This is a genomic window from Variovorax stachyos (assembly GCF_051400855.1).
In the GTDB taxonomy this organism is placed as follows: Bacteria; Pseudomonadota; Gammaproteobacteria; order Burkholderiales; family Burkholderiaceae_C; genus Variovorax.
Genome location: NZ_JBLFFN010000004.1, coordinates 323,946 through 431,221 on the forward strand (window position 1 = coordinate 323,946; position 107,276 = coordinate 431,221).

At 68.8% G+C, this 107,276-nt stretch carries 108 protein-coding genes and 1 pseudogene (1 of these 109 only partly in view); 51 read left to right on the forward strand and 58 right to left on the reverse strand.

The window, feature by feature from the left end; all coding sequences use genetic code 11:
- Window positions 1–2,354: galactose oxidase early set domain-containing protein (locus ACMGEZ_RS09690; RefSeq protein WP_436822052.1), on the reverse strand; the 2,354-nt coding region annotated here is incomplete at its 3' end.
- Between the two features lie 438 nt (window positions 2,355–2,792).
- On the opposite strand from ACMGEZ_RS09690, the gene ACMGEZ_RS09695 reads away from it, so the two are divergent.
- Both ACMGEZ_RS09695 and ACMGEZ_RS09700 read left to right on the forward strand, forming a co-directional pair.
- Entirely contained in the window at window positions 2,793–3,263 is a 471-nt protein-coding gene (locus tag ACMGEZ_RS09695) for a CesT family type III secretion system chaperone (protein ID WP_436822053.1), read from the forward strand.
- Between the two features lie 13 nt (window positions 3,264–3,276).
- A complete protein-coding gene (locus ACMGEZ_RS09700; RefSeq protein WP_436822054.1) occupies window positions 3,277–4,146 on the forward strand; it encodes a hypothetical protein in 870 nt (289 codons plus the stop codon).
- Here ACMGEZ_RS09700 and ACMGEZ_RS09705 read toward each other — a convergent pair.
- From ACMGEZ_RS09705 to ACMGEZ_RS09730, 6 genes are read right to left on the reverse strand one after another with little or no spacing between them, the layout of a single operon-like run.
- Window positions 4,136–5,659 carry a TolC family outer membrane protein gene (locus ACMGEZ_RS09705; RefSeq protein WP_436822055.1) on the reverse strand — a complete coding sequence of 508 codons (1,524 nt, stop codon included), beginning with the start codon at window positions 5,657–5,659 and terminating at the stop codon, window positions 4,136–4,138. The two genes, ACMGEZ_RS09700 and ACMGEZ_RS09705, sit on opposite strands and share 11 nt — an antisense overlap.
- Before the next feature lie 37 nt (window positions 5,660–5,696).
- Window positions 5,697–6,035: a rhodanese-like domain-containing protein gene (locus ACMGEZ_RS09710; protein ID WP_436822056.1), complete on the reverse strand. Its 339-nt coding sequence runs from the start codon at window positions 6,033–6,035 to the stop codon at window positions 5,697–5,699.
- Window positions 6,035–6,718, reverse strand: a complete 684-nt coding sequence (locus tag ACMGEZ_RS09715) for a protein-L-isoaspartate O-methyltransferase family protein (RefSeq protein ID WP_436822057.1) — start codon at window positions 6,716–6,718, stop codon at window positions 6,035–6,037. The genes ACMGEZ_RS09710 and ACMGEZ_RS09715 overlap by 1 nt, the downstream gene beginning before the upstream one ends.
- A gap of 31 nt (window positions 6,719–6,749) precedes the next feature.
- Window positions 6,750–10,088 carry an efflux RND transporter permease subunit gene (locus tag ACMGEZ_RS09720; protein WP_436822058.1) on the reverse strand — a complete coding sequence of 1,113 codons (3,339 nt, stop codon included), beginning with the start codon at window positions 10,086–10,088 and terminating at the stop codon, window positions 6,750–6,752.
- A gap of 4 nt (window positions 10,089–10,092) precedes the next feature.
- Complete coding sequence (locus tag ACMGEZ_RS09725; RefSeq protein WP_436822059.1) at window positions 10,093–11,244, reverse strand: efflux RND transporter periplasmic adaptor subunit; 1,152 nt, start codon at window positions 11,242–11,244, stop codon at window positions 10,093–10,095.
- A complete protein-coding gene (locus tag ACMGEZ_RS09730) occupies window positions 11,241–11,918 on the reverse strand; it encodes a TetR/AcrR family transcriptional regulator (protein WP_436822060.1) in 678 nt (225 codons plus the stop codon). Before ACMGEZ_RS09730 ends, ACMGEZ_RS09725 begins: the two co-directional genes overlap by 4 nt.
- A 103-nt stretch (window positions 11,919–12,021) precedes the next feature.
- On the opposite strand from ACMGEZ_RS09730, the gene msrA reads away from it, so the two are divergent.
- From msrA to ACMGEZ_RS09745, 3 genes are all read left to right on the forward strand, one after another.
- Window positions 12,022–12,576, forward strand: coding sequence for a peptide-methionine (S)-S-oxide reductase MsrA (gene msrA, locus ACMGEZ_RS09735; RefSeq protein ID WP_436822061.1), 555 nt, complete (start codon window positions 12,022–12,024; stop codon window positions 12,574–12,576).
- Window positions 12,577–12,596: 20 nt separating this feature from the next.
- Entirely contained in the window at window positions 12,597–13,004 is a 408-nt protein-coding gene (locus tag ACMGEZ_RS09740) for a hypothetical protein (protein WP_436822062.1), read from the forward strand.
- A gap of 80 nt (window positions 13,005–13,084) precedes the next feature.
- Entirely contained in the window at window positions 13,085–15,187 is a 2,103-nt protein-coding gene (locus tag ACMGEZ_RS09745) for a TonB-dependent receptor (protein ID WP_436822063.1), read from the forward strand.
- A 70-nt stretch (window positions 15,188–15,257) separates the two neighbouring features.
- Here the strand turns inward: ACMGEZ_RS09745 and ACMGEZ_RS09750 are convergent, their stop codons facing one another.
- On the reverse strand, window positions 15,258–16,436 hold the full coding sequence (locus ACMGEZ_RS09750; RefSeq protein ID WP_436822190.1) for an amino acid kinase family protein: 1,179 nt from the start codon (window positions 16,434–16,436) through the stop codon (window positions 15,258–15,260).
- A gap of 339 nt (window positions 16,437–16,775) precedes the next feature.
- Window positions 16,776–17,786 (reverse strand): aldo/keto reductase, encoded by a 1,011-nt coding sequence (locus ACMGEZ_RS09755; RefSeq protein ID WP_436822064.1) that lies wholly within the window; start codon window positions 17,784–17,786, stop codon window positions 16,776–16,778.
- A 110-nt stretch (window positions 17,787–17,896) separates the two neighbouring features.
- Here ACMGEZ_RS09755 and ACMGEZ_RS09760 point away from each other — a divergent pair, with 110 nt between their 5' ends.
- Complete coding sequence (locus ACMGEZ_RS09760; RefSeq protein ID WP_436822065.1) at window positions 17,897–18,844, forward strand: AEC family transporter; 948 nt, start codon at window positions 17,897–17,899, stop codon at window positions 18,842–18,844.
- A gap of 63 nt (window positions 18,845–18,907) precedes the next feature.
- Here the strand turns inward: ACMGEZ_RS09760 and pdxH are convergent, their stop codons facing one another.
- The gene (gene pdxH / locus ACMGEZ_RS09765; protein WP_436822066.1) at window positions 18,908–19,555 is read right to left on the reverse strand and encodes a pyridoxamine 5'-phosphate oxidase; all 648 of its coding nucleotides are present in this window, start codon (window positions 19,553–19,555) and stop codon (window positions 18,908–18,910) included.
- 42 nt (window positions 19,556–19,597) lie between these two features.
- On the opposite strand from pdxH, the gene ACMGEZ_RS09770 reads away from it, so the two are divergent.
- Complete coding sequence (locus ACMGEZ_RS09770) at window positions 19,598–20,164, forward strand: nucleotidyltransferase family protein (RefSeq protein WP_436822067.1); 567 nt, start codon at window positions 19,598–19,600, stop codon at window positions 20,162–20,164.
- 34 nt (window positions 20,165–20,198) lie between these two features.
- Here ACMGEZ_RS09770 and ACMGEZ_RS09775 read toward each other — a convergent pair whose 3' ends face one another.
- Together ACMGEZ_RS09775 and ACMGEZ_RS09780 are read right to left on the reverse strand one after the other, a co-directional pair.
- Window positions 20,199–20,738 (reverse strand): superoxide dismutase family protein, encoded by a 540-nt coding sequence (locus ACMGEZ_RS09775; RefSeq protein ID WP_436822068.1) that lies wholly within the window; start codon window positions 20,736–20,738, stop codon window positions 20,199–20,201.
- 2 nt (window positions 20,739–20,740) lie between these two features.
- A complete protein-coding gene (locus tag ACMGEZ_RS09780; RefSeq protein WP_436822069.1) occupies window positions 20,741–21,418 on the reverse strand; it encodes a gamma-glutamylcyclotransferase in 678 nt (225 codons plus the stop codon).
- Between the two features lie 120 nt (window positions 21,419–21,538).
- Between ACMGEZ_RS09780 and ACMGEZ_RS09785 the strand changes: the two genes are divergently transcribed.
- The 4 genes from ACMGEZ_RS09785 (at window position 21,539) to ACMGEZ_RS09800 (ending at window position 25,388) form a co-directional block, all read left to right on the forward strand.
- A complete protein-coding gene (locus ACMGEZ_RS09785; protein WP_436822070.1) occupies window positions 21,539–22,072 on the forward strand; it encodes an OmpA family protein in 534 nt (177 codons plus the stop codon).
- A gap of 120 nt (window positions 22,073–22,192) precedes the next feature.
- Window positions 22,193–24,031: a phosphogluconate dehydratase gene (gene edd / locus ACMGEZ_RS09790; protein ID WP_436822071.1), complete on the forward strand. Its 1,839-nt coding sequence runs from the start codon at window positions 22,193–22,195 to the stop codon at window positions 24,029–24,031.
- Window positions 24,022–24,666 (forward strand): bifunctional 4-hydroxy-2-oxoglutarate aldolase/2-dehydro-3-deoxy-phosphogluconate aldolase, encoded by a 645-nt coding sequence (gene eda / locus ACMGEZ_RS09795; protein WP_436822072.1) that lies wholly within the window; start codon window positions 24,022–24,024, stop codon window positions 24,664–24,666. The genes edd and eda overlap by 10 nt, the downstream gene beginning before the upstream one ends.
- The gene (locus tag ACMGEZ_RS09800; RefSeq protein ID WP_436822073.1) at window positions 24,663–25,388 is read left to right on the forward strand and encodes a haloacid dehalogenase type II; all 726 of its coding nucleotides are present in this window, start codon (window positions 24,663–24,665) and stop codon (window positions 25,386–25,388) included. Before eda ends, ACMGEZ_RS09800 begins: the two co-directional genes overlap by 4 nt.
- 19 nt (window positions 25,389–25,407) lie before the next feature.
- On the opposite strand, the gene gloA is transcribed toward ACMGEZ_RS09800, so the two are convergent.
- The 5 genes from gloA to ACMGEZ_RS09825 all read right to left on the reverse strand — a co-directional run bounded on the left by gloA (window position 25,408) and on the right by ACMGEZ_RS09825 (window position 30,224).
- A complete protein-coding gene (gene gloA / locus ACMGEZ_RS09805; RefSeq protein WP_436822074.1) occupies window positions 25,408–25,821 on the reverse strand; it encodes a lactoylglutathione lyase in 414 nt (137 codons plus the stop codon).
- Window positions 25,822–25,863: 42 nt separating this feature from the next.
- Window positions 25,864–26,553 (reverse strand): glutathione S-transferase family protein, encoded by a 690-nt coding sequence (locus ACMGEZ_RS09810; protein WP_436822075.1) that lies wholly within the window; start codon window positions 26,551–26,553, stop codon window positions 25,864–25,866.
- Window positions 26,554–26,650: 97 nt separating this feature from the next.
- Complete coding sequence (locus ACMGEZ_RS09815) at window positions 26,651–27,325, reverse strand: ABC transporter ATP-binding protein (RefSeq protein WP_436822076.1); 675 nt, start codon at window positions 27,323–27,325, stop codon at window positions 26,651–26,653.
- A 58-nt stretch (window positions 27,326–27,383) separates the two neighbouring features.
- Complete coding sequence (locus ACMGEZ_RS09820) at window positions 27,384–29,030, reverse strand: ABC transporter permease (RefSeq protein WP_436822077.1); 1,647 nt, start codon at window positions 29,028–29,030, stop codon at window positions 27,384–27,386.
- A gap of 141 nt (window positions 29,031–29,171) precedes the next feature.
- Window positions 29,172–30,224 (reverse strand): Fe(3+) ABC transporter substrate-binding protein, encoded by a 1,053-nt coding sequence (locus ACMGEZ_RS09825; RefSeq protein WP_436822078.1) that lies wholly within the window; start codon window positions 30,222–30,224, stop codon window positions 29,172–29,174.
- Window positions 30,225–30,513: 289 nt separating this feature from the next.
- Between ACMGEZ_RS09825 and ACMGEZ_RS09830 the strand changes: the two genes are divergently transcribed.
- The 5 genes from ACMGEZ_RS09830 (at window position 30,514) to ACMGEZ_RS09850 (ending at window position 35,587) form a co-directional block, all read left to right on the forward strand.
- Window positions 30,514–32,064 (forward strand): class I adenylate-forming enzyme family protein, encoded by a 1,551-nt coding sequence (locus ACMGEZ_RS09830; RefSeq protein ID WP_436822079.1) that lies wholly within the window; start codon window positions 30,514–30,516, stop codon window positions 32,062–32,064.
- 129 nt (window positions 32,065–32,193) lie between these two features.
- Window positions 32,194–33,147, forward strand: a complete 954-nt coding sequence (locus ACMGEZ_RS09835) for an NAD(P)H-dependent flavin oxidoreductase (RefSeq protein ID WP_436822080.1) — start codon at window positions 32,194–32,196, stop codon at window positions 33,145–33,147.
- 34 nt (window positions 33,148–33,181) lie between these two features.
- Entirely contained in the window at window positions 33,182–33,910 is a 729-nt protein-coding gene (locus ACMGEZ_RS09840) for an SDR family oxidoreductase (protein ID WP_436822081.1), read from the forward strand.
- 25 nt (window positions 33,911–33,935) lie between these two features.
- On the forward strand, window positions 33,936–34,553 hold the full coding sequence (locus ACMGEZ_RS09845) for a 2-hydroxychromene-2-carboxylate isomerase (protein WP_436822082.1): 618 nt from the start codon (window positions 33,936–33,938) through the stop codon (window positions 34,551–34,553).
- Between the two features lie 44 nt (window positions 34,554–34,597).
- Complete coding sequence (locus tag ACMGEZ_RS09850) at window positions 34,598–35,587, forward strand: Bug family tripartite tricarboxylate transporter substrate binding protein (protein ID WP_436822083.1); 990 nt, start codon at window positions 34,598–34,600, stop codon at window positions 35,585–35,587.
- Here ACMGEZ_RS09850 and ACMGEZ_RS09855 read toward each other — a convergent pair whose 3' ends face one another.
- Entirely contained in the window at window positions 35,588–36,403 is an 816-nt protein-coding gene (locus ACMGEZ_RS09855; RefSeq protein ID WP_436822084.1) for an IclR family transcriptional regulator, read from the reverse strand. It abuts the gene before it with no gap.
- A gap of 148 nt (window positions 36,404–36,551) precedes the next feature.
- Between ACMGEZ_RS09855 and ACMGEZ_RS09860 the strand changes: the two genes are divergently transcribed.
- Entirely contained in the window at window positions 36,552–37,754 is a 1,203-nt protein-coding gene (locus ACMGEZ_RS09860) for an iron-containing alcohol dehydrogenase (protein WP_436822085.1), read from the forward strand.
- Between the two features lie 6 nt (window positions 37,755–37,760).
- Here ACMGEZ_RS09860 and ACMGEZ_RS09865 read toward each other — a convergent pair whose 3' ends face one another.
- Entirely contained in the window at window positions 37,761–38,300 is a 540-nt protein-coding gene (locus tag ACMGEZ_RS09865; protein WP_436822086.1) for a PaaI family thioesterase, read from the reverse strand.
- 58 nt (window positions 38,301–38,358) lie between these two features.
- On the opposite strand from ACMGEZ_RS09865, the gene ACMGEZ_RS09870 reads away from it, so the two are divergent.
- From ACMGEZ_RS09870 to ACMGEZ_RS09885, 4 genes are read left to right on the forward strand one after another with little or no spacing between them, the layout of a single operon-like run.
- Window positions 38,359–38,823 carry a MarR family winged helix-turn-helix transcriptional regulator gene (locus ACMGEZ_RS09870; RefSeq protein WP_436822087.1) on the forward strand — a complete coding sequence of 155 codons (465 nt, stop codon included), beginning with the start codon at window positions 38,359–38,361 and terminating at the stop codon, window positions 38,821–38,823.
- Window positions 38,816–40,075, forward strand: a complete 1,260-nt coding sequence (locus ACMGEZ_RS09875; RefSeq protein WP_436822088.1) for an MFS transporter — start codon at window positions 38,816–38,818, stop codon at window positions 40,073–40,075. Before ACMGEZ_RS09870 ends, ACMGEZ_RS09875 begins: the two co-directional genes overlap by 8 nt.
- Window positions 40,076–40,093: 18 nt before the next feature.
- Window positions 40,094–41,497 carry an MATE family efflux transporter gene (locus tag ACMGEZ_RS09880; RefSeq protein ID WP_436822089.1) on the forward strand — a complete coding sequence of 468 codons (1,404 nt, stop codon included), beginning with the start codon at window positions 40,094–40,096 and terminating at the stop codon, window positions 41,495–41,497.
- Window positions 41,498–41,535: 38 nt separating this feature from the next.
- A complete protein-coding gene (locus tag ACMGEZ_RS09885) occupies window positions 41,536–42,237 on the forward strand; it encodes an SDR family oxidoreductase (protein WP_436822090.1) in 702 nt (233 codons plus the stop codon).
- 24 nt (window positions 42,238–42,261) lie between these two features.
- On the opposite strand, the gene ACMGEZ_RS09890 is transcribed toward ACMGEZ_RS09885, so the two are convergent.
- The 5 genes from ACMGEZ_RS09890 to ACMGEZ_RS09910 form a co-directional block, all read right to left on the reverse strand.
- Window positions 42,262–43,833 carry an NEL-type E3 ubiquitin ligase domain-containing protein gene (locus tag ACMGEZ_RS09890; RefSeq protein WP_436822091.1) on the reverse strand — a complete coding sequence of 524 codons (1,572 nt, stop codon included), beginning with the start codon at window positions 43,831–43,833 and terminating at the stop codon, window positions 42,262–42,264.
- Between the two features lie 216 nt (window positions 43,834–44,049).
- Complete coding sequence (locus tag ACMGEZ_RS09895) at window positions 44,050–44,817, reverse strand: aldolase (RefSeq protein ID WP_436822092.1); 768 nt, start codon at window positions 44,815–44,817, stop codon at window positions 44,050–44,052.
- A gap of 86 nt (window positions 44,818–44,903) precedes the next feature.
- Window positions 44,904–45,545, reverse strand: coding sequence for a 2-dehydro-3-deoxy-6-phosphogalactonate aldolase (locus ACMGEZ_RS09900; protein ID WP_436822093.1), 642 nt, complete (start codon window positions 45,543–45,545; stop codon window positions 44,904–44,906).
- Window positions 45,546–45,603: 58 nt separating this feature from the next.
- On the reverse strand, window positions 45,604–46,497 hold the full coding sequence (locus tag ACMGEZ_RS09905) for a 2-dehydro-3-deoxygalactonokinase (protein ID WP_436822094.1): 894 nt from the start codon (window positions 46,495–46,497) through the stop codon (window positions 45,604–45,606).
- A gap of 25 nt (window positions 46,498–46,522) precedes the next feature.
- Complete coding sequence (locus ACMGEZ_RS09910) at window positions 46,523–48,259, reverse strand: IlvD/Edd family dehydratase (RefSeq protein WP_436822095.1); 1,737 nt, start codon at window positions 48,257–48,259, stop codon at window positions 46,523–46,525.
- 228 nt (window positions 48,260–48,487) lie between these two features.
- Here ACMGEZ_RS09910 and ACMGEZ_RS09915 point away from each other — a divergent pair, with 228 nt between their 5' ends.
- The 5 genes from ACMGEZ_RS09915 to ACMGEZ_RS09935 all read left to right on the forward strand — a co-directional run bounded on the left by ACMGEZ_RS09915 (window position 48,488) and on the right by ACMGEZ_RS09935 (window position 53,621).
- Window positions 48,488–49,234 (forward strand): FadR/GntR family transcriptional regulator, encoded by a 747-nt coding sequence (locus tag ACMGEZ_RS09915; protein WP_436822096.1) that lies wholly within the window; start codon window positions 48,488–48,490, stop codon window positions 49,232–49,234.
- A gap of 70 nt (window positions 49,235–49,304) precedes the next feature.
- On the forward strand, window positions 49,305–50,687 hold the full coding sequence (locus ACMGEZ_RS09920) for an ABC transporter substrate-binding protein (RefSeq protein WP_436822097.1): 1,383 nt from the start codon (window positions 49,305–49,307) through the stop codon (window positions 50,685–50,687).
- Window positions 50,688–50,712: 25 nt separating this feature from the next.
- Complete coding sequence (locus ACMGEZ_RS09925) at window positions 50,713–51,594, forward strand: carbohydrate ABC transporter permease (protein WP_436822098.1); 882 nt, start codon at window positions 50,713–50,715, stop codon at window positions 51,592–51,594.
- An 82-nt stretch (window positions 51,595–51,676) separates the two neighbouring features.
- Window positions 51,677–52,528, forward strand: coding sequence for a carbohydrate ABC transporter permease (locus tag ACMGEZ_RS09930; RefSeq protein ID WP_436822099.1), 852 nt, complete (start codon window positions 51,677–51,679; stop codon window positions 52,526–52,528).
- 22 nt (window positions 52,529–52,550) lie between these two features.
- Window positions 52,551–53,621: an ABC transporter ATP-binding protein gene (locus ACMGEZ_RS09935; protein ID WP_436822100.1), complete on the forward strand. Its 1,071-nt coding sequence runs from the start codon at window positions 52,551–52,553 to the stop codon at window positions 53,619–53,621.
- A 172-nt stretch (window positions 53,622–53,793) separates the two neighbouring features.
- Here the strand turns inward: ACMGEZ_RS09935 and ACMGEZ_RS09940 are convergent, their stop codons facing one another.
- Genes ACMGEZ_RS09940 through ACMGEZ_RS09960 form a run of 5 tightly spaced genes read right to left on the reverse strand, consistent with a single transcriptional unit; the run spans window position 53,794 to window position 57,614 of the window.
- Window positions 53,794–54,573, reverse strand: a complete 780-nt coding sequence (locus tag ACMGEZ_RS09940; protein WP_436822101.1) for a cyclase family protein — start codon at window positions 54,571–54,573, stop codon at window positions 53,794–53,796.
- A gap of 44 nt (window positions 54,574–54,617) precedes the next feature.
- On the reverse strand, window positions 54,618–55,001 hold the full coding sequence (locus ACMGEZ_RS09945; protein ID WP_436822102.1) for a RidA family protein: 384 nt from the start codon (window positions 54,999–55,001) through the stop codon (window positions 54,618–54,620).
- A gap of 9 nt (window positions 55,002–55,010) precedes the next feature.
- Entirely contained in the window at window positions 55,011–55,994 is a 984-nt protein-coding gene (locus tag ACMGEZ_RS09950) for a Bug family tripartite tricarboxylate transporter substrate binding protein (RefSeq protein ID WP_436822103.1), read from the reverse strand.
- Between the two features lie 19 nt (window positions 55,995–56,013).
- Window positions 56,014–56,472, reverse strand: a complete 459-nt coding sequence (locus tag ACMGEZ_RS09955; protein ID WP_436822104.1) for a hypothetical protein — start codon at window positions 56,470–56,472, stop codon at window positions 56,014–56,016.
- Window positions 56,473–56,477: 5 nt separating this feature from the next.
- Window positions 56,478–57,614 (reverse strand): aminotransferase class V-fold PLP-dependent enzyme, encoded by a 1,137-nt coding sequence (locus ACMGEZ_RS09960; protein ID WP_436822105.1) that lies wholly within the window; start codon window positions 57,612–57,614, stop codon window positions 56,478–56,480.
- Between the two features lie 32 nt (window positions 57,615–57,646).
- Between ACMGEZ_RS09960 and ACMGEZ_RS09965 the strand changes: the two genes are divergently transcribed.
- Window positions 57,647–58,342 (forward strand): Crp/Fnr family transcriptional regulator, encoded by a 696-nt coding sequence (locus ACMGEZ_RS09965; RefSeq protein WP_436822106.1) that lies wholly within the window; start codon window positions 57,647–57,649, stop codon window positions 58,340–58,342.
- Window positions 58,343–58,474: 132 nt separating this feature from the next.
- Here the strand turns inward: ACMGEZ_RS09965 and ACMGEZ_RS09970 are convergent, their stop codons facing one another.
- Entirely contained in the window at window positions 58,475–60,262 is a 1,788-nt protein-coding gene (locus ACMGEZ_RS09970) for a DEAD/DEAH box helicase (protein WP_436822107.1), read from the reverse strand.
- 222 nt (window positions 60,263–60,484) lie between these two features.
- Window positions 60,485–61,705 (reverse strand): class I SAM-dependent DNA methyltransferase, encoded by a 1,221-nt coding sequence (locus ACMGEZ_RS09975; protein WP_436822108.1) that lies wholly within the window; start codon window positions 61,703–61,705, stop codon window positions 60,485–60,487.
- 242 nt (window positions 61,706–61,947) lie between these two features.
- Here ACMGEZ_RS09975 and ettA point away from each other — a divergent pair, with 242 nt between their 5' ends.
- The gene (gene ettA, locus ACMGEZ_RS09980) at window positions 61,948–63,609 is read left to right on the forward strand and encodes an energy-dependent translational throttle protein EttA (protein WP_436822109.1); all 1,662 of its coding nucleotides are present in this window, start codon (window positions 61,948–61,950) and stop codon (window positions 63,607–63,609) included.
- An 82-nt stretch (window positions 63,610–63,691) separates the two neighbouring features.
- Window positions 63,692–65,002: a PQQ-dependent sugar dehydrogenase gene (locus ACMGEZ_RS09985; RefSeq protein WP_436822110.1), complete on the forward strand. Its 1,311-nt coding sequence runs from the start codon at window positions 63,692–63,694 to the stop codon at window positions 65,000–65,002.
- Between the two features lie 66 nt (window positions 65,003–65,068).
- Here the strand turns inward: ACMGEZ_RS09985 and ACMGEZ_RS09990 are convergent, their stop codons facing one another.
- Window positions 65,069–66,412 carry a TAXI family TRAP transporter solute-binding subunit gene (locus ACMGEZ_RS09990; RefSeq protein ID WP_436822111.1) on the reverse strand — a complete coding sequence of 448 codons (1,344 nt, stop codon included), beginning with the start codon at window positions 66,410–66,412 and terminating at the stop codon, window positions 65,069–65,071.
- 170 nt (window positions 66,413–66,582) lie between these two features.
- Between ACMGEZ_RS09990 and ACMGEZ_RS09995 the strand changes: the two genes are divergently transcribed.
- Entirely contained in the window at window positions 66,583–66,807 is a 225-nt protein-coding gene (locus tag ACMGEZ_RS09995; RefSeq protein ID WP_436822191.1) for a response regulator transcription factor, read from the forward strand.
- A gap of 13 nt (window positions 66,808–66,820) precedes the next feature.
- Here the strand turns inward: ACMGEZ_RS09995 and ACMGEZ_RS10000 are convergent, their stop codons facing one another.
- Both ACMGEZ_RS10000 and ACMGEZ_RS10005 read right to left on the reverse strand, forming a co-directional pair.
- Entirely contained in the window at window positions 66,821–67,852 is a 1,032-nt protein-coding gene (locus ACMGEZ_RS10000) for a P1 family peptidase (protein WP_436822112.1), read from the reverse strand.
- Window positions 67,853–67,990: 138 nt separating this feature from the next.
- Entirely contained in the window at window positions 67,991–68,641 is a 651-nt protein-coding gene (locus ACMGEZ_RS10005) for a cation efflux transmembrane domain-containing protein (protein WP_436822113.1), read from the reverse strand.
- Window positions 68,642–68,696: 55 nt separating this feature from the next.
- Between ACMGEZ_RS10005 and ACMGEZ_RS10010 the strand changes: the two genes are divergently transcribed.
- Window positions 68,697–69,170, forward strand: a complete 474-nt coding sequence (locus ACMGEZ_RS10010; RefSeq protein ID WP_436822114.1) for a Cd(II)/Pb(II)-responsive transcriptional regulator — start codon at window positions 68,697–68,699, stop codon at window positions 69,168–69,170.
- Window positions 69,171–69,192: 22 nt separating this feature from the next.
- Here ACMGEZ_RS10010 and ACMGEZ_RS10015 read toward each other — a convergent pair whose 3' ends face one another.
- The 9 genes and pseudogenes from ACMGEZ_RS10015 to ACMGEZ_RS10055 form a co-directional block, all read right to left on the reverse strand.
- Entirely contained in the window at window positions 69,193–70,197 is a 1,005-nt protein-coding gene (locus ACMGEZ_RS10015) for a glycerophosphodiester phosphodiesterase (RefSeq protein ID WP_436822115.1), read from the reverse strand.
- An 86-nt stretch (window positions 70,198–70,283) separates the two neighbouring features.
- Window positions 70,284–70,823, reverse strand: a complete 540-nt coding sequence (locus ACMGEZ_RS10020) for a YceB family lipoprotein (protein ID WP_436822116.1) — start codon at window positions 70,821–70,823, stop codon at window positions 70,284–70,286.
- Between the two features lie 72 nt (window positions 70,824–70,895).
- Window positions 70,896–71,681: an amino acid ABC transporter ATP-binding protein gene (locus ACMGEZ_RS10025; protein ID WP_436822117.1), complete on the reverse strand. Its 786-nt coding sequence runs from the start codon at window positions 71,679–71,681 to the stop codon at window positions 70,896–70,898.
- A complete protein-coding gene (locus ACMGEZ_RS10030) occupies window positions 71,665–72,318 on the reverse strand; it encodes an amino acid ABC transporter permease (protein ID WP_436822118.1) in 654 nt (217 codons plus the stop codon). The genes ACMGEZ_RS10025 and ACMGEZ_RS10030 overlap by 17 nt, the downstream gene beginning before the upstream one ends.
- Window positions 72,319–72,329: 11 nt before the next feature.
- On the reverse strand, window positions 72,330–72,992 hold the full coding sequence (locus ACMGEZ_RS10035; RefSeq protein WP_436822119.1) for an amino acid ABC transporter permease: 663 nt from the start codon (window positions 72,990–72,992) through the stop codon (window positions 72,330–72,332).
- Window positions 72,993–73,004: 12 nt separating this feature from the next.
- The gene (locus ACMGEZ_RS10040) at window positions 73,005–73,796 is read right to left on the reverse strand and encodes a transporter substrate-binding domain-containing protein (protein ID WP_436822120.1); all 792 of its coding nucleotides are present in this window, start codon (window positions 73,794–73,796) and stop codon (window positions 73,005–73,007) included.
- Window positions 73,793–74,581, reverse strand: a complete 789-nt coding sequence (locus tag ACMGEZ_RS10045) for a GntR family transcriptional regulator (protein WP_436822121.1) — start codon at window positions 74,579–74,581, stop codon at window positions 73,793–73,795. The genes ACMGEZ_RS10040 and ACMGEZ_RS10045 overlap by 4 nt, the downstream gene beginning before the upstream one ends.
- A gap of 118 nt (window positions 74,582–74,699) precedes the next feature.
- A pseudogene (locus tag ACMGEZ_RS10050) lies at window positions 74,700–74,936 on the reverse strand (tripartite tricarboxylate transporter substrate-binding protein); the annotation flags it as partial.
- Window positions 74,937–75,037: 101 nt separating this feature from the next.
- Entirely contained in the window at window positions 75,038–75,478 is a 441-nt protein-coding gene (locus ACMGEZ_RS10055) for an OsmC family protein (RefSeq protein WP_436822122.1), read from the reverse strand.
- 191 nt (window positions 75,479–75,669) lie between these two features.
- Between ACMGEZ_RS10055 and ACMGEZ_RS10060 the strand changes: the two genes are divergently transcribed.
- Window positions 75,670–77,361 carry a long-chain fatty acid--CoA ligase gene (locus ACMGEZ_RS10060; RefSeq protein WP_436822123.1) on the forward strand — a complete coding sequence of 564 codons (1,692 nt, stop codon included), beginning with the start codon at window positions 75,670–75,672 and terminating at the stop codon, window positions 77,359–77,361.
- Between the two features lie 19 nt (window positions 77,362–77,380).
- Here ACMGEZ_RS10060 and ACMGEZ_RS10065 read toward each other — a convergent pair whose 3' ends face one another.
- The 6 genes from ACMGEZ_RS10065 to ACMGEZ_RS10090 all read right to left on the reverse strand — a co-directional run bounded on the left by ACMGEZ_RS10065 (window position 77,381) and on the right by ACMGEZ_RS10090 (window position 81,291).
- The gene (locus ACMGEZ_RS10065; protein WP_436822124.1) at window positions 77,381–77,770 is read right to left on the reverse strand and encodes a lysozyme inhibitor LprI family protein; all 390 of its coding nucleotides are present in this window, start codon (window positions 77,768–77,770) and stop codon (window positions 77,381–77,383) included.
- A 122-nt stretch (window positions 77,771–77,892) separates the two neighbouring features.
- On the reverse strand, window positions 77,893–78,315 hold the full coding sequence (locus ACMGEZ_RS10070) for a GNAT family acetyltransferase (RefSeq protein ID WP_436822125.1): 423 nt from the start codon (window positions 78,313–78,315) through the stop codon (window positions 77,893–77,895).
- Between the two features lie 17 nt (window positions 78,316–78,332).
- Complete coding sequence (locus tag ACMGEZ_RS10075; RefSeq protein ID WP_436822126.1) at window positions 78,333–78,914, reverse strand: GNAT family N-acetyltransferase; 582 nt, start codon at window positions 78,912–78,914, stop codon at window positions 78,333–78,335.
- The gene (locus ACMGEZ_RS10080) at window positions 78,904–79,314 is read right to left on the reverse strand and encodes a VOC family protein (RefSeq protein WP_436822127.1); all 411 of its coding nucleotides are present in this window, start codon (window positions 79,312–79,314) and stop codon (window positions 78,904–78,906) included. The genes ACMGEZ_RS10075 and ACMGEZ_RS10080 overlap by 11 nt, the downstream gene beginning before the upstream one ends.
- Before the next feature lie 59 nt (window positions 79,315–79,373).
- A complete protein-coding gene (locus ACMGEZ_RS10085) occupies window positions 79,374–79,751 on the reverse strand; it encodes a SnoaL-like domain-containing protein (RefSeq protein ID WP_436822128.1) in 378 nt (125 codons plus the stop codon).
- A 193-nt stretch (window positions 79,752–79,944) separates the two neighbouring features.
- A complete protein-coding gene (locus ACMGEZ_RS10090; protein ID WP_436822129.1) occupies window positions 79,945–81,291 on the reverse strand; it encodes an NAD(P)/FAD-dependent oxidoreductase in 1,347 nt (448 codons plus the stop codon).
- 163 nt (window positions 81,292–81,454) lie between these two features.
- Between ACMGEZ_RS10090 and egtB the strand changes: the two genes are divergently transcribed.
- The 8 genes from egtB (at window position 81,455) to ACMGEZ_RS10130 (ending at window position 89,354) form a co-directional block, all read left to right on the forward strand.
- Window positions 81,455–82,708, forward strand: coding sequence for an ergothioneine biosynthesis protein EgtB (gene egtB / locus ACMGEZ_RS10095; RefSeq protein WP_436822130.1), 1,254 nt, complete (start codon window positions 81,455–81,457; stop codon window positions 82,706–82,708).
- A complete protein-coding gene (gene egtD / locus ACMGEZ_RS10100; RefSeq protein ID WP_436822131.1) occupies window positions 82,705–83,691 on the forward strand; it encodes an L-histidine N(alpha)-methyltransferase in 987 nt (328 codons plus the stop codon). The genes egtB and egtD overlap by 4 nt, the downstream gene beginning before the upstream one ends.
- 33 nt (window positions 83,692–83,724) lie before the next feature.
- Window positions 83,725–84,006, forward strand: coding sequence for a DUF427 domain-containing protein (locus tag ACMGEZ_RS10105; RefSeq protein WP_436822132.1), 282 nt, complete (start codon window positions 83,725–83,727; stop codon window positions 84,004–84,006).
- The gene (locus ACMGEZ_RS10110) at window positions 84,003–84,746 is read left to right on the forward strand and encodes a 2OG-Fe dioxygenase family protein (RefSeq protein WP_436822133.1); all 744 of its coding nucleotides are present in this window, start codon (window positions 84,003–84,005) and stop codon (window positions 84,744–84,746) included. Before ACMGEZ_RS10105 ends, ACMGEZ_RS10110 begins: the two co-directional genes overlap by 4 nt.
- A 108-nt stretch (window positions 84,747–84,854) precedes the next feature.
- On the forward strand, window positions 84,855–85,292 hold the full coding sequence (locus tag ACMGEZ_RS10115; RefSeq protein ID WP_068683349.1) for a universal stress protein: 438 nt from the start codon (window positions 84,855–84,857) through the stop codon (window positions 85,290–85,292).
- 203 nt (window positions 85,293–85,495) lie between these two features.
- Window positions 85,496–86,101, forward strand: a complete 606-nt coding sequence (locus ACMGEZ_RS10120; protein ID WP_436822134.1) for a 2Fe-2S iron-sulfur cluster-binding protein — start codon at window positions 85,496–85,498, stop codon at window positions 86,099–86,101.
- On the forward strand, window positions 86,098–87,090 hold the full coding sequence (locus ACMGEZ_RS10125) for an FAD binding domain-containing protein (protein WP_436822135.1): 993 nt from the start codon (window positions 86,098–86,100) through the stop codon (window positions 87,088–87,090). The genes ACMGEZ_RS10120 and ACMGEZ_RS10125 overlap by 4 nt, the downstream gene beginning before the upstream one ends.
- Window positions 87,087–89,354, forward strand: a complete 2,268-nt coding sequence (locus ACMGEZ_RS10130) for a xanthine dehydrogenase family protein molybdopterin-binding subunit (protein WP_436822136.1) — start codon at window positions 87,087–87,089, stop codon at window positions 89,352–89,354. The genes ACMGEZ_RS10125 and ACMGEZ_RS10130 overlap by 4 nt, the downstream gene beginning before the upstream one ends.
- 24 nt (window positions 89,355–89,378) lie before the next feature.
- On the opposite strand, the gene ACMGEZ_RS10135 is transcribed toward ACMGEZ_RS10130, so the two are convergent.
- Window positions 89,379–90,020, reverse strand: coding sequence for an RluA family pseudouridine synthase (locus ACMGEZ_RS10135; protein WP_436822137.1), 642 nt, complete (start codon window positions 90,018–90,020; stop codon window positions 89,379–89,381).
- Between the two features lie 104 nt (window positions 90,021–90,124).
- On the opposite strand from ACMGEZ_RS10135, the gene ACMGEZ_RS10140 reads away from it, so the two are divergent.
- Entirely contained in the window at window positions 90,125–91,306 is a 1,182-nt protein-coding gene (locus tag ACMGEZ_RS10140) for an MFS transporter (RefSeq protein WP_436822192.1), read from the forward strand.
- 16 nt (window positions 91,307–91,322) lie between these two features.
- Here ACMGEZ_RS10140 and ACMGEZ_RS10145 read toward each other — a convergent pair whose 3' ends face one another.
- Together ACMGEZ_RS10145 and ACMGEZ_RS10150 are read right to left on the reverse strand one after the other, a co-directional pair.
- Window positions 91,323–91,625 (reverse strand): 2Fe-2S iron-sulfur cluster-binding protein, encoded by a 303-nt coding sequence (locus tag ACMGEZ_RS10145; RefSeq protein WP_436822138.1) that lies wholly within the window; start codon window positions 91,623–91,625, stop codon window positions 91,323–91,325.
- Complete coding sequence (locus tag ACMGEZ_RS10150; protein ID WP_436822139.1) at window positions 91,622–91,771, reverse strand: hypothetical protein; 150 nt, start codon at window positions 91,769–91,771, stop codon at window positions 91,622–91,624. Before ACMGEZ_RS10150 ends, ACMGEZ_RS10145 begins: the two co-directional genes overlap by 4 nt.
- A 78-nt stretch (window positions 91,772–91,849) precedes the next feature.
- On the opposite strand from ACMGEZ_RS10150, the gene ACMGEZ_RS10155 reads away from it, so the two are divergent.
- Complete coding sequence (locus ACMGEZ_RS10155; RefSeq protein ID WP_436822140.1) at window positions 91,850–92,368, forward strand: GNAT family N-acetyltransferase; 519 nt, start codon at window positions 91,850–91,852, stop codon at window positions 92,366–92,368.
- Between the two features lie 21 nt (window positions 92,369–92,389).
- Window positions 92,390–93,313 (forward strand): DUF808 domain-containing protein, encoded by a 924-nt coding sequence (locus tag ACMGEZ_RS10160; RefSeq protein ID WP_436822141.1) that lies wholly within the window; start codon window positions 92,390–92,392, stop codon window positions 93,311–93,313.
- Between the two features lie 25 nt (window positions 93,314–93,338).
- Here the strand turns inward: ACMGEZ_RS10160 and mnmH are convergent, their stop codons facing one another.
- Together mnmH and ACMGEZ_RS10170 are read right to left on the reverse strand one after the other, a co-directional pair.
- Complete coding sequence (mnmH, locus tag ACMGEZ_RS10165; RefSeq protein WP_436822142.1) at window positions 93,339–94,388, reverse strand: tRNA 2-selenouridine(34) synthase MnmH; 1,050 nt, start codon at window positions 94,386–94,388, stop codon at window positions 93,339–93,341.
- A complete protein-coding gene (locus ACMGEZ_RS10170; protein WP_436822143.1) occupies window positions 94,388–94,606 on the reverse strand; it encodes a hypothetical protein in 219 nt (72 codons plus the stop codon). Before ACMGEZ_RS10170 ends, mnmH begins: the two co-directional genes overlap by 1 nt.
- A 151-nt stretch (window positions 94,607–94,757) precedes the next feature.
- On the opposite strand from ACMGEZ_RS10170, the gene ACMGEZ_RS10175 reads away from it, so the two are divergent.
- Together ACMGEZ_RS10175 and ACMGEZ_RS10180 are read left to right on the forward strand one after the other, a co-directional pair.
- The gene (locus ACMGEZ_RS10175; protein WP_436822144.1) at window positions 94,758–97,598 is read left to right on the forward strand and encodes an autotransporter family protein; all 2,841 of its coding nucleotides are present in this window, start codon (window positions 94,758–94,760) and stop codon (window positions 97,596–97,598) included.
- A 93-nt stretch (window positions 97,599–97,691) separates the two neighbouring features.
- Complete coding sequence (locus tag ACMGEZ_RS10180) at window positions 97,692–98,090, forward strand: hypothetical protein (protein WP_436822145.1); 399 nt, start codon at window positions 97,692–97,694, stop codon at window positions 98,088–98,090.
- A gap of 21 nt (window positions 98,091–98,111) precedes the next feature.
- Here ACMGEZ_RS10180 and ACMGEZ_RS10185 read toward each other — a convergent pair whose 3' ends face one another.
- A complete protein-coding gene (locus tag ACMGEZ_RS10185; protein WP_436822193.1) occupies window positions 98,112–99,479 on the reverse strand; it encodes an MFS transporter in 1,368 nt (455 codons plus the stop codon).
- Between the two features lie 200 nt (window positions 99,480–99,679).
- Between ACMGEZ_RS10185 and ACMGEZ_RS10190 the strand changes: the two genes are divergently transcribed.
- Together ACMGEZ_RS10190 and gshA are read left to right on the forward strand one after the other, a co-directional pair.
- Complete coding sequence (locus ACMGEZ_RS10190) at window positions 99,680–100,348, forward strand: alpha/beta hydrolase (RefSeq protein WP_436822146.1); 669 nt, start codon at window positions 99,680–99,682, stop codon at window positions 100,346–100,348.
- Window positions 100,349–100,461: 113 nt separating this feature from the next.
- Window positions 100,462–102,039, forward strand: a complete 1,578-nt coding sequence (gene gshA / locus ACMGEZ_RS10195) for a glutamate--cysteine ligase (protein ID WP_436822147.1) — start codon at window positions 100,462–100,464, stop codon at window positions 102,037–102,039.
- A 3-nt stretch (window positions 102,040–102,042) separates the two neighbouring features.
- Here the strand turns inward: gshA and ocd are convergent, their stop codons facing one another.
- The gene (gene ocd, locus ACMGEZ_RS10200; protein WP_436822148.1) at window positions 102,043–103,065 is read right to left on the reverse strand and encodes an ornithine cyclodeaminase; all 1,023 of its coding nucleotides are present in this window, start codon (window positions 103,063–103,065) and stop codon (window positions 102,043–102,045) included.
- Between the two features lie 148 nt (window positions 103,066–103,213).
- Between ocd and ACMGEZ_RS10205 the strand changes: the two genes are divergently transcribed.
- From ACMGEZ_RS10205 to ACMGEZ_RS10220, 4 genes are all read left to right on the forward strand, one after another.
- On the forward strand, window positions 103,214–103,591 hold the full coding sequence (locus ACMGEZ_RS10205) for a response regulator (RefSeq protein ID WP_436822149.1): 378 nt from the start codon (window positions 103,214–103,216) through the stop codon (window positions 103,589–103,591).
- Window positions 103,592–103,702: 111 nt separating this feature from the next.
- Window positions 103,703–104,116 (forward strand): nuclear transport factor 2 family protein, encoded by a 414-nt coding sequence (locus ACMGEZ_RS10210; protein WP_436822150.1) that lies wholly within the window; start codon window positions 103,703–103,705, stop codon window positions 104,114–104,116.
- On the forward strand, window positions 104,106–104,579 hold the full coding sequence (locus ACMGEZ_RS10215; protein WP_436822151.1) for a MerR family transcriptional regulator: 474 nt from the start codon (window positions 104,106–104,108) through the stop codon (window positions 104,577–104,579). The genes ACMGEZ_RS10210 and ACMGEZ_RS10215 overlap by 11 nt, the downstream gene beginning before the upstream one ends.
- 19 nt (window positions 104,580–104,598) lie before the next feature.
- Window positions 104,599–105,513 (forward strand): aminotransferase class IV, encoded by a 915-nt coding sequence (locus tag ACMGEZ_RS10220; protein WP_436822152.1) that lies wholly within the window; start codon window positions 104,599–104,601, stop codon window positions 105,511–105,513.
- A gap of 4 nt (window positions 105,514–105,517) precedes the next feature.
- Here the strand turns inward: ACMGEZ_RS10220 and ACMGEZ_RS10225 are convergent, their stop codons facing one another.
- Complete coding sequence (locus tag ACMGEZ_RS10225; protein ID WP_436822153.1) at window positions 105,518–106,108, reverse strand: cell envelope protein SmpA; 591 nt, start codon at window positions 106,106–106,108, stop codon at window positions 105,518–105,520.
- A 79-nt stretch (window positions 106,109–106,187) separates the two neighbouring features.
- A protein-coding gene (locus tag ACMGEZ_RS10230) for an acyltransferase family protein (protein ID WP_436822154.1) crosses the window boundary here: on the reverse strand, window positions 106,188–107,276 show its 3' portion. The gene runs 93 nt beyond the window's last position; only the last 1,089 of its 1,182 coding nucleotides appear in the window; its start codon lies beyond the right edge, outside the window — the gene reads right to left on this strand; the stop codon is at window positions 106,188–106,190.

Consider the following 107,276-nt stretch of genomic DNA (forward strand, 5'->3'; position numbering starts at 1 on the left):
GGAGCTGGAGCTGGAGCTGGAGCTGGAGCTGGAGCTGGAGCTGGAGCTGGAGCTGGAGCTGGAGCTGGAGCTGGAGCCGGAGCCGGAGCCGGAGCCGGAGCCGGAGCGGGCGTTGGAGTCATGCACGACTTCGCCGTGAAAGGCGCGGGGTCCGACCCGAAGAAGGCGTTGGTGCAGCTTCCGCTGCCGCTCACTGTCCGTGTGACCCAGCGCGTGTCTGCGCCGTAGCGGACCAGCGTCCCTGTCGGAACCGTGAAGCTCTCGCCTTCCTTCGCGAGCGTGGTGTATGTCGGCGCCGGTGCAGGAGCGGGAGCCGGCGCAGGTGCCGGTGCAGGTGCCGGTGCAGGTGCCGGTGCAGGTGCCGGTGCCGGTGCAGGCGCAGGTGCAGGTGCAGGTGCAGGTGCAGGTGCAGGTGCGGGTGCGGGTGCGGGTGCAGGTGCAGGCGCAGGCGCAGCACTCGCGAAGCAGGACTTCGCGGTCATCGGTGCCGGATCGGCGCCGAAGAACGTGCTGGTGCAGCTCGCGCTTCCCGCGACGGTCTTGCTGGTCCAGCGGGTGTCCGCCCCGAAGCTCACGAGGGTCGCGCTGGCCATGCTGAAGCTGCCGCCCTCGTTGGCGACCAGCTTGTCGCCGGAAGCCGGCTGGCTGCCGGGCACGACGCCCCCAACCTGCGGCGTCAGCACCTCGCACGTCTTCGCCAGGCCGGGAGCCGGATTGGCACCGAAGAACTCGTTGCTGCATGCCACGGTGCCGGACGCCGTCTTCTGCACCCAGCGGCTGCCGGTGCCATAGCGCACCGTCGTCGCCGCTGGCAGCGTGAAGCTCTGGCCCTGGTGGACCGCCTTGGCCCAACTGGCATCGACCTTCATGATCTTGGCTACCGAGGGCACGCCGGCGCTATCGATCACGAAGAGCATGTAGTAGCCGATCGGCACCGTGTTCGGCCCTTCGTTCAAGGTGATGCTCACGTTGGAGCTACCTGCCGCCTGCGTGAAGGGCAGCTCCAGGAAGCGCTGCTCGAAGTTGGTTGAATGGGTCACCGAGCCGGTGCGGACCAGCGTCACGCGCTGGATAGCCCGGCCCGATGCCACCGTGATGCCGAAGGTCGACCCCAGGTCCACGGTGGCCGGCGCCGAGTTGATCAGCGGGCGCGCCTGCTTCTGGCCGTTGCTGTCGAAGAGATAGGGCGGCGAGTAGATCTCGGCGTTGAGGTTGACCACCGGCCCTGGCGAGCCGCCGCCGACGGAGAGCACCGTGGCATCCGGAAGCAGGATCGCGGAAGAGTGATAGAGGCGCGGCTTGGCGGCCGAGGCGCCAGTCGTCCAGCCGTTGGTCTTCGGGTCCCAGATCAGGGTGGAGAAGGCGGTATCGACCAGCACGTTGTCTTCCGACGAGCCGCCGGTGACGGCGACTTTCCCATCGGCCAGCACGGTCGCCGTGCCCCAGACGCGGTTGGTGCCGGGCCCCGCGATCGGTGTGATGACCGGGGTGGCGCCGTTCACGTCGACCACCATCGCGCCGCCTTCGTCATCGACCATCATCATGCGGCCGCGGTCGAAGAGAGCCCAGGGCAGCATCCAGTCGGTGTTCCTGGGCAGCGTGCCGATGGTGTCCATCGTCTCGGCTTCGACGTCGAGGCTGTAGAGGGTGCTGCCGCTCGCAATCACGACCTTGCCGTTCGGCGCCAGGAAGCCGCGCGGGTAATACCAGTCCGCAGGCCAGTTGGCGATCTTGGACAGCGTCCGCCAGCCCGATCCGGGCGTGTAGAGCTCCGGCGGCCCGGCGCCGGCGGCGGTTTCGTCGATGCCGGCGGCGGTCAGCACCCGGCCGTCCGCCAGCGGGAACAGCGAGCCGTACCAGCGCGCGTACTGCATGGGCGTGCCGGAGGCTTTCAGTTCCAGCAGCACCGGGTCGAACAGGTTGGTGTCGCGCACGCCCAGGTTCACCGGCGTACCGTCGTTCAGGCCGCGGGTGTCGCCGCCCGCGAGCAGCACCTGGCCCGTGGTCGGCAGCATCACCTGCGCGTTGCAGAAGAGGTCGGTGCGGGTGGAATGCTGCAGCAGGCTGTGCGCGTTGGTGGCGGGGTTCCAGACGTCGTAGTAGAGCTGCGCGCCCTGGTTGCCGTCGGGGTCGGTGCCGTAGCTCATGATCTTGCCGTCCGGGGTCAGGATGGCGTGGATGGCATTGATCGGCCAACTGCTGGCGGAAGACCACTGGCCCAGCACCCCGGGCCCTGCAGAAGTGCCCGCCTGCAGCTCCGACTTCTTGCTCCTGGGGCCGTCGCCTCGGTCGATGGGCGCCGGCACGTCGCGCTCGCGGGCGCGTTCACGCTCGATGTCGAGCAGGGTGCGCACGGCGCGCCGGGGCTTGCCTGGCTTGGCCGCCGCATCGCTGCCGCTCGAGCCGGTCTGGCCACCGCTGCTGCTGCTTTGCTCCGGCGCCGCGCCCGAGGTCGCTGACAGTCCGGAGGTTGTACCGCCACCGCTGCCTCCCCCGCATCCTGCTATCAAGGCCCCCACCGAAATTGCGATCAGGGTGAGGCGAAACGAAGAAGAGGAAGAGGAGGAGGGGGAGCGCTGCGGCGGCATCTGTGATCAGGTCAGGTTTGTGAGGATATGAATGCTTTGTAGTTATATCCGCTCAAACGTAACGTCTGCCGTAAACGCGGCGCTTTCCTACGCCCCGCCGCGGCTGCGCGGAAGCGAGGGACGTTCCCTCGGTTCGGAACCGGAAGAGCTGATCCGGTTACTGACCGATGTCATTCGACTTCATCACAACCCAAGGAACGCTACATGCAACCGACATCGCTCAGCGAGAACCCGAACGCCTCGCTCTATGTGCAGACCCTGCACGAGCTCGCAGAACTGATCGGCCTCGAGCCCTCCGAGATTCTCAAGACCGCCAGCGTCGAAGCCGACGGGATGCGCTTCTACTTTCAGGACCATACGGCGGACGAAGGCCAGACGCTGAGCCTGCTGGCAGAGATCGGCGAGATTCCCTCAAGTGCCGAGCCGGAGATCCTTCGCCAGCTTCTCGAGGCCAATTCGCACCTGTCCGCGCAGTCCGGCACCTACGTGCTCATTCCGGGCACGAGCCATGCGGCATTGCGCATGCATGTTCAGCTCGAGGAGGGGGCTTCCAATGGCGAGCGTGTCCTCGATGTCCTGAAGGGCCACCTTGCCACCTGCGCAGCCGTTCGGCACCTGGGGACCCATCCGGTGTTCGAGCCCAGGGCGGACATGGCCGCTTCGGCCGCGGCTTGAGAAGGAGACATCCATGAACATTCAACAGCAATCTCGGGTCGGCTCCACCCTGTCCATGTTGGCCGTCACTGCGTCCGTGTCAGTGACGCAGACGCGAACCGCCGTCTATGCCGGCTTCATGCTGGGCTCGCGCCTTCCGGCGCCGCACAATCCAGGCAACACGGCAGGCTTCATCTCCGGTTTCGTCGCGTACAGGGCGACGGTGACGACAGTCTCGATCCATGCGAGCTATCGCTTCTCGGTCTCGTCCCAGGCTCGGCCGCAGGCAAAGGACCCTGCTCGTGCGCTGTTCGAGCGCACCCGAGAGCATCCGGCCGGCGCCATGCTCTTCGGGCAGACGGCGACGTACCAAGTCACGACCGTGTCGATGCTGTACTTCACCTATGTCTGCATGCAGGCATCCGCGCGCTCCAAGGGCATGGCGCCCCCACCGAAGCCGATGCCCATGCAAACCCCAAAGCAACTGGCAGCGGGCAATGCGCCTGCCGCTCCCGCAGCACCTTCCTTCAACCCGGTGCCGCAAGCCGCCAACGTGCCTGCACCGGCTTCGGTCCCGGCGTCTTCGGCGCCGGCTACCGAACGGCCCGGCGCAACCGTTTCGCTGAAGCCGGTTGAACCGTCAGGGAAATCGGATCCTTCCAAATGGGAGGATCTCCCGGGCTTCAACCCGAAGAGGGCCCGCTTCGAGCTTTGGGACATGGAACAAAAGAACAAGTGGCGGCCAGTTGCGTTGTCCCTGGCGGATTCCCCGACGACGGAACGCAAGGTCACTCCTCAGCAGCTCGCTCGAGATGGCTTGTCCTTTACCGCCGTGAACGAAAACAACACGGTCGAATCGATTCCGCTCGACAAAGTGAACAGCTTCAACGTCCTCAACGCGTAGGCGGCAAGATCACCGGCGGCGGAGGCGGCGAGGGCATCGTCGGCGGCGTCGGTGCGAAAGGCGGCGTCTGGACGGGCGGCACCGGCGGAATGATGACGGGTGCGCCCGGCGGCCGCCCCGGGGTGGCCGGCTGCGAAGCCGGCGGTTGCGGCGGCGTCACGGTCATGTCGACGGCCGGGCGGCCATCGGTCGCCAGCGTGCCGTTGATCGCGCGCAGGTCGTCCGGCGTCAGCGTGCCGTTGGCCTGCCGCAGCCTCAGGTTGCCCAGCAGCACGTTGTAGCGCGCCACGGCGAGGTCGCGCTTGGTCTGGTAGAGCTGGCTTTGGGCATTGAGCACGTCGATGTTGATGCGCACGCCCACCTGGTAGCCCAGGCGGTTGGCGTCGAGAGCGCTTTGGCTGGAGGCTTCCGCTGCTTCGAGCGCCTTCACCTGGCCAGCGCCGGAGACCAGGCCCAGGTAGGCCGCGCGGGTGGCCTGGGTGACGCTGCGGCGCGTGGATTCGAGCACCGAGCGCGACTGATCTTCGAGCGCCAGCGTTTCCTTCACGCGGTTCTCGATCGCGTAGCCCGCGAACAGCGGCATGCTGAAGGTGACGCCGATGGTGCCCGCATTGATGCGCGAGCGGCCGGTGGTGGTGCTGGTGCCCTGCGGATTGTTGGTGACGTTGTAGCCCAGGTTGGCATCGATGGTCGGCTTGTGGCCGGCCTGCGCCTTCTGCACCTCGAGCGATGCCACGTCCAGGCCGAGCCGCGCCTGGCGGATCGAAGGATTCACGTCCTCGGCCTGCGCCACCCAGGCGTTCATGTCGGCGGGCACCACCTCGGGCAGCTGCACCGGCGCGGCCAGTGGCACCGGCACGCTGCCGGGGCGGCCGACCAGCTGGTCGAGTGCGATCTTCTTGACCTGCAGGTCGTTCTCCGCCGCGATCTCCTGCGACACCACCAGGTCATGGCGCGCCTGCGCCTCGCGCGTGTCGGTGATGGTCGAGGTGCCGACCTCGAAGTTGCGCTTGGCAGCCGCCAGTTGCTCGGCCACCGCGGCCTTCTGTGCACGCACCAGCGACAGCGTGTCCTGCGCGGACAGCACGTCGAAATAGGCTTGGCTCACGCGCACCACGAGATCCTGGTCGGCGATGGTGAGCACCGCCTGCGCGATGTCGACCTGGCGCTTGCCCTGCTCGTAGGTGGCCCAGTTCGCGGGCCTGTAGAGCGGCTGGATGGCGTTGATGCCCGCGCTCTGCGTATTGAAGCCGCGGTTGATGCCGCCGGCCGGTGTCGTCACATCGAGCTCGGTGTGGGAGGCGCCGGCCGACAGGCCCACGCTGGGCAGGATGCCGGCCCTGGCCTGCGCGGCGCGCGCCAGGTTGGCGTCGTACTGGGCGCGGGCAGCCTGGTAGGTGGCGTCGTAGCCGCGCGCCGATTCATAGAGTTCGATCAGGCTCTGGCCGTGGGCCGGCAATGCGATCGCGGCGGCGAGGGCCGCCGTGAGGGGAAGAAGCCGGAACACGGGCATGAAGGGTCCTTGATCAGCAGGGCGGAAGCGGTGCTTCTCAGTAGCGTGGAACGGAGGGGTCGTGCTGTGTCGACCAGGCGTCGATGCCGCCGGCGACATTCGCCACCTCGGCGAAGCCGTTCTGGGCGAGGAAGGCGGCCACGCGCTGGCTGCGCGCCCCGTGGTGGCACAGGCAGGCAATGCGCTGGCCCGGGTCGAGCTCCGAGAGGCGCGCCGGAATCTCGTTCATCGGAATGACGACCAGCGTGAAGCCCTGCGGCGTGACGCTTGCGGTCTGCCGTTCCCAGGGTTCGCGCACGTCCAGCAGCACTGGTGCTGCTGCCGGATCGAGGGCGAACCAGTCGGCCAGGCGGCCTGGCGGCACTTGGTCGATCATCAGAAGACGAAGCGCGAGGGCGCCGGGAAGTTGAGCAGGCGCGGCGCGACCGTGTCCCACGGCTGCGTGATGTCCCACTTGCCTTCGCCCACGCGGGTGACGAAGTGGGCGCGCATCATCGGCTCGTCGCCCACGATCGCGGCCAGGCGGCCGCCCATCTTGAGCGAGCCCATGAGGCCCTGCGGCAGGCGCGCGACCGAGCCGCTGAGAACGATCACGTCGAAGGTCGGGCCGCTCGGCAGCGGCACCGAGCCGTCGGCGTTGCGCACCTCGACGTTGTTCACGCCATTGCGGCGCAGGTTCTCGGCGGCCACGGCGGCGAGGCCGGGGTCGATCTCCAGCGTCAGCACCTGCGCTGCGCGGTGCGCCAGCAGCGCGGCCATGAAGCCGGAGCCGCTGCCGATCTCGAGCACCGTCTCGTGCTTCTTCACGTGCAGGTCCTGCAGCATGCGGGCCTCGACCTTGGGCGAGAGCATGCACTGGCCGGGCTCCTTGCGGGTGGCGCCTTCGAGCGGGATTTCCATGTCGAAGAAGGCCAGGCTGCGATGGGCCTTGGGCACATAGTCCTCGCGCCGGATCTGCGCGAGCAGGTCGAGGACCTCGAGGTCCAGCACATCCCAGGGACGGATCTGCTGTTCGATCATGTTGAAGCGCAGGCGCTCCAGGTCGGGGTTGGGGATCATGGACTTTTTCCTCGTGCGTGTCGGGGTCGATTCAGGACAAACTTTCGATTCTAGGGGCCGGTTTTGCGATGTCCGTGTCGGTGCCTTGCACCGTCTTCGCCGCCATCGCCGGCTTCTTCTCGCCGCGCCAGATGCGCCTGGCCCACGTGGCGAGGTCGTCCATGTAGCAATAGACGACCGGCACCACCACCAGCGTCAGCAGCGACGAGGTGATCACGCCGCCGATCACGGCCTGGCCCATGGGCGCGCGCTGCTCCGAGCCCTCGCTGAGCGCGAAGGCCAGCGGCACCATGCCGAAGATCATCGCCAGCGTGGTCATCAGGATCGGGCGCAGCCGCACGCGGGCGGCCAGCAGCAGGGCCTCGGCGCGCGGCAGGCCGGGGGTGGTGCTGCCGTCGGCGGCGACCACGGGTTGGCGCGCGCGGATCGCGAAGTCCACCAGCAGGATCGCGTTCTTGGTCACCAGGCCCATCAGCATCACGATGCCGATGATCGAGAACATCGAGAGCGTGGAGCCGAAGAGCATCAGCGCCAGCACCACGCCGATCAGCGTCAGCGGGAGGGCGGTCATCAGCGCCAGCGGCTGCAGGAAGCTCTTGAACTGGCTGGCGAGGATCATGTAGATGAAGATGACCGCCAGCGCCAGTGCCGACACTGCATAGCCGAAGGACTCCTGCATGTTCTTTGTCGAACCGCTGAACTGCCAGCCGTAACCCGGTGGAAAGGCGATTTGGGCCAGCGCGGTGCGGATGTCGGCCGAGACCTCCCCGGCCGAGCGGTTCGCGACGTTGGCGTTGATGCTGACCTCGCGCGCCAGCGCGCGCCGGTTGATCTGGTTGGGCCCGGTGGTCTCGCGCACCTCGGCCACCTGCTGCAGGCGCACGATGCGGCTGGAGCCGTCGGCGTTGGCGCCCATGGCCGTGCTGACGAAGGGCAGGCGCGCCAGGTCGGCCGGCGAGTTGCGCACCTCGGGCGCGAGGCGCACGTTGACGTCGTAGGTCTGGTCGTCGGGCGCGCGCCAGTTGCCCACCGTGGTGCCGGCCACCAGGGTGCGCAGCGCGGCGGCGATCGGCGCCACGCCCAGGCCCAGGTCGGAGGCTGCGTCGCGCCGCAGCACCACGCTCACGGTCGGCTTGTTGGGCTTCTGGCTCGAGTCGAGGTCGACCAGCCCGGGGATCGGGCGAATGGCTTCCATCACCCGCTGCGTGAGCCGCTCCAGCTCCTGCAGGTCGGGGCCTTGCAGCGAGAACTCGATCTGCTTGTTGCCGCCCACCGAGTCGCGCAGGCCCACGTGGGTAACGGTGATGCCCGGCACGGTGTGCAGGCGTTCGCGCAGCACCGTCGACATCTGGTCCACGCTGCGGCTGCGCTCCTTGCGGTCGACCAGGCGCACGTAGATGCTCGCGTAGATCTTGCCCTGCGCGTCGCCGGTGTTGATGGTGCTGAGCGTGTAGCGCACCTCGGGCATCTCGCGCAGGATGCCTTCGACCTGGCGGGCCTTGGACTCGGTCACTTCCAGCGACGAGCCGACCGGGGTGTAGAAGTTGATGGCCGTTTCCGAATAGTCGGCCTTGGGTACGAACTCGGTGCCCAGCAGCGGGACCATCGTCACGCTGAGCACGAAGATGCCGATGGCCGAGAAGACCGTTGCGAGCCGGTGCGCGAGCGACCAGCGCAGGATGGACTGGTAGCCCTCGCCCAGGCGGTCGGTCGCGCGGTCGAACCAGCCGGTGACGCGGCCGATGGTCCTGTCGTAGAGGCCGGCCTTGCGCTCTCCGTGCTGCCCCTGCGCGTGGATGGCGGGGTCGTGCCACACGCTCGACAGCATCGGGTCCAGCGTGAAGCTCACGAACATCGAGATCAGCACGGCCGCCACGATGGTGATGCCGAACTCGTGGAAGAACTTGCCGATGATGCCTTCCATGAAGCCGATCGGCAGGAACACCGCGACGATGGACAGCGTGGTCGCCAGCACCGCCAGCCCGATCTCCTGCGTGCCGTCCAGCGCGGCGGCGTAGGGCGCCTTGCCCATCTGCACGTGGCGCACGATGTTCTCGCGCACCACGATCGCGTCGTCGATGAGGAGGCCGACGCACAGCGACAGCGCCATCAGCGTCACCATGTTGATGGTGAAGCCGAACATCGCCATGAACCAGAAGGTGCCGATCAACGCGATGGGCAGCGTCAGGCCGGTGATCACGGTCGAGCGCCAGGAGTTGAGGAACAGGAAGACGATCAGCACCGTGAGCAGGGCTCCCTCGAGCAGCGTCTTGCGCACGTTGTCCACGGCCACGCGGATCGGCCGCGAGGCGTCGCCGATGGGCTCGAGCTTCACGCCCGGCGGCAGCTGCGGCCGGATGTCCGCCAGCGCCTTGCGCAGGCCGTCCACCACCTTGATGGTGTTCTCGTCCTGCGCCTTCTGCACCGACAGCAGCAGCGTGCGCTGGCCGTTGTAGAGCGCGAGGCTGTCGATCTCCTGCGCGCCGTCGCTCACCCGCGCCACCTGGTCGATGCGGATCGGCGCGCCGCCCTTGCGCGCGAGGATGATGCGGCCGAAGTCCTCGGGCCGCTCCATGCGCGCATCGATCTGCACGACGCGCTCCTGCTCCAGCGAGCGCACCGCGCCCACCGGCAGTGCCTGGTTCTCGCTGCGCACCGCCTCCACCACCTGCTGCGCGCTGACGCCGAAGGCCTCCATGGCCTGCGGGTCGAGGTAGATGTTGATCTCGCGCTTGGTGCCGCCCACCAGCGTGACCGAGCCGACGCCGCGCACGTTCTCGAGGCGCTTCTTCAGCACCTGGTCGGCCCAGTTGGTGAGCTCGACGGCGCTCGGTTGAATGAATGTGGCCCCCACGCTTGCCGCTGCGCGTGCTGCGCTGCCCCCCGAGGGGGCGCTCGCGCCTTGGGGCGGCCCGGCGTCGCTCGTGCTTCCATCGGGCAACACCGCCACCGACCACACCGGCCGCGACGCCGGATCGAAGCGCAGCACGCGCGGCTCCTTCACCTCGTCGCGGAACAGCGGCCGCACCGCGGACACCTTCTCGCGCACGTCGTCGGCCGCCTTTCGCCCGTCCACGTAGAGCTGGAACTCGATGATCACCACCGACTGGCCCTCGTAGCTGCGCGAGGTCAGGGCGTTGATGCCGGCGATGGAATTGACGCCTTCCTCGACCTTCTTGGTCACCTCGCTCTCCACGATCTCGGGCGAGGCACCGGGGTATTCGGTGATCACCACCACGACCGGGAAGTCGATGTTGGGGAACTGGTCGACCTGAAGCCGCTGGTACGAGAAGATGCCCAGCACCACCAGCGCCAGCATCAGCATGGTCGCGAAGACCGGGTTCTTCAGGCTGACGCGGGTGAACCACATGGTGTCAGGGCGCCGTGGCAGGCGCCAGGCGCACGGCCGTGCCTTCGCGCAGCGGGCCGACGGTGCCGGCCACCACGGTCGCGCCCTCGTCGATGCCCTGCACCGCGACCAAGGTCTGGCCGCCGACCTGGCCGCGCGCGCCGGTCCTGACCTGGCGATGCGCGATGCGGCCTTCGATCACCATCTGCACATAAGGCGCGGGCTTGTCGATGCGCACTGCCGACAGCGGCAGCGCGAGCCCCTCGGTGCGCCCGACGTCCAGCGTGCCCTGTGCGAACAGGCCCTGGCGGAAGCCCTCGCTGCGATCCAGCCGCAGGTAGACCAGCACGCTGCGGCTGCCGGCCTGCGCGCTCGGATTGACGCGCACCACGCTCGCGCCCACGCTGCGTTCGCCGGCGGCGGGACCGGGCCCGCTGCTGCCTTCGATCTGCAGCGCCGCGCGCTGGCCCACCCGCACTGCGACCGAATCGGCCGAGGACACCGTGGCCTCGACCTCGATGCGGCTCAGGTCCACCACCTCGATCACCCGCGCATCGACCGACACGCGTTCGCCGTTCTGCGCGAAGCGCTGCGCCACCTGGCCGCTGAGGGGACTCGTGAGCACCGTGTCGCTGAGCGACTTGTGGGCCATCTCCACCGCCGCGAGCGCCGCGCGGTGCGTGGAGCGTGCGGCATTGAGGTTCGACTGCGAGGTGTCGAGCGCGGTGCGCGAGATGAAGCCCTGCTCCACCAGTGCCTTGTTGTTGTCGTAGGTGCGCTGCGCGACCTCGACCTGGGCGCGGGCGCTTTCTGCCTGTTCCTGGGCCTGGCGAACGCGCGAGTGGTATTCGGTGGGCTCGATGCGGGCGATCACCTGGCCGGCCTTCACCGTGTCGCCCTCGCGCACGGTGAGGCCCACCAGCTCGCCGGGCACGCGCGCCTTGACCAGCGCCGAATCGACCGCCCTGAGCGTGCCCGAGACCGCCAGCGTCTGCGCCAGCTCGCGCTTGGTCGCGCGCACGATGTCGGCGGCGGCCAGCTGCACGACGGTCTCGACCGGCGCACCTGCGGAGGCCGCGGCCTGCTGCGCACGGCGCGCCTCGAGCGCGCGCAGCACGCCTGCGGCGAGCAGCACGAGGGCCAGCGCCACCGCGGCCCATTTCCAGAGGCGTTTCATGGGCCCGCCTTCGGCGGCATGTTGAGGCCGTGCAATACGGTCTCGGCCTGGATCGCGAGGTACTTCTCGGGATCGATCTCGGATTCGTCGTCGACGCAGATCATGGCCGAGTGCTTCCACAGCATCAGGAAGATCATCGGCGCGATCACGGCGTAGATCGCATGGTCCACGTCCACCGGCGCGAACTCGCCGCTGTCGATGCCGCGGCGGATGATGCGCCGCAGGAGCCTGTGCCCGGGCCGCACCACTTCCTGGCGGTAGAACTCGGCGAGCTCGGGAAAGTTGCGGCCTTCGCTCAGCATCAGCTTGGTCAGCCCGGAGGCCTTGGTGGACCCCACGCGTTCCCACCAGACGCGCATGCAATAGCGCAGCATGTCGGAGGTGCTGCCCTCGAAGGCCTCGAACTCGGCGTTCCACTCGGTGAAGCGGCCGGCCAGGTTCTCGATCACCACCGCCTTGAAGAGCTCTTCCTTGCTCGGGAAGTAGAGGAAGAGGGTGCCCTTGGAGACCCCGGCGCGCGCCGCCACTTCTTCCGCGCGGGTGGCGGCGAAGCCCTTGTCGACGAAGAGATCCAGCGCCGCCTCCAGCAGCTCTCCGGGGCGCGCCTCCTTGCGGCGCTCGCGCTTGGCGCGTTCGGGGAAGAACTTGTCGCTGATGAAGCGGGAGGCGGGCATCGAATTCTTAATGACTGACGGGTTAGTAATGTAGTGAGCGCATCCGGGCCCGTCAAGCCGCCACAATGCGGGGTTCCGCCATTTCGAGCCCCACGGAGAATCCATGTCCACGCCATCACCGTACACCGAGACCATCGTGCTGGGCGGCGGCTGCTTCTGGTGCACCGAGGCGGTGTTCGACCGCGTGCAGGGGGTGCTCGACGTCGAGTCGGGCTACAGCAACGGCGAGACCGTCAAACCCAGCTACGAGCAGGTCTGCACCGGGCGCACCGGCCATGCCGAGGTGGTGAAGCTGGTTTTCGACCCGGCGCAGATCACGCTGCGCGAGATCCTCGAGATCTTCTTCGTCGTGCACGACCCGACCACCCTGAACCGCCAGGGCAACGACGTGGGCACGCAGTACCGCAGCGGCATCTACTACGTCGACGAGGCGCAGAAGCAGGTGGCCGAAGAAGTGATCCGCGAGATCGAGGCAAGCAAGACCTATCGCGCGCCGGTCGTCACCGAGGTCAAGCCGCTGGCCAACTACTCGGCGGCCGAGGCCTACCACCAGGACTATTTCCTGAACAACCCGAACCAGGGCTACTGCGCCTTCGTGGTCGGGCCCAAGGTCGAGAAGTTCCAGAAGACCTTCGCGTCGAGGGTCAAGAAGGCCTGATCCGGCCTTCCGCCCTGTTCATGCCGTTCATGCCCTCGATGCCGTCCAGGCGTTTCCGAGCCTGTCCCGCCAAGGCTCGCGCACTGATGTGCGTACTGGCGTTGGCGCTGTGGTTCGCGACCACGCTGGGCCTAGTGCACCGGACGGTCCATGGCCATGCGGGCTCGCACACGCCGAGCGTCGCGGTGGCGGTCGAGCAAGGCGATGCAGACCATGGTCCCCATGGGTTTTCAGCGCTCTTCGGCACGCACACCGACGCCGAGTGCCGGCTCTACGACCAGCTGTCCCACGGCCCGGCCGCGCTCGGCGTGCCGGCCGTGGTGCTGCCGGCCATGCTGCCGGCCGCCGTCTTCCTCTACCTCGAAGGCGAAGTACTCGCCCGCTGGGTCGCGCTGTTCGACGCGCGCGGCCCGCCTTCCGCTCGCTGAATCCGCCTTGCCGGCCGGTTGCTCTGCGCTCGCTCGCGAGCCGCGGCCGGCTTCCCATCGATTCAACGAGCTTCAAACCCATGTCATCCCTTTTCACGCGCAGCGCTGTCGGCGTTGCCGTTCTTTCCTTCGTGTCCTGCGCTGCCTGGGCGCAATCCGATGCCGCTGCGGCCGGTGGCGCCGCGCTGCCCGAAGTCACCGTCACCGGCAACCCGCTGGGTGCCACCGATCTGATCGCGCCCACCACCTCGGTGTCCGGCGACCAGCTGTTGCTGCGCGCCCAGCCCACCCTGGGCGAGACGCTGAACAACCTGCCGGGCGTCGGCAGCACCTACTTCGGACCGAACGCGAGCCGGCCCACGATTCGCGGGCAGGACGGCGATCGCATCCGCATCCTGCAGAACGGCGCCTCGGCGCCCGACGCCTCGTCGCTGAGCTACGACCACGCGGTGCCGGTCGATGCGCTGGTGACCGAGCGCATCGAGGTGCTGCGCGGCCCCTCGGCCCTGCAGTACGGCGGCAGCGCGGTCGGCGGCGTGGTCAACGTGATCGACAACCGCATCCCCACCGAGCCGCTCGACGGCTTCGGCGGCCGTGTCGATGCCGGCTACGCGACGGGCAGCCGCGAGAAGAGCGGTGGCGTCGTGCTCGAAGGCGGCACCGACCGCTATGCGCTGCATGTGGATGCCTTCAGCCGCGATGCGGACGACACCAAGGTGCCGATCGAGCTGGGCTGCGAGAACCCGCGCCGGCCCGGCCTCGCGCGCAGGATCTGCAACTCCGCCAACCGGGCGGACGGCGGCGCGATCGGGGGCACGCTGTTCTTCGGCCAGGGCTGGATCGGCGCCTCGGCCAGCACCTACCGCAGCAACTACGGCACGGTCGCGGAGGACGACGTCACCATCGACATGAAGTCCGACCGCTATGCGCTCGAGGGCGAATGGCGGCCCGGCGGCTTCTTCACGAGCATCCACGGCAAGCTCAGCCACACCGACTACCGCCACACCGAGTTCGAGGGCTGGGAACCCGGCACCGTCTTCGCCAACAAGAGCAACGACGTGCGCATCGAGGCACGGCACCGCAAGATCGGCGGCGTGGAGGGCCTGATCGGCTTCACGAGCGAGACCAACCGCTTCTCGGCCGACGGCGAGGAGGCCTTCGCGCCGCACAGCCGCACGCGCTCGAACGCGCTGTTCCTGCACGAGGAGCTGGGCACTTCGTGGGGCCGCCTGAGCTTCGGCGCCCGCACCGAGCAGGTGAAGGTGCGCTCGACGGGCTCGCCCGATCCGGATGTCACCCGCTTCGCCGTCGGCGAGCGCGACTTCCACCCGAACAGCGCGGCATTGGGTGCGCTCGTCAACCTGACGCCGCAATGGCAGCTGACCTCGAACCTGGCCTACACCGAGCGCGCGCCCAAGGACTACGAGCTCTTCGCCAACGGCCCCCACGTGGCCACCGCGGCCTGGGAGGTGGGCAACCCCGACCTGCAGAAGGAGAAGTCGGTGGGCTTCGACCTCGGCGCCCAATGGAAGTCCGGCGCCAACAACGCGCGCGTCAACGCCTATGTCACGCGCTTCCGCAACTACATCGGGCTGCAGGCCTCGGGCAATGTGCGCGACGAGGAAGGCAACATCAACCCGGGCCCGGTGGAAACCGACGAAGGGCTGGTGTTCCCCGACGTGGTCGACGAGTTCGTCTACCGGGGCGTGCGGGCGCGCTTCAGCGGCCTCGAGGCGAGCGGCAACCTGCGGCTGCTGGGCACCGACGGCTTCGCCAAGCCGGCCGATGGTTCCACCCTGGACCTGCAGTGGCGTGGCGACCTGGTGCGCGCGAAGAACACCGACACCGGCGAGCCGCTGCCGCGCATCTCGCCGGCGCGTGCGGGCGCCACGCTGGCCTACGCCAACGGTCCGTGGACCGCGCGGCTGGGCTTCGACCACTACGCAGCCCAGCGCCGCGTGCCGAGCGTGGGTGCCCGGCCGACCGATGCCTTCACGCTGTGGAACGCGGCCATCACCTACCGCATGAAGGTACAGCGCGCCAGCCTCACCTGGTATGCGCGCATCGACAACCTGACGAACAAGCTGGCTTACAGCGCGACCTCGATCCTCACCACCACGGCCTTCCCCGACGCACCGCTGCCGGGGCGCAGCCTGAAGGTGGGGTTGCGGGCGAGCTTCTGACCGAGGCTCGCGAGGGGGCGCCGCGCTGCTTCAGCGCGGCTTCTGCGGGGCGACATGCCAATGGTGCTGCTCAGGCATGGCTGGGCACGTTCGCGCGGTCCAGGACTGACAGGCTCGCGCTCAGCGGCTGCGCCGCGGGCAAGGGCGCTCGTGTTTCCGCCCGCGCTCGGGCCGGTGGGGAGCCCGGCACGCAATGGATGTCGTGCAGCTCGCGTGCCCGGGCAACCAGGACCGAGGGCGCGACCAGTTCGCGCTTGACGCCGCCGTCGAGCCGCACGCGCGTCAGCAGGCGCGTGTCCTGCCTGACCACCGGCAGCCGGCGCTCGCCGGCAAGGAACTGCCAGGCATCGAACAAGCCGCAGGTGACGACCACGCGCCGCGTGCCTTCGTGCGCTCCGGGCATCAGCACATGCGGTACGTCGGCGGCCGCCAATTCGCGCGCCGCGTCTTCGGCGGTGCCGATGCTGGCTTCGAAAGTCTGCGAATGTGCATCGGCAACGATGACTGGCCGAAACGCGGCGTCGGCCACCAGCACGGTGCCGGTCTCGAAGTTGCCATGGTTGCGCCGGAACACGATGCGAAGCCGGTTCTGCAGCGCGTGGTCGACGGCGCGGTGGTGCAGCACCTTCGCGCCCGAGGTCGACATCTGGATTGCCTGCGCATACGGCAGGCGCGGAAGCAGCGTCGCGCGGTCGACGATGTTCGGGTCGCAGGTGTGCACACCCGGCAGGTCGGAATAGATCTCCAGTTCCTCTTCGCCGAGCGCGGCAGTCAGCGCGACGGCCGAGAGGTCGGCGCTGTCCCTGCCCATCCAGGTGGTCTCGCCGCCTCGTATGGCCGCGCCTTGCCCGCCCGGCACCACGACCACCTGGTGCTGCACCAGTTTCCGCCGCAGCGCCGCGAGGTTCACCGCCTGCAGGCGGGCGCGGGTGTAGTGGATGTCGGTGCGCAGGCCGATCTGGTTGCCCATTGCCACCGTGGCGCTGATGCCATGGGCCTGGAGCGCAGCCGCGAACAGCACCGCGCCCAGGCTGTCGGCCAGCGGCATGGCCGCGTCGACCAGCCGGTCGCTCGGCCTCTGGTTCAGTGCCAGCAGTGTGTCGCGGTACTGATCGGCCAGCCCCGAGGGCGCGCTGACCACGCAGACGATGCGGTGGCGGGGTCCGCCCTCGTCGAGGCGGCGGCGCAGCCACTGGCACACCGGGCCGAAGTGTTCCCGTGTCGCGAAGGACGAGCCGTCGAACTTCATCACGGCCGTCCTGTCGCCGGAACCTGGCCGGGCCGGCGGTTCAGCCGTGGGCCATGCTCCCGTTGCGCAAGTCGTGGTAAAGCTGTGCAGCGGGTTCGGCATGGATGGCTCCGTTGAAAGACCAGGTGTCAGGACGGCTTGCGGACGCTGATGACCAGCGGCGGCCCCTCGGCGGGTGGCCGGTGGCGCGGCACGGTCGCTCTCTGCCGGCTCCGGGGCCGATTAAGCCGGCAGGCTTCGCCGCCCACAACTACCAACATTGGTAGCTAGGGTGGACCCTGATATACGGCAGGGGCGCCGCTCAGGCGCCCCGATGACGGCGCGAACGCCTTTTTCTCTTCAGCGCGGCGCGTCGCCCTTGCGGTACTCGGCGGTCAGCTCGTCGAGCCGCAGCTTGAGTGCGGGGTCGAGCGGGTAGGTGGCTGCCGCGATCGTTGCATCCAGCTGCTCCGGGCGGCTCGCGCCCAGCAGCGGTGCGGTGACCAGCGGGTTGGCCATCACCCATGCCACCGCCAAGGTCGCGAGCGGCACGCCGGCCTCATCGGCCATGGCGTGCAACTGGGCGACGGTGGCGAAGCTGCGCTCGTTCCAGTAGCGGTCCTGGTACATCGAGCCGGCGGTGCCCAGCTTGAAACGGGTGTTGTCTTCCGGCTGGGCACCGGCCTTGTACTTGCCCGTGAGCAGCCCGCCGGCCAGCGGGTTGTAGGGAATCACGCCCAGGCCTTCTTCGCCGGCGAGCGGCAGCAGCTCGCGCTCGATCTCGCGGAACAGCAGGCTGTAGCGTGGCTGCACGCACACGATGCGCGCGAGCTTGTGCAGCTCCGACACGCCGATGGCGCGCGCGAGCCGGTAGGCCAGGAAGTTCGAGACGCCGACGTAGCGCGCGCGGCCCGAGCGGACGATGGTGTCGAGCGCTTCCAGGCTCTCGTCGAGCGGCGTCGTGCGGTCGTCGCTGTGCAGCTGGTAGAGATCGACGTGGTCGGTCTGCAGGCGTGCGAGCGACGCATCGATGGCATCGAGCAGGTGCTTGCGCGAAGCGCCCTGGTCCCAGGGGTTCGGGCCGACCTTGCCGACCGCCTTCGTCGCGATGACGAAGCGTCTGCGCGCGCCCGGGCCCTTCGATTGCAGCCAGCGCCCGATGATCTCCTCGGTGCGGCCGGTGGTCTCGACCGTGCCACCGAGCGGATAGACGTCGGCGGTGTCGAGGAAATTGATGCCGGCCTCGGTCGCCTTGTCGAGGATGCTGAACGAGACCGCCTCGTCGGTCTGCAGGCCGAAGGTCATGGTGCCGAGCGCGAGGCGCGAGACGGTCAGGCCGGTGCGGCCGAGGCGCGTGGTGGGGATGCTCATGATGGTGCTGGGGAGGCGGGGAGGGAAGAGCGGGCCATCATAGTCAGGCACACGGGAACGTGCAGCGGGCGCGGGGTGTTGCGCATTCCGGCGCCTGTATGCTCCGCGCGGTGAATTCATCGGTCCTTTCGTCGCTCGTGCCCGTGGTCCTGCTCATCGGCACTGGTTTCCTGGCAGGGCGGCGGGGCTGGGTCACCGGCGGCGCGGTGCGCGACCTCTCCAACCTGATCTTCCTGCTGCTGGCGCCTGCGCTGCTCTTCCGCACCATGAGCACGGTGCAGGTGCAGCAGCTGAGGCTGGGGCCGGTGGCGGCCTACTTCCTCGCGGCCGGCCTGCTCTTCGCGGCGACGCTCCTGCTGCGCGGCTTCAACCGCAGCTCGGCCGTGATCGCGCTTGCCAACACCTTCAGCAACACCGTGATGATCGGCATTCCGCTGGTTGGCCTGGCCTACGGTCCCGAGGGCATGGTGGTGCTGCTGACGCTGATCTCGCTGCATTCGCTGGTGCTGCTGACCAGCGCGACCCTGGTGCTGGAGCTCGCGGTGGCGCGCGAGCAGGCGCGCGAGCCCGGCGGCGAGCGCGCGCCGATCCTGCGCACGCTGGGCCGTGCCTTCTACAACGCCATCGTCCATCCGGTGCCGCTGCCGATCATCGTCGGGCTGCTGTTCGCCCAGACCGGCCTGACGCTGCCCGAGTCCGTGGACAAACCCATCGCGTGGCTGGGCCAGGCCTTCGGGCCGATCGCGCTGGTGATGGTGGGCATCACGCTGGCATCAACGCCCATCGGCCACCAGTGGCGTGCGGCGCTGTCGCAGGCCTTGATCAAGAACCTCGCGCATCCGGCGCTCGTCGCGCTGCTGGGTTGGCTGCTGGGATTGCGCGGGCTGCCGCTGCAGGTGATGGTGGTGGCCGCGGCGCTGCCGATCGGCGCCAACGTGTTCCTGTTCTCGCAGCGCTACAAGACGGCGGAAGACCTGGTGACCGCGAGTGTCGCGGTGTCGACGGCGCTGGCGCTGGTCACCCTGTCGATCGTGATGGCGCTGGCGGCGTGGCTCTAGCGTGCCGCGCGAATTCGCGGTCGGACATCCGAACGCGGAGGAGGGCCCCGGATCTTGCTTCCTTCAGGGCGCCAGCCGCTCGCGCACCCACGCGCCGTCCTCGTGCCGATAGCGCAGCCGGTCGTGCAGCCGGCTCCTGCGACCCTGCCAGAACTCCCAGCGGTCGGGCACCAGCCGAAAGCCGCCCCAATGCGGCGGCCGCGGCGGGGAAAGCATGTGCTTCGCGGCGTACAGTGCCGCGTTCTTCACCAGCACGTCCCGCCCGCTGATCACCTCGCTTTGCGGGCTGGCCCAGGCGCCGATGCGCGAGTCGAGCGGGCGGCTGGCGAAGTAGGCGTCGCTCTCGGCCTCGTCGACCTTGCCGACCCGGCCCTCGATGCGCACCACGCGCTCCAGCTCGACCCAGTGGAACTGCAGCGCGGCCCACGGATTGCCGGCGAGCTCGTGGCCCTTGCGGCTGTTGTAGTTGGCGTACCAGACGATGCCGCGCGCGTCGTAGCCCTTGATCAGCACGATGCGGGTGGAAGGCCGCAGATCGCTGCCGACGGTGGCCAGGGTCATGGCGTTGGGCTCGGGCAGCTGGGCATCGATGGCCTCGGTGAGCCAGCGCTCGAACTGCAGGAGCGGGTCGGGGGCGCTGCTCGCTTCGTCCAGCTCGGCGCGCTCGTAGCTCTTTCGCAGCGCGGCCAGGGTGTCATTGGGAGAACTCATGGGACGGATTGTTGCGCATGGCCGTGCGTGGATACTGCGGGCATGGAATTGCGTCCCCCAACGGTGATCGTCCTCGCCTCCGGCCGCGGAGAGCGCTTTCTCGCTTCGGGTGGCACGGCGCACAAGCTGTCGGCCTTGCTGGGCGGGCGGCCCGTGCTGGAGCACACGCTGACGGCGGTGCGCGACAGCGGGCTGCCATGGCACCTGGAAGACGCCGGCCATCCAGGCATGGGCGATTCGATCGCGGCGGCCGTTCGCCGGACGGCGGATGCGAGCGGTTGGCTGATCCTCCCGGCGGACCTTCCGCTGGTGCAGCCCGCGACCTTGCGGCGCATCGCGGAGGCCTTGTCGCAATCCTCGTCGCAATGGCAAGCGGTGCAGCCCGTGCATGCGGGTGCGCGCGGTCATCCTGTGGGATTCGCGGCATCGAACGGTGCGGCGCTCATGGCGCTGGCGGGGCCATCGGGCGCGGCGTCCGTGCTGCGCGGCTTGCGCGCGGCGAATGCCGTGGGGGAGGTGGAGGTCGACGATCCCGGCGTCGTGACGGACATCGATACGCTGGCCGACCTCGCGCGGGCCGAGGCGCTGCTGCTGTCGCGGCGCGCCTGATCCTTCTTGCTCTCTCCCGCGACTCGACCTCGATTCAGCGCCGAGTGATCAGTGCGCAGGCGATGCGCGGGCCCGAATTGCCGGCCGGCTGCGAGGTGAAGTCGTCCCGGTCGCGGTGCACGACGAGCGCGCGGCCGACCACGTTGTTGGCGGCGCCTTCGGTCAGCGAGATCGAGTGCACGTCGACGCTGAAGCGCGCCGTGCCGCTGGCGTCGGCCACGAGGCTGGGCAGCTCGCCTGCGTGGCTGCCCGGCGCGCCGAACTTGCCGTGCGTGCCGCCGGCTGGATTGAAGTGGCCGCCCGAAGCGTTGCCGTTGTCGCCGCAGTCGCCCTTTTCATGGATGTGGAAGCCGTGTTCGGTGCCCGGCACGAAGCCGCGCACCTCGCCCGCCACGCGCACGCCGTGTTCGAGCGCGGTGAAGGTCACGTTGCCGGTGGTCGGGTTGGGTGAGATCGCCCCGGTCGGCTGCAGCCTGGCGACGGCGCTCGCCTTCCCTCCCAGAGTGCCGCAGCCCGCCAGCAGGCTGGCTGCTGTCGCGATGGCAAGGGTGGGGATGATGAGGCGAGGGGACATGACTACTCCTTGGTTGAAGATTCGGATGAAGAAGCCGCAGGGTATACCGGAGCCGCCGGTCCACCGCAATCGGGCGGTGTCGACAGCTGGTGTGCTGCCGCGCTCGCTTCTGCCAGTTTGACCAGGCGCGCCAGCGCCGCGTCGTGGATCGAGTGGCGCCGCAGCTCCAGAAAGGTCTGCTGCGCGTAGTCCAGCGAGCTGCCGTAGCGGCCGACCGCGTTGGCGAAGATGTGGCGGTAGCGCTCGTCGTCAAGGGTGCCGGTGAAATTCGGGCTGCGCCGCGACAGCGTGAAGGCCAGCGCCCGGACCGAGCCGTGCGCGGTCTTGCAATCGAGCCACCTCGGGTCGTAGACGCCGGTCGGCATCTCGCGCAGCCACAACCGGCCCAGCGTCTCCAGGCCGTCCGCCGCCGGCACGCGAAACACCATGCCGCGGCAGCTGCCGCCCGAAAGCAGGCCGAACACCAGGCCCGGGGTCTCGACCGTGCCGCGGTTGACGCGGCTCCACATCTTGAGCGCCCGGTGCCAGCCATGCACCCGCGCGGGATGGCGCTCGATGAAGCCGAACTCCGGACGCCAGATCAGCGAGCCGTAGCCGAACACCCAGAGATCCTCGTGGCCGCCCCATTCGTCGATCACGCGATCGAGCATCGGTTTCGGGTCGCGCAGGGGCTTGGGCATGGGGTCCAGGCCCGGCGGACCGGGATTGCCTTCGGGCTGCAACGCAGCCGCGCCTAGAATTTCGCCGTCATGGTTCACCGCACCATTATTTACCGACCCCTCAGTTACGGAGATCGACCGATGTCAGCAGTCGCGGACGACGAGAGCCAGCAGAACTTCATTCTTGCGTTCGTGCTGGGGTTGATCGCCATGGTGATCATGTTCGTGATCGGCATCGCGCTCTACAGCCACAACCAGAGGGCGCGCCCGGCAACGGCCATGGCCGCCGCGCCGGCGACGACCGTGGCCCTGGTGACCGAGACCGTGTCGGTGGTGATCCCCGACGGCGCCAGCATCCGCGTCGTGGGCGACACGGTGAACTTCTATTTCGCGACCGGCAGCGCCGACCTCGCGCCGCGCGCGGCCGAGGCGCTCGCCGCGGTGATCAAGGGCGTGGAAGCGGGCCGGAAGGCGGTGGTCTCGGGTTTTCACGACACCACCGGCGACCCGGCCCTCAACGAGCAACTCGCCCGCAGGCGCGCCGAGATGGTGCGCGATGTCCTCACCGGCCTGGGCGTGCCGGCCGCGAAGATCGACCTGCAGCAGCCGGCCGTGACCGCCGGCTCGGGCAGCGATGCGCAGGCGCGCCGCGTCGAAGTCAAGCTGGTCGACTGAAGGCGACTTCGCGATGCAGATTTAAGCCCGGCGCATCCGGGCTTTTTCATTCGGGCTTGTTACCATCGTTTTTCGGGCCGCTCGTCCGCTGCGGCCTTTCCCTGGCAGAGCGACATACCCATGACCCCACACCCCACCGTCCGCGATGTCACCGAACGCATCCGTGCGCGCAGCCGTGACATGCGAAGCGCCTACCTCCAGCGACTGACCGAGATGCGCCAGCGCGACCGCGGCTCCGACCGCATGGGTTGCGCCAACGTGGCCCACGCGGTGGCCGGCATCCCGGCGTCCGACAAGATCAAGGTCGTGGCCGAGCGTGCGCCCAACATCGGCATCGTCACCGCCTACAACGACATGCTCTCGGCGCACGCGCCGTACGCGACCTATCCCGACATCCTCAAGCACGAGGCCCGCCGCCTCGGCGCCACCGCACAGGTGGCGGGCGGCGTGCCCGCGATGTGCGACGGCGTGACGCAGGGAACGCCGGGCATGGAGCTGAGCCTGTTCAGCCGCGACGTGATCGCGATGGGCACGGCCGTGGCGCTGACACACGACATGTTCGACGCGGCGCTGCTGCTCGGCATCTGCGACAAGATCGTGCCGGGGCTGCTCATCGGCGCGCTGCACTTCGGCCACCTGCCCATGGTGTTCGTGCCCGGCGGCCCCATGCCCTCGGGCCTGTCGAACAGCGCCAAGGCCAAGGTGCGCGAGCAGGCAGCGCAGGGGCTGGTCGGCCGCCAGGGCCTGCTCGAAGCGGAAATGCAGGCCTACCATACCCAGGGCACCTGCACCTTCTACGGCACTGCCAACAGCAACCAGATGCTCATGGAAGCGATGGGCCTGCATGTGCCGGGCGCCGCGTTCATCCAGCCCGGCGATGCGACGCGAGAGGCGCTCACGCGCGAGGCGGTGCGCACGGTGCTGGGCCGCGCGGCGGACCGGGCCTACGCGGTTCCGCCGATCGGCGAGCTGGTCGACGAGCGCTGCATCGTCAACGCGATGGCCGCGCTGCTCGCCACCGGCGGCTCGACCAACCACCTCATCCACTGGGTCGCGGTCGCGCGCGCGGCCGGCATCCTGATCGACTGGAACGACTTCTCCGACCTCTCCGAAGTCGTGCCGCTGCTCACGCGTGTCTATCCCAACGGCAGCGCCGACGTGAACGAGTTCCAGGCCGCAGGCGGCCCGGGCTTCGTGATCGGCGAGCTGCTCGACGCCGGCCTGATGCATGCGGACGTGCTCACGGTGCGCATCGGCGGCCTGCGCGAGTACGCGAACATCCCGAGCCTGGCCGCTGCGCCGTCGGAGGAACACGCACTGCAGTGGCATCCGGCCGCGCCCTCGAAGAACGAGGCCGTGGCGCGCCCGGCCTCGGCGCCCTTCAGCCCCACCGGCGGCCTGAAGCTGCTGAACGGCAACCTGGGCCGCAGCGTGATCAAGGTGTCCTCCGTACCTGACGACCGGCATGTCATCGAGGCGCCCGCGCGGGTCTTCGATTCGCAAGCCGCGCTGCAGCAGGCCTTCAGTGCCGGCGAGCTGGAGCGCGACGTGGTCTGCGTGGTGCGCTGGCAGGGCCCACAGGCCAACGGCATGCCCGAGCTGCACAAGCTCACGCCGCCCCTGTCGGTGCTGCAGGGCAAGGGCTTCCGCGTGGCGCTGGTCACCGACGGCCGCATGAGCGGCGCTTCGGGCAAGGTGCCGGCGGCGATCCACGTCTCGCCGGAAGCTGCCGCGGGCGGCCCGCTCGCCAAGGTGCGCGATGGCGACCTGATCCGCCTCGATGCGGTGGCCGGCACGCTGGCCGTGCTGTTGCCGGCCGACGAGTGGGCCGAAAGAGAAACCGCGACCATGCCCGACCCGCTGCGCACCGACAACGGACACGGCCTCGGCCGCGACCTGTTCGCCGGCATGCGCCGCAATGCCTTGACCGCCGAAGAAGGAGCCTGCACATGGCTGTAGAAACGAAGACCCTCACCGCCATCGAGGTGATGCGCGATGCGCCCGTGATTCCCGTGATCGTGCTGCACGACGTCAAGGACGCGGTGCCCCTGGCGCGTGCGCTGGTGGCTGGGGGCATCCGCATGCTCGAGGTGACGCTGCGCACGCGCGAGGCCCTCGAATGCATCGAGATCATCGCCAAGGAAGTGCCCGATGCGGTGCCCGGGGCCGGCACCATCCGCAGCGCGGCCGATGCGCAGGCTTCGGCGCTGGCCGGCGCCAGGTTCGGCGTGAGTCCGGGCTACACGCGCGCAGTCGGCAAGGCCTGCCACGACCTCGGCCTGCCGCTGCTGCCCGGCGTGGCGACCGGCAGCGAGATCATGCTGGCCGAGGAGGATGGCTTCACCGAGCTCAAGTTCTTCCCCGCCGTGCAGGCCGGAGGGCTTGCCATGCTCAAGGCCTGGCAAGGTCCCTTCTCCGAGGTGAAGTTCTGCCCCACGGGCGGCATCACCGCGGCCAACGCGCACGAGTTCCTGTCGCTTCCCAACGTGGCCTGCGTGGGCGGCTCGTGGATCGTGCCCACGGACGCGATTGCCGCGGGAGACTGGGGCCGCATCGAGGCGCTGGCACGCGAGGCCAGCCAGTTGGCGCGATGAGCGGCTACTGCGATCCGGGCGATCTCAAGGTCATCGCCTTCGACGTCTTCGGCACCGTGGTCGATTGGCACGGCGGCATTGCCGCCGAAGCCGAGCGCCTGCTGCCCGGCATCGACGGCAGCGCTTTTGCGCTGGCATGGCGCGCCGGCTACCAGCCGGCGATGAAGAGCGTGATGGAGCGACTGGCAGCGGGCGAGGGCGGCTTCACGCTGCTGGACGAGCTGCACATGGGCATCCTCGAAGGCGTGCTGCGCGACTTCGGTGTCGAGCAGCTCGACGCTGTGCGCAAGCGCGAGCTCAACAAGGCCTGGCACCGGCTGCCGGCCTGGCCCGACGCCGTCAATGGCCTGGCGCGGCTCAAGCGCAAGTACATCGTCTGCACGCTGTCCAACGGCAACATCGGGTTGCTGACCGAGATGGCCAAGAACGCGGGCCTGCCCTGGGACTGCGTGCTGTCGGCCGAGGTCTTCAAGGCCTACAAGCCCGATCCGCGCACCTACCTCGGCGTGGCCGCGGTGTTCGACGTGACGCCCAGCCAGGTCATGCTGGCGGCGGCGCACCACGACGACCTGGCCGCGGCGCGCGGCTGCGGGCTGTGCACCGGCTACATCGAGCGTCCGTCGGAGTTCGGGCCGGGGCTTCCCAAGGACGTCTCGCCGCGCGCCGACAACACCCTGCATGCGCGCGACATCGGGGCGCTGGCGGACCTGCTGGGCTGCTGACTAAACAAGGGCGCGACGCTCAGCGCACGCCGGCGCCGGCGGCCTCGTCGGGACGCTGGATGAGCTCGATCTTGTACCCATCCGGATCCGTCACGAACGCGATCACCGTGGTGCCGCCCTTCACCGGGCCGGGCTCGCGCGTGACGTTGCCGCCCGCGGCCCTGATCTTCTCGCACGCCGCATAGGCATCGGGCACGCCCAGTGCGATGTGGCCGTACGCGCTACCCATCTCGTACTTGTCGGTGCCCCAGTTGTAGGTGAGCTCGATCTCGGCCTGCGCCGGGTTGCCCCCCTCGTAGCCCAGGAAGGCCAGGCTGTACTTGTACTCGGGGTTCTCGGAGGTGCGCAGCAGCTGCATGCCGAGCACGCGGGTGTAGAAGTCGATCGAGCGCTGCAGGTCGCCGACGCGCAGCATGGTGTGGAGGAATCGCATTTCGGGGCGTTTGGTGAGTTGTCGTGGCACCGGATTGTCGTGTCACTTGCCTCCGGCGAGTGTCAGCAGATGCGCATCGTGCTTTTCCAGGAAGGCGCGCAGCTGCTGCCGATACTCGGGCGCCACCGCCTCGCGCACGCTCGGGCGGTCCCGCAGTGCGTGCCGCCAGGCGTTCACCTTCGGCTTGTGGTCGAAGACGTGCGACTCGTGCAGCTCGTCGAAGAGCTCGAAGTAGCGGAACACCGGCGCGAACACCGCGTCGACCAGGCTGAAGCGCTCGCCCGCGAAGAAGGGGCCTGCGCCCAGCGCGGCCTCGACACGCTCGAACTTGGCGGCCAGCGCCTGGCGCTTCTGCTCGAAGACCTCGGCATCGCGCGTGGTCTCGTAGCCCCACAGGTCGGCGAGGACCGCGGAGCCGAACTCCATCCAGGCGCGATGCTCCGCGCGCTGCAGCGGATCTTCGGGATGCAGCCTGGGGCCGGGCTGCGTTTCCTCGATGTACTCGCAGATCACGTTGCTCTCGAACAGGATGCTCTCGCCGCCTTCGGGCCGCGGCACGCGCAGCAGCGGCACCTTGCCGAGCGGCGAGATCTTCACGAACCAGTCGGGCTTGTTCGCCAGGTCGATCACGACGCGCTCGAACGGGACTTTCTTCTCGCGCAGTGCGATGGCGGCGCGCTGCACGTAGGGGCACAGCAGGTGGCTGACGAGGGTGAGAGCTGCTTGGGACATCGTTCGCTTCCGTGTGGGGTGGAGGGGTCGGGAAGCGATTCTTCCGAGGCTCGAAAACCTTATCTAAAAAAGCTCATCGCCGAAAACGGGCGTTGTGCTATGCAGTCCAGCGCGTGAGCCGGCCGTTGTGCATCAGGCCGATGTGGTCGGCCATGGCCTGCGCCTCGGCTTCGTTGTGCGTGACCAGCACGGCGGTCTGGCCGGCAGCCTTGAGGATCTCGCGCACCTCGACGGTGAGGCGTTCTCGCGTCGCGGCATCGAGGTTGGAGAAGGGCTCGTCGAGCAGCAGCAGGGCGGGCGAGGGCGCCAGTGCGCGCGCCAGCGCAATGCGCTGCTGCTGGCCGCCGGAGAGCTCGTGCGGATAGCGCCCGGCGGACTCGGCCAGGCCCACCAGCGCGAGCATCTCGGCCACGCGTGCCCGCTGCTCCGCATGGGGCCGGCGCCGCAGCCCGAAGCCCACGTTCTGCGCCGCCGTGAGGTGCGGGAACAACGCGTACTCCTGGAACATCATGCCGACCCGCCGCTCCTCCGGCGGCAGGTGGACGGTCGCGGACGACAGCAGCCGCTCGCCGAGTCGGATGCTGCCCGCGCGCAGCGGCTCGAAGCCTGCGATGGCGCGCAGCACGGTGGTCTTGCCGCAGCCCGAGGGGCCGAGCAGGCAGCCGATGCGGCCGGCATCGAGCGAGAGCGAGAAGCCGTCGACCACGGTGTGCAGGCCGCGTGCGCCTTCGTAGGCGAGCCGCACGTCGTGGAGCTGCAGCGCCGCGCTCACAAGGCAACCTCCGTGCTACGCACTGCGGTGCGAGCCCCTTCGGGCGGCCGGGCGGCGCTCATTCCGCAAGCCCCTCGGCGCGCCCGCCCAGCCCGTTGCGCGCCAGCAGCACCACCGGCAGCAGGCCCGCGACCACGATCGCGAGCGCGGCGATGGCGCCTTCCTCGTAGGTGCCGCGCGCCGCCTCGGCGTAGAGCCAGGTCGCCAGCGTGTCGAAGTTCGCGGGCCGCAGCAGCAGGGTGGCCGGCAGCTCCTTCATCGCATCGACGAAGACCAGCAGCGCACCGGCCGCGATGGCCGGCCGCAAGAGCGGCAGGTGCACGCGGCGCAGGGTGCCGGCCGCGCTTTCGCCGAGCAGCCGCGAAGCCTGCTCGAGGGCGGGCGGGATGCGCGCGAGCCCGGCTTCGATGCCGCCCACCGGCATCGCCAGGAAGCGGATCGCGCAGGCGATCACCAGCACGATGCCGGCGCTCATCAGCGGCAGGCCGTCGCGGTCCAGCAGCCGGCCGAGCAGGGCGTCGAGGCCCAGCGCCGGCGTCAGCAGGCCGATGGCCAGCACCGTGCCGGGCAGCGCATAGCCCAACGTGGCGGCGCGGGCCTGCCAGCGCGCGCGGTTGACGGTCGAGCCCTGGTTGCGCACCGCCCAGGCCACCACCAGCCCCGCGGCCACGGTGGTCACCGTCACGCCCGACGCCAGGGCCAGGGTGTTGCCCAGGCTGGCGAGCAGGCCCTCGGAGATGCCGCCGCCCAGGCGCAGCCGCTTGGCCGTTTCCCAGAGCAGGTAGAGCGCCGGCGCGGCGAAGCCGATCAGGACCGGCAGCGCCGCCGCGATGCAGGCGAGCCAGGCCGCCGCACCGTGCAGGCGGCGCGGCTCGATGGCGCGCATGCGCTGTGCCGAGCCGAAGCGCTGGTGGCGCCGGCCATGGCGCTCGAGCAGCACCAGCGCCACCACGACGAACAGCATCGCGCAGGCGATCTGGGCGGCGCCCGCCAGGTCGGAGCGCGTGATCCAGGTGGTGTAGACCGCCACCGTCAGCGTCTGGATGCCGAGGAACTCGGAGGCGCCGATGTCGTTGAGGGTTTCAAGCAGCGCGAGGCTCAGGCCGACGGCGAGCGCGGGCCGAGCCAGCGGCAGCGCGACCCGGAAGAAGGCGCCGGCCGCGCTCTCGCCGAGCGTGCGGGCCGCCTCCATCAGGTGGGCGGGCTGGGTCATGAACATGGCGCGCGCCGTCATGTAGACATACGGATAGAGCACGAAGCCGAGCACCAGGATCGCGCCTGGCATCGAGCGCAGGTCGGGCAGCCGGAACTGCCGCGGGCTGTCGAAGCCCAGCGCCCAGCGGATCGCGCCCTGCACCGGGCCGATGGGATGCAGCAGGTCGAGGTAGGCGAAAGCCACGATGTACGTCGGCATGGCCAGCGGCAGCAGCAGCGCCCAGTGCAGCACCCGGCGGCCCGGGAAATCGCAGACCGTGACCAGCCAGGCGCAGCCGGTGCCGATCAGCAGCACCAGCGCGCCCACGCCGGCCAGCAGCAGCGCGGTGTTGAGCGCTGCCTGCGGCAGCACGTGACGCGCGAGGTGGGTCCAGTGCGAGAAGTCGGCGCCGAACGCCAGCCAGGCCAGGCTGAGCACCGGCGCGAGCACGCCGAGCGCGATGAGCACCGAGGCAGCGCGCCAGACCGGCCCAACCGGCCTCATGCTCATTGGATGACCTCCACCCTGTGGGCTGCGGTGCTATGAGCCTTCGGAGCGGCCGTGCGGCTCATGCCCTCGCGCTCGGCACTGCGTGCGTTCGCTGCCCCCGGCGCGGTCGGACGCGCTCAGGGGCGGCCCGTCGACGCGCCGTCACTGGTCGAAGCCGACCTTGTCCACCAGCGCGCTGGCCTGCTTGCGGTACTTGGCAATCTCGGTGAGGGGCAGCGGATCGACCTTCAGCTCGCCGATGCTGGACGCGGTGATCGAGTCGAGCGCCACGCCCTTGCGCACCGGGTACTCGAAGTTGGTCTCGGCATAGAAGGCCTGGGCCGGCTCGGAAACCAGGAACTCGAGCAGCTTGACCGCGTTGGCGCGCTGCGGCGCGTTCTTCGCGACCGCGGCGCCGCTCACGTTGACGTGCGTGCCGCCGCTCTTCGAGTTGGCGAAGGTCGGGCGGATCACCTTGATGGCTTCGCCCCACTTGCGCGCGTCGCTGCCTTCCTTGGCGCTCTTCATCTGGCCCACGTAGTAGGAGTTGGCCAGGCCGACGTCGCAGATGCCGCCCAGGATGTCGCGCGCCACGTCGCGGTCGCCGCCGGTGGCCTTGCGCGCCAGGTTCGCCTTGACGCCGCGCAGCCACTGCTCGGCCTTGGCCTCGCCGTCGTGCGCGATCATCGAGGCGACCAGCGCCGTGTTGTAAGGATGCTGGCCGGCGCGGATGCAGACCTTGCCCTTGTACCTGGGGTTGGCCAGGTCTTCATAGCGGAAGGAGGTGATGGGCAGGCTCTTGTCGGCATACAGCACGCGCGCGCGCATCGACAGCGAGAACCACTGGCCGTCGGCACCGCGCAGGTTGGCGGGAATCGCCGACTCGAGTGCCGCCGATTTCACCGGCTGCGTGACGCCGCCCTCGACCAGGTCGATCAGGTTGCCGATGTCCACCGTCATCAGCACGTCCGCGGGGGAGCGCGCGCCCTCGGCCTTGACGCGCTCGAGCAGCCCGTCCTTGATGAACACCGTGTTCACCTTGACGCCGCTCTGCGTGCTGAAGGCCGTGAGCAGCGGCTGAATGAGGCCGGGCTCGCGCGTGGTGTAGATCGTGACTTCCTCGGCGGCAAAGGCCGGGGCGGCGAGCCAGCCGGTGCCGGCCAGGGCGATACAGGCCAGGGTGCGAGCGCCGCGGGCGCGCGAAATGGAGCTCATGGGGTCCTCCTTGGGGATTGGGATGTGGCAATGATCGGCGCTCTTGGGCGCTGATACGAATCATTATCACTGTTGCTTCGAACTTGTCGGCGGATTTCCCCAAGGGGCGCGTGGCGCCGCGCGGGCGGGCTTGCATTGCCTGGGATCTGATCGGCTTGACCTCCGCGCGGCCTTGTTCCGCTGTGCAGTACTGAGCTATGCCAACGCGCCCATTGGAGGCCCCAAAAACTGCTTAGCGGAATAAGATTCCGCAAAACCGCCATCCCAGGCGGCACGACTGGACGGAGACATGACGAGTTTTTCTCCCGGCACCGCTCCGGCGCCCACGCGCATTCATGAGCTGCTCGACGACTGGGCGCACATCCAGCCTCATGCGTTGGCGCTGAAGGATGCCGAGCTTGCGCTCAGCTACCTGGACCTGAAGGAAGCCTCCGAGTCGGCGGCCCGCCAGTTGTCCGAACTGCAGGTGCGTGCCGGCGACCGCGTCCTGGTGGTGGGCGAGAACTGCGCGGCCATCGGCGTGCTGGTGCTGGCCCTCAGCCGGCTGGACGCCTGGTCGATCGTCGTCAACGCGCGGCTGTCGGCGCGCGAGATCGACACCTTCATCGAGCACGCCGGCGCCCGCCGCGTGATCTACACGTGCCACGTGTCGGCCGATGCGCAGCAGCACGCCCAGCGCCATGGCGCCGCGGCGCAGGCCTGGGACGTCATCGGCACCCTGTGGGTCGGCCCGCTGGCCGGCGAGGTGCAACCCGAGCCCTGCGCGCAGGCGGCGCAGGAACAGGTGGCCTCGCTGATCTACACCTCCGGCACCTCGGGTGCGCCCAAGGGCGTGATGCTCACGCATGCCAACCTGATGTTCGCGGCCGCCAGTGCGCGCGACATCCGCGGGCTCGGCCCCGGCGACCTGATCTACGGCGTGCTCCCGATGGCGCACGTGGTGGGCCTGTCGACCCAGTTCCTCGGCTGCATCGCCAGCGGGGCGGCGCTGCTGCTGGAGGCGCGCTTCTCGCCCGCCGCCCTGGCGCAGGCGCTGGCGCAGGAGGGCGTGACCGCCTTCACCGGCGTGCCGGCCATGTTCGCCAAGCTGCTGGATTGGGCCCGCGAGAAGGGCCAGGCGCTGCAGGCGCCGGCGCTTCGCTTCGCGTGCGTGGTCGGCTCGCCGCTCACGCCCAGCCTGAAGGCGGGGGTCGAGGCCGCGCTGGGGCTACCGCTGCACAACGGCTACGGCCTGACCGAGACCGCACCCACCGTGGCGCAGACCCGCATCGAGGCCCCGCGGCAGGACTGCACCGTCGGCTTCGCGCTGCCCGGCGTGCAGACGCGCGTCGTGGACGCGGCCTCGGGCGCCGAGCGGGCCGATGGCGAGATCGGCGAGCTGCGGGTGCGCGGCCCCAACCTCATGAAGGGCTACTACCGCAACGAAGCGCTGACGCGCGAGGTGATCGACGACGAAGGCTGGTTCAACACCGGCGACATGGCGCGCCGCGATGCCGATGGCGCGCTGCACATCGTGGGCCGCAGCAAGGAGCTGATCATCCGCTCGGGCTTCAACGTCTATCCGGTGGAGGTCGAGCAGGTGCTCAACGGCCATCCGGCGGTGGTGCAGTCGGCGGTGGTCGGGCGCACGGTGGAGCACAACGAGGAGGTGGTCGCCTTCGTCGAGCTGGTCTCGGACGCGCAGCCTGGCGAAGAGGCGATGCGGCAGTACCTGCGCGAGCGGCTGTCGCCCTACAAGGTGCCGAGCGAGATCCGCTTCCTCGCCCAGCTGCCGGCCGCGCCCACCGGCAAGATCCTGAAGAGTGAACTGAAGACCCTGGCCCTGCAGCGCACGAAATGACGCTCACCCCCAGGTTGGCTCACTTCGTGTAGCCGCCCACCCCCTTCCGGGGGCAACACCAGCGGCCCGGCAAAGCCGGTTCCGCGGTGTTCTCCGAATGTCCATAACCGAAGGCACAAAGGATCCAGCATGGCACTCCCGGCACTCCTGAAAGACAAGCTCTCGCTGCCGCTGATCGGCTCGCCGCTGTTCATCATCTCCAACCCCGATCTCGTGCTGGCGCAGTGCCTGGCCGGCGTGGTCGGCTCCTTCCCGGCCCTCAATGCACGGCCGAAGGAACTGCTGGACGAATGGCTCGCGCACATCACGGCGACGCTGGATGCAGCCTGCGCAGCCGAGCCCGAGCGCCGGGTCGCGCCCTTCGCGGTCAACCAGATCATTCATTCGTCCAACGACCGGCTCGACCACGACATGGACCTGTGCGTGAAGCACCGCGTGCCGATCGTCATCACCAGCCTGTCGGCGCCCACGGATTACGTCGCGCCGGTGCATGCCTACGGCGGGCTGGTCTTCCACGACGTGACCAACGTCAAGCATGCTCAGAAGGCGCTCGCGGCCGGTGTCGACGGCCTGATCCTGGTGTGTGCGGGGGCGGGCGGCCATGCCGGCACGATGAGCCCTTTCGCGCTGGTGGCCGAGGTGCGGCGATTCTTCGACGGGCCCATCGCGCTGTCGGGTTCGATCACCTCCGGCGCGCACGTTGCCGCCGCGTTGGCGATGGGCGCCGACCTCGCCTACGTCGGCACGCGCTTCATCGCCACGCCCGAGGCCAATGCGCAGGAGGCCTACAAGCAGATGATCGTCGACAGCGCCGCGGCCGAAGTGACCTACACGCCGCTCTTCACCGGCGTGCATGGCAACTACCTGACGCGCAGCATTGCCGCCACCGGCCTGGACCCGGCGCAGCTGCCCACGGCCGACAAGACATCGATGAACTTCGGCACCACGCGCATCAAGCCCTGGAAGGACGTGTGGGGCGCGGGGCAGGGCGTCGGCAACATCGACGACGTGCTGCCCACGGCAGAGCTGGTGCAGCGCATGACGCGCGAATACCGCGGCGCACTGGCGCAGCTCGCTGCCTGAGCGCACGATCCGACAACACTCCAAGGAGACTGAAATGAGCGACAAGAAAGCCATCCTCGTCATCGGCGCCGGCGACGCCACCGGCGGCGCCATCGCGCGCCGCTTCGCCCGCGAAGGCTACATCGCCTGCGTCACCCGGCGCCAGGCCGACAAGCTGCAGCCGCTGGTCGACCAGATCAAGGCCGAGGGCGGCCAGGCGCACGGCTTCGGCAGTGATGCGCGCAAGGAGGAGGAGATGGTCGCGCTGGTCGAGCAGATCGAGCGCGAGATCGCGCCGATCGAGGTGGCGGTGTTCAACATCGGCGCCAACGTGCGCTTCGGCATCACCGAGACGACCGCCCGCGTGTATCACAAGGTCTGGGAGATGGCCTGCTTCGGCGGCTTCCTGATGGGGCGCGAAGTTGCCAAGGCGATGCTGCCGCGCGGACGCGGCACCATCATCTTCACCGGCGCCACCGCCAGCCTGCGCGGGCGCGACGGCTACGCTGCCTTCGCGGGCGCCAAGCATGCGCTGCGCGCGCTGGCGCAGAGCATGGCGCGCGAGCTGTGGCCCAAGGGCATCCACGTGGCGCATCCGGTGATCGACGGCGCCATCGACACCGAGTTCATCCGCACCACCTTCCCCGAGCGCTACGCGCTGAAGGAGCGCGACGGCATCCTGCAGCCCGACAGCATCGCCGACGCCTACTGGCAAATCCACATGCAGCCGCGCCACGCCTGGACGCACGAGACCGAGCTGCGCCCCTGGCTGGAAAGCTGGTGAGAGAAGAGAGCAAAGGAGCAGCGCCATGACGGTCCACGTCGAGTTCCTGTTCGACTTCGGCAGCCCCAATGCCTACCTGTGCCACCGCGTGATCCCCGCGATCGAGGCGCGCACCGGCGTGAAGTTCGAGTATGTGCCCGTCCTGCTGGGCGGGATCTTCAAGCTCAGCGGCAACCGCTCGCCGGCCGAGGCCTTCGCTGGCATTCCGAACAAGCGTGCCTACGACCAGCTGGAGCTCAAGCGCTTCGTCGCGAAGCACCGGCTCGAGCGCTATCGGCCCAATCCCCACTGGCCCGTCAACACGCTGCAGGTCATGCGTGGCGCGGTCGCTGCGCAGAAGCAGGGCTGCTTCGAGCGCTATGTCGAGGCCGTCTACGTGGCCATGTGGGAGGAGGGCCGCAACATGGAAGACCCCGAGGTGATCGTGCGCACGCTGGACGAGGCGGGGCTCGACGGCCAGCGCCTCTACGCCGGCACGCAGGACCCGGAGGTGAAGAGCACGCTCATGGCCAACACCCAGTCCGCCTTCGAGCGCGGCGCCTTCGGCTCGCCGACCTTCTTCGTCGGCGGTGAAATTTTCTTCGGCAAGGACCGCCTGCGCGTGGTCGAGGAAGAGATCGTGCGCCAGGGCGCCGCCGCGTAGACGGCAACGCAGACGGCAACGCGCCCATCCACCAGGAGACAAGCATGAAGACGACAAGACGATTCTTTGGAGCCGCGGCCATTGCGGCGCTGTACACGCTCGGCGGCCCGGCGTCGACCGCATGGGCGCAGGACGCATCGGACTTCCCTGCAAGGCCCATCAAGATCATGCTCGGCTTCCCGCCGGGCGGCTCGACCGATTCGCCGATGCGCGTGCTGGCGGAGGACGCCTCGAAGATCCTCAAGCAGCCGGTCGTGATCGAGAACAAGCCAGGCGCCGCCGGCCTGATGCCGGCCCAGCTGCTGCAAGGGGCGCAGCCCGACGGCTACACGGTGGGCGTGATCCCCGCCAACCTGTTCCGGCTGCCCTACACCGGCAACATCAACTGGAACCCGGCCACCGACCTGCGCTACGTGATCGGCCTGACCTCCTTCGTCTACGGCATCGTCGTGCCGGCGTCGTCGCAAATCAAGACCATGGACGACTACGTCGCCTACGCGAAGGCGCATCCCGGCGAGCTGACCTATGCCACGCCCGGCGCCTACCTCGCGCAGCACCTGGCGATGGAACAGGTCGCGCGCATCAAGAACATCAAGCTGAGCCACGTGCCCTACAAGGGCACGGCCGAGTCGCTTCAGGCAGTGGTGGGTGAGCACGTGATGTCGGCGGCCGAGACCTCCGGCTGGGGGCCGTATGTGGAGAGCGGCAAGCTGCGCCTGCTGGTCACCTTCGGCGAGAAGCGCATGAGCCGCTTCCCCGATGTGCCCACCTTGAAGGAAGTCGGCATCGACATCCCGCCGCCTTCCGCTGCCTGGGGGCTGGCGGTGCCGAAGAACACGCCCGCCGCGGTCGTGGCGAAGCTGCACGACGCCTTCAAGCAGGCGATGGAGCAGCCGGCCTTCCGCAACGCGCTGGCGCAGTACTACATGGAGCCGGTGTACATGAGCTCGGCGCGCTACCAGCAGTTCGCGGCCGAGTCGACGCAGCGCGAGAAGCAGCTGCTCGAGGCGATCGGCTTCGTGCGCGAGAAGTAGTCACCGGCGCGAGCCCAATCCCTGCTCGATCTCGCGCACCATCGCGATCAGCCTGGGCCGCACCTCGTCCCACAGCGTGTCGCGCGACATGCTGTGCGCCGGACCCGCCGCATTGATCACCATCAGCGGCAGCCCGCCGCCCGGCTGGAAGGGCACGGCGATGCCGTTGATCTCCTTCTGCCATTCGCCGAACGAGCCTACGCAGCCGCTCTCGGCCAGGTCGGCGCAGGCTTGTCGTATGCCTTTCTCGATGCGCGGCCAGGCGATCGGGTCGAGGGACTGGATGCGCTCCTCCAGCGCCAGGCGCACGTTCTCCGGCGCCGCCGCAAGGTAGGCGCGGCCCATCGCGGTGGTGGCCAGCGGGATGCGCGCGCCGATGTCCAGCCGCAGCGTCACGATCGAGTGGCCGCGGCAGTTCTCGATATAGAGCATCGACATCTCGTCGCGCAGGCCGAGCGAGACCAGCGTGCCGGTGTCGATCGCCAGCTGCTGCATCAGCGGCCGGCTCATCTCCTTCACGTCCAGCCGCGCCAGCGTGGTGCCGCCGAGCATCAGCGTCGCCATGCCCAGGCGGTAGCGGCCCGATTCCTCGACGTGATGCAGGTAGCCCAGCTTCGTCAGCGTGTAGGTGAGGCGCGTGACGGTGGATTTGGGCAGCTTGCAGCGCTCTGCGAGCTCCTGGTTGCCGAGGCGCTCCTCGCCGGACCTGAAGCAGCGCAGCACGTCGAGGCCGCGCGCCAGGGCGGTGACGAAGTGGCGGTCTTCGCGGCCATCGTCCAGCACATCGGGATCGAAGGGGGCGGGGGAATTCTTCATGGGCGGTCTCCTGCGTTCTGCACAGCGGTATCGATGTGGAGGCCGCGAGAGGATGGGCCCTATGAAGCCACGTCGCGCCAATTCACAATTGCAGAATTATGAACCGCACTGCAAAACAAATGCAGCGCTTATTGCAGGAGACAACCCCATGCAGCAGTCCGTCGCCACCGGTGCCCACAACTTCGCTTCCATCGAGCGCGTGGTGTTCGGCCAGCCCGCGGCCGGCGTGATTGCGGCCGAGGCGGCGCGGCTCGGGAGCCGGCGGGTCTTCATCGTCGCGAGCCGCACGCTGCGCACGCAGACCGGCGTGATCCGCGAGATCGAGACCGCGCTCGGCGAGCGCCACGCAGCCACCTTCGACGGTATCCCCCAGCACACGACCCGCGGCGGCGTGGCGCGCGCAACGGCCGCGGCCCTGGAAGCCGAGGCCGACCTGGTGGTGGCGGTAGGCGGAGGCTCCGTCATCGACGCCTCGAAGATGGTGCTGCTGTGCATGCGCCACGGCATGACCGACGAGCACCTGGAGGCACTGGACCGCTTCGAGGTGAAGCTGGGCGAGGATGGCAAGCCGGTGCGGCCCGTCTTCGAGGGCCCGGCGCTGCGCATGATTGCGGTGCCCAGCACGCTCAACGGCGGCGAGTTCAACGGCGGTTGCCTGGTGACCGACGAGCGCCGCAAGCTCAAGCAGACCTTCTTCCACCCGCTCATGATGCCGCGCACGGTCGTGCTCGACCCCGCACTGACGTTGCACACGCCCGAGTCGCTGTGGCTGGGCTCGGCCACGCGCGCGCTCGACCATGCCATCGAGGCGTTGCTGTCGACCACGCCGACGCCGCTGGCCGACGCGGTGGTGCTCGACGGCATCGCGCGCATGGCGCGAGCGCTGCCGGCCTGGAAGGCGCAGCCGCAGAGCCTGGCGGCGCGCGCCGAATGCCAAATCGCGAGCTGGCTGTGCTCCTACGGCTTGTCCAGCCGCGGGCCGCAGGGCGGCGTGATGATGGGCCCCAGCCACGCCATCGGCCACGTGCTGGGCGGCAGCTGCGGCGTGCCGCACTACTACTGCACGCCCGTGATGATGCCGGCGATCCTGAAGTGGTCGGAGCCGGCGACTTCAGCGCGCCAGCGTCAGCTGGCCCAGGCGCTGGGCCGGCCCGCATCGAGTGCGGCCGAGGCCTTCGCCGAGCTCGTGAAGTTCCTGGCCCTGCCTGCGACGCTGCGCGACGTCGGCGTCGATGAGAGCCAGTTCGAGATGATCGCCCGCACCAGCATGCGCGAGCTGTTCATCCACGGCAACGCACGCAGGATCTCCGGGCCGGCAGAGGTGCAGGAGATCCTGCGGCTCGCCGCCTGAGGGCGTTCAGCGCTTCGTCTCGAACACCAGGCAGGTGGTCGTGCCGTGCGCGTACAGCGTGCCGTCGGGGCCGAAGAGGCGGGCCTCGGCGGTCGCGAGCTGCCGGCCGCAATGGATCACCTTGCCTTCCGCGCGCACCCGCTGCACCTTGGGCGTGAGGCCCTTCACGTAGTTCACGCTCAGCTCGGCCGTGGTGTAGGCGCGGCCGGGCGGCATCATCGTGTGCACCGAGCAGCCCAGCGCCGAATCGAGGACGGTGGCGACCCAGCCGCCATGGATGGTGCCCAGCGGATTCAGGTGCTGCGGCAGCGGCGTGCCCTGGAACACCGCGACGCCGGGGCTGACCGAGAGGATGGTGAAGTCGAGCGTCTTGGCGATGGCGGCGTAGCGGATGTCGCCGCGCAGCATGGCCTGCATGACTTCGAGCCCGGTCTTGCCTTCGATCTGCTCGGGGCTGGCCAGGCCCGGCCCGGGACCCGCCTCCAGCCGGGCGATGACCTCGCGCTCTTCGGCAAGCCAGGCGTCAAGTGAGGTGCTCTGCGTCAAGGGTCTTTCTCCGGTTTAAAGGTTGCATATGCAATGGTTGTAGCTACAATCGTCAGCCATGAATGCTATCGCAAAGCCGCAGGGCTGTACCAACTTCAGGCTGCGCCGCCTGACGCGCATGGTGTCACGTCACTACGACGCCCACGTGGCCGCGTCCGGGCTCAAGACAACGCAGTATTCCCTGCTCTCGCATGTGCTGAGCCTTGGCCCCCTGCGGCCCGTGGACCTGGCCGACGCGATGAACGTCGAGGCCTCCACGCTGAGCCGCAACCTCAAGCCCATGCTCGCCGCCGGCTGGCTGACGCAGGGCGAAGGGCCGGATGCGCGCAGCCGGCTGATCGCGATCACCGACGCCGGCCGCACCAAGCGCACCGAGGCGCAGCGCCTGTGGCGTGCCGCGCAGATGGAGCTCAACGAGATGCTGGGCGTCGAGCGCGTCGTGGCGCTGCACCAGTTGATCGACGACAGCATCGCGCTCCTGCAGCGCGCCGGATTGAAGGACGAGGAAAGCAGCGATGAGTGATTCCAACCCCACGGCCGCAGCAAGCGCGGGCCCGTCCGCCGTGCACCGCTACGCACTATGGCTCGTACTGCTGGCGACCGCCGGCACCTTCGCCCTCACGATGGGCGTGCGCCAGACCATGGGCCTGTTCCTGTCGGCGCTCAACACCTCGACCGGGCTGGGCGTCGCCAGCATCAGCCTGGCTTTCGCCTTCGGCCAGCTCTGGTGGGGGCTGACGCAGCCCTTCGCCGGCGCGGTGGCAGACCGCATCGGCACCGGCCGCGTGATCTTCATCGGCGTGCTGCTCGTAGCGCTGGGCACCATCATCACGCCCTTCATGACGTCGACGGCAGGCCTGATCTTCGCGATCGGCGTGCTGGCGGCGGGCGGCGCCGGCATGGCCGGGCCCTCGGTGCTGATGGGCGCCACCGCGCGCCTCGTGACGCCCGCGCAGCGCGGGCTGGCCACCGGCATCGTGAACGCGGGCGGCTCCTTCGGCCAGTTCGCGATGGCGCCGATCGCCATCGGCCTCACCGCCGCCTACGGCTGGGCCAACGCGATGCAGGTGCTGGGCTTCCTGATCCTGCTGGCGCTGCCGGCGGTCTTCGTGCTCAAGGGCAATTCCAATGCGCTTGCCACGGCCTCGGGCGCCAAGCGCCTGAGCGCGCGCGAAGCCGTCGGGCAGGCGCTCGCGTTGCCGAGCTTCCGCCTGCTGAGCCTGGGCTTCTTCGTCTGCGGCTTTCACGTGGCCTTCCTCGCCACCCACCTGCCGGGCGTGGTCGCGGCTTGCGGGCTGCCGCCCGAAGTGGGCGGCTGGTCGCTCGGCATCATCGGCCTCTTCAACATCGTCGGCAGCCTCGCAATGGGCTGGGCGGTGGGCCGCTGGCGCATGAAGTCGCTGCTCGCGCTGCTCTATGCAACCCGCGGCGTGGCGGTGCTGATCTTCCTGCTGGCGCCGAAGACGACGCTGGTGATGCTGCTCTTCGCAGCGGTGATGGGCGTGACCTTCCTCTCGACCGTGCCGCCGACGGCGGGCCTGGTGGCCAAGATGTTCGGCCCGGCCAACATGGCGATGCTGTTCGGCATCGTGATGCTGGCGCACCAGGTGGGCGGCTTCCTCGGCGCCTACCTGGGCGGCACCATCTTCGAAGCCACCGGCAGCTACGACTGGGTCTGGTACATCGACATCGTGCTGGCCGCCGGCGCCGCGCTGGTCAACCTGCCGATCCGCGAGGCGCTCGTGCCGCCGCGCGCAGCCAAGGCCGCGGCCTGATAGCTGGTACGGCCTGCCATGAGCACCGTCGATCCGCGAACACGCCTCCTGCTCGAGGCGCCGATCGCCAGCACTTTGCTGCGCCTGGCCATGCCCAATGTGCTGGTGATGGTCGCGCAGGCTTCGGTCGGCCTGATCGAGACCTACTTCGTCGGCAAGCTCGGCACCGATGCGCTGGCCGGCATGGCGCTGGTGTTCCCGATCGTCATGCTGATGCAGATGACCTCGGCCGGTGCGGTGGGCGGCGGCATCGCCTCGGCGATCGCGCGGGCGCTGGGTGGCCAGCGCCGCGCCGATGCCAATGCACTGGTGCTGCATGCGATCCTGGTGGCGGTGGGCTTCGGCCTGCTCTTCAGCGCCGTGCTGCTCGTCGGAGGTCGCGCGCTCTATGCGCGCATGGGCGGCGAGGGAGCCTCGCTCGAAGCCGCCGTGACCTATTCGCACTGGGTGTTTGCCGGCGCCGTGCTGGTGTGGCTCTTCAATTCGCTGGCGGCGGTGATCCGCGGCACCGGCAACATGGCGGTGCCGGCCAGGGTGACGGTGGGCGGCGTGGTCTTCCTGATCCCGGTGTCGCCGCTGCTGATCTTCGGCTGGGGCCCGATCCCCGCGCTCGGCATCGCGGGCGGCGCGATCGCGCTGCTGCTGTACTACCTGGTCGGCACGCTGGCGCTGTTGGCCTACCTGCGCTCGGACGCCAGCTACCTGAAGCTTTCCTTTGCGGGCGTGCGGCTGCGCTGGCCGCTGTTCCGCGACATCCTGCGCGTGGGCCTGGTCTCCTCCATTGCCACCGTCTGCGTCAACCTCTCCATCGCGGTTGCCACCGCGCTCGCCGGCCAGTTCGGCGCGGGGGCGATTGCCGGCTATGGCACCGGCTCGCGCCTCGAATACCTGCTGGTGCCGCTGGTTTTCGGCTTCGGGGCGCCGCTGCTCGCGATGGTTGGCACCTGCATCGGCGCCGGCCAGCGCGAACGCGCGCTGCGGGCCACGTGGGTCGGCGTGGCCATGGCCTTCACGATGGCCGAAGCGGTGGGCCTGGCGGCTGCGTTGTTCCCGCGCCCCTGGCTGATGCTCTTCGGCAACGATGCGGCCATGCTCGAGGCCGGCACGCAGTACCTGCGTACGGTGGGTCCCTTCTACGGCTTCTTCGGCGCCGGGCTGGTGCTGTACTTCGCGTCGCAGGGCGCGGGGCGGCTCTTGTGGCCGGTGCTGGGGAACCTGGCACGCCTCGCGGTCGCTGCGGTCGGCGGCTGGCTGGCGCTGCGCTGGACCGGCGAGCTGGTGCACGTGTTCACGGCCCAGGCCGTGGCACTGGTGGTCTATGGGGCGGTCATCGCCGGGGCTATCGCGGGCGGTGCGTGGTTCGGGCCGGTGGGCTGGCCGCGCAGCACGGCCGGGCTGCTGCGGCGGGTCGGCGCTTCCTGAATTCCTCTTTCATCCCTCTCACTTTTCTGGAGCTTCGCATGCAGATCAAGGACGCTGTCGTTTTCATCACCGGCGCCAACCGCGGCCTGGGCCTGGCCTATGCGCGCGCCGCGCTCGCCGCCGGTGCGAAGAAGGTCTACGCGGCGGCGCGCGACCCGAAATCCGTCGTGCTCGAAGGCGTGGTGCCGGTCGCCCTGGACGTCACGCAAACCGCGCAGGTCGAGGCTGCCGCGCGGGCTTGCAGCGACGTGACCCTCGTCATCAACAATGCCGGCATCTCGCGCGGCTCGGGCCTGCTGTCGAACGACTCGCTCGATGCGGCGCGGGCCGAATTCGACACCAATTTCTTCGGCCTCTGGGCCGTGAGCCGCGCCTTCGCGCCGGTGCTGGCGAAGAACGGCGGCGGCGCCATCGTCAACGTGCTGTCGGCACTGAGCTGGATCACCTTCCCCAGCGTGGCGACCTACAGCGCCTCGAAGTCGGCCGCCTGGTCGCTGAGCAACGGTCTGCGCAACGAGCTCGCTGCGCAGGGCACGCAGGTCGTCAGCGTGCACGTGGGCTACATGGACACCGACATGGCCAGCCATGTGCCGGGCGAGAAGACCTCGCCCGACGACGTGGCGCGCCAGACCCTGGCCGCGGTGGAAGCCGGCGAGCCGGAGGTGCTGGCCGACGCGACGGCGCGGCAGGTCAAGCTGGGCTTCGGCGCGAATCCGCCGGCTTACGCCGCGGCGCGCTGAAGGGCTGGGGCGCGCAGATCAGCCTTACTGGCTGCTCCACGCCCGCTTGGTCAATTCCAGCCAGAGCTGAAGCGCTTCATCTTGTCCGAGCTGGTTGGCTGTGCGTGTGATGGCATCTTCACGAAACTCGATGGGCACACCGGCGTTGTCAACCGCCGTAGCCGCCTTCCGGTGGAGGCGCGCCGGGCGATCCGGGTCGCTGAGCACTTTTTTGATCTCTGCCACTTCGTCTTGATAACGGGCGCGCAGAACGACCTCTTGCCAAGGCTCCCAAGTGGCAACGAAGTCCCAGAAGCGCTCGCCCTCTTGCGTCAGAACCGCCCGCTTGGCGACTTCGATGTCCTCGAAGGTGACGCTAGAGATGCTGGAGCGGGTGAATAGCGCATCCGGTTTCTCGCCGCCGAGCTCGAGTGATTCGTGGAGCCCGGCAAGGTACGCGAGATGTGTTTCGACCTCTTCGTCGTGTTCGGGGAGGTTCGCGGCGCGGCGTTCCTTGTTGATGTCGTTCACCTTGTGCCGCGCCAACTCATCGATAACGCGGCGGCGGAACACCTGGCGCGCGATCTCGATCATCTTCGGCAGATCGTCATTCAGAGCACCGTCCCAGACCGGCTGCGCAAGCCATTCCTCTTGCGCCTTGCCCAGCGCCAGCGACACACCGTCATCGCAGCTTGCATCGCCGCCCAGGAGCACAATGAAAACGCGTTCGGCCAGCGCGGGCTTGGCGGCCATTTCTTCCACCAGGTGCCGAAGCATCGGCTTGAGATTCGGGTTCTTCGCGCCCCGCAGGGAGCGTGTAACGAGTTTTGCCAGGAGCGCCAGATCCTGGGTTTTTGCCAGATGCTGCCATTCCGGGGACTCGCAAAAGCCTTGGTCAAGGTCCAGCGCTTTGGACAACGGAATGGATGGGTCATCGGCGGTTGCAGTGGAAGCAGAGGCGAGTCCTTCCGACTGGAAGCTTTGCCAGGCAGTGAGCAGGCCCTGTTCATCGACCGAATGGTAGTTGCGCCGCTGAACAGCCATGCGTTCGTTTAGGGGGGCCGGCGTATCGCATGTCCCTCCACTCAAACGATCGAGGAAGTCGGTCTCCTCTTCTTGCGGGAATGTCTCCCTGTTTGAGCCTTCAGCCGACGGATCGGTGAAGTCGTCGTGGTCCGAGGCATTGAGCCCTTCAGGGTTCAGCGTCGGACCTTCAACCTGCACCTCCGCTTGCCCGGATCGAGGCGCGCTGTGAAGGCCAGCGATGAAATTGACAAGGTTTGACACGGTTGAAGGATCCCAGTGCCGCTCTGTCAGGAACTGGTGGACATCGTGGAGATCAGCCAGCAGGTCCCGCGCTGCGGACGAGGCCTCGGTTGAATGGGTGGCCGTCGCAGGCACCGATGACGCCGGCTGGCGTGTCTCCCGGTCTCCAAAGACTGACCTTCCCTGCCCCTCCGTCTGGTCAATCCGAGTCGCCGGCGGGTTTTCCTGGGCATTCTGGTCGTCGGCGATGGCTGGGTTCAGAGGCGCGACCTGTGGGTTGTCTTGGGCGGTGGAGGGGCGATCGTTGGTGGTGTAGCGGGTGGGGGAGGGGGAGGCGCGGCTGGCTCTCATGGGGTGTCGAACTTTCTTGTAGAGGCGTTGAAGGCAAGATCCCGGCGAACTCCTGGTCCTGCCTGTCGATCAACGACCCAAGCTCAGTAACACCGCATTGGTCCCAGTTCCCGTGATGAACAAGACTTCGGCAATCGGTAGGGCGAGGTGCCAAGACCCCGCCCGATAACGCGACGGCCCGCCAAGCCAGCAGGGCTTCGTCGCCGATCCGCCGGCCTAAGCGGCGGCGCGGTGAAGCGCAGGGCGCTCGGCGCGCGGCGCCGGCAGCAGCCTGCGCAAGGCCTCGAAGAACAGATCGGACTGCTCGCGCTCGCCCTGGATCTGCGCCGCCACGTGCGCGGCCAGCTTGGCGTCGACCGGCGCCAGCGGCCGGCCGGTGGACTGCGCGATCACCTGGTGCAGGCAGGCACGCTCGACATAGTAGAGATCGTCATAGGCGTGCGCAATGTTCGCGCCCGCCACGATCACGCCGTGGTTCGCCAGGAAGGCGATGTCCTTGCCCGCCATGGCGCGGGCGATGCGCTCGCCCTCATGGTCGTCGAGTGCCAGGCCGTTGTAGACCGCGTCGACGGCGATGCGGTCCATGAAGCGCATCGCGTTCTGGCTCAGCGTCGGGTCGAGCGCGCGGTCGGTGGTGAGGGTGAGCGCGGTCGCGTAGGGCATGTGGCAGTGGAGCACCACCGCATGGCCCGTGATGCGGTGCACCGCGCCGTGGATGAAGAGGGCAGTGGGCTCGACACGGTGGCGCCCGGCCAGCACCTCGCCGCGCACGTCGATCAGCACGATGTCCTCTGGGCCGATCTCGCTCCAGTGCAGGCCGCGCGGGTTGATCAGGTAGCGGTCCTGCGCGCCGGGCAGGGCCACGCTGAAATGGTTGCACACGCCTTCCGAAAGGCCGTGGTGCGCGGCAGCGCGAAGCGCCAGTGCAAGGTCTTCGCGCAGCGTGCGGACCGCGGGGCTGGCGTACTCGGCTTCGGGGCTCATCGTGTGATCTCCTTGAAAAGTGCGGCTCACTGGAATACCTTCGCCTTCGGCTGCGGTGCTATTCGCCTTCGGGGCGGCCGTGCGGCTCATGTACGAAGGCTCCCGCTGAACGCGGCCACGAAATCCATCGCCGCCTCGCGCACTGCGTCGGCGCTCTTGCCGGGCTTGTAGAGCGCCGAGCCGATGCCGAAGCCCGTGGCGCCGGCCTCGCGCCAGGCCTGCATGCCGGCCGGCGTGATGCCGCCCACGGGCAGCAGCGGCGTACCCGGCGGCAGCACAGCGAGCAGCGCCTTGACCACCGCGGGCGAGGCGAGCTCGGCCGGGAAGAGCTTGAGGCCGGTGGCCCCTGCCGCGAGTGCGCCGAAGGCCTCGGTGGGCGTCATCACGCCTGGCAGGCTCACCAGCCCGAGGCGTGCCGCTTCGGCCACCACCTCGGGATTGAAGTTGGGCGCGACGATCAGTTGGCCGCCGGCACCATGCACCTCGCGCACCTGCTGTGCATCGAGCACCGTGCCGGCGCCCACCAGCGCGCCGGGAAAGCGCTCGCGCAGCAACGCGATGCTCTTGAGCGGCTCGGGCGAGTTGAGCGGCACCTCGAGCAGGCGGAAGCCGGCGCCGACGATCGCATCGCCGACCTCCGGCGCCTCGGCCGGGCTCAGCCCGCGCAGGATGGCGACGAGCGGCAGCTGCCGCAACGCCGTGGAGAACGAATCGTCGAGAGAGATCATTGGTGGGGTACCTTTGCCTGCGGCTGCAATGCTATTCGCCCTCGCAGCGACCTTGGGTTCATGACCTTGCCTTGTCCGCAAGATGGATGGAGGCCAGTGCATGCAGCCCGGCCCAGGTGGCCTCGGCGCCCAGCGTGCGCGCGGTGTTGCCGGAGATCTCCAGTGCCAGCAGGTAGCGCTGGGTGAGTGCGGGGCTGCCGATCAGCACCAGCTCGCCGCCGTGGATGGACTGCGTGCGCAGCTCCTCGCCGATCAGCAGCCCGGAAAGATAGCTCGCCAGCTCGCCAGCCGGCATGCGGTCGAACAGCGCCAGCGTGCGGGCGCCGAAGGCGTTGTGCAGCAGGCCCTGGCCGTTGTCGGCCTGCGTCACGCCTTCGAGGAAGGCGACTTCGTCCAGCGGCGCCTGCGCGTCGAGCGTGCGTGCCAGGATCGAGTGCTGGCTCAGCAGCGCATAGAACTCGCCCGTCATGAAAGTGCGGAAACCCGTCACCCGCCCGCGCTTGACCGTCGCCCACTTGTTGTGCGTGCCGGGCAGTACGAACAGGCCATCGGACAGGCCGGTGATCGCCATGGCGCCGAAGATCTGCACCTCTTCGCCGCGCATCACGTCGGGCACGCCGTCGTGCAGGTCGCTGAGGCCGGGCACGATCGCAATGCGGCCCGGCTCGATCTCGACGATCGCGTTGCCCACCTCGACCCGGCCCGAGGGGCAGGGACAGTAGGGCGCCTCGATCCAGCCCTGCTTGCTGCCCGCCATGCCCGAGATCAGGCAGAAGCTGCCGGTGGGGCGCATCCAGTCGCCGAACAATTCCTCGAAGAGCGCCGGAAAGCCGCCGGCCGGCACCGTGAGGATGCCGCGCGGATGGCTGCGTTCCTCGAGCACGTGCCCCTTGCCGTCCAGCAGTGCGCCGCGCAAGGAGCTGGTGCCCCAGTCGATGGCGATCAGATGCATACAGGGCTGCGAAAGTTGTTGACCTTCAGTGATTGTCCCTGGGAACGAAAGAACCGCGCTTGCCGCGCAGGAATCCGAGGTCGGCGCCCTGGTCCGCCTGCAGCACGTTGTCGACGTAGAGCTTCCAGTAGCCCGAGTCCAGCGCCGGCTTCGGCGGTGTCCACAGGGCCAGGCGGCGCGCCAGCTCCTCGTCGCTCACGTGCAGGTGCAACCGGCGCCTCGGCACGTCGAGCTCGACGATGTCGCCGTCCTGCACCACCGCCAGCGGCCCGCCTGCCGCCGCCTCGGGCGCGGTGTGCAGCACCACCGTGCCGTAGGCCGTGCCGCTCATGCGCGCATCGCTGATGCGGACCATGTCGGTGATGCCCTTGCGCAGGACCTTGGGCGGCAGCGGCATGTTGCCGGCTTCGGCCATGCCGGGGTAGCCCTTGGGCCCGCAGTTCTTGAGCACCATGATGCAGTGCTCGTCGATGTCCAGCGCCTCGTCGTCGATGCGCTTGTGGAAGTCGTCAGCGCTTTCGAAGACCACCGCGCGGCCCTTGTGCACCAGCAGCTCCGGCGTGGCCGCGCTGGGCTTGATGATGGCGCCGTTGGGCGCCAGGTTGCCGCGCAGCACGCAGATGCCGGCCTTGTCCTTGAAGGGCTTCGACAGCGGCTGGATCACCTGCGGGTTGTAGTTCTCGGCGTCCTTGATGTTGTCCCACACGCTCTGGCCGGTGGAGGTGACGATGTCCCGGTGCAGGTGCTGCGCGATCTCCTTCATCACCACAGGCACGCCGCCCGCGTAGCAGAAGTCCTCCATCAGGTACTGGCCCGAGGGCTGCAGGTTGACCAGGCAGGGCAGGTCGGAGGCCAGGCGATCGAAATCGTCGAGCGTGAGCTCCACGCCGATGCGCCCCGCGATCGCGAGCAGGTGGATCACCAGGTTGGTCGAGCCGCCGATCGCCGCGTTGACCTTGATCGCGTTCTCGATGGCTTCGCGCGTGAGGATCTTCGACATCAGCAGGTCCTCGTGCACCATGTCGACGATGCGGCGCCCGGCCATGCGCGCCAGCACGTTGCGCCGGCCGTCCACCGCCGGGTAGGCCGCATTGCCCGGCAATCCGATGCCCAGCGACTCGACCATGCTCGCCATCGTGCTGGCGGTGCCCATGGTCATGCAATGGCCGTGGCTGCGGTGCATGCAGCTCTCGGCCTCGAAGAACTCGTGCAGCTTCAGCGTGCCGGCGCGCACCTGCTCGCTCATCTGCCAGACACCGGTGCCCGACCCGAGCTCCTGGCCGCGCCACTTGCCCGAGAGCATCGGGCCGCCCGAAACGCCGATGGTGGGCAGGTCCACGCTGGCGGCGCCCATCATGAGCGCGGGGGTGGTCTTGTCGCAGCCCATCAGCAGCACCACGCCGTCGATCGGGTTGGCGCGGATGCTCTCTTCCACGTCCATGCTGGCGAGGTTGCGGTAGAGCATGGCGGTGGGGCGCAGCAGGGTCTCGCCCAGCGACATCACCGGAAACTCCAGCGGGAAGCCGCCGGCCTCGTACACACCGATCTTCACCTGCTCGGCCAGGGTGCGGAAGTGCGAATTGCAGGGCGTGAGCTCGCTGAAGGTGTTGCAGATGCCGATGACCGGCCGGCCGTCGAACTGGTCGTGCGGCACGCCCTTGCCCTTGACCCAGCTGCGATAGATGAAGCCGTCGCGGTCGTGGCGGCCGAACCATTGCTGGCTGCGCAATTCGTGGCTGGGTTTGCGGCGTGGACTGCTCATCTTGTTGTCTCCGGCGGGTGCGAATCGGGGGCTCGGTGAATCAGGGTTTGTCCTGCCGGGCCGCTATTTCAATCATCATATGATAAGGCTGAGCGCGCAAGGACACACAGGGTTTTCGAGAGCGCTTGCGCACGAAAACCGGCCCCCAGCAGGAGACAAGACATGTCGCATCGCGGAGTATTTCAACAGCCTGAAGTGCTGCCGGCGCCGGTCAACGCCTGAGCTCCCATGAGCAAGAACATCCACGGCCGCACACTCGATCTGCTCGGCGAGGCCATCGTGTCGCGCCGCTACGCGATCGGCGCGCCCATGCCGGCGGAGCCCATGCTGTGCGAGGAGTTCGGCGTCAGCCGCACGGTGGTGCGCGAGGCGGTGAAGTCGCTGGTGGCCAAGGGGCTGATCATCACCGGCCCCAAGGTCGGCACGCGCGTGCTGCCCGAAGACCGCTGGAACTGGTTCGACCCCGACGTCATCACCTGGCAGGCGCGCGCCGGCCTCACGCCCGAGTTCCTGCGCGACCTGCTGGACCTGCGGCGGGTGGTCGAGCCGGCGGCCGTGCGGCTGGCGGCCGAGCGCGCGACCGCGGCCGACATCGAAGCCATCGAAGAAGCCTACGCCGGCATGAAGCGGGCGATCGACCACGGGGGCGACTACGTCACCAGCGACCTGCGCTTCCACCACGGGCTGCTCGCGGCCGCGCAGAACCGCATGCTGGCGCAGATGAGCAAGGCGCTCGACGCGCTGCTGCGCACCAGCTTCGAGCTTTCCACCGCCAAGAAGGACGGGCCTGCGCTGTCGCTGCCGCTGCACCGCGCGGTGCTCGACGCTGTCATCGCCCACAACCCGGCGCGCGCCGAACGCGCGATCGTCAAGCTGATCGACGGCGCACGCGAGGACATCGAGGAGGTGCTGTCGTCGCGCCGGCGGCTGCCGCGCCTCGGCCGCCCGCCGCCCCGGCTCAAGGCCGCCGCTTGAGGCCGGCGCACTTCAACTTTTTATCAGCCCCGCTCGTGGATCGAGCATTCCATCGAAGAGGAGACAAAGCATGAAATTCAGACTCAAGGCACTCGTGATTCCCGCCCTGGCTGCGCTGGGGCTGGCCGTTGCCGGCCAGGCTGCAGCCCAGGAAAAGCTCACCGTCTGGTGGGTCAAGGGCTTCTACAAGGCGGAGGACGACGCCCTGTTCGCGGCCATCAAGAAGTTCGAGGACAAGCACAAGAACGTCAAGATCGAACTCTCGCAGTACCCGGTGCAGGACATGATCCCGAAGACCGTGTCGGCGCTCGACTCCGGCAGCCCGCCCGACGTGGCCTATGCCGACGTCTACGATTTCCAGGTCACCGGCAAGTGGGCCTTCGACGGCAAGCTGGAGGACATCAGCAGCGTGATCTCGCCCATGCAGGCGCGCTTCGCGCCCAACACGGTGGAGACCACCTTCCTCTACAACGACCAGACGAAGTCGAAGGCCTACTACGCCTTCCCGATCAAGCAGCAGACGATGCACATCGAGTACTGGAAGGACATGCTGGAGGAAGCGGGCTTCAAGGAATCCGACATCCCCACCACCTGGAAGGAGTACTGGTCCTTCTGGTGCGAGAAGGTGCAGCCGGCCGCCCGCCAGAAGACCGGAAAGCGTGTCTTCGGCATCGGCATGCCGATGGGCGTGGACTCGAGCGACTCCTTCTATTCCTTCCTGACCTTCATGGACGCCTACAACGTCAAGCTGGTCAACGACAGCGGCAAGCTGCTGGTCGACGATCCCCAGGTGCGCACCGGGCTGATCGGCGCCGTCACCGACTACACCGCGCCCTACACCAAGGGCTGCACGCCGCCCTCGGCCACGAGCTGGAAGGACCCGGACAACAACGTCGCCTTCCACAACAAGACGACCGTGATGACCCACAACGCGACCATCTCGATCGCCGCGAAGTGGCTGGACGACATGAACAATCCCTCGCTGACGCCGGAGCAGCGCGAGGAGGCGAAGAAGAACTTCACCGAGCGCATCCGCACGGCGGGTTTCCCGAACAAGCCTGACGGCAGCAAGATGATCTATCGCACGGCGGTGAAAACGGGCGTGGTCTTCAAGGACGCCAAGAACAAGCAGCGCGCCAAGGAGTTCGTGACCTTCCTGCTGCAGGAGGAGAACCTCACGCCCTACGTCGAGGGATCGCTGGGCCGCTGGTTCCCGGTGACCAAGGCCGGACAGGCGCGCGACTTCTGGAAGGCCGATCCGCATCGTCAGTCGGTGTTCAACCAGTACGCCGCGGGCACCGTGCCTTTCGAGTTCACCAAGAACTACAAGTTCACCGTCCTCAACAACGAGAACGTGTGGGCGAAGGCGATGAACCGTGTCATCAACGACAAGGTGCCGGTGGACAAGGCGGTCGACGAGATGATCGAGCGCATCAAGACCGTCGCGCGCTGACGCACCGGAAAAGGCGGCTTTCACCATGAGTTCCACCGCAAGCGCCGTGGCCGGCAGCACTGCTGCCGGCGCCGCCCCGGCTGCCGCGCGCCTCGGGCGCTGGCAGTTCTGGGGGCGGCTGATGGTCGTGCCCTACCTGCTGGTGTTCGCAGTCTTCGTGCTCTACCCGGTGTGCTACGGGCTGTGGCTGGCGCGCCATCCGCAGAGTTACGTGCACCTGGTCGAAGACCCGATCTTCTTCCGCTCGGTCGTCAACACCTTCGTGTTCCTGGTGGTGGCGATCAACGTGAAGATGCTGGTGGCGCTGGTGCTCTCGGGCTTCTTCGTGCAGTCGCGCTGGTGGATCAAGATCCTGGCGGGCATCTTCATCCTGCCGTGGGCCATGCCCTCGATCCCGACCATCCTGTCGGTGCGCTTCATGCTCAACCCGGAGTGGGGCGTGATCAACACCACCATCTTCCGGCTGACCGGCGCCGACGGCCCCAACTGGCTCAACGATCCGACGCTGGCGCTGGGCTTCGCGATGCTGATGCACATCTGGAAGTCGCTGCCCTTCTGGACGCTGATCCTGGTGGCGGGTCGGCTCGCGATTCCGAGCGAGCAGTACGAGGCGGCCTCGGTCGACGGCGCCACGTCGTGGCAGAAGTTCCGCTTCATCAGCTGGCCTTCGCTGCGCACGCTCTACCTGACCTCCACCATCCTCTCGATGATCTGGACGCTCGGCGATTTCAACAGCGTCTACCTGCTGACCGGCGGCGGGCCTGCCGACCTGACGCATGTGCTGGCGACGCTGGGCATCCGTTATCTCAGGCTGGACCAGGTGGACCTGTCGATGGCGTCGATCGTGGTCGCCATGCCTCTCGTGCTCCCGTTGGTGTACTTCATGATGAAGAGACTCTCGAAATGAGCCCCCACGCTTATCACTTCGTGTATTCGCTGCCCCCCGAGGGGGCGCTCGCCCTCCTAGAGGCGGCTCGTCGGAGGGCGAAATGAAGCGCCTGACCCTCAAGTCCGTCACGACCGAAGCCAAGCTGCTGCTGATCGGCATCCCGGTGCTGCTGTGGACGCTGATCCCGGTCTACCACATGGTGCTGTTCGCGATCTCGCCGCGCGACTCGGCAACCTCCGGGCGGCTCTGGCCCACGGCGCCGACGCTGGACAACTTCCGCATCGTCTTCCAGCAGAAGCATTTCTACCTCGACCATTTCTGGGTGCAGCTGGGCAACTCGCTGCTGATCGCTGTTTCGGTGGGCGTGCTCACGCTCTTCGTCGCGACCACCGCGGCCTTCGCGATCAGCCGGCTCAAGGTGCGCGGCGGCCGCACGGTGATGAACATGGCGCTCTTCACCTATTTCATCCCCGCGGCCTTCCTCGCGGTGCCCATGTACAAGACGATGGGCAACTACGGCCTGCTCAACAGCCAGTGGGCGCTGATCCTCGCGATGGTGACCATCGCGTCGCCGTACTGCATCTGGGTGCTCAAGCAGGCTTCGGACAAGCTGCCCTACGAGCTCGACGAGGCCGCGCGCATGGACGGCGCATCGCCGCTGCAGCTGTTCCGCCTGGTGTACCTGCCGCTGATGGTGCCCTCGCTGGTGGCAGTCGGCACCTATTCGCTGCTGCTGGCGTGGAACGAGTACCTCTATGCCTTCCTGCTGCTGTCGAACGACCGCAGCGTCACGCTGGCCGTGGCGCTCGGCAACTTCCTCGCGGCCGACGATTCGCCCTGGGAACTGCTGATGGCCACCGGCCTGATCTACGCGCTGCCACCGGCGGCGATCTACTACGCCTTCAAGCGCTACATGGTGGGCGGCCTGACCGCGGGCGCCGTGAAGAGCTGAGAAAGCAAGGGACGAACAACAGATGGCAACCGTATCCTTTCGCAACGTCAAGAAATCCTTCGGCAAGACCGAGATCATCCAGGGCCTGGGCTTCGACATCGCCGATGGCGAGTTCGTGGTGCTTGTCGGGCCCTCGGGCTGCGGCAAGTCGACCTTGCTGCGCATGCTGGCGGGCCTGGAGGACATCACCGGCGGCGAGATCCTGATCGACGGCCGGGTGGTGAACGAGCTCGAGTCCAAGGACCGCGACATCGCGATGGTGTTCCAGAGCTATGCGCTCTATCCGCACATGACGGTGGGCGAGAACATGGGCTTCAGCCTGCGCCTGCGCAATGCCGACAAGGGCGTGACCGAGCAGCGCGTGGCCGATGCCGCGAAGATCCTCAACCTCGATGCGCTGCTCGGCCGCTATCCGCGCGAGCTCTCGGGCGGCCAGCGCCAGCGGGTAGCCATGGGGCGCGCCATCGTGCGCGACCCGAAGGTCTTCCTCTTCGACGAGCCGCTGTCCAACCTCGACGCCAAGCTGCGCGTGGCGATGCGCGCCGAGATCAAGGCACTGCACCAGCGGCTCAAGACCACGACCGTGTACGTCACGCACGACCAGATCGAGGCCATGACCATGGCCGACCGCATCGTGGTGATGCACGACGGCATCGTCGAGCAGATCGGCACGCCGCTAGACCTCTACGACCGGCCCGAAAACCTGTTCGTGGCGCAGTTCATCGGCTCGCCGGCGATGAACGTGGTCGAGGGCGTGCTGCGGCGCAATGGCCAGGGCGCCAGCGTCGAGGCGCATGGCGCGCAGTGGCCCGCGCCGGCCGCGACCCAGGCGGCCGACGGCCAGCCGGTGCACTACGGCATCCGCCCCGGTGACATCGTGCTGGCGGACGCGGGCAGCGGCGTGCCGGCCCGCGTGATCGTGGTGGAGCCCACAGGCAACGAGACCGAGCTTCTCGTGCAGGTCGGCGAGGCCAAGCTCAGCCTGGTGGTGCACGGCCGCGTTCAGGCAGCGCCGGACGACACCATCGGCCTGGTGATCCGGCCCGACAGCGCCCATCTGTTCGACCGGCAGAATGCGCGCCGGCTGAACTGAGGCGACGCGCTCAGAAGGTGTGAATGAATCCGGCGTGCCCGAGCAGCCTGCCCAGGCGCGCCCAATCAAGGCGCAAAGCGCAGCCGTAGCTCGGGCTACGGCGAGCATTTGCAACGCAGAGTGGGTGCGTCTGGGCGGGATGAGCGGGCATGGCGGGTTCGTTCACACCTTCTCAGTCCTCGACCAGCGCGAGCACGCGCAAGGGGCTGCCCGAGCCGCCCTGGATCTTCAGTGGCGCGGCGATGACGAGCGCGCCCGTGGGCGGCAACTGGTCGAGGTTCTTCAGGCATTGCAGGCCGTACTTGTTGGCGCCGTGCATCAGGGTGTGGCACGGATAGGCCAGCGGCCACGCATACGACTGGCCTGCGTCCGTGTTGATGGTCTCCACGCCGAAGCCGTGCACCTCGCGCTCGCGGATCAGCCACTCCACGGCCTCCTGCGTGGGGCCGGGCGTGTGGGCGCCGTCCTCGCGCAGGTTGACGAAGGCGGCCGGGTCGTGCAGCCGCTTGGACCAGTCCGTGCGCAGCAGCACCCAGGCGCCGGCGGGGATGCGGCCATGCCTGTCCTCCCATGCACGCAGGAAGTCGCCCGTGAGCAGCCAGTCGGGGTCTTGCGCCGCCTGAGCGCTGGCGTCGATCACCACCGCCGGGGCGATGAAGTCGTGGGGCGCGATGGTGTCGACGCTGTTGGCCTCATGGTCCTTGCCCGTGACCCAGTGGATCGGCGCATCGAAGTGGGTGCCGGTGTGTTCGCCGCAGCTGAAGTTGTTCCAGTACCAGCCTGGGCCGGCCTCGTCGTAGCGCGAGATGCGCTCCATGGTGAAGGCCGCGACCTGACCGAATTGCGGCGGCAACTGCAGGGCGGGGAAGTCCTCGCTCAGGGTATGGGTCAGGTCCACGGTGCGGACCGAGCGGTTGCGCATGGCATGCGCGAGCTGCGCCAGGATGTTCATCGAGTCTCCAGTCAACAAAAACGAATCTCGGATAGCGCCGCGTCTCATCTGCTGCGACGCGCGCTCACTTCCAGCTCCACCCTGGCTTCTTCCACTGCCAGCGGGCAGCACACGGTGGTGTTGGCCGGGCGGTTGTTGCCGAAGCGGCGCCGCAGCACTTCGCTGACCGCCACCACGTCGCTTCGGTCCGGCACATAGACGCGCACTCGGACCACGTCGGCAAGCGCGGCGCCCGCCTGCGCAAGCGCGGCTTCGATGGTGTCGAGCGCACGCTCGCACTGCGCTTGCGCGCCGGCCGGGAACTCGCCGGTGGCGAAATCCTGGCCCAGCGTTCCGGAGACGAAGATGCACTCGCCGTCGACCACGGCGCGCGAATAGCCGGCGAGTTCTTCCCAGCGGGAGCCGCTCTGGATGAATTGACGTGCCACGCGGCCCCCCTATTGCGGCTTGAAGCCGGAGTCGCGGATGACCTGGGCCCAGTGGCGGCTGGCATCGGCCACCCATTGCTGGACCTCGCTGGCAGGCGCCGGCGTGACTTCGTTGCCCATCTTCGCCAGGCGCTCCTGCAGATCGGGTTGCGCGAGCACGGCTTTCATCGCGACGTCGAACTCCGCCACGAATTCAGGCGGCAGGCCCTTGGGGCCGAAGAACGCTAGCCACGGGTTCTTGTCGATGCCTTCGAAGCCGAGCTCCTTGAAGGTCGGTATCTCGGGTGCGATCCGGCTGCGCACCGTGCCCGAGCTGCCGAGGATGCGGACCTTGCCCGCGCGGTGGTGCTCGATCAGCTCGGTCATGGAGGCGATGGCGATCGGCACCTGGCCGGCAAGCAGGTCCTGCACCATCGGCGCGCCGCCCTTGTAGGGGACCGAGTTCATGGTGACTCCGAAGGACTTGCCGATGATGTGGCCGATGAACTGCGGCACGCTGCCCGCGGCGGGGATGCCGTAGTTGGCTTCGGTCGGGCGGGCCTTCACCCACGTGCCGAGCTCTGCCATCGTCTTGACGCCGGTCGCGGCGCTCACCGCCAGCACGTTGTAGTAGCTCGCCACGCCCGCCAGGGCGGTGAAATCGGTGACCGGGTTGTAGCCGGCGGCAGCGATGGTCAGCGGGACGATGACCTGCGTGTGGTCGATCGACAGCATGATCGTGGAGCCGTCGGGCGGCGCGGCCTTCAGCAGCTGCGCCGCGATCTGGCCGCCGGCGCCCGGTCGGTTCTCGACGATGAAGACCTGGCCATTCATGGCCTTGCCGAGCTTCTCGAGGATGGCCCTCGCCACCACGTCCGTGGCGCCGCCGGGCGGGAAACCCACCAGCACGCGGATCGGGCCGCTGCGCGCCTTCGGGTCGGCGGCCAGGGCCGCGGGCAGTGCGGGCACGAGCAGGGCTGCGGCGAATGCCTGGCCGAAATGGCGTCGGTTCATGAATCTTCCTCCGGTGGTTTCAGGGATCGAGCGGGTGGGGCGGCAGGGCCAGGCGGGCCTGGATCAGCAGCACCTCGACTTCGTGGCAGCGCATCAGCCGCAGCCAGCGGGCGTCGTCCATGTCCGGCGCGCGCTCGGCATGCAGGCTGATGCGGCAGCAAGGCGCCTCGTCCGCGGCCTCGAGCGCTTCGATCGGCTCGACCGTGGCGCGAATGCGCGGGCTCAGGGCATCGGGCGCGCCGCCGACGTGGTAGACGACCGCCATGCGCGTGCGGTCCGCGACCGGGCGCACCCAGCTCGGCTGGTCGTCGAACAGCGAACGGCCGCGCACCACGCCTTCGCCGGCCGGCGCGGTGTCCCAGCACCCCAGCGCCCAGCGGCCGAGCTGCAGGCCATCGGCCAGGAACTCGAGGGCTTGCAGCGCGGGCACCTGGCAAAGAACCGAGGCGCAATGCGCAGTGGGAAGCTCGTGCGGCATGGGCGTCAGCGGACCAGGCGTGCCAGCGCACGCAGCGCACCGGTCACGTCGTCGGCCGTGTTGTAGAAGTGAGGGGCGATGCGGATCACGTCGTTGCGCGCCGAGACCACATAGCCCGCCTCCAGCATCCGTGCCTCGACCTGCGCCGCATCCGGCACGCGGATGGCCGTGTTGGCGCCCTTGGCGGCCGGGTCGAGCGGGCTGGCGACCGTGAGGCCCAGGCGCGCTGCTTCTTCCAGCGCCACCGCGGAGAGCTGGCCCAGGTAGTCCTCGATCGCCGGAATGCCGATCTCGTTGAGCAGCGCCATGCTCGCCCGTGCCACGCTGGCGCACATCATCGGCGGCGTGCCGGTATTGAAGCGGGCTGCGCCGGAGGCGAAGTCCAGCCCGGCCGGGTCGAAGGCGAAGGGGTTCACGCGGCCGAACCAGCCCGTGACCGTGGGCGTGAGGCGTTGCGCCAGCGCGGGCCGTACGTAGAGGAAGGCGATGCCGGGAATGCCCAGCAGGTATTTCTGGGCACCGGCTGCCAGGACGTCGACCTCCTGCGCGCGCACATCGATGGCGATCGCGCCGGCCGACTGGTATGCGTCGACGAACTGGAGCGCGCCGTGCCTGCGTGCCGCGCGACCGGTGGCGGCAATGTCCACGCGCTGGCCGTCGTAGAAGCACGCTTGCGACACCGATATCAGCGCGGTGCGGGCGTCGAGGGCGCCGGCGATCCGTTCGGTGAGGTCGGTTCTTCCGGCCTCGGCTTGCACGAAGCGCACCTGCGCGCCGCGCGGCGCCTGCGCCAGCCAGACATGGCAGATCGAGGGGAAGTCCAGCGTGGTGGTGACGATCTCGGTGCGATCCGCCTCGAAGCGCAGGGCGGAAGCGATGCTGGAGGCGGCGTCCGAGACGCTGCCGAGCACCGCGATGTCGTCGGCCTCCGCATGGATCATGCGGGCGAACTCGGCGCGCGCGAGCGCGACCTGCTCCATCCAGTAGCCCCAGTCGGCGCCGCGCTTCAGCCATACCTCGAGGTACTCGTCGATCGCGCGGCGCACCGGCAGGCTCAGCGCGCTCTGGGAACAGCTCGACAGCTGGACCGTTTGTTCCAGGATCGGGAAAAGCTTTCGATACGATGAAAATGGATGCTTCATGGACTTGCCTTGGGCAACAAGGCTTCGAGGTGATGGACAAAAAGGATGCCGGCGCGATGGCGTCTCCTTCCGCATGGATCGAGCTGCCGCATTTCAGCTGGGAGGCGCTGCTCGCCGAGGACGCGCCCACGGTGCGCTTCCGCAAGGGGCAGATGCTGTTCTCGCAGGGCGATGCAGTGAGCCGGGTCCACGTGATCGAAGAGGGCCGCGTGCGGCTGGTGCTGCTGTCGGCTGCGGGCCACGAGAAGCACATGGCCATCGTCGGCACGCACGGCATGGTGGGCGAGTGCAGCGCCTTCCTGGACGGCCGGCACTCGGTGACCGCGGTGGCCTCTTCGGACGTGGTGGCGCGCCAGGTCGACTGCCGGCGCCTGATGCGTCACATGCAGAGCGACCCCGCCTGCATGCGCCAGGTGCTGTGGCTCATCAGCGTGAAGTTGCGAGTGATCGCGATCCAGAACCTGCTGCTGAGCCAGGCCACGGCCGCGCAGCGGGTGGCCCATCACCTGGTGCAGCTGGCGGAGACCTATGGCGAGCCGGCCGAGGGCAGCATCGCGATCGGCATCTCCTTCACGCACCAGGAGATGGCCAACATTGCGGGCCTGAGCCGCGTGATGACCTCGAACGTGCTGATCCAGCTGCATGCGCAGGGGCTGATCGACAAGGTCAAGGCGCATTGCGTGATCCGGGACATGCAGGGATTGAGGCAGCTTGCGGCCGGCTCGTGAGCCGCACGGCGTTGCTGGCGTGCTGCGGGCCAGTCTAGGAATGCAGCGCATCGCCGTATGTCAACGGCTTTACAAAGAGGCAATGAAAAAGGGCGCCGTAGCGCCCCCTGATGTGGAATGTGGGTCGTGGGCTCAGCGGCCGAACGAGCGGCCACCGCCGCCGTAGCCGCCGCCACCGGAACGCCCGCCGCCACCGCCGGAGCGGCCGCGGCCGCCGCCGCCACCACCGCCACCACCGCCACCACCGCCGCGACGTCCGCGACCGCCGAAGCTGTCGACGCTCGTGCGCAAGGGATCGGGCTGGCCCGCCACGCCGACGATGGCCTCGGCACGCTGGTGAGCCACCGCGTCGGCTTGCGTGGGGCTGTGGGTGTTGCCGTGGTGGCGCGGCTGGCGCTCCTCGTGCGGCAGGTGGTTCTGCGCGTGGTGCGGGGCATGATGCGGTGCGTGGTGCGGCGCGCGCGCGGGGCCCTGGCCGCCGCGACCAGCCTGAGCACGGGGGCCCTGGCCCTGCCCGCCGCCGTTGCGGCCGGCCGGGGCACCCTGGCCACCGTTGCCGCGGCGCTGTCCGCCGTTGCCATTGCCATTGCCGTTGCCGTTGCCGTTGCCGCCATTGCCGCGTTCGCCCTGGCCGGTCTTGTTGTCACGGATGCGCTGCATCATCTCCTGGCGCGCGGCCTTGGCCGCTGCCTGCATCACCTCGCGGCTCGGCGGGCGGCCGGCGCCGCCCCACAGGGTCTGGCGGCCCATGGCGATAGGCTCGGCGCGCTCGCCTTCCTCAGGGCCGAAGCCCTCGATGACCTTGACCGGGATCTGCTGCTTGGTGAAGCGCTCGATCTCCTGCATGAAGCCTTCCTCGTCCAGGCAGACGAGGCTCACAGCCTCGCCGCTGGCACCCGCGCGTCCGGTGCGGCCGATGCGGTGCACGTAGTCTTCGCTGATGTTGGGGATCTCGTAGTTCACCACGTGCGGCAGCTCGTCGATGTCGATGCCGCGGGCCGCGATGTCGGTCGCCACCAGGGCGCGGATCTCGCCGCTCTTGAAGCCGGCCAGCGCCTGGGTGCGCGCGCTCTGGCTCTTGTTGCCGTGCAGCGCCATGGCCTGGATGCCGTTCTTCGAGAGGAAGTCGGCCACGCTGTTGGCGCCGAACTTGGTGCGGGTGAAGACGAGCACCTGGCTCCAGTCGTGCTCGTTGATGATGTGGGCGAGCAGCGCCTTCTTCTTGCCGCGCCCGACCGGGTGGATCACCTGCGCGATGCGCTGCACGGTGGTGTTGCGCGGCGTGACCTGGATGCTCTGCGGATTCTTCAGCAGCGTGGCGGCCAGGTCGCGGATCTCGTCGCTGAAGGTGGCGGAGAACAGCAGGCTCTGCTTTTCCGTGGGCACCAGGGCGAGGATCTTCTTCACGTCGTGGATGAAGCCCATGTCCAGCATGCGGTCGGCCTCGTCGAGCACCAGGATCTGCACGGTGGAGAGGTCGAGCATGCCCTGCTGCTGCAGGTCGAGCAGGCGGCCGGGCGTGGCCACCAGGATGTCGACGCCGCTCTTGAGCTTGCTGATCTGCGGGTTCATGCCCACGCCGCCGAAGATCACGGTGGAGCGCAGCTGCAGGTACTTGCCGTAGGTGCGGACCGATTCCTCGACCTGGGCTGCGAGCTCGCGGGTGGGGGTCAGCACCAGGGCACGCACGCCGGTGCCGCCGAACTTGTTGGTGGCGCTGCGGCTCATCGTGAGCTTGTGCAGCAGAGGCAGGGTGAAGGCGGCGGTCTTGCCGGTGCCGGTCTGGGCGCCGCCGAGGAGGTCATGGCCATCGAGCACGGCGGGAATCGCCTGGGCCTGGATCGGGGTGGGAGTTTCGTAGCCCTGCTCGTGCACGGCTTTCAAGATGGCCGGGGCCAGCTTCAGTTCGTCAAAGTTCATTGAGTTCAAACAAGCGCCTTCCACGGCGCAGTGGTATCGGCCCACCCGGGCGTCTTGATGACGTCGGGCCAGTAGGGGCAGATAAGGGTCAGGAGTGGAGCGAGAGGGGCCTTGGTCTTGGGCCTTCTTCGTCCTCGGCAGAGAGCCGGTGTTGCGGGCAACTGGACCCGGCAACGCCGTGCATTGTCGCACGACTCGGATGGACCTCCCGAAACGCCGGGTTCATCGGCGTGCCAGATAGACGTACATGCCCTGGATGGGCTCGCGCTGGTCTTCGCGAATGGGCGCACGAACCAGCTGCAGGAGCTCGAACCCGTGCCGCGCGGCCAGGGCGCGCAGGTAGCGTTCGGAATGCGCATAGCGCAGGCTCGGCAGCAGCTCGAAGTCCACCGCTTCGCTGGCGGTGCACTCGGCCGAGAAGCAGAAGAGCCCGTGGGGCTCCATGGCCCGGCCGAGCGCAGCGAAGACCGGTTCGAGGTCGCCGACGTAGATGAAGACATCGGCGGCGGTGACCAGGTCGTAGCGCTCGTGCGTGCCTTGCAGGTGGTCCACGATCTCTGCGTGCACCAGCCGGTCGTAGAGCCCGAGGGCCTGCGCCTTCTCCAGCATCAGGCTCGACAGGTCGACGCCCGCGAGCCTTTGCGTCATCGGCTTGAGAAAGGGTGCGCAGAGGCCGGTGCCGCAGCCGAGGTCGAGCGTGGAGCTGAAAGGCCCACGCCCCAGCGCCGCGAGATGCCGGACCAGCGTGCTATGGGCCCGGTAGCCCAGCACGCCCACCAGGTGCGCATCGAACTGCTCGGCGTAGTCGTCGAAGAGGGTCTCGACGTAGTGGCCCGGCGCCGAAGGCGGTGCGGGCTGCGCCGTGACGGAGGCGAGGTAATAGCGGTGCAGCTCGGGGTCGGCACCATGCGCCATCGCTTGCCTGAAGGCCTCGGCGGCTTCCTCGTTGCGCTTCATCTCGCGCAGGATGCCGCCGCGGTTGCTCCAGGCCTGCGCCAGGGTGGGGTCGGCGGCCAGCGCGCGCGCGTAGGAGGCGAGGGCGCGTTCGGGCTGGTCCAGCGCCTGCAGGGTCTGGCCATGGCGCAACCAGGGTTCCGCGGCGCCCGGCGGGGCGAGCGCCAGCGATTTCTCATAGGCGAGCAAGGCTTCCTGATGGCGATTCAACTGTCCGAGGGCGCTCGCCTTGTGGAACCAGGCATCCGCGTTGTCGGGCTCGAGCGCCAGCACCTGCTGGGCCGTCGCCAGCGCATCCTGCGCACGCGCGAGCTTCAGCTGCGTCGCGGCAAGATTGACCAGGGTGGAGACGCGGCCCGGAAGCAAGGCCAGCGAGGACAGGAAGCGCTGCTCGGCGGCATCGAAGCGGCCTTCCTCGAAGTTCTTCAGGCCCTCGAGAAACAGCTGCCTGGCCTGCTCGAAGGCGTCGTGGGTGGGCGTTGCGCACATGGGATGAAGAGGGCTGGGCCGGTGTGGACAGGTCTGGCAGGCCGGTATCGCCCGAGAATAGCAGCGGCTTGATCCGCCTTGGAAGGCCCTGCGTTAGACTTGGCGGCAGACCCGGTCGGAAATCGCGCTGCAGCAGCAAGCGCATGCCAGAAGGCGGATTCGCACTCGATCCTTGCGCAAGATCGGTGCCCCCCGGTTTCCCGGCCACCCCGAGCAGCCCCCATCATCGGACACAGATAGCCATGGCCCAGTACGTCTACACCATGAACAAGGTCAGCAAGACCGTGCCGCCCAAGCGGCAGATCTTGAAGGACATTTCGCTTTCATTCTTCCCCGGCGCCAAGATCGGCGTGCTGGGCCTGAACGGCTCCGGCAAGTCCTCGCTGCTGAAGATCATGGCCGGCATCGACAGGGAATTCGAAGGCGAGGCCTTGCCGATGCCCGGCCTCACGATCGGTTACCTCGAGCAGGAGCCCAAGCTCAACGCGGCGCACACGGTGCGCGAGTCGGTCGAGGAAGCGATGGGCGCGGTCTACGCGGCCAAGGCACGCCTCGAGGAGGTGTACGTGGCCTACGGCGCGGAAGACGCCGACTTCGATGCGCTGGCCGCCGAGCAGGCCGAGCTCGAAGCCATCATCGCGACCGCCGGCACCGACTCCGAGCACCAGCTCGAGATCGCCGCCGACGCGCTGCGCCTGCCGCCGTGGGAAGCCAACATCGGCGTGCTCTCGGGCGGCGAGAAGCGCCGCGTGGCGCTGTGCCGGCTGCTGCTGTCCAAGCCCGACATGCTGCTGCTCGACGAACCCACCAACCACCTGGACGCCGAATCGGTGGAGTGGCTCGAAGTGTTCCTGCAGCGCTTCCCGGGCACCGTGGTGGCCATCACCCACGATCGCTACTTCCTCGACAACGCCGCCGAGTGGATTCTCGAACTCGACCGCGGCCGCGGCATTCCGTGGAAGGGCAACTACAGCACCTGGCTCGAGCAGAAGGGCGAACGCCTGGCGCAGGAGCAGAAGAGCGAGGAAGCTCATGCCAAGGCCCTGAAGAAGGAACTCGAATGGTCGCGCCAGAACCCCAAGGCGCGCCAGGCCAAGAGCAAGTCGCGCCTGGCCCGTTTCGAGGAACTGTCCGACTACGAATACCAGCGGCGCAACGAGACGCAGGAGATCTTCATTCCCGTGGCCGAGCGTCTCGGCAACCAGGTGATCGAGTTCAAGAACGTCAGCAAGTCCTTCGGCGACCGCTTGCTGATCGACAACCTGAGTTTCGAGATTCCCGCTGGCGCCATCGTCGGCATCATCGGCCCGAACGGCGCCGGCAAGTCCACGCTCTTCAAGCTGATCGCGGGCAAGGAGAAGCCGGACAGCGGCGAGGTGGTGGTCGGGCAGACGGTCAAGATGGCTTTCGTCGACCAGTCCCGCGATGCGCTCGGCAACGAGAAGACCGTGTGGGAAGACATCTCGAACGGTCTCGACATCATCAACGTCGGCAAGTTCCAGATGGCGAGCCGCGCGTACGCCGGGCGCTTCAACTTCAATGGCGCCGACCAGCAGAAGAAGGTCGGCACGCTCTCCGGCGGCGAGCGCGGCCGGCTGCACCTGGCCAAGACCCTGATCGCGGGCGGCAACGTGCTGATGCTGGACGAACCCTCGAACGACCTGGACGTCGAGACGCTGCGCGCGCTCGAGGACGCACTGCTCGAGTTCGCGGGCTCGGTGCTCGTGATCAGCCACGACCGCTGGTTCCTCGACCGCATCGCGACCCACATCCTGGCGGCCGAGGGCGACAGCCAGTGGACCTTCTTCAACGGCAACTACCAGGAGTACGAGGCCGACAAGAAGAAGCGCCTGGGCGAAGAAGGCGCCAAGCCGCATCGGATGCGCTTCAAGGCGCTGAAGTAAGAAACGGCGTGCGCTGACACCGCCGGCTTGCGATCCGGCGTCCACTTCCAATCCGGTGCGCAGAGTGCCTGAAGGAGCGGACATGGCGGCAGCAGCATGGCGGTGGACGGCGGGGGCTACGTTTTTTCTCGCGGCTTGCGGCGGCGGTGGGGGCGGCGGCAGCGTCGCGATCAATGCCTTCGGCGTGTCCGGGTCGGGCACGCCCGCACCGGCGCCGGCGCCGGCTCCTGCGCCCGGGGCTGCACCGGCCCCCGCGCCGGCCCCTGCACCGGCACCAGCGCCCGCGCCGATGAACGTCAAGGTGGTCGAACTCGCGAGCGGGCTCGCCAACCCCTGGGGCCTTGCCTTCCTGCCCGACGGCAAGCTGCTCATCACGCAGCGCGGCGGCCAGATGCGCCTGCGCAATGCCGATGGCACGCCTGTCAACGGCGGCGCCGACCAGGTCAGCGGCGTGCCCGCGGTCGAAGCGGTGGGACAGGGCGGGTTGCTCGACGTCACCCCGGACCCTGCCTTCGCCAGCAATCGGCGCATCTACTTCAGCTATGCGGAGCGCGACGGCGCCAACGCCAGCATCAACGGCACGGCGGTCGCGCGCGCCGAGCTCGACGTGGTCAACCGCAGCTTGAGCAACGTCGTCGTCATCTTCCGGCAGCAGCCCAAGGCGCAGAGCAGCGCGCATTTCGGCTCGCGTCTTGTCTTCGACCGCAGCGGCTACTTGTTCGTGACCCTGGGCGAGCGCTCCAGCACCGACCAGCGCGGCTTCGCCCAGGACCTGACGCGCGGCCACGGCAAGGTGATGCGCATCACCACCGACGGCGCGCCGGCGCCGGGCAATCCGAACTTCGGCGTGGCCGGCGCGCAGCCGCAGATCTGGAGCTACGGCCATCGCAACGTCCAGGGCGCGGCGCTGCACCCGGCCACCGGGGACCTGTGGGTGAGCGAGCATGGCCCGCAGGGCGGCGACGAGGTCAACATAGCGCTGCCCGGCAGGAACTATGGCTGGCCAATCATCAGCTACGGACAGGAGTACGGCACCCTCACGCAGGTCGGCGAGGGCACCGCCAAGGCCGGCATGGAACAACCGCTCACCTATTGGGAGACGGCCGATGGCTCGGCATGGACGGCGGGCACGCCGAAGTCCTCCATTGCGCCGAGCGGCATGGTCTTCTACACCGGCGACGCCTTGCCCGACTGGAAGGGCAGCCTGTTCGTCGGCGCGCTGTCGGGGACGGCACTGTGGCGGCTCACGCTCAGCGGCAACACGGTGACGGCCCGCGAACGCCTGCTGGCCGATCGCGGCGAGCGCGTCCGCGATGTGCGGCAGGGCCCCGACGGTTGGCTCTACGTGCTGACGGACAGCAGCAACGGCAAGCTGCTGCGGCTGGAGCGCTGAGCCCGGCCAGCGCGCAGTGCCCCTCCAGCGCTTGCCGCCCGGTCCTTCGGGCGCGCCGCAGCGTATCTACCCGGCCGGCTGAGGCATGCGGGCCAGCACCCGCTTGCGCACCGCGTAGATGTTGTTGCGCAGCGCATAGAGCTCTTCCGCGTACGACAGCGGCACCGCCACCTTGTTGACCACGCGGTCGAGGTTGTCCAGCTCCTCGATGAGCGCCTCGCGCTCGCCCTTGCCGGCTTCCAGCTTGTTCTCGACCTCGCGCAGCCGCGCATACCAGCGGAACACGCGCCGCCGCACGCGGAACTGGTACAGCGGCGGCACCACGCGGCTGAGCGGCAGCATCAGCACCAGCAGGCCGCCCAGCACCAGCCACATGCGCTCCACCAGGTTGCTGGCCCAGAAAGGCAGGTAGCGCTGCCAGAAGGGCGGCGTGCCGTTGATGGCGCGATCGCCCTCGGGGCTCACCGGCAACTCGCTGGTGCGGGTGTTGGGGAAGTCGCGCGCGCTGTTGAACCAGCCGGCGCCGCTGTGCAGGGTCTGCGCGGCTTGCGCGAAGAGCTGGCGCAGGGCGGGATGCGTCTCCTCGCGCGCAAGCAGCGAGGTGGTGGCCGCGAGCAGCGGCTCGTCCTGCGGCGGCAGGTCGGTCGCCAGGTCGACCACCCCGCGCGGCAGCGTGACGGCCTGCAGGAAGGCGAAGCGGCGCGAATACGCATCGCTCTGGTCGAAGTCCATGAGCCGGATGTCCGGCGCGCGCAGCAGCCGCTGCACCAGCGGCGATTGCGGCGCCGAGGCCAGCACGATCACGTCGAGCAGGCCGGCCTGCAAGGCCTCCGTGGCGGGCGTCTGTTCCAGGTTGGACAACTGCAGCGCCTGCGGGTCCATGTGGTTGGCGCGGAACATCCGTTCCATGACCTCGGGCACGCCGCTGCCGGGCTTGTCGACGTTGACGCGCAGGTCCTTGAACTGGGTGAGCGAGGTCAATCGCCCGCTCTTGCGGTCGATCGCGCGCGCCGCGTCAACGCGATAGAAGAACCACAGCGGCTCGTAGAACAGGCTGCCCAGCGAAGTCAGCCCAGCTTCTTCGTCCGCCACCGGATCGGCGCTGCCGCCGCGCACGAAGCCCACGTCGGCACCGCCGCTGCGCAGCAGTTGCAGGTTGTCCTGCGAGCCGTCCGTGGGCTTCAGCTCGACCTCGATCCCGTTGGCCTTGAGCGCCGCTGCGTAGCGCTTGCCGAATTCGGCATAGGCGCTGCCCGAGGGGCCGGTCGCGAGCGTCACGCGTCTGGGGGGTTGCGGGTCGAGCCACCAGTAGGCGGCGATCAGGAGACCGATCACGAGGAACACCACCGGGCCGGCGGAGGCGATCAGGTCGCGGATCGAAAGAAGGATGAGGCGGAGGGTACGGGGCATGCAGCAGGCAGGTAGAAGCTCGGCGCCCTGGGGGCGGCAGCGCATTTTGATTGGCTTTTTGCGTGGGCTCGGTTACAAAGCGCGTGCGAATTTCAGGGAGCGAAGAATGAAGACGACATTTCCTGCGTCGGGGCGGCCTTGCGGATGCCCCTGATGCACCCGCGCTTGCGCTGACGCCGGCGGAGCGAGCCATTGTCAATCTGCTGGTTCAGGGTTGGACCAACAAGGAGATCGGCAGGCAACTCGGCAAGAGTGATCAAACCATCAAGGGCCAGCTCAAGGCCTTGATGCGGCGAGCGAGTGTCAGGAATAACTACGCGGCGGGGCCGGTGCTGGCGATCGTGCTACTGATCCTCTTGATGGCCTTTCTCAGGCGCAAGACAACAGGCTGGTGAGCTCGAACGCCCGTCAGGGCCATTCGGTTGCGCTCGGAAAGTAGCTGTCGCCGACCCGCACCGTGCGCGCCGCCCGCACGGCCCGCAGCGTCGCCCGTGCCACGACCTCGGCCGCCATCGTGCCCAGCACCGTCATCCCCGGTGCATCGCCCTCGAGCGGCACGCGCCCGGTCGCGAGCGCGAACAGGGTGTCGCCGTCGCTCATGGTGTGCACCGGATTGATGGCGCGCGCGAGGCCATCGTGGGCCACGGACGCGAGGCGATTGGCCTGCACCTTGGTCAGCACGGCATCGGTCGCGACCACGCCCAACGTGGTGTTGGTGCCGGCCAGCAGGGGCTTGGGCAGCTCGCCGCGCAGGAGGGCGCGCCGGGTGTCGAGCAGCGCGCGCCCGTCCTCGGTACGCGCACCGGCCACGACCTGCGCCGTGTCGGGGTCCAGCACGTCGCCGAGTGCGTTGCAGGCGATCAGTGCGCCGACGGTCACGCCGTTGACGGTGACCGAGGCGGTGCCGATGCCGCCCTTCATCGCGCGGTGCACGCCGAACAGCTTGCCCACCAGCGCGCCGCTGCCGGCGCCCACATTGCCCTCGGCTGGCGGGGCAGTGGATGCGGCATCGCAGGCGGCATAGCCGGCAGCCGCATCGGGGCGGATACGCGGATCGCCGACAGGCAGATCGAACAGCACGGCGGCCGGCACGATCGGCAGGGTGCCGAAGCGCACGTCGAGGCCGATGCCGCGCTCCTCCAGCCAGCGCATCGCGCCCTCGGCCGCGGCCAGGCCCCAGGCGCTGCCGCCTGCGAGCATCACGGCGTGCACCTGCTGGACGAAGTTGCCGGGCGCGAGCACATCGGTCTCGCGCGTGCCCGGCGCGGCACCGCGCACGTCCACGCCGGCCACTGCTCCCTCGCGCGCCAGGATCACGGTGCAGCCGGTGGGCCGGCGCGAATCGCTGAAATGGCCGACCTCGATACCGGGCACGTCGGTGATGGCGCCCGCGGTCGGCACAGTGGAAGAGGAAGAAGAGGGGGAAGGCTGCTGGGACATCGCCGACGATTATGGAACCGCCGGCCGAACCGGCTCACGGGGCTGCTACGGTGCGATTCGCTTCGGGGCGGCCGTGCGGCTCACTGGAGTACCTTCGCCTTGGCTGCGGTTCCATGAGCCTTCGGGCGGCCGTGCGGCTCATGCGCGCTTCGCTGGCGCCGCATCCGCGCGGCCCAGCTCGCCGCGTGCCTGCCGCAGCACCGACCAGCCGCCGCTGAGGGCCAGCGCCGCCATCGCCGCCGCGACCACCAGGTCGGGCCAGGCAGAGCCGGTGCCGAAGACGCCGAGCGCGGCGAGCATCACCGCCACGTTGCCGATGGCATCGTTGCGCGAGCACAGCCACACGCTGCGCATGTTGGCGTCGCCCTCGCGGAAGGCGTAGAGCAGCACTGCGACCCCCACGTTCACGCCCAGGGCCAGCATGCCCACCACCCCCATGGTCAGCGCTTCGGGCGGCACGCCTTGCGCTGCCGACCAGAAGGTCTTGCCGGCCACGAAGAGGCCGAAGCCCAGCATGCTCAGCCCCTTGAGCACGGCGGCGCGGGCGCGCCAGGCGAGGCCCATCGACAGCACCGCCAGGGTGACACCGTAGTTGGCGGCGTCGCCGAAGAAGTCGATCGCATCGGCCAGGAGCGACACCGAACCCGAGCGGAAGCCGGCGCCGATCTCGACCACGAACATGAGCACGTTGAGCGCCAGCGCCACCCAGAGCACGCGCCGGTAGCGCGGCGTGTCGGAGGCCGAAAGGTGTTCATGGTCGTGATCGTGTTCGCAGCAGTTCGCAGGCATGGTTTCTCCAGGGATGGCACGATTGGAAAGGTTGAAGTCACTGGAAGGTCAAGCCATGCCTGTCGCAATTCCGCCCGCCGAGCAGGGTTACCGCATCGGCGATGCCGCCGCGCGCAGCGGCCTGAGCGCCACCAACATCCGCTACTACGAGAAGGAAGGCCTGGTCGAGCCGCAAGCCCGCGGCGACAACAGCTACCGCCTCTACACCGATGCCGACGTGCACCGGCTGCGCTTCATCCGCCTGTGCCGCGCGATGGACATGTCGCTGGTCGAAGTGCGCGCGCTGCTCGGGCTGGACTTGCGCAGCAAGGCCGACTGCGCCGCGGCGAGCGTGGCGCTCGATGCGCACCTGGGCCATGTGCGCGAGCGGCTGCGAGAGCTGCGTTCGCTCGAGAAGGACCTGATCGCGCTGCGCGACTGCTGCGACGGCAGCGATGCGCACTGCCACATCATCGAGGCGTTGCATGCGCGTGCCGATGCGCAGCCTTCGGGTGAAGCGCGCGGGACGCGGGCCACGCGCCACGTCTAGGCCTCGCCCGAGGCAAGGGCGCTCAGGGTTTCATGGGCGGCGGCAGCGGCATGCGCCGTTCGCGCATCAGGTCGCGCAGCAGTGCAGGGTCGTCGGTGATGATGCCGTCCACCTGCCAGTCCATCAGCCTCGCCATGTCGGCGCGCTGGTTCACCGTCCATGGCACGACCTGGAAGCCCAGCGCCCGCGCCTCCTGGACCTGCGCGGCGGTGAGGTCGTTGAATGCGGGCGACCAGATCACCTTGCCCGGACCCGTTCCGGCGGCGGCCTTCACCAGGCGCGGGACCGAGCCGAAATCCTCGAGCCGCAGGCCCGAGGTCCAGCGCGGGTCCTTGAGCGTGCGGCCGGTCGTCAGGTAGGCGCGCTGCAGCTGCGGCGACCACTGGCCGACCAGCGCCAGCGTGCGCCAGTCGAAGCTCTGCACGGTCACGCGCGGGCCCATGCCCGCCTTGTCGATCTCGGCGAGCAGCGCGCGCACCATCTGATCCGGCGCCGCGGTCTCGTCCGGGCGCGTCGGGTCGAGCTTGGTCTCGATGTTGAAGCGGACCTGCGTGGCGTTGCGCGCGCGCACCCGATCGAAGAGTGCGGCCAGGGCCGGGATGCGCTCGCCGTCGCGCGGCACCTGCAGTGCGAACTGCTTGCCGTAGGCGGTCGCGGGGTCGATGCGGCCGACGTCGTAGGCCTGCAGCTGCGAGAAGGTCATCGCGCGGATCGCCGGCCCCTTGGCAGCCAGGAAGGCGCCGTTCGCGTCGCGCGTATGGGCGGGGTTGAGCACCGTGTCGTGCGAGATCACCACCACGCCGTCTGCCGTGAGCCCGATGTCGAGCTCGAGCGTGGTCACGCCCATGTCCATCGCGTTGTCGAAGGCGGCCAGCGTGTTTTCCGGCGCGACCGCGCGGCCGCCGCGGTGGGCCTGGAGGTCGAAGCCGCGCATCTCGCCTGGGCTCGGCGCAGAGCAGCCCGCAAGCCACAGTGCCGCAGCCAGCCACGCCGCGGGCAAGCGCAGCGAGGCCCGTTCGGGAAACACCGCGGAACCGGCTTTGCCGGGCCGCTGGTGTTGCCCCCGGTGAGGGGGTGGGCGGCCACACGAAGTGGGCCAACCTGGGGGAGAGCTCATCTCAGCTCTACCTTGATGCCATCCTGTTGCACGGTGATGTCACCGATCTCGTAGGTCTTGCGCCCAACGGTCAGCTCCTCGGCGGTGAAGGTGCGCAGCGGTTGGTCGCGCAGCAGCTCCTGCGCGACCACCGCGCCGATCTGCTGCAGGCGCTCGGCGTCACGGCCGGTCACGCCCTGCAGTTCGAGCCGCTCGGCCCTCGGCTGGTCGAGCCGCAGCGCGCGGGCCGGCGCGTCGTACCTGAGCGCGCTGCTGACCGAGACCACGCCCTCCACCGTCGACGGCCGAAGCAGCGGACTGGCGATGCTGAGCACGGCCGTGATCGCGGCCCGGTTGGCCCCGGCGTCCAGGCCCAGCTGCGGGTCGCGCAAGGCGACGGTGAAGATCTCGGCGTAGCGCTGCTGCACTGGAAAGCGCTTGGCGATCTGCGCCTGCAGCTCTTCACGGCTCGCGGTGTATTCGCTGGTGAAGAAATTGAAGCCCGCAAGCGCTGCGAAAGGCGCGGGCGCTGCAACTGCGCCGAGCAGGGCGCGCACCAGGAGACGGCGGGACAGTGGCGGGAGAGAGCGGTACTGCATACCGCTGGGAGCTTGCCACAGCCCGATGGTTCAGTCGTGAAGGGACGAGAGGAACTGTTTCAGCTCAGCGGTCCGGGGGTTCCCGAACAGCTCGGCCGGCGGCCCCATCTCGTGCACGCGGCCCTGGTGCATGAAGATCACGCGGTCGCTGACCTTGCGCGCGAAGCTCATCTCGTGCGTCACCATCAGCAGCGTCATGCCCTCGTCGGCCAGGGACTCGACGACGCGCAGCACCTCGCCGACCAGCTCCGGGTCGAGCGCGGAAGTGATCTCGTCGCACAGCAGCACTGCAGGCTCCATCGCGAGGGCACGCGCGATGGCCACGCGCTGCTGCTGGCCGCCCGAGAGCTGATCGGGCATGGCGTCGAACTTCTGCTCCAGGCCCACGCGGGTGAGCAGCTTGCGCGCCTGCGAGGCGGCATCCAGGCTGCTGCGCTTCTTGACCAGCGTCGGCGCCAGCATCACGTTCCTGCCCACCGTGAGGTGCGGGAACAGGTTGAAGCTCTGGAAGATCATGCCCACGTGCTGCCGCAGCTCGCGCATGGCCATCGCGCTTTCGTGCAGCAGCGGCTTGCCGTCGACCGTGAGCGAGCCTTCCTGGAACACCTCCAGGCCGTTGATGCAGCGAAGCAGCGTGCTCTTGCCCGAACCGCTCTTGCCGATGATGGCGATCACCTCGCCGCGCCGGACATCGAGGTCGATGCCCTTCAGCACCTCGTTGCTGCCATAGGCCTTGCGCAGGGCGGTGATGCGGACGATGGGCGCGCCGCCCTCGGCGGCCGGTGCCGCGGGCGGGGCTTCAGCGATGAGCGCCATGGATCTTCCTTTCGAGGTTCTTGGCGTACAGGCTCACGGGAAAGCACAGCGCGAAATAAAGCAGGGCCACGCAGCTGAAGACCACGAAGGGCTTGAAGGTGGCGTTCGAGATCATGCTGCCGGCCTTGGTCAGCTCGACGAAGCCGATCACCGAAGCCAGCGCCGTGCCCTTGATCACCTGCACCAGAAAGCCCACGGTGGGCGCGATGGCGATGCGCTTGGCCTGCGGCAGGATCACATGGCGCATCTGCTCGCCGAAGCTCAGTGCCAGGCTGCCCGAGGCCTCCCACTGGCCCTTGGGAATGGCGGCCACGCAGCCGCGCCAGATCTCGGTGAGGAAGGCGCTGGTGTAGAGCGTCAGCGCGACCGACGCCGCCGTCCAGGCCGAGACCTCGACGCCGAGAAGCGCGATGCCGAAGTAGGCCAGGAACAGCTGCATCAGCAGCGGCGTGCCCTGGAACAGCTGCACGTAGAGGCCGATCAGCCGCTCGGCCAGCGGCCCGCCCGACAGGCGCAGGAACAGCAGCAGGCCGCCCACCAGCCCGCCACCGACGAAGGCGATCAGCGACAGCACCACCGTCCAGCGCAGCGCCAGCAGCAGGTTGCGCATGATGTCCCAGAGGGAGAACTCGATCATGTGCTTGCTGCCTACTTGCCGAAGAAGAACTTCGGGCCTGCCCAGTTGAGCAGCCGCCTTGCCGCCACCGACAGCGCCAGGTAGATGGCGGTCGCGATGATGAAGGCCTCGAAGGCGCGGAAGTTGCGGCTCTGGATCAGGTTGGCCGCGTAGCTCAGCTCCTCGGTCGAGATCTGGCTGCACACGGCCGAGCCCAGCATCACGATGATGATCTGGCTCACCATCGCGGGCCAGACCTTCTTCATCGCCGGCGGCAGCACCACGCGCGTGAAGACCTGCACCTTGTTCAGCGCCAGGCTCACGGCGGCCTCGATCTGGCCGCGCGGCGTGGCCTCGATGCCGGCGCGGATGATCTCGGTGGCATAGGCGCCGAGGTTCATCACCATCGCGATCACCGAGGCCGTCTCTGGCGAGAGCTTGAAGCCCGCAGCCGGCAACCCGAAGAAGATGAAGAACAGCTGCACGATGAAGGGCGTGTTGCGGATCAACTCCACGTAGCTGCCCACGATCCAGCGCAGCCAGGCCGGCCCGCTCGCGCGCGCCCAGGCGCAGGCGATGCCCACCGCCATGCCGATCAAAGTGGCGATGAGCGTGAGGCCCAGCGTCCACAGGACGCCCCTGACCAGCAGCGGCCATTGGCCGAGCACGGCCCCGAAGTCGAACTCGATGCCCATGGCGGTGCCGCGTCAGGAGGGCAGGTCGCCGGCTTCCTTGCCGAGGAACTTCTTCGACATCGCGTCGAGCGTGCCGTCTTTCTTGGCGGCGGCGATGATTTCGTTGACCTTGGCCTTCAGCGCATCCTCGCCCTTGGCGATGCCCACGAAGCAGGGGCTGTCCTTCAGCAGCAGCTTGTACTCGGCGCCCAGTTGCGGGTTCTTCTGCATCATGTTGCCGGCCACTGCGGCACTGGTGGCGATGGTCTGGGTCTGGCCGGCGACGAAGGCGGCGATGGTGGCGTTGTTGTCCTCGAAGCGCTTGTAGTCGACATTGGCCGGCGCCACCTTGGCGAGCTCCTGGTCTTCCATCGCGCCGCGGGTCACGGCCACGCTCTTGCCGGCCATGTCGGCGAAGCTCTTGATGGCGAGGCCCTTGGACGCATACACGGCCTGGAAGAAGGGCGCATAGGCCGCGCTGAAGTCGATCACCTTCTCGCGTTCGGCGTTCTTGCCCAGCGTGGAAATCACGAGGTCGGCCTTCTTCGTCTGCAGGTAGGGAATGCGGTTGGCGCTGGTAACGGGCACCAGCTCGGCCTTGACGCCGAGCTTGGCGGCGATGAGCTTCGCCATCTCCACGTCCAGGCCCTGGGGCGCCATGTCCGGGCCGACGAAGCCGTAGGGCGGGTAGTCGGTGGGAATGGCGACCTTGAGGGTCTTGGACTTCAGCACGTTGTCGAGCGCATTCTGGGCCTGGGCGGCACCGGTGGCGAGCAAGGCGGCGAAAGCGAGGGTCAGCGAGAACTGGCGCTTCGAGATCTTCATAGCAGGGCTCCTAGGTAAGTCGATGAATCGTCGGGTGAAGGTGTGGCGACGGAGGCCTGGGTCTTGCGCCGGCTACGCAAGAGCTGTGCCTTGGCCTTGGCAGCCGGTGGCGTGCCCTGAAGCGGTGCGAGCGCATCGCGCAGCCGCGCCAGCGGGTCGGCCTGGGCCTGCACGCGCAAGGCTGACTGCACGTTGCCGATGTGCTCGACCATCAGCGCCTCGGCACCGGCCGTGTCGCCGCGCTCCAGCGCCGCGACGATGCGTACATGGTCGTCGCAGGACTGCGCGGCGTCGTGCGATGACTGGTAGAGCATGGCGATGAGCGTGGTGCGCGCCGTGAAGTCGCGCAGCGTGTCGGCCAGCAGCGAATTGCCCAGGCATTCGGCCAGGCACACATGGAAGTCGCCCAGCAGGTAGCTGCGCGTGCCGACATCGCTGCCCTTGAGCGCGGCCTTTTCGCGCTGCAGATGCGCCTTGAGCGAGCGCAGGGCGTCCTTGCCGATGCGCCCGGCGCTGCGGATCAGGCCGGACTCGATCACTCTGCGCGCTTCGAAGGCCTCGCGCGCCTCGTCCTGCGAGGGCTCGATCAGGTACCAGCCGCGCCGCGCGCTCACGGTCACGATGCCGCGGGCCGCCAGGCGCGTGAGCGCCTCCCGCACGATGGTGCGGCTGCAGTCGAACAGCATCGCCAGTTGCTGCTCGCCCAGGCGCGCGCCGGGGGCGAGCTTCTGCGCCATCACCGCTTCGACGATGCGTGCACTGATTTCGGGAGCGGTGATGGACATGTTCCTGCATACCAGCAGGTTCCGTGCCTGCTTGTATGCAAGATCTGCGCACCAATCAGGCGCACAGGAGGCCGGACATCAGTCCCACAAGAGGGCAAGGTGCGGGCGCTGGCCGTTGGTTGGCCGCCTGGGGAATGGATTCGGCCATGAACTGCATCTGGCCGCCCATCAAGTCGGTAAACGCCGGCGCGCTACCCTGATAGGGGATATGGACCATGTAGAGACCCGTGGCGGTCTTGAACATCTCGGGCACCAGGTGGCTGATGCCTCCGTTGGCGGCCGAGCCGTAGGTGATCTGGCCGGGCCGCGCCTCGAACTCCGGCAGGTTGTTGACCGGCAGCTTGGGCGTGACCAGCGGCCGAGGCCGCGAGGCACCACGCCGCGAGCAGCGTCTTCTTGATGTTGCCGTTCATGTTCGTCTCCTCGTTTGGGGAGACGAACATAGACAGCGCGGTTTCAGGTCTTGAGCGTTGCGTTCAGCGTGATCTCGGGCACGCTCGCGAGCGCTTTCGACAGCGGGCAGCCCGCCTTGGCGCCGGCGGCGAGCTCCTGAAACTTCGCCTCGTCGATGCCGGGGATGGTGGCTTCCAGCTCGAGCTGGATGCGGTCGATCTTGAAGCCGGGGCCGTCCTTGGCGAGGCGCACCGCGGCCTGGGTGTCTATGCGGGTGGCGGTGTAGCCGGCGCCTTCCAGCGCGAAGGCCAGGGCCATGGTGAGGCAGCCCGCGTGTGCCGCGCCCAGGATCTCCTCCGGGTTCGTGCCCGTGCGGTCGTCCTCGAAGCGGCTCTTGAAGCCGTAGGGGTAGTCCTTGAGTGCGCCCGTCTCCGTGCTGATCCGGCCCATGCCGGTCTTGCCGGCGCCTTCCCAGTGAACACTTGCGCGCTTGTCTGCTGCCATGAGAGAGCTCCTCGTGGTGATGGGGGTGAAGGAGCCGCCGTTGTACGCCGGAACGCGCGGCATGTCTGTCAGCCGGCGGGACGAGCGAAGCGTCCCCTTTCGAGGGAGTCACCGATGCGACCCGGTGGGGGCTTCCCCGATGCGGCTGGCCCGTGTGGCATCGTAGGCTTGCCCGTCCCAATGGAGCCCGTATGGATCGCCCGCACTACAAGTTCTGGCCGCAGCGCCTGCCCCGTTCGATCACCGTCCCTGCCACCTCGCTGTGGCACAACCTCGCCACCGCTGCCCAGCGCTTTCCGGACAAGACCGCGCTGGTTTTCTTCGGCCGCGAGACCTCGTATCGCGAGCTCGCCGAGCAGGTCGAGCGGCTGGCGGGCACACTGCATGCGCTGGGCGTGCAGCGCGGCGACCGCGTGGTGCTGGACATGCAGAACTGCCCGCAGCTGGTGATCGCGCATTTCGCCATCCTGCGCGCCAACGCGGTGGTGGTGCCGGTCAACCCGATGAACCGGGCCGAGGAGCTCAAGCACTACATCACCGACCCGGACGCCAAGGTGGCCATCACCACGGGCGACCTGGCCCCCGAGCTCGCCAAGGCCAGCGACGCGCTCGCGCCGGGCGAGCGCCTCGCGCACCTGATCGTCACGCAGTTCACCGATGCCTTCGACCCGGAAGCGCAGGGCGACGAGGCGCCACCGGCGACGTGGCGCGACTGGCTGCTCACCCGCCATCCGCTGCCTTCGCTGGCCGGCGGCCGGGTCATGGCCTGGACCGATGCGCTGGCGGCCGGCCACGCGCCGCCCGCGCATGTGGTGGGCGCCAACGACATGGCGCTCCTGCCCTACACCAGCGGCACCACCGGCCTGCCCAAGGGCTGCATCCACCACCATTCCAGCCTGATGCACAACGCCTACGCCTGCCAGCTGTGGGGCCTGAGCTCGTCGGAGACGGTGGTGCTGGCGGTGGTGCCGATGTTCCACATCACCGGCACGGTGAGCGTGCTGCACACCGTCATCATGAGCGCGGGCACGCTGGTCGTCATGCCGCGCTGGGACCGGGAGGTGGCCGGCCGGCTGATCTCGCGCCGCAAGGTCACGAGCTGGACGAACATCCCCACCATGGTGATCGACCTGCTGGGCAGCCCGAACTTCGCGAGCTTCGACCTCAGCAGCCTGGTGCACATCGGCGGCGGTGGCGCGGCGATGCCGCAGGCGGTGGCGCAGCGGCTCTACGAGCAGTACGGGCTCAAGTACGCCGAAGGCTACGGGCTCACCGAGACCGCGGCGCCTTCGCACACCAACCCCTTCGAGAATCCCAAGCAGCAGTGCCTGGGCATTCCCTTCATGAGCACCGATGCACGCGTGGTCGACCCCGACACGCTGAAGGAAATGCCGATCGGCGAATCGGGCGAGATCATCATCCACGGGCCCGAGGTGTTCCAGGGCTACTGGAAGCGGCCCGACGCGACCGAGGCGGCTTTCGTCGAGTTCGAGGGCAAGCGCTTCTTCCGTTCCGGCGACATGGGCCGCATGGACGAGGACGGCTACTTCTTCATCACCGACCGCCTCAAGCGCATGATCAACGCCAGCGGCTTCAAGGTCTGGCCGGCCGAGGTCGAGCTCCTGATGTTCCGCCATCCGGCCATCCAGGAGGCCTGCGTGATCTCCACGAAGGATGCCTATCGTGGCGAGTCGGTCAAGGCGGTGGTGGTGCTGCGCGCCACACACAAGAACACCACCGAGCAGGAAATCATCGACTGGTGCCGCGAGAACATGGCCGTCTACAAGATCCCGCGCAGCGTGCAGTTCGTCGACGTGCTGCCCAAGAGTGGAAGCGGGAAGGTGATGTGGCGGCTGCTGCAGGAGGCAGAGAACAAGGGCTGAGCCGCCGCCGGGGCGTTGCTCAGGCCTTGAGCCAGTCCTTGAGCTGCTTGGTGCGCTGCTCCGTGTGCTCGATCTGGCAGCCGAGCGCGGCGATGTCGCGCACCGTGCCACCGGCATTGAGCATGTACTTGGCCTTGCAGTCGTTGTCCCGGAACTGGACCCAGTCCCGCTGTGCCTGCTGCAGCAGCTGGCGGGCGCTGGCGTAGTCGACGGCATCCGCCTTGCCGGGGGGCTCGAGCGACTTCAGCAGCGCCTGGTAGGCGGCGTTGAGCTCCCTGTCCTTGCGCTCCAGCGCCTGTTGTGCGCACTGGTTGATCTCGGCCGTGTTGCGCGTCCTGCACGGCTCCTCGGCGAAGACGGTGCAGGGAAGCAGGAGCAGGGCGGTGCCGAGGCAGATCAGTTTCTTCATTGTGAAACTCCGCGATCGCTGGGGGTCGGAGCTCGTATTCTGCGCCGGCCAGGAGCGGAATTCGACTTCCACCGATCTGCACCGGAATGCCGACGGGCCACCAGGCCGAAATTCGATGCGTGTCAGCTGTCGTGGATGAGCCGGCGTCCGAGGCTGATCACGTCGTCCTGCGTGTAGCCGAGCCTGCGGTAGAAGGCGACCACTTCGGCATTGGACGAGCGCACCAGGAGGTTGATCTTCGGGCAGCCGCGCTCGATGAGCAGGCGCTCGGCCTCCTGCATGAGCGCGCGGCCGATGGCCATGCGCCGGTGCTCGGGCGTGACAGCGAGGTAGTAGACCCAGCCACGGTGGCCGTCGAAGCCCACCATCGCGGAGCCGAGCAGCGCCCCGTCGTCGCCGGTGGCGACCAGGAAGAGCTCCGGCTGTTCGCCGAGCTTGCGCTGGATGTCGCGGTGCGGGTCGTTCCAGGGGCGCGTGAGGCCGCAGGCCTGCCACAGGGCGATCACGCCGGCTTCGTCGGCGGGCTGGAAAGGGCGGATCTTCATCACGGAAAAGGGGGTAGTCAGGGAGAGGGCGAGTGTCGCCTGGCCCGCTGGTGCAGCGCGAGCCGCATGACGTGGCGCCGCGTGCCTTCGCGCCCCACTTCGGAAAAGCCGGCCTCGGCGAACACCGGCACGAAGCCCATGAAGCGATAGCTCGGCGAGTCGGCATCCACCGGGTAGGCCTCGACCACCTTCGCACCCTTGGCGCGTGCATGGCGCACCGCGGCTGCGATCAGCCGGCGCATCACGCCCGTGCCGCGCAAGCGGCGCAGGACGAAGAAGCAGGCGATGGACCAGATGCCCTCGTCCGGACTGCCATCGCGGACCAGGCGGCGGTAGCTGGCGCGCGGCGCGATCGAGCACCAGGCGACCGGCGCGTCCTCGCCGTCGTAGGCCAGCAGGCCCACCGGCGTTCCGCCGCAGATGCGCGCCTGCATCGCCGCCTTGCGGCTGGCGCGGTCGCCGTGCCTGGCCTCCTCGGGCGTTGCGCGCCAGGCCATGCACCAGCAGTAGCCGGGGGCGCCGGGCGCCTCGAACAGGCGCTCGAAGTCGGCCCAGCGCTCGGGCGTGACTTCGAGGAAGCGCAGCCGTTCAGAGTGCACCGGGCGGACCCTTGAGCTCGACCACGTTGCCCTCCGGATCCTGGAGGTAGATGGAAGGGCCGCTGCCTTCCGCGCCGTAGCGCGCTTCGGTCGGCCCGGCCTGCACGCCATGCGCCGCGAGGTGGCTGCGTATGGCCGCTTCATCGAAGGGATCGACGCGAAGACAGAAGTGGTCGAGGTTGCGGCCTTCGCGGCCGGGTGGGGCGCCGCCGGCGCGGCCCAGCTCGCCATCGACGGGCACGAGATCCACGATCGAGCGCCCTGCGCGCAGCTGGATCAGGCCGATGGCGTCCTGCCGGCGTTCGACCGTGCAGCCGAGCACATCGCAGTAGAAGCCGAGCATGGCGTCGAGGTCGACGACGCGCAGGACGATATGGTCGATGTCGCGAATGTGGATCATGGCGTGCGCTCAGTCACCATGCACCATGCCGGGAAGATGGCGAAGGGGGTCACCGCCCGCTACATGCCGCTCGTGTCGTAGAAGAACTCCTCGCGCACGATCTTGCCGTCCTTCACCGTGTAGAGCGCCGCCTCGTCCACGGTGAAGCGCTTGGACTCGGGCTTGAAGGTGACGTCGAAGCGGAAGCCGACGATGAAGCGATCGTCATGCGGCCACGGCCCCGTGACGTCGACGGAGTGGACCTCGTGGTTGCTGGACCACCACTCGCCCTTTTGCTTGACGGCCGCGAGGCCCTTCGATTCCCGCTGCATGCCCGGCAGGGCCGCGGCCTCCACGCTGACCACGTCTTCGGCGAGCAGCGTGCTCATGACCTCGTCGAACTTGCCTTCCTTGCACAGCGCGACCAAGCTCTTGGCCACTTCCATCGTCGTGCTCATAAGCTTCCTTTCGTTTCGATACCAACGCAGAACCGGAGAACCGGAGAACCGGAGAACCGGAGAACGGATGCAGTTTGTCTGCCTCGGCCACCGGCGGGACCGGAGCTTGGCAAGGATGCGCGGCGAGCGGCGCCGGTCATGCGCAAAACCCGGGCCGCGGCGCGGGCTTGCACCGCGGCGTTCAGGCCGGCTTTCAGGCCTCGCCCTTGCCCTGCACCTCCGCCACCACACGCGCGTGCCGCTGGAAGCTCCAGTAGGCGCTGGCCCAGTCCATCAGCACCACGATGCGATTGCGGAAGCCGATCAGGAAATAGGCGTGGGCGAACAACCAGAACAGCCACGCGAGGCGGCCGGAGAAGCGCAGCGGTCCCAGTGGCGTGCCCAGGTCGACCACGGCCGAGTTGCGCCCGATGGTGGCGAGGTTGCCGTAGTCGCGGTAGCGGAAGGGGACCGTCTCCTTGCCGGCGATGCGGCGCAGGATGTTCGCCGCCGCGGCGCGGCCCGCCTGCTTGGCGCCGGGGGAGACGCCGGGCACCGGCACGGGCTCCTTGCCGGGGCGGTGGCTCATGGCCGCCGCGAGGTCGCCGACGACGCTGATCTCCGGATGGTCGGGCAGGCTGAGGTCGGGCAGCACCTTCACGCGGCCGGCGCGGTCGCATTCGGCGCCCGTGGCGTCGGCCAGCATCCGCCCAAGCGGCGAGGCGGCCACGCCGGCGGCCCAGATCACGCAATGGCACGCAATGCGATGGGTGCCGTTGCCGGCACCGCCATCGCTGAAGGGTGACTGCACCTCCAGCCCATCGGGCAAGACTGCGGTGACGCGCGCATTGAGGCGCACCTGCACGCCCAGCTTCTGCAACTGCTCGAGCGCGCGCTGGCTCAGTACCTCGGGCATGGCCTGCAGCACGCGGGGGCCGCCCTCGATCAGCAGCACCTCGGCCGTGCGCGGGTCGATGCGGCGGAACTCGCCGCTGAGGGTGTGGCGAGCGATCTCGGCCAGGGTGCCGGCCATCTCCACGCCGGTCGGCCCGGCGCCGATCACGGCGAAGGTGAGCAGGGCACGCCGGCGCGCCGGGTCGGTCTCGACCTCGGCGGCCTCGAAGCTCATGAGGATCCGGCGCCGGATCTCGAAGGCATCGGCCAGGGTCTTGAGGCCCGGGGCCATGCGCGACCAGTCGTCGTGGCCGAAGTAGCTGTGGGTCGCGCCCGCGGCCACGATCAGGTGGTCATACGGCAGGCGGGTGCCGTCGGCCAGATGCACCTCGCGATCGCCGGCGTCGATGCGCGTCGCCTCGCCGAGCAGGGTCGTGATGTTGGGCTGCCGGCGGAACAGCAGGCGCACCGGCGCTGCGATCGAAGGCGCCGCCAGGCCGGCGGTCGCGACCTGGTAGAGCAGGGGCTGGAACAGGTGGTGGTTGGTCTTTTCGACGATGGTGATGTCGACGGGCGCGTGCTGCAGCTTGCGCGCTGCCTCGAGTCCGCCGAAGCCGCAGCCGATGATCACGATTCGGGGCCGGGTGGAGGAGGGGGGCATGCTCATCCGCCGGATGATACGCAGGCCTCGTGCACGCACCGGCGTCTTGTGCCAAAGTGTCGCGTTCGACGGCCGTGCGCCGTGCTGGGGCTGCGGGCCGCGGGCCCTTGTCCTACGGCGCCGGCCCGGATACATGGGCTAAAACCTTCGGTCCAACAATGGAGACCCCATGAAGCTCACCCGGCAGGCGACGCCAAAGGCGGACGACTTGCGCGCTCGTTTCCAGGCGGTGCGTGCGCACAGCCTCGCGTTGGCAGCCCCGCTCTCGGCGGAAGACCAGTGCATCCAGTCGATGCCCGACGCCAGTCCGACCAAGTGGCACCTGGCGCACACCACCTGGTTCTTCGAGACCGTGCTGCTGCAGCCGCATGCCCAGGGCTATCGGGTGTTCGACGCGGCCTTCGGCTATCTCTTCAACTCCTACTACGAGGCACTGGGGCCGCGCCATCCGCGCCCCCAGCGCGGGCTGCTGACGCGGCCTTCGCTCGAGCAGGTGCACGCCTACCGGCGCCATGTGGACGAGGCGGTGCAGGCGCTGCTCGCCAGCGATGACGGCACGGCCGATTGGAACGCGATCACCGCAATCGTCGAACTGGGCCTGAACCACGAGCAGCAGCACCAGGAATTGATCCTCACCGACATCCTGCATGCACTGTCCTGCAATCCGCTGCTGCCGGCCTACCGCGCCGCACCCGCGCCGACGCTGCGGCTGGCATCGGTCGCGCCGGCGCTGCGCTGGCTCGAGCGGCCGGGCGGCATGATCGAGGTCGGCCATGACGGCGACGGCTTCTGCTTCGACAACGAGACGCCGCGCCACGCAGCCCTGCTGCAGCCCTACGCGATCGCGGACCGGCTGGTGAACTGCGGCGAGTTCGCGCAGTTCATCGCCGATGGCGGCTACCAGCGGCCCGAGCTGTGGCTCTCCGACGGCTGGGCCGCGGTGCAGGCCCAGGGCTGGCGTCACCCGCCGTACTGGCTCGCCGCCGATGATCCGCGCCTGGCCCACCATGGCACGACGGCGGGGTGGCAGGTCTTCGGCCTGCATGGCGTGCGGCCGATGGAACCCGAGGCGCCGGTGTCGCAGCTGAGCTTCTACGAGGCCGCGGCCTATGCCGAGTGGGCCGGCGCGCGCCTGCCCACCGAGTTCGAGTGGGAGGCCGCGCACGGCGCGCGCGGCATCTCGCAGATGAGCGGCCATGTCTGGCAATGGACGCGCTCGTCCTACGACCCCTACCCGGGCTTCCGCCCACTGTCGGGCGTGGCGGCCGAATACAACGGCAAGTTCATGGTCGGCCAGCTGGTGCTGCGCGGCGGCAGCGTTGCCACGCCCGCGGGCCATGCGCGGCCCAGCTACCGCAACTTCTTTCCGCCGGCCGCGCGCTGGCAGTTCTCGGGGCTACGGCTCGCCAAGGATCTGCGATGAGTATTCCCGCCATCAGCCTCCATGCCTTCCGCAGCGCACAGCGTGCTGCGCCGCTCTCCGACTTCGGCCGTGAGCTGTTCGAGGGACTGAGCCGCAGCCCGCGCAGCATCTCCCCCAAGTTCTTCTACGACGCGGCCGGCTCGCAGCTCTTCGACCGCATCTGCGAGCTGCCCGAGTACTACCCGACCCGCACCGAGATGCGCATCCTCACCGAACGCGCGCCCGAGATCGCGGCGCAGATCGGCCGCCATGCGGAGGTCATCGAGTTCGGCGCGGGCTCGCTCACCAAGGTGCGCCTGCTGCTCGATGCGCTGCACGCGCCGCGGCGCTACGTGCCCATCGACATCTCGGGCCAGCACCTCGAGGCGGCCGCGCAGCGCCTGCGCGACGACTACCCGCAGCTCGGGGTGCAGCCACTGGTGGCCGACTACACGATGCCGCTGGTGCTGCCGGCGCGCGGCGAGGGCATGGGCCAGCGCGTGGGCTTCTTTCCCGGCTCGACGCTCGGCAACTTCAGCCCCGAGGAGGCGCTCGCCTTCCTGCAGCTCGCACAGCGCCTGCTGCGCGGCGGCGGCCTGCTGCTGGGCGTGGACCTCGTCAAGGACCCGGCGCGGCTGCATGCCGCCTACAACGACGCGGAGGGCGTGACGGCGGCCTTCAACCTCAACCTGCTGCGCCGTGCCAACCGCGAGCTCGGCACCGACTTCGACCTGGAAGGCTTCTGGCACACGGCCTTCTACAACGCGCCGCTGCGCCGCGTCGAGATGCATCTGGTGAGCCGCCGCGCGCAAACCGTCACGCTCGACGGGCAGCGCTTCCACTTCGAGGAGGGCGAGACCATGCACACCGAGAACTCGTACAAGTTCACCGTCGATGGCCTGCAGGCGCTGGCCGCGAAGGCCGGGCTCAGGCCGGCGGCCGTGTGGACCGATCCCGAGCGGCTTTTCAGCGTGCACTGGTTGCAGTCGCCCGCGGCACAATAGCTCCGTCCCGCCGTCTGCGGGTTGGAGATCTGGATGAAAGCAACCTGGAACGGCGTCACCATCGCCGAGAGCGACGACACCGTGCTCGTCGAAGGCAACCACTATTTCCCGGCGAGCGCGCTCAATCGCGACTTCGTCACCTTCAGCAACCACAAGACCACTTGCCCGTGGAAGGGCACGGCCAGCTACTACTCGCTGCTGGTCAACGGCGAGCTCAATGCCGATGCTGCCTGGTACTACGCCGACCCCAAGCCCGAGGCCGAAATGGTGCGCGACCGCGTCGCCTTCTGGAAGGGTGTGAAGGTGAGCGAGTGAGCTCCGGGATCTTCGATCCGCCTTTCACTCCCGTAGACCGACTCGTCCCCGCACTGCGCCAGGACGGCTACGCGGTGCTGAGCCCGCAGGGCGTTGCCCAATGGCTGGGCTGTCCGCTCGCGCAGCTCGAGCCGCTGCACGCCGACTGGAACCATCTGCCGCTGGACGAGTACCTGAAGGACGGCGGCCGCTACCGCACCCGGCGCCACGCCTGCTTCATCGTCGAGGACGCGGTCATCGAGCAGGTGCCGCATCGCGCGCACTGGCAGCCGGTCGAATACAACGCGCTGCATGGCGGCATGCAGCGCTGGTTCGCGCCGATGGAGGCGGGCACGCTGGTGCAGCCCGCGTGGCAGGCGCTCATCAAGGGCCTGGCCGAGGTGGCGAACGGCCTGCGTGGCAGGCAGCGCTGGTACGTGGAGGCGCACCAGTTTCGCATCGATACCGCCGAAGGCATCGGCCGGCCGACGCCCGAGGGCGCGCACCGCGACGGTGTCGACCTGGTCGCGGTGGCGCTGGTCGGGCGCCACAACATCAAGGGCGGCGAGACGCGCGTGTTCGAGGCCGCGGGCCGTCGCGGCGAGCGCTTCACCATGACGGAGCCGTGGACCCTGATGGTCATCGACGATGCGCGCGTGATCCATGAATCGACGCCGATCCAGCCGGTGGTGGAGACCCAGCCCGGCTGGCGCGACACGCTGGTCGTGACCTGCCGCGCCGGCTCGTTCCAGGGCGACTAGGCACCACTGCGCCGGGCCGTAGAAGTCCTACAGCCCGGCCCTCTCCCTGGATGTACATTCGAGGCCCGGTTCGGCTGAGAGCCATCACGTGAACAAACGAGGTTAGCCATGTTCAATCACATCCTGGTTCCGATCGACGGCTCCGAAACATCGATGCTCGCGGTGAGCAAGGCCAGCGGACTCGCGTTGGCCTTCGGCAGCCGCATCACCCTCATCCACGTGGTGGACAACTATCCCTTCATCGGCGTCGGCGCCGACTACGCGCTGGGCCAGAACGAATACCTTGCAGCGGCCACCAGCAGCGCCAACGCAGCGCTGGCGCGCGGCGTCGCGGCGCTGGCCGCCGAAGGCCTGCACAGCGACCAGCGCGTGATCGACGGCCACGTGGTGCACGAAGGCATCGTCGACACGGCCGAGGCGATCGGCGCCGACCTGATCGTGATGGGTTCGCACGGGCGTTCGGGCATCGAGAAGCTGCTGCTGGGCAGCGTCACGCAGCGCGTGCTGCAGGATGCCAAGGTGCCGGTGCTCGTGGTCAAGGGCTGAGCGTCCGCGCAGAAAAGAGTCTTTTCTATTTGCAACGGCCGCGGCCATCGCGCTTGGCCGGCGGGACCGTGCTCCGTTGACCTACACATCCCGGCCGCAAGCGGTCGAACATCGGCGCGCTTGCCACATCGCGCTGCCATCGATCCGCGCCCGAGCGACCGGCGTCGCGTGCATGCAGGCAACTTCCAACGAAAGGAATTCCCATGCCTCACGACACAGGCGGCGCCAGCCTGGCAGAGCCCGTTGCAGCGCGTGCGCCGCGGCCATCCGCATCGACCTTTCTCTCCGGCAGGGCGCGCATGCGCCTGCGTGTGAACGATCGGGAACACGAAGTCGACTGCGACCTGCGCACCTCGCTGCTCGATCTCCTTCGCGAAACCCTGAAGCTTCCAGGCACCAAGAAGGGCTGCAACCAGGGTGCCTGCGGTGCATGCACCGTGCTGGTGGATGGCGAGCGCATCAATGCCTGTCTCGCGCTGGCCGTGCAATACCAGGGGCGGTCCGTCACCACCATCGAGGGATTGGCATCGAACGGCCGGATGCATCCGCTGCAGGAGGCCTTCATCGAGCACGACGGCTTCCAGTGCGGCTACTGCACGCCGGGCCAGATCTGTTCGGCGCTCGGCATGGCCGGCGAAGTGGCGCGGGGCGTCCCGAGTGCCGTCACTTCGGACCTGTCGAGCGGCACGATGGAGCTCTCGCACGACGAGCTGCGCGAACGCATGAGCGGCAATCTGTGCCGATGCGGTGCGCACAACGGAATCGTGAAGGCGATCCAGACCCACTTCGCGAGCGAGGACCGGCCATGAACGAACTGAGCTATGCGCGCGCGGCCGATTCGTCGCAAGCGGTGCGGATGTTCGGCGCCCGGCCCCATGCCCGGTATCTCGGCGGCGGGACCAACCTGGTCGACCTGATGCGCGAGACCATCGAGCAACCGGAGGCACTGGTCGATGTGACCGGGCTGTCCAGCGCCATCGATGCCCGTGACGACGGCAGCGTGCTGATCGGCGCGGCGGCCAGGAACACCGCCGTGGCCGCGCATGCCGCCGTCCGCGAGCGCTTCCCGGTGCTCTCGCGTGCGCTGCTGTCGGGTGCCTCGGCGCAGATCCGCAACATGGCAACGGTCGCCGGCAACATCCTGCAGCGCACCCGCTGCCACTACTTCTACGACGACGCGGCGCGATGCAACAAGCGCACCCCGGGCGCCGGCTGCGACGCCGTCGACGGATTCAACCGCATGCATGCCATCCTGGGCGCGTCGTCCGCCTGCGTGGCGACGCACCCTTCGGACATGTGCGTGGCGCTGGCGGCGCTCGACGCGGTGGTCCACCTCGAAGGCCCGTCGGGCCGCCGCTCGCTCGCACTGACCGAGCTTCATCGCTTGCCGGGCGAGGAGCCCCACCACGAGACCCAGCTTGCGGATGGCGAGCTGATCACCGCGATCGAGCTGCCGCCCCTCGCCGCGGCACGCCATTCGACGTACCGCAAGGTGCGCGACCGGGCGAGCTATGCCTTCGCCCTGGTGTCGGTCGCGGCGGTGTTGCGGGTCGAGGCCGACGGCACCATTGGCGAGGTGCGCATCGCCTTGGGCGGCGTCGCGCACAAGCCTTGGCGTGCGAGCCACGCCGAGACGGCGCTTCGCGGGCAGCCCGCCACGCGCGCCAGCTTCGAGGCTGCCGCGGCGGCCGAACTGCAGCACGCGCGGCCGCTGCGCGACAACGGTTTCAAGATCGAACTGGCTCGGCGCACGATGCTGGCCACGCTGCTGGAGCTGAACGCAGGAGCAAGAGCATGAGCATGAGCGTTGAAGAGACCATCGAGACACGCACTTCGCCAGGCGCCACTCCGGCGACCGGCCGCGGGATCGGCAAGCCGCTCTCGCTGGTCGACGGACCGCTCAAGGTGCAGGGCGAGGCACGCTTCGCAGCCGAGGTCGCTTTGGACGAACTCGCCTACGGCGCGTTGGTCTACAGCAGCATTGCGCGCGGCCGCATCGCATCCATGGACACCGCCGCGGCTGCGGCAGCACCGGGCGTGCTGCGCGTCCTGACCCACGAGAACATGCCGCGCCTCAAGGCGCCGCTGCTGATGATGGCCGATCCCAAGGGCGCGGCGGCGAGCAAGCTGCCTGTGATGCAGGACGCCGAGATCCAATGGAACGGACAGCCCGTCGCGATGGTCGTCGCGGCGTCGCAGGAGCAGGCCGACCATGCCTGTACCCTGATCCGGGTGAAGTACTCGCCCGAGGCGGCCGCGGTCTCGTTCGCGCAGGCGCAGGCGGGCGCGCATGCGCCCCAGGACGTGCTGGGCGAGCCGGCAAAAGTCGAGATCGGCGATGCCGAATCGGCCCTCGCCAAGGCCGCGTACCGCGTCGACGGCCGCTACCGCACGCCGCGCTACAACCATTGCGCGATCGAGCCGCACGCAGTCACCGTCGCGTGGAAATCCGGCGAGCTGCACGTGCACGATGCCTCGCAGATGGTGCATCTCACCCGCTCCACGATGGCCGAGGTCTTCGGACTCGCGGAGGACAAGGTCCGCATCTTCTCGCCCTATGTGGGTGGCGGCTTCGGGAACAAGGCGGTCTGGAACCATCACGTGCTCGCTGCCGCTGCATCGCGCGAACTCGGCCGGCCGGTGCGGCTGGCGCTCACGCGCGAGGGCGTGTTTCGCGCGACAGGCGGACGCACCCTGACCGAGCAGCGCGTTGCGCTGGGCGCCAAGGCCGACGGAACGCTGGCTGCGCTGGTTCATACGGGCGTGACCGCCGTGACCAGCCACAACCTCTGCCCCGAGCAATTCAGCTTCCCGGCGCGGCACCTCTATGCGGCCGATGCCTTCCTGATCGCACAGGAGGTGGTCGAACTCGACATGGTTGCCAACACCTTCATGCGCGCGCCGGGCGAATCGGTCGGCAGCTTCGCGCTCGAAAGCGCGCTGGATGAACTGGCCGAGGCAATGAAGCTCGACCCCATCGAGCTGCGCCGCCGCATCGAGCCGCCGAAGGATCCGACGACGGGCAAGCCTTTTTCTTCGCGGCACCTCGTCGAAGCCTACCGCCGCGGCGCGGAGCGCTTCGGCTGGGACCAGCGCAACCAGGTGCCGGGCTCGCGTCGCGAGGGCGAATGGCTCATCGGCCAGGGCGTTGCAACCGGCACGTATCCCTACTACCGCATGCCCGGCGGATCCGCCAGCATCGCGCTCGATGCACAAGGGCGCGCGACCGTGAAGATGGGGGCGCACGAGATGGGCATGGGCACCGCGACGGCACAGGCGCAGCTTGCCGCCGAGCTGCTGGGCCTGCCGGCGGACCGTGTGTCGTTCGAGTACGGCGACAGCGCGCTGCCGACCGGCACCATGGCCGGCGGCTCGTCCCAGAGCGTATCGATAGCGGCCACCGTGCAGGCGGCCTTCAGGCAGCTGATCGAGGCGCTGCTCGATGCGGCCGGCAAGGGCTCCGCGCTGGAGGGGCTCCGGCCGGAAGAGGTCGAGGCGCGTGATGGCGGTCTTTGCGCCCGCGCCGATCCGTCGCGCCACGAAGACTATGTCGCGCTGCTACGGCGCGCCGGCCGCGAGCGGATGGAGGCCACCGCCGAATCGCCTGCGCCCGCCGAGATGGAAACGCACTCGATGCATTCGTACAGCGCGATCTTCTGCGAGGTCCGCGTGAATGCCGTGACGGGCGAAACGCGTGTCTCGCGCCTGCTCGGTTCCTTCGACACGGGGCGAATCATCAATCCGAAGACGGCGGCGAGCCAGTTCCGCGGCGGCATGATCATGGGCCTGGGCCTGGCGCTCACCGAGGAGACGCTGTTCGACGAGCGGTGCGGGCGCATCATGAATCCGACGCTGGCGGAATATCACCTGCCAGTCCATCTGGACGTGCCGCAGATCGACGTGATGTGGACCGACATCCCCGACCCGCAGAGCCCCTTCGGCGTGCGCGGCATCGGCGAGATCGGCATCACCGGCGTGGGTGCCGCGGTCGCCAATGCGGTCTACAACGCGACCGGCAAGCGCATTCGCGAACTTCCGATCACGCTCGACAAGCTGCGTTGAGCCTGCTCACCGGGGGAGCCGGGTTCAGGCGAAAGGTGGCGTGCTTTCGAAGCGCAGCAGCCGCCCGTCGCCGGGGTGGGTGAATTCGAGTTCGCTCGCATGCAGCAGCAGGCGGTCCGCGCGCCGCCGTGTTTCCTCCCTGCCATAGAGCGGGTCGCCGAGGATCGGATGGCCGATCGAAAGCAGGTGCACGCGCAACTGGTGGCTGCGGCCGGTCAGCGGCTCCAGCCACAGGTGGCTCGCATCGCGATCGGGCAGGAGCCGCTTCACGCGCCAGCGCGTGCTGCTCGGCTTGCCGTGCAGCGCGTCGACCTTCTGCAGCGGGCGGTTGGGCCAGTCGGCCATCAGCGGTGCATCGATCAGCGACCACGCGTCGGACACGGGAAGCAGTCCGTCCACGATGGCCTCGTAGCGCTTGCGCACGCGGCGCTGCGCGAAGGCGTCGCCGAGGGCGCGCTGCATCGCGGGACTTCGCGCCATGAGCACGAGGCCGCTGGTGGCCATGTCGAGGCGATGCACCACCAGCGCATCGGGCCAGCGCGCCTGCGCGCGGGCGCTGAGGCAGTCCTGCTTGTCTTCGCCGCGGCCGGGCACGCACAAGAGGCCGGCGGGCTTGTCGAGCACCAGCAGGTCGGCGTCTTCGTGGATCACGGCGAGCGAGGTCATGGCCGAGCGAGTCTATGAGGCTTCGGGCCTCGGCTATCCTCGACGCGATGTCCGTGCCCGCCGCCTCGCCCCGCTTTTCCGATCTCACGCGCGAGCGGACCTTCATGCGGATGTGGACCGCGCGGCTCTTCGGCACCGCGGGCAGCCAGATGCTGCTGGTCGCGATCGGCTGGCACATGTACGAGCTGACGGGCAGCGCCTGGGACCTGGGGCTGGTGGGGCTCTACCAGTTCGTGCCCGCACTGCTGCTGGCGCTGCTGGCAGGGCACGTGGTCGACCGCCGGCATCGCGGCCGCATCGTCGCGGCCTGCTTCGCGGTGCAGGGGCTGGTGGCGCTGGTGCTCCTGCTGGCCGTGCAGGGCCACCACGACTCGCGCGCGCTGCTGCTCGGGCTGTCGCTGGTGCTGGGTGCGGTGCGCGCCTTCCAGATGCCGGCGCAGCAGGCCTTGACGCCGCTGCTGGTGCCGCCGCTCATGCTGCCGCGCGCCATGGCCTTCAGCTCGGCCGCCATGCAGGGCGCCATCATCGGCGGCCCGGCGCTCGGCGGCCTGCTGTTCGCGGCCGGCGCCGGCGTGGTGTACGGGGCGGGCCTGCTCTGCTTCGCGGTAGGCAGCCTGCTCGTGATGCAGGTGCGCTACGACCACGCGCCGCCGCCGCGCGAGCCGGTGTCGCTGTCGACGGTGCTGGCGGGCGTGAACTTCATCTGGCACCGCAAGCCGGTGCTCGGCGCGGTCTCGCTCGACCTCTTCGCGGTGCTGCTCGGCGGCGCGGTCGCGCTGCTGCCGATCTTCGCCAAGGACATCCTGCACACGGGCCCGTGGGGGCTGGGACTGTTGCGCAGCGCGCCCGCGGTGGGAGCGCTCGCGGCCTCGATCCTGCTCACGCGGCGGCCCATCGAGCGCCGCGTGGGGCGCGCGCTGCTGATCGCCGTGGCCACGTTCGGCGTCTGCATGATCGTGTTCGGTCTGTCGCGCAGCTTCGTCGTCTCGCTGCTCGCGCTGGCCGTCTCGGGCGCTGCCGACATGGTCAACGTGGTGATTCGGCAGACGCTGGTGCAACTGGAGACGCCGGACGCGATGCGCGGGCGGGTGAGTGCCGTCAATTCGATCTTCATCGGCGCCAGCAACCAGCTGGGGGAGTTCGAATCGGGCGCCACTGCGGCGCTGCTGGGGCCGGTGGGCTCGGTGGTGCTGGGCGGCGTGGGCACCGTGCTGGTGGCGCTGGCCTGGTTCCGGCTCTTCCCGTCGCTGGCGTCGCGCGATCGGCTGGTGAAGCCCGCGGACTAGGGGCTGTCGGCAGGCCCTAGAAATGCGAGAAAGCCAGCGGCACGTCCAGCCTGACGTCGCCCACCGGCTCCGCCACGCAGGGCAGGATCCAGCCCTCGGCCTTCTCTTCCCGGCTCAGGCCGGGCCATTCGATGCGGTAACGCACCTCGCCGTCGAGCAGCCGGCAGAGGCAGGTGCGGCAGGTGCCGTTGCGGCAGGAGCTGGGCAGCTCGATGCCGGCGGCCTCGGCGGACTGCAGCAACGTGCGGCCCGCTTCGGTGTCGAAGCGGAAGCCGCCGGGCTCGACCCGCGCCGTGGCGTGCGGCGCGCCCGTGCTCATTCCTTGGTCTTTATCTTTCCGCGCGGAATCACTGCCGTCGTCATCGGGCGGACCGGCTCGAAGCCGGCGGGCGGCGCCTTCGGCGGCGAGGTGTCCTTCTTCGGCTTCTTGGATTCCTTGTTGCTGCGCTGCTGTCCCTTGGGCATGTGTTCCTCCGGTGATGGGTGGTCGAGTTTAGCGACGCGGCGACAATACAACCCCTACCGATCGTTTCCCCCGCATTCATGCCTGACTACGAAGTTCGCCCCGCCACGCTGCGCGATGCCAAAGCCATCGCCGAAGTCCACGTTGCCTCCGCCCGTGCCGCCTATACCGGTATCCTGCCCGAGGACCAGTTGAGCGCCCTGGCGCCCTCCACGCGCGAGGCCAAGTGGCGGGAGGCCATCGAGTTCAGCGAGCCGCAGGTGCACGTGGCCGTGCTGGGCGAAGAGGTGGTGGGCTTTGTCGGCTTCGACCGCTCGCGCGATCCCAAGACGCCCTCGACCACCGGCGAGATCTGGGCGCTCTACGTGAAGCCCGAGCACTGGGGCAAGGGCGTGGGCGTGGCGCTGTGGGATGCCGCGCGCGAAGGCCTGGAGGAAGAGGGCTGCACGCTGGTCACCGTGTGGGTGCCGCTGCGCAACGACCGCGCGCTGCGCTTCTACGAGCTGGCCGGTTTCAAGCGAGAAATGAAGACTGCCAAGACAACGTCACTGGGCGGCACCAAGATCGAAGAGATCCGCCTCAAGCGAAACGTCGTCTGACCCGCAAGGAACATCCCATTCATGGCCTCCAGTCTTCTGCTCCTCCTCGACGACATTGCCACCGTCCTCGACGACGTTTCCATCCTCACCAAGGTTGCCGCCAAGAAAACCGCCGGCGTGCTGGGCGACGACCTGGCGCTGAATGCCCAGCAGGTGTCCGGCGTGAAGGCCGAGCGCGAGCTGCCGGTGGTGTGGGCGGTGTGCAAGGGCTCCTTCGTCAACAAGGTGATCCTGGTGCCCGCGGCGCTGCTCATCGGCACCTGGCTGCCCTGGCTGGTGACGCCGCTACTGATGATCGGCGGCGCCTTCCTGTGCTTCGAGGGCTGCGAGAAGCTGGCGCACAAGTTCCTGCACAAGGAAGAGCACGACGCCGACATCTCGCGGCACGAGCAGGCACTGGCCGATCCGGCCGTCGACCTGGTGGCGGTCGAGAAGGGCAAGATCAAGGGCGCGGTGCGCACCGACTTCATCCTCTCGGCGGAGATCATCGCCATCACGCTGGGCACGGTGCAGGGCCAGCCTTTCACCACGCAGCTGTCGGTGCTGGTGGGCATCGCGCTGATCATGACCATCGGCGTCTATGGCCTGGTGGCCGGCATCGTGAAGCTCGACGATGCGGGGCTCTACCTGAGCCGCCGCGAAGGCGGCGCCTCGCAGGCCCTGGGCCGCGGCATCCTGGTGGCGGCGCCCTGGCTCATGAAGGGGCTGTCCATCGCCGGCACCGCCGCCATGTTCCTGGTGGGCGGCGGCATCCTGGTGCATGGCGTACCGGCACTCGGCCACGCGGTCGACGCGTGGGCGGTCGACGCCGGGACCCTGGTGGGTGGCCTGGGCTCGATGGGCGTCAACGCGGGCGTCGGGATCGTGGCCGGCGCGATCGTGCTGGCGGTGGTCGAGCTCGCGAAGAAGGCGTTCGGAAAGCAGGCGGTCGGCAAGAAGGCCTAGCGGGGGATCGGACACCCTCCGGGAGCTAGCCCAGCTCCGCCACCCGCCGCGCCAGCGCCTCGATGGCGGCGTCGGAAAGATCGTCCGTCGTCACCGTCTGCCGCTCGGCCCAGCGCTCGAAATGGCTGGCCTGCGAGCGCCGGTAGGCCGGGTCGTAGTGCAGCGTGGTCAGCTCGGCGAACAGCGCCGGCAGCTCGCCCGCGGCCGCCCATTGCTGCCAGCGCCCGATCACGGCCTTGCCGTGCAGTTCCTTCAGCAGCCCCAGCTGGCGTGACAGGGCCTCGGGATTGTCGCCGAGGTAGGCGTAATCGCGCAGGAGGTAGGCCAGGCGGGCCTCGGGCGCAGCCACGATCTCGATACAGCGGCTGGCCCGCATGTGCTTCACCAGCGGCACCGGGACATCGAGGCGGCCGATGCGCCGGCTTTCGCCTTCCACATAGAGCGGCTGCGCGGGGTCGATGCGTTCCAGCAGTTCGGCGATGCGGGTCTCGAAAGCCGTCTGCGACGGTTGCGGCGTGCCGGGCAGGGCGCCGAGCAGCGAGCCCTTGTGGGCGGCGAAGCCTTCGAGGTCCAGCACCTGCCGTCCCTGGCGCGCCATCGCCTGCAGCACGCGCGTCTTGGCGCTGCCGGTGGCGCCGCACAGCACACGCAGGTCGAGCTGCGGACAGAGCAGGTCCAGCTGCGTGATCACGTGGCGGCGCCAGCTCTTGTAGCCGCCGGCCAGTTGTTGCGCGTCCCAGCCCACCAGGCGCAGCCAGGTGACCATCGAGCCGCTGCGCAGGCCGCCGCGCCAGCAGTAGACCAGGGGCTTCCAGTCGGCCGGCCGGTCCGCGAAGCGCTCCCTCAGGTGGCGCGCGAGGTTCGCCGCCACCATCGCGCCGCCGACGCGGCGCGCCTCGAAGGCGCCCTGCTGCTTGTAGATCGTACCGACGATGCGGCGCTCCTCGTTGTCGAGCGCCGGGCAGTTGATGGCGCCGGGAATGTGGTCGATGGCGTACTCGCCCGGCGAGCGCGCGTCGATCAGCGTGTCGAAGCGACCGCGATCGTCAACGCGCACGGGTGCGGGTGCGCGCATCAGCGGACCTTGCGCCTGGCGCGCTGGACCAGGTCCACCACCACCAGTGCGATGCCCAGCACCAGCGCGAACCAGCCGACCACGCGGGCACCGCCGAGCATGTCCTGCCAGTGAGGCGATGTCAGGAAATGGGGCGCGATCAGGACGGCCGCGCCGATGAGGATGCACAAAAGGCCGCGCTCGAACATGCGCGGCGCCCTGGAGGGTCTGGAGGTCATGCCCGAGTTTACGGGCGTCGGCTAGCACGGCCGGCGCCCCAACGCATGCATCAGCTTGGGGCATTGCCTCGGCTTTCGTGAACTACTTCCTTAGAAAATGTAAACCTGAGAACTACATTCTTAAGTATTCAATGTAATACGAAAGAACTCTATGAATCGCGTTTTCCAGGTGGTCTGGAACCCGAAGCAGGGGCTGTGGACCGTGGCTTCCGAGCTGGCCCGCGGACTCGGCAAATCGACAACCCAGGCTTCCGCCGTTGCCGTGGCGCTGCTGAGCCTGGCCGGCACCGCGGCCGCCGATTGCGCGGGCCCCAGCGGCGCCACCATCACCTGCACCGCCGGCACGCCCCAGACCTTCGTGGTCATCGGCGGCTACGACGCCACCCCCGGCGGCACGGTCGATGTGCAGCCCGGCGCCGTGATCAGCACCACCAACCTGCCCGCCATCAGCATGGGCGACAACGGGACCATCCTGGTGCAACGCGGTGCGACGGTCGAGAACAACGCCGCGCCGGGCGCGACCGGCCACTACGGCACGGGGGCCAACACCATCGAGTTCCGCGCGGGCACCACGCTCACGATCGAGGAGGGCGCCAGGGTGCTTTCCAACGGCACGGCGCACAACGCGGAAGCGATCAACGCGCATGGCAGCGGCAACCTCATCGTCAACCACGGCGAGGTGCGTTCGCAGGCCGGTGGCGCCGCCATCTGGCTGGAGGCCTCGAGCGGCTCGAACACGGTGGTCAACGGCGCCACCGGCGTCATCGAGTACAAGGGCCCGGCGGGCGACAACATCCTGGGCGTGTCGGGCACCATGGCCGTCGATTTCACGAACCAGGGCCGGCTGATCGGCTCGCTGAACTTCGCGGGCGGCGACGACGCGCTGCACGTCCACACCGGCTCCTCGATCACCGGCGGCATCGACGGCGGCGGCGGCAACAACCTGCTGACGCTCGATGGCACGGGCACCGACACCTTCGCGCACGCCCTGTCGAATTTCCAGACCCTGGTGAAGCGCGATGCGGGCACCTGGACCTTCAGCAATGCGCTGCCCGGTTCGGGCATCACCAGCACCCGCGTCGCAGCGGGCACGCTGATCCTGGGCGCCGACGCCAGCAGCTACACCGGCAGCATGACGGTCGATGCAGGCGGTACGTTGCAGACACCGGCCGAGTTCGCGCCGCCTTCGATCGCGGTCAATGGCCTGGTGCGCTTCGCCCAGCCTACCGATGCCACCTACGCCGGCCTGCTGTCCGGCAGCGGCGGTATCGAGAAGACGGGGGCAGGGCGCCTGGTCCTCTCCGGCACCAACGCCTATGGGGGCGCGACCACGGTCACGGCCGGGACGCTGAAGGCCGGCGCGGCCGGCATCTTCAGCCCCGCTTCCGCGCACACGGTGGCGGCAGGCGCCACCCTCGACACCGGCGGCTTCGACCAGCGCGTGGCCGCGCTCCACAACGCCGGCACGGTGAACCTGCTGAGCGCCGGCGCCGGCAGCACGCTGACCGTCACCGGAGCCTACGTGGGGCAGGGCGGCACGCTGAACCTGGGCACGGTGCTCGGCGGCAGCAACAGCCTGAGCGATCGCCTGGTGCTCAGCGGCCCTGGCGCCAGCGCCAGCGGCCGCACCACGCTGCGCATCACCAACCTGGGCGGCCTCGGTGCCTTGACGACCGGCAACGGCATCGAGGTGGTGAGCGCGCGCAACGGTGCCACCACCACCGCCCAGACGACGCGAGACGCCTTCACGCTGGCCAACGGCCATGTGGACGCGGGTGCCTACGAATACCGCCTCCACGCTGCCGATGCGCAGGGCGCGGGCGAGAACTGGTACCTGCGCTCCACGACAACGGTGCAGCCGCCGGGTACACCGGTCACGCCTGTCACGCCTGTCACGCCTGTCGAACCCGGCAATCCTGCAGAGCCCGCCAATCCCGCCAATCCCACGGACCCTGCCACGGATCCTGCCGATCCCGCGAACCCGTCCGACCCCCTCATCACCGTCAAGCTGCCGTTGCTGCTGGGCGAGGTGCCGACCTACCGCGCCGAAGTGCCGCTGTTCGCCGCGCTGCCGGCGCAGCTGCGCCAGGCCGACCTCGCGATGCTCGGCAACCTGCATCGCCGTGTCGGCGACGAGGACGCGGCCCCTGCCGGCAGCGACACGGCGCCGCGCCGGGCGTGGGCGCGCGCGGTCTACAGCGACCTGAACATCCGCCAGGACGGGATCGCCGCGGCGCACAGCCGCGGCCATGTGAGCGGGCTGCAGGCCGGCACCGACCTGCTGGCCGCCGGCCACTGGCGTGCCGGCGTCTATGTCGGCTTCCTGGACGGCGGCGCCGACGTGAGCGGCAATGCGCGCGGAAGCTTCGGCCGGGTCGGCTCCAACGACCTGCGCTCGCGCTACCTCGGCGCCTACGCCACGTGGATGGACGGCAGCGGCCTCTACGCCGACGCCGTGGTCCAGGGCGGCAGCCATCGCTATACCGTGCGGCCCGATGGCAACGCCAGCGTTGCCGGCAAGGGCGACAGCTTCACCGCCTCGATCGAGACCGGCAAGTCCTTCGCGCTGACCGAGCGCTGGACCGTCGAGCCGCAGGCGCAGCTGATCTACCAGCGCGCGCACTTCGACGCCGTGCCCCTCGCCGGCGCCATCGTGCGCCAGGATGCCGACGCCGGCTGGATCGCCCGCCTGGGCGTGCGCATCAAAGGCGATTTCGCCACTGGCGCGGGCCGGCTCCAGCCCTATGCGCGGCTGAACCTGTACCGCGCGAGCGCCGGCGCCGACGTCGCCGAGTTCGTCGGCCCGGCGGGCTCGACCCGCTTCGCCAGTGCCAGCGGCTACACCGCGGCCGAGCTGGCGGGCGGCTTCACGCTGGCGCTGACGCCCGCCGCCAGCCTGTACGGCGAGCTGGGGCGCGTGTTCGCCCTTGGCGGCGATGCCCGGAACAAGTCCTCGGTGCAGGGCTCGGTCGGGGTGAAGCTGCGCTGGTAGGCGGCGCCGGGCCCCGGTCTTCGGTTCCAATGGAGGCTCTCGCGCCCGCCGGCCCGCGGGCCGCCTTCCAACGCCATCGCAGATCTTGAGACCATGGGACCTCTCCGCCATTGCCTTCTCGCCGCCCTGTGGCTCGCCGCCGCCACGGCCGGCGCCCAGCAGCCGCCGCAGTCCGCCGACCGCTTTCCGGCCGCCGCCGTGAGCTTTCTCGGCAGCGAACTGCCGGCGATGGAGGCGGCCATCGCGGCGCGGGACCGCGACTACTTCGAGGAGGCAATGGGCCGCATGCTGGACTTCTCCAGCAGCTGGGGCTTCAAGTCGCAGAACAACCCGGCCCTGAGCCGCTTCCCCATGTGCACCGAGGCGGTGTCGGATTTCCTGGTGGTCGGCATGTGCCGCATCATGACCACTGCCGATGCCTGCGAGCCCGCCCTGGCGTCGCGCTTCGACGCCAACCTGCGGAAGTGCCGCGAACTCGCGTCGCGGCCCTGAGCGCCTGTGCGGCGCCGCTTGCTATGCGCGGGCTGGCCTCGTGGAAGGTTCGGCATCGGGCAGGTGGGCGGCGGCGTCGTCGATGTCGCGGCCGGTGAAGTCCTTGAGCCACAGCAGGCCCAGCAGCGACACCAGCGTCATCCCGAGCAGATACCAGGCGGGAGCCAGCTTGTTGCCGCTGGCGCCCACCAGCCAGGTGCTGACGAAGGGCGAGAAGCCGCCGAACAGCGCCACCCCCACGCTGTAGACCAGCGACATGCCGCTGGCGCGCACATGCTTGGGGAACATCTCCGGGAGCATGGTGATGGCGGGCACGGTCTGCACCACCAGCGCGGTGCTCAGCAGGCCCACCACGATGAACAGCACGGCCGCCGTGGGAGAAGCGTTGAGCCACCAGAAAGCGGGATAGATCATGAGCGCCATCGCGACCCGGCCCCAGACGATCAGCGGCTTGCGCCCGACGCGGTCGGAAGCGATGCCCACCAGCGGCGCCAGCACGAAGGACAGGAGGCCCGTGAGCACCGCGCCGAACAGCGCCACCGTGGGCGGCAGGCCCAGCTCGCGCACCGCGTAGGTCGGCATGTAGAAGGTGACCACATAGGCCGCGGCAGTGCCCCCGAGCACACTGAGGATGGCGGCCAGCACGGTGCGCCCGTGTTCGCTGCACACCTCGGCGATGCTGCTGCGCCGCCCGGCGGCGGCCGGTGTCCCCGCGGTCTCCAGCGATTCGTTGAGGTGGCGGCGGATGTACATGCCCACCGGCGCGATCAGCATCCCAAGGAAGAAGGGCACGCGCCAGCCCCAGTCTTCCATGCCCTGCGGACCGAGTGCCGCGGTCAGCCCGCCAGCCGCTGCCGCGCCGAGCAGGATGCCCAGGCCCTGGCTGGCGAACTGCCAGCTCGCCATGAAGCCGCGATTGGCCGGCGTCGCATGCTCGACCAGCAGGGTGGTGGAGGCGCCGACCTCGCCGCCGGCGGAGAAGCCCTGGATCAGCCGCGCCAGCACGATCAGGATCGGCGCCGCGACGCCGATCTGCGCGTAGGTAGGGGCGAAGGCGATCATGGCGCAGCCCAGCGCCATCAGGAAGATGGTGAGCGTCATGGCCTTCTTGCGGCCCGCGCGGTCCGCGTAGGCGCCGATCACGATCCCGCCGAGCGGTCGCATGATGAAGCCGACGCCGAAGCTGCCCACCGTCAGCAGCAGCTGGCCGTAGCTGTCGAAGGTGGGGAAGAAGAGCTTGCCGATCACCAGGGCCAGGAAGCCGTAGATGGTGAAGTCGAAGAACTCGAGGCCGTTGCCGATGGTGGTGGCGACGATGGTCTTGCGCCGGTTCATCGGAGTGCCTCCGACCTTGGCTGCGGTGCCATGCGCAGCGGCCGTGCGGCTCATCGGCGAGTGGTGCGGGTTCATCAGGCTCCTCTTGTTGTGATGGCGTCGTCGTCGCGCCGGAATGCGGGGCACTTGCCGCGCTCATGAAAGGACAACATCCAGAGGATATCGGCAACTCTTGACATTCATGAAGCCTCACCGCCTTCGGACCGACGATGCGGCACACTCCGGCCATCCAGGCAACGCAATTCCTATCAGCCATGTCCCTCGCCCCCATCGAAATCGAAACCGGCCCCAACCCCACGGCCACCGTGCTCCTGATGCACGGCCTGGGCGCCGATGGCAACGACTTCGTGCCCATCGTCAGCGAACTCGACCTGTCCGCCGTGGGCGCGGTGCGCTTCGTGTTCCCCAACGCGCCGGTGATCCCGGTCACCGTCAACGGCGGCTACCGCATGCCGGCCTGGTACGACATCGCCGCGCCCGACCTGGTCAAGCGCGAGGACGAGGCCGGCCTGCGCCGTTCGCAGGGCGCGATCGAAGCGTTGATCGCCAGCGAGAAGCAGCGCGGCATCCCGGCGCGGCGCATCGTGGTCGCCGGCTTCTCCCAGGGCTGCGCAATGGCGCTGCTGACCGGGCTGCGCCACGCCGAGCGGCTGGCCGGCATCGTCGGGCTCTCGGGCTACCTGCCGCTGGCCGCGACCACCGCCGCCGAGCGGCATGCCGCCAACCACGACGTACCGATCTTCCTCGGCCACGGCACCCGCGACGGCGTGGTGCAGATCGAGCGCGCCCGCGCCTCGCGCGATGCGCTGGCGGCGCTGGGCCATGCGGTCGAATGGCACGAGTACCCGATGGAACACTCGGTGTGCATGGAGGAGATCGCCGACGTCAATCGCTTCTTGCTGCGGGTGCTGGCCACGTCCTGACGTCGCCGTTCGCGCTATAGCAGAAACGCCGTCGGCGCTTAAAACACGGGTGTCAGCAGGCTGTCCGTGGCCGTGCTACCTTCCGCCCCACAAGATTCACCGGGCATAACGACATGAGCAAACTACAGGAGCGCCTGGGAGCGCTCGCACCCGCGCGCCTGAAGGGAGTCCGCCGAGGGATCGAAAAGGAGAGCCTGCGGGCGGAGCCCAGCGGCGAGCTGGCAGCGACGCCGCATCCCGCCGCTCTCGGCTCGGCTCTCACACACCCCCACATCACCACCGATTTCAGCGAGTCGCAGCTCGAGCTCATCACCGGCGTGCACCGCGATGTCGAAGCCTGCCTGGCCGAGCTCACGGAGATCCACCAGTTCACCTATCGCGCACTCGCCGAGGCCGGCGACGAACGGCTGTGGGTGTCGAGCATGCCCTGCCGCCTGCCGCCGGACGAGACCATTCCGATCGGGCGCTACGGCTCCTCGAACGTGGGCCGCGCCAAGAGCGTCTACCGCATGGGCCTGAGCCACCGCTATGGGCGGCGCATGCAGACCATCTCGGGCATCCACTACAACTGGTCGATGCCGGACGTCTCGAGCGCGGAGTACTTCGCGCTGATCCGGAACTTCCGCCGCAATGCCTTCCTCCTGCTGTATCTCTTCGGTGCCTCGCCGGCCCTGTGCTCGAGCTTCGTGGCCGGGCGCGCGCACGAGCTGAAGCCGCTGGGCGAGGGCAGCATGCACATGCCGCACGGCACCTCGCTGCGCATGGGGCGGCTGGGCTACCAGAGCGAGGCCCAGGCTTCGCTGGCCGTGAGCTACAACAGCCTCGACGGCTATGCCGCTTCGCTGCAGGACGCGCTGACCCGGCCCTGGCCGGCCTACGAGGCGATCGGCATCCAGAACCTGGGCGGCGAGTACAACCAGCTCGCCACCACCCTGCTGCAGATCGAGAACGAGTTCTACGGCACGATCCGGCCCAAGCGCGTGATCTTCCCCGGCGAGCGGCCGCTGCATGCGCTGCGCGAGCGCGGCGTCGAGTACGTCGAGGTGCGGCTGATGGACCTCGATCCCTTCGAGCCCCTGGGCATCAATGCCTCCACCATGCGCTTCCTGGATGTCTTCCTGCTGCACTGCCTGCTGGCCGACAGCCCGTCCGACACGCGCGAGGAGATCGCCGAGCTGGCCCACAACCAGCATCTGACGGCTGCGCGCGGGCGCGAACCCGGGTTGAAGCTGCTGCGCGGGGGCCGCGAGGTGGGGCTGACCGAATGGGGCGCCGAACTTCTGGAGGCCTGCCGCCCCATTGCCGCGGCGCTCGACGCGGCCCATGGCGGCAACCATCATGCCGAGGCGGTGCGCGCCGCCGAAAAGGCGCTGGCCGACCCGTCCTTGCTGCCTTCGGCGCGCGTGCTGGAGGCGATGGCCCGCTCGCACGGCAATTCCTTCGTCGACTTCGTGCGCAGCCGTTCCGATGAAACGCGCGCCGGGCTGCTGGCCCTGCCTTTCAGCGCCGAGCAGCAGGCACGCTTCGAGCGGGCGACACAGGAATCCATCGAGGCGCAGAAGCAGATCGAGGCCTCCGACACCATGCCCTTCGAGATCTACCGCGAGCAGTACGTCTCGCCGGCGCGCCTGGGCTTCAAGAAGCACTGGATCGACTCGCCGCAGATGGTCACCCAGCCGGCGGCGCTATGAGGCTCACGAGGCTATGAGGCGGTACAGGTCCTTGGGGTCGCCGTCCGGCGGCGCCAGGGCGATGTCCTGCCCGACGCCGTGCTCCAGCGCGAGCCGGTAGACCAGGCGCAGCGCGGAGTAGTCCTCCAGCGCGAAACCCACCGAGTCGAAGACCGTGACCTGGGCCTCGTCCTGCCGGCCCGGCTCGGCGCCCGCGAGCACCCGCGACAGCTCGACCACCGGAAAGTCGGCCGGCAGCTGCTGGATCTCGCCTTCGATGCGCGTCTGCGGCGCGTACTCGACGAACACGCGCGCGGCCCTCAGTACGTCCACGTGCAGCTCGGTCTTGCCGGGGCAGTCGCCGCCGACCGCGTTGATGTGCATGCCCGGCTCGATCATCCCGGGCGCGAGGATGGTCGCGCGCGCCTTGCGGGCCGTCAGCGTGCTCACGATGTCCGCGCCGCGCACCGCCTCGGCAATGCCGGCCGCCCGCTGCACGCGCAGCGCCGGATACGCCGCCAGGTTGCGCACCAGCTTGTCGGTCGCGGCCGCGTCGAGGTCGTAGACCCGCAGCTCGTCCACCCCCAGCAGCGCATGGAAGGCCAGGGCCTGGAACTCGGCCTGGGCGCCGTTGCCGATCAGCGCCATGCTGCGCGCATCCGGCCGGGCCACCGCCTGCGCCGCGAGCGCCGACATGGCGGCGGTGCGCAGCGCCGTGGTGAGCGTGAGCTCGGCGAGCAGCAGCGGAAAGCCGGTCTCCACCTCGGCCAGCACGCCGAAGGCCATCACCGTGGGGAGGCCCCGGGCGGTGTTGGCAGGGTGGCCGTTGACGTACTTGAAGGCGTAGTGCCGGGCGTCGGACACCGGCATCAGCTCGATCACGCCCAGTTCCGAATGGCTGGCCAGGCGTGCCGACTTGTCGAATTCGGGCCAGCGCAGGAAATCCTCGCGCAGCGTCCGGGCCAGTGTCTCGAGGAAGCGGGGCGCTCCCGTCGCCCGGACGAGGGTCGACAACGCGTGGATGTCGACGAAGCGGGTGGTTGCCATGTTCGAAAGAAACCTCGGTATTAGTCGGGTAGGCGTTCGCCTACCCGCGTTGACCCTGATGACTCACCGCGCGCAGGCTGTCGCGGCCCATCATGACATTCCAGCAAGGACAAGACCCCGACAACCCTTTCGTTTCGCTGGCGCCACCATGACTTTCAAGACCTATCTGGTTGAAGACAACCCCGTGATCCGGGAGAACCTCGTAGGCTTCCTGGAAGACATCGCGGACGCCACCGTCGTGGCTCATGCAGCGGGCGAGCGCGAGGCGGTCGACTGGCTGGACCGGCATCGCGACGGCTGGGACATGGCCATCGTCGATCTGTTCCTCCAGGACGGCAACGGGCTCGGCGTGGTCGATGCCGTCCGCCGGCGGGCCGCCCACCAGAAAGTCGTGGTGCTCAGCAATTACGCCACGCCCGACATGCGGGCCCGCTCGAAGGCGCTCGGCGCCGATGCCTTCTTCGACAAGTCGGCCGAGATCGAGCTGCTGCTCGACTACTGCGAGAAGCTGAGCCATCGGAACTGAGCTGCGGCGCACACGCAGGCGTTGAGTTCGCGGCGCGCTTGACCTAGAGTGCGCTCGAGCATTTCCAATGAATGAGCCGGGTCGTCCGGTCCATTCAAGAGGAACCATGCCATGAGCGCCACCGCCAACAAGCAGATCATCCAGCACATCCACGCCGAGCTCGCCAAGGGCAACGGCAGGCCTTTCATCGACAGCCTGGCGGAGGATTTCCGCTGGGTCATGAAGGGCCGCACCGCCTGGTCGGGCACCTACGAGGGCCGGCAGGCCGTGCAGGACCAGCTGCTCGCGCCGCTGTACGCCCAGTTCGAGGGCCGCTACCGCAATACCGCCGAGGCCTTCATTGCCGAGGACGACCACGTCGTCGTCCAGTGCCGCGGCGAGGTGAGCACCAAGGCCGGGAAGCGCTACGACAACGAGTACTGCCTGATCTACCGCCTGGCCGATGGCAAGGTGGTGGCCCTGACCGAGTACCTCGACACCGCCCTGGTCGACGCAGTGCTGGAGGCTCCCGCGCGTGCCGGCTAGCCCCAGCCTGCGCATCGGCGAGCTGGCGGCGCGCACCGGCCGCAGCGTGCATGCCATCCGCTGGTACGAGGCCCAGGGCCTGGTGCCCGGGGTGGCGCGCGACGAGAGCGGCCGGCGCGTCTACGGCGAGCTCCACGTGGGCTGGCTGGACCTGATGGAGCGCCTGCGCGCCACCGGCATGTCGATCGCCGAGATGCGCGAGTACACGGCGCTGGTGATGCAGGGCAGCCGCAGCCTGCGCGAGCGCCGCGACCTGCTCGCCGCCCACCGCGAGCGTGTGAACGCCACCATCGCCGAGTGGGAGCGCGCCCTGACCCTGGTCGAAAAGAAGATCGACTTCTACGATGCCTGGATGCAAACCGGCCACCGGCCTGCGTTGATCAGCGCCGAGATGCCGCGACCCGCACGCAAGCCCGCATTGCCCACGCCTTCATCCGCCCGCAAAGCGGCCGGAGGTGCATGAAACCGAAGGAGCCTCGACCTTGCCTGCCGCCACCCACCCCCTCGCCGATGGCGTCGCCTTCGTGCGTGGTGCCTATGTCCCGATCGCCGAGGCCGCGATTCCCATCACCGACTGGGGCTTCCTGCGCTCCGACGCGACCTATGACGTGGTCACGGTCTGGGATGGCGCCTTCTTCCGGCTCGACGCGCACCTGGAGCGCTTCATGCGCAGCTGCGAGCGCTTCCGCCTCGACCCCGGCCTCACGCCGGCGCAGATCACCGAGGTGCTGGCCGAATGCGTGCGGCGCAGCGGCCTGCGCCATTCCTACGTGGAGATGATCGTCACCCGCGGCCAGCCGCCCTGGGGCTCGCGCGATCCGCGGCAGGCGGTGAACCGCTTCTACGCCTTTGCGGTGCCTTTCGTGTGGATTGCCAACGAGGCCCAGCGCGAGCGCGGGCTGCACCTGAAGGTGAGCGCCGTACAGCGCATTCCCGCCGGCTCGGTCGACCCGACCGCCAAGAACTACCACTGGAACGACCTCACCATGGGCCTGCTCGGCGCCCTCGACGCCGGTGCCGACACGGTGGTGCTGAGCGATGCCGACGGCAACGTGGTCGAAGGGCCCGGCTTCAACATCTTCTGCGCGAAGGACGGTGCGCTCGTCACGCCGAAGGACGGCGTGCTCGAAGGCATCTCGCGCCGGACCGTCATCGAGATCGCCCGCGCGCTCGGTATGCCGATCGAACTGCGCGCCCTGCCGGCCGCGGAACTACGCGGCGCCGACGAGGCCTTTCTCACGAGCTCGGGCGGCGGCGTGCTGCCGGTGACGCGCGTCGACGACCGGGTGCTCGGCACCGGCCGGCCGGGGCCGCTCACCCGGAGCCTGCACGCCGTCTACTGGGACTTGCACCGCGACCCGACCTACAGCCAGCCCATCGACTACGCCGGGCGCTGAGCCCTCAGGGCAGCGAAACCCGGCTCAGCACCGCCGGGTCGGCAACCACCTTGTCGACCACGCCGCCGGCGCCGAACACCACCTGGTACTCCGCCCAGGTATCCAGCCAATAGCGCCACACGGGCGCATCGAGCTTCGGGTTCTCGCTGCTGATGGGGTAGCCCAGCGACATCAGCACCTGCTCGCGCGTCATGCCGGGCACCACTTTCATCCCGGCAATGGCGGCGCGCGTTTTTTCCGGGTAGCCGGCCAGCTTGATCTTCGGGTCCTCGGTCACGACGTAGCGTTGGCCGAAGGGGATGCTCGGGATGTCGCGGCTGTAGTCGTTCTTCAGCCGTTGCGGGAGGCCGCCGACACTCAGGTCGACCCAGCGGAAGTCGTAGCCGGTGATGCGCGCGGGCGTCCCCACGGCCACGATGCTCATGCCCTGCTCGTCGTAGTTGATGTCGCTGATCTGCTTGCCGTAGCTGCGCATGTTGCAGCACAGGTAGCCATCGGTCATCGGACCCTGTGCCGGCGCGGGACGCTGGGCGTGGGCGGCGGAAAGGGGAAGGGTGGCCGCCAGGAGGGTGGCAAGGGCGAAGCGCTGGAGCATCGGAACGTTCTCTCGGTTGTTGTTGAGCGCTGCGGCCGGACGGCGCGCAGCGCGGCGATTCTAGGGGCTTGTTACATATTCAGCGCGCTACGAAGTCTCGAAATCGCCGCCGATCGCCTGACTCCTGCGCGCGCCGCCTGAGTCCGAACAGCAGGCGCAGCCAGCCGATGCGGCGGATCAGCCCGTCCGTGAGGAGCCAGCAGCCCCCGACGGTGAAAGCCACCAGCAACAGCGGTTCGAGCACCGGCCCCAGCCGCCAGGGCGCCAGCAGCACGGCGCCGGCCACGATCAAGGTCTGGTGCAGCATGTACCAGGGGTAGACCGACTCGTTGGCCCAGTGCAGCCACGGCCAGGGGCGGTCGAGGTAGCGGCGGGCGTAGCCCAGGATGGCGGCGATCGCCGTCCACAGGTAGAAGGCGCGCAGCCCGCGCAGCAGCCAGGCCTCGGCGCCCGCCGCGCGCAGCGCCAGGTAGGCGGACACGAAGCCCACTGCCAGCGCCAGTGCCCAGCCGCGCAGGCGTTGCAGCTCCCGCCAAAGGCCCTCGTCGATGCCCATCCAGTAGCCGTACAGGAAGACGGTGAAATACAGCGGGTGCAGGTAACCGTCGTGGATCAGGTCGTGGGTGGCCGGGAAGTGCGGCGCCAGCGTCAGCGCGTAGAGCAGCAGCGGCAGGGCGGGCAACACCAGCAGGCGCCAGCGCCGCAGTCCGGTGAAGGCGGCGCGCAGCCGCTGCCCGGCGGCCGAATCCAGCAGCGGCTGCAGCAGCGCCACGGCGGCGGTGTAGACGAAGAGATAAGGCAGGTACCACAGGTGGTTCCAGGTCATGCCGAAATCCGACCCCGCGAAGGCACCCTTCGGCCAGGGCCCCATCCCCAGGTAGCGCAGCATGAAGTCGCCGAAGCCCGGCGCGACCAGGCCGCGAGCCAGCGCCTCGGCATAGGCCTGGTAGGGGACCACCACCGTCATGCCGAAGACCAGCGGCAGCAGGAGGCGCAGCGCGCGCTGCCCGATCAGGGCCAGCGGGTCCCGGCCGCGGAACAGGAAACCCAGCGCCACGCCCGAGACCAGGAACACCAGGTCCATGCGCCAGATGTTGACCACCTGCATCGGCGCCTGCAGCCACGCCGCCGCATGCGGGCTCTTGAGGTGCCAGGGCCACGCAGCCAC

What these genes read in the sequence shown, in the direction of transcription:
- egtD (WP_436822131.1), top strand. Translation starts at nt 82,705, where the DNA reads ATGAGTATTCCCGCCATCAGCCTCCATGCCTTCCGCAGCGCACAGCGT.
- ACMGEZ_RS10035 (WP_436822119.1), bottom strand. Translation starts at nt 72,992, where the DNA reads ATGGGCATCGAGTTCGACTTCGGGGCCGTGCTCGGCCAATGGCCGCTG.
- ACMGEZ_RS09905 (WP_436822094.1), bottom strand. Translation starts at nt 46,497, where the DNA reads ATGCATCTGATCGCCATCGACTGGGGCACCAGCTCCTTGCGCGGCGCA.
- ACMGEZ_RS09880 (WP_436822089.1), top strand. Translation starts at nt 40,094, where the DNA reads ATGAGCACCGTCGATCCGCGAACACGCCTCCTGCTCGAGGCGCCGATC.
- ACMGEZ_RS09935 (WP_436822100.1), top strand. Translation starts at nt 52,551, where the DNA reads ATGGCAACCGTATCCTTTCGCAACGTCAAGAAATCCTTCGGCAAGACC.
- ACMGEZ_RS10080 (WP_436822127.1), bottom strand. Translation starts at nt 79,314, where the DNA reads ATGATCCACATTCGCGACATCGACCATATCGTCCTGCGCGTCGTCGAC.
- ACMGEZ_RS10005 (WP_436822113.1), bottom strand. Translation starts at nt 68,641, where the DNA reads ATGCCTGCGAACTGCTGCGAACACGATCACGACCATGAACACCTTTCG.
- ACMGEZ_RS10175 (WP_436822144.1), top strand. Translation starts at nt 94,758, where the DNA reads ATGAATCGCGTTTTCCAGGTGGTCTGGAACCCGAAGCAGGGGCTGTGG.
- ocd (WP_436822148.1), bottom strand. Translation starts at nt 103,065, where the DNA reads ATGGCAACCACCCGCTTCGTCGACATCCACGCGTTGTCGACCCTCGTC.
- ACMGEZ_RS09970 (WP_436822107.1), bottom strand. Translation starts at nt 60,262, where the DNA reads ATGAACTTTGACGAACTGAAGCTGGCCCCGGCCATCTTGAAAGCCGTG.
- ACMGEZ_RS09915 (WP_436822096.1), top strand. Translation starts at nt 48,488, where the DNA reads ATGAGCAAGAACATCCACGGCCGCACACTCGATCTGCTCGGCGAGGCC.
- ACMGEZ_RS09900 (WP_436822093.1), bottom strand. Translation starts at nt 45,545, where the DNA reads ATGATCTCTCTCGACGATTCGTTCTCCACGGCGTTGCGGCAGCTGCCG.
- edd (WP_436822071.1), top strand. Translation starts at nt 22,193, where the DNA reads ATGACCCCACACCCCACCGTCCGCGATGTCACCGAACGCATCCGTGCG.
- ACMGEZ_RS09870 (WP_436822087.1), top strand. Translation starts at nt 38,359, where the DNA reads ATGAATGCTATCGCAAAGCCGCAGGGCTGTACCAACTTCAGGCTGCGC.
- ACMGEZ_RS09770 (WP_436822067.1), top strand. Translation starts at nt 19,598, where the DNA reads ATGGAATTGCGTCCCCCAACGGTGATCGTCCTCGCCTCCGGCCGCGGA.
- ACMGEZ_RS10210 (WP_436822150.1), top strand. Translation starts at nt 103,703, where the DNA reads ATGAGCGCCACCGCCAACAAGCAGATCATCCAGCACATCCACGCCGAG.
- ACMGEZ_RS09720 (WP_436822058.1), bottom strand. Translation starts at nt 10,088, where the DNA reads ATGTGGTTCACCCGCGTCAGCCTGAAGAACCCGGTCTTCGCGACCATG.
- ACMGEZ_RS09910 (WP_436822095.1), bottom strand. Translation starts at nt 48,259, where the DNA reads ATGAGCAGTCCACGCCGCAAACCCAGCCACGAATTGCGCAGCCAGCAA.
- ACMGEZ_RS10065 (WP_436822124.1), bottom strand. Translation starts at nt 77,770, where the DNA reads ATGAAGAAACTGATCTGCCTCGGCACCGCCCTGCTCCTGCTTCCCTGC.
- ACMGEZ_RS10040 (WP_436822120.1), bottom strand. Translation starts at nt 73,796, where the DNA reads ATGAAGATCTCGAAGCGCCAGTTCTCGCTGACCCTCGCTTTCGCCGCC.
- ACMGEZ_RS09800 (WP_436822073.1), top strand. Translation starts at nt 24,663, where the DNA reads ATGAGCGGCTACTGCGATCCGGGCGATCTCAAGGTCATCGCCTTCGAC.
- ACMGEZ_RS09840 (WP_436822081.1), top strand. Translation starts at nt 33,182, where the DNA reads ATGAGCGACAAGAAAGCCATCCTCGTCATCGGCGCCGGCGACGCCACC.
- ACMGEZ_RS09775 (WP_436822068.1), bottom strand. Translation starts at nt 20,738, where the DNA reads ATGTCCCCTCGCCTCATCATCCCCACCCTTGCCATCGCGACAGCAGCC.
- ACMGEZ_RS10190 (WP_436822146.1), top strand. Translation starts at nt 99,680, where the DNA reads ATGTCCCTCGCCCCCATCGAAATCGAAACCGGCCCCAACCCCACGGCC.
- ACMGEZ_RS10010 (WP_436822114.1), top strand. Translation starts at nt 68,697, where the DNA reads ATGCCTGTCGCAATTCCGCCCGCCGAGCAGGGTTACCGCATCGGCGAT.
- ACMGEZ_RS10135 (WP_436822137.1), bottom strand. Translation starts at nt 90,020, where the DNA reads ATGACCTCGCTCGCCGTGATCCACGAAGACGCCGACCTGCTGGTGCTC.
- ACMGEZ_RS10160 (WP_436822141.1), top strand. Translation starts at nt 92,390, where the DNA reads ATGGCCTCCAGTCTTCTGCTCCTCCTCGACGACATTGCCACCGTCCTC.
- eda (WP_436822072.1), top strand. Translation starts at nt 24,022, where the DNA reads ATGGCTGTAGAAACGAAGACCCTCACCGCCATCGAGGTGATGCGCGAT.
- ACMGEZ_RS10170 (WP_436822143.1), bottom strand. Translation starts at nt 94,606, where the DNA reads ATGACCTCCAGACCCTCCAGGGCGCCGCGCATGTTCGAGCGCGGCCTT.
- ACMGEZ_RS09830 (WP_436822079.1), top strand. Translation starts at nt 30,514, where the DNA reads ATGACGAGTTTTTCTCCCGGCACCGCTCCGGCGCCCACGCGCATTCAT.
- ACMGEZ_RS10060 (WP_436822123.1), top strand. Translation starts at nt 75,670, where the DNA reads ATGGATCGCCCGCACTACAAGTTCTGGCCGCAGCGCCTGCCCCGTTCG.
- ACMGEZ_RS10105 (WP_436822132.1), top strand. Translation starts at nt 83,725, where the DNA reads ATGAAAGCAACCTGGAACGGCGTCACCATCGCCGAGAGCGACGACACC.
- ACMGEZ_RS10185 (WP_436822193.1), bottom strand. Translation starts at nt 99,479, where the DNA reads ATGAGCCGCACGGCCGCTGCGCATGGCACCGCAGCCAAGGTCGGAGGC.
- ACMGEZ_RS09740 (WP_436822062.1), top strand. Translation starts at nt 12,597, where the DNA reads ATGCCGTTCATGCCCTCGATGCCGTCCAGGCGTTTCCGAGCCTGTCCC.
- msrA (WP_436822061.1), top strand. Translation starts at nt 12,022, where the DNA reads ATGTCCACGCCATCACCGTACACCGAGACCATCGTGCTGGGCGGCGGC.
- ACMGEZ_RS09940 (WP_436822101.1), bottom strand. Translation starts at nt 54,573, where the DNA reads ATGAACATCCTGGCGCAGCTCGCGCATGCCATGCGCAACCGCTCGGTC.
- ACMGEZ_RS10025 (WP_436822117.1), bottom strand. Translation starts at nt 71,681, where the DNA reads ATGGCGCTCATCGCTGAAGCCCCGCCCGCGGCACCGGCCGCCGAGGGC.
- ACMGEZ_RS09785 (WP_436822070.1), top strand. Translation starts at nt 21,539, where the DNA reads ATGTCAGCAGTCGCGGACGACGAGAGCCAGCAGAACTTCATTCTTGCG.
- ACMGEZ_RS09890 (WP_436822091.1), bottom strand. Translation starts at nt 43,833, where the DNA reads ATGAGAGCCAGCCGCGCCTCCCCCTCCCCCACCCGCTACACCACCAAC.
- ACMGEZ_RS09725 (WP_436822059.1), bottom strand. Translation starts at nt 11,244, where the DNA reads ATGAAACGCCTCTGGAAATGGGCCGCGGTGGCGCTGGCCCTCGTGCTG.
- ACMGEZ_RS09845 (WP_436822082.1), top strand. Translation starts at nt 33,936, where the DNA reads ATGACGGTCCACGTCGAGTTCCTGTTCGACTTCGGCAGCCCCAATGCC.
- ACMGEZ_RS09700 (WP_436822054.1), top strand. Translation starts at nt 3,277, where the DNA reads ATGAACATTCAACAGCAATCTCGGGTCGGCTCCACCCTGTCCATGTTG.
- ACMGEZ_RS09695 (WP_436822053.1), top strand. Translation starts at nt 2,793, where the DNA reads ATGCAACCGACATCGCTCAGCGAGAACCCGAACGCCTCGCTCTATGTG.
- ACMGEZ_RS09705 (WP_436822055.1), bottom strand. Translation starts at nt 5,659, where the DNA reads ATGCCCGTGTTCCGGCTTCTTCCCCTCACGGCGGCCCTCGCCGCCGCG.
- ACMGEZ_RS10205 (WP_436822149.1), top strand. Translation starts at nt 103,214, where the DNA reads ATGACTTTCAAGACCTATCTGGTTGAAGACAACCCCGTGATCCGGGAG.
- ACMGEZ_RS09985 (WP_436822110.1), top strand. Translation starts at nt 63,692, where the DNA reads ATGGCGGCAGCAGCATGGCGGTGGACGGCGGGGGCTACGTTTTTTCTC.
- ACMGEZ_RS09860 (WP_436822085.1), top strand. Translation starts at nt 36,552, where the DNA reads ATGCAGCAGTCCGTCGCCACCGGTGCCCACAACTTCGCTTCCATCGAG.
- ACMGEZ_RS09745 (WP_436822063.1), top strand. Translation starts at nt 13,085, where the DNA reads ATGTCATCCCTTTTCACGCGCAGCGCTGTCGGCGTTGCCGTTCTTTCC.
- ACMGEZ_RS09990 (WP_436822111.1), bottom strand. Translation starts at nt 66,412, where the DNA reads ATGCCCCGTACCCTCCGCCTCATCCTTCTTTCGATCCGCGACCTGATC.
- ACMGEZ_RS09825 (WP_436822078.1), bottom strand. Translation starts at nt 30,224, where the DNA reads ATGAGCTCCATTTCGCGCGCCCGCGGCGCTCGCACCCTGGCCTGTATC.
- ACMGEZ_RS09835 (WP_436822080.1), top strand. Translation starts at nt 32,194, where the DNA reads ATGGCACTCCCGGCACTCCTGAAAGACAAGCTCTCGCTGCCGCTGATC.
- mnmH (WP_436822142.1), bottom strand. Translation starts at nt 94,388, where the DNA reads ATGCGCGCACCCGCACCCGTGCGCGTTGACGATCGCGGTCGCTTCGAC.
- ACMGEZ_RS10180 (WP_436822145.1), top strand. Translation starts at nt 97,692, where the DNA reads ATGGGACCTCTCCGCCATTGCCTTCTCGCCGCCCTGTGGCTCGCCGCC.
- ettA (WP_436822109.1), top strand. Translation starts at nt 61,948, where the DNA reads ATGGCCCAGTACGTCTACACCATGAACAAGGTCAGCAAGACCGTGCCG.
- ACMGEZ_RS09965 (WP_436822106.1), top strand. Translation starts at nt 57,647, where the DNA reads ATGGACAAAAAGGATGCCGGCGCGATGGCGTCTCCTTCCGCATGGATC.
- ACMGEZ_RS10120 (WP_436822134.1), top strand. Translation starts at nt 85,496, where the DNA reads ATGCCTCACGACACAGGCGGCGCCAGCCTGGCAGAGCCCGTTGCAGCG.
- ACMGEZ_RS09950 (WP_436822103.1), bottom strand. Translation starts at nt 55,994, where the DNA reads ATGAACCGACGCCATTTCGGCCAGGCATTCGCCGCAGCCCTGCTCGTG.
- pdxH (WP_436822066.1), bottom strand. Translation starts at nt 19,555, where the DNA reads ATGAGTTCTCCCAATGACACCCTGGCCGCGCTGCGAAAGAGCTACGAG.
- ACMGEZ_RS09930 (WP_436822099.1), top strand. Translation starts at nt 51,677, where the DNA reads ATGAAGCGCCTGACCCTCAAGTCCGTCACGACCGAAGCCAAGCTGCTG.
- ACMGEZ_RS10055 (WP_436822122.1), bottom strand. Translation starts at nt 75,478, where the DNA reads ATGGCAGCAGACAAGCGCGCAAGTGTTCACTGGGAAGGCGCCGGCAAG.
- ACMGEZ_RS10130 (WP_436822136.1), top strand. Translation starts at nt 87,087, where the DNA reads ATGAGCATGAGCGTTGAAGAGACCATCGAGACACGCACTTCGCCAGGC.
- ACMGEZ_RS09955 (WP_436822104.1), bottom strand. Translation starts at nt 56,472, where the DNA reads ATGCCGCACGAGCTTCCCACTGCGCATTGCGCCTCGGTTCTTTGCCAG.
- ACMGEZ_RS10155 (WP_436822140.1), top strand. Translation starts at nt 91,850, where the DNA reads ATGCCTGACTACGAAGTTCGCCCCGCCACGCTGCGCGATGCCAAAGCC.
- ACMGEZ_RS09920 (WP_436822097.1), top strand. Translation starts at nt 49,305, where the DNA reads ATGAAATTCAGACTCAAGGCACTCGTGATTCCCGCCCTGGCTGCGCTG.
- ACMGEZ_RS09750 (WP_436822190.1), bottom strand. Translation starts at nt 16,436, where the DNA reads ATGAAGTTCGACGGCTCGTCCTTCGCGACACGGGAACACTTCGGCCCG.
- ACMGEZ_RS09895 (WP_436822092.1), bottom strand. Translation starts at nt 44,817, where the DNA reads ATGAGCCCCGAAGCCGAGTACGCCAGCCCCGCGGTCCGCACGCTGCGC.
- gloA (WP_436822074.1), bottom strand. Translation starts at nt 25,821, where the DNA reads ATGCGATTCCTCCACACCATGCTGCGCGTCGGCGACCTGCAGCGCTCG.
- ACMGEZ_RS09820 (WP_436822077.1), bottom strand. Translation starts at nt 29,030, where the DNA reads ATGAGCATGAGGCCGGTTGGGCCGGTCTGGCGCGCTGCCTCGGTGCTC.
- ACMGEZ_RS10085 (WP_436822128.1), bottom strand. Translation starts at nt 79,751, where the DNA reads ATGAGCACGACGATGGAAGTGGCCAAGAGCTTGGTCGCGCTGTGCAAG.
- ACMGEZ_RS10000 (WP_436822112.1), bottom strand. Translation starts at nt 67,852, where the DNA reads ATGTCCCAGCAGCCTTCCCCCTCTTCTTCCTCTTCCACTGTGCCGACC.
- ACMGEZ_RS09715 (WP_436822057.1), bottom strand. Translation starts at nt 6,718, where the DNA reads ATGATCCCCAACCCCGACCTGGAGCGCCTGCGCTTCAACATGATCGAA.
- ACMGEZ_RS09710 (WP_436822056.1), bottom strand. Translation starts at nt 6,035, where the DNA reads ATGATCGACCAAGTGCCGCCAGGCCGCCTGGCCGACTGGTTCGCCCTC.
- ACMGEZ_RS10030 (WP_436822118.1), bottom strand. Translation starts at nt 72,318, where the DNA reads ATGATCGAGTTCTCCCTCTGGGACATCATGCGCAACCTGCTGCTGGCG.
- gshA (WP_436822147.1), top strand. Translation starts at nt 100,462, where the DNA reads ATGAGCAAACTACAGGAGCGCCTGGGAGCGCTCGCACCCGCGCGCCTG.
- ACMGEZ_RS10145 (WP_436822138.1), bottom strand. Translation starts at nt 91,625, where the DNA reads ATGAGCACGGGCGCGCCGCACGCCACGGCGCGGGTCGAGCCCGGCGGC.
- ACMGEZ_RS09755 (WP_436822064.1), bottom strand. Translation starts at nt 17,786, where the DNA reads ATGAGCATCCCCACCACGCGCCTCGGCCGCACCGGCCTGACCGTCTCG.
- ACMGEZ_RS09875 (WP_436822088.1), top strand. Translation starts at nt 38,816, where the DNA reads ATGAGTGATTCCAACCCCACGGCCGCAGCAAGCGCGGGCCCGTCCGCC.
- ACMGEZ_RS09780 (WP_436822069.1), bottom strand. Translation starts at nt 21,418, where the DNA reads ATGCCCAAGCCCCTGCGCGACCCGAAACCGATGCTCGATCGCGTGATC.
- ACMGEZ_RS10115 (WP_068683349.1), top strand. Translation starts at nt 84,855, where the DNA reads ATGTTCAATCACATCCTGGTTCCGATCGACGGCTCCGAAACATCGATG.
- ACMGEZ_RS10090 (WP_436822129.1), bottom strand. Translation starts at nt 81,291, where the DNA reads ATGAGCATGCCCCCCTCCTCCACCCGGCCCCGAATCGTGATCATCGGC.
- ACMGEZ_RS09925 (WP_436822098.1), top strand. Translation starts at nt 50,713, where the DNA reads ATGAGTTCCACCGCAAGCGCCGTGGCCGGCAGCACTGCTGCCGGCGCC.
- ACMGEZ_RS09975 (WP_436822108.1), bottom strand. Translation starts at nt 61,705, where the DNA reads ATGTGCGCAACGCCCACCCACGACGCCTTCGAGCAGGCCAGGCAGCTG.
- ACMGEZ_RS09855 (WP_436822084.1), bottom strand. Translation starts at nt 36,403, where the DNA reads ATGAAGAATTCCCCCGCCCCCTTCGATCCCGATGTGCTGGACGATGGC.
- ACMGEZ_RS09810 (WP_436822075.1), bottom strand. Translation starts at nt 26,553, where the DNA reads ATGTCCCAAGCAGCTCTCACCCTCGTCAGCCACCTGCTGTGCCCCTAC.
- egtB (WP_436822130.1), top strand. Translation starts at nt 81,455, where the DNA reads ATGAAGCTCACCCGGCAGGCGACGCCAAAGGCGGACGACTTGCGCGCT.
- ACMGEZ_RS10045 (WP_436822121.1), bottom strand. Translation starts at nt 74,581, where the DNA reads ATGTCCATCACCGCTCCCGAAATCAGTGCACGCATCGTCGAAGCGGTG.
- ACMGEZ_RS09885 (WP_436822090.1), top strand. Translation starts at nt 41,536, where the DNA reads ATGCAGATCAAGGACGCTGTCGTTTTCATCACCGGCGCCAACCGCGGC.
- ACMGEZ_RS10070 (WP_436822125.1), bottom strand. Translation starts at nt 78,315, where the DNA reads ATGAAGATCCGCCCTTTCCAGCCCGCCGACGAAGCCGGCGTGATCGCC.
- ACMGEZ_RS10225 (WP_436822153.1), bottom strand. Translation starts at nt 106,108, where the DNA reads ATGCTCCAGCGCTTCGCCCTTGCCACCCTCCTGGCGGCCACCCTTCCC.
- ACMGEZ_RS10150 (WP_436822139.1), bottom strand. Translation starts at nt 91,771, where the DNA reads ATGCCCAAGGGACAGCAGCGCAGCAACAAGGAATCCAAGAAGCCGAAG.
- ACMGEZ_RS09730 (WP_436822060.1), bottom strand. Translation starts at nt 11,918, where the DNA reads ATGCCCGCCTCCCGCTTCATCAGCGACAAGTTCTTCCCCGAACGCGCC.
- ACMGEZ_RS09960 (WP_436822105.1), bottom strand. Translation starts at nt 57,614, where the DNA reads ATGAAGCATCCATTTTCATCGTATCGAAAGCTTTTCCCGATCCTGGAA.
- ACMGEZ_RS09850 (WP_436822083.1), top strand. Translation starts at nt 34,598, where the DNA reads ATGAAGACGACAAGACGATTCTTTGGAGCCGCGGCCATTGCGGCGCTG.
- ACMGEZ_RS10140 (WP_436822192.1), top strand. Translation starts at nt 90,125, where the DNA reads ATGCGGATGTGGACCGCGCGGCTCTTCGGCACCGCGGGCAGCCAGATG.
- ACMGEZ_RS10125 (WP_436822135.1), top strand. Translation starts at nt 86,098, where the DNA reads ATGAACGAACTGAGCTATGCGCGCGCGGCCGATTCGTCGCAAGCGGTG.